A 115,343-nucleotide genomic window follows, 5' to 3' on the forward strand; every position below is an offset into this window, starting at 1 on the left:
TAACTCTTGAACTTTTTCTCGTTTGAACGATTCACTAAAAATCCGTCGTTGACGAATCTTTAAATTTGTACTTTTTTTAGAATCTGATTTCGATTTGCTCATAAATAAGTTGATTTTTTTGTCAACCTATTTTAGGCAAGCACAATTCACCACTCAAAACTCTTAACTCATCACTTCAATCATCTTGGTACTTCGATTTTTTGAAGAATTTGAGCAATGATGTCTTCTGGTGTTGAGCCTTCCATCTCTTTTTCTGGAGTAAGAATAATTCTGTGACGAAGTACCGCAGGGGTAAGCTCCTGCACATCTTCTGGCGTTACGAAATCCCTACCTCTGATAGCTGCCAAGGCTTTTGAAGCATTTAATAAGGCCACAGATGCTCGTGGTGAAGCGCCCAAATAGATAAATTTTGAATTACGGGTTTCATGAATAATTTTGGCGATGTATTCTAAAATTTTAATATCAACAATGGATTGTCGTACTTTTTCACGTAAAGCTGTTAATTGTGCAGGCGTCAAAATGCTATTAATCAACTCAACAGGATTGCTGGATGCTGCACTGGAACGAGTATGATTACCTTGGAGGATTTGTACTTCCTCTTGATAAGATGGATAATTGATGATGATTTTAAAGAGAAAACGGTCTAATTGTGCTTCAGGTAAACGGTAAGTTCCTTCTTGCTCAATAGGGTTTTGTGTCGCCATCACTAGGAACGGAAAAGACATCGGATAAGTAGTGCCCGAGTTCGTAATTTGTCGTTCTTCCATTACCTCAAACAAAGCCGCCTGAGTTTTAGCAGGCGAGCGGTTTATTTCATCAATCAAGATAATATTTGAAAAAATAGGGCCTTTTTTGAAATCAAATTCGGCTGTTTTAGGATTAAAAATAGCTGTTCCTAATACATCCGAAGGCATCATATCAGGCGTAAATTGAATACGGCTAAAATCTGTAGAGATTGTTTTTGCCAACAATTTAGCAGTAAGTGTTTTCGCTACGCCAGGAACGCCTTCTAACAAAACATGACCATCAGCAAAGATGGCAGTTAACAATAAATCGATGGTGTTCTGCTGACCGATGATAATTTTCCCTATTTCTGCTCTGATATTGGCTACTGCTTCTTGTAAATCGCTAAGGTCTATTCTTGATTCAAATTCCATATATAGTTGTGATTGAGTGATTGATTTAGTTGTGAGTTAGTGAATTGTGAATGAGTGAGTTGTGATTTAGTGATTGATTTTAGTTTTGAGTTAGTGAATGAGTGATTGTTTTTAATTTTTATTAAGTGATTTGTTCATGGTTTGACTATTAGATTAAAGAGTTATCATTACTTTAATTTACTAACTCACAATTCACAACTAAAGTAACTCACTCATTCACAACTAAAACCAATCACTCAATCACAAATCACTCATTCACTCAATATTCTACGTGTTCTTATAAAATGCTTCAATGTGTTTATTAAAGTCAACCAAATCTTTTTCTTGAACGTGTTCGCTACTTTGCATGGTTGCTACATAATCGAAAAGGTCGTTAATTTCGGCAATGGGTAAATTAGTCTTACGACTTAAATCGTCTTTAAACTCCTGATCTAAAATCGTCGTTTTTAAATGAAATTTATTTCTGATATACGCCAATAAATAAGCTATTTTCTTATCAGAAATGGCCTTATGGTCTTTTTGATTATAATACAATGCACCAATGGTTTCTACAAAACTCAATGAGGTATTTTGAGGTATTTCGATGATAGGAATAATTCGTTGACGGCGTTTGCCTTCAAAAATTAAATAAATTAATAACGAAACTAATGTAATATAATAAGCCCATTTTAGTGCGGGCTGACTAGCAATAAATTTGAATGGAGAACTATCGATATCATCTTCACCTTTAGCATATTTTGATTTTAAAATACTTCTACTGTTTTTGCCAAAACCTACAACGTTTACATATTCATCCCAGTAAACTTGGCGTTCGGGCAAATATGATAATGCCTTAAAGGCGTAGTCTGCATTATTGGCTTTTAACAGATAAAAATTAGAAAAAGCTTTAGGGACAGTGCTTAAATAAAAAGAGCCTTTCCCAAAAGGAATTTTAATGAAATTAGCCTCCCCAGTGTGATTTTTGCCTAAGATAATAGCATTAGTAGCGACAATTTTTGTTAAACTATCTTTCTTATAATTCAACTCAAAGTAGGTATTCACAGATTGGTGATGATAACGGAAGGCTTTAGGAGCTTTAAGCTGAGGATTTACTAAATTAATAGTAACAGAATCTTTGGTAAATGTTTGGCTATAATTTGTTTCAAAATGTAGTGTATCATTTAATCCATAAAAATCCTCAGCAGCAATAAAGGCGTTATTACCTTGATGAACATAGTCTAACAGTTTTTTACGGTTGATAGAATCTACCCTAAAATACTGATATACATAAATATAATTGCTCTTTGTATTGTTTATAGTATTAGCCGCTCCCTTTGCATAAATAGGCACTCTACCATCAGAAATCTTTTGATTTCTGAATACTTCTGGTAGTAATTTATACAATAATTCGCAACCGTAAGGGATTTTATCTTTACTCGAATACGTCTGAGTCCAATCGATAGGTTTTGGCGTGTAGATTTCTACCAAAACGAATCCTAGTACAGTTAAAGAAAGAATTAAGAGGTAAAAACGATGTTTTTTCATACGTACTATTCTGTATCGCTACCATCGTCGGTGATGGTGGTCAGACTAATAATTTTATCGTTTTGAACCATTATTTCCAAGAAAGAATCAGTTGCGCCAAACCTTACACTGACGGTAGTGATCCAGTCTTCCACAGAGTTATCCACATCTCTAAGCTTATATGATTTAGGAAAGCGTTTTTTTACTTTAGCCATATTATCACCTACTTTCAAATCAACCAAATTATCAATTTTAAATTTAGATGTTTTTAATTCAAACCCACTTACTGTTTCGTCCATTACAAAAAAGACATCTTTGCCGTAGAAGTATTCTTCAAAATGATTAGATAGTTGTGCATCTTGAGTTTCTTCTTTTTTTACCGAATCTGGCGACCCTAGTTTATCTAAAATTACGCCATAATTAGCCCCCAACTTAATACCCGACACACTCATTGTATAATAATCTAGGGTATCGTAATCATCGTCGTCATTATACATTTTTTTAGGATGTGATGAAGGCTTGAATGACGACAAAGCTATTAATACCAAAACGGACAAGAGCGTAATTGAACTGAAATATTTCATGTTTTTATGAACGATTTAGATACTTAGCTGTATTAATTAATTTGATTACTAAATTTTAAAAAATCCTCTCGAATTTCAACAAAATGTTCTTCATCAATCGGGAAATCGCCATACCAAGTATACTCAAATTGACGTGTTACCTGATTGAAGCTGGTCTTTAATGTTGATGATTGTAATTCATAAACGTAAGATTGATTGGTTTTATTGATTTGCCAATGAATCAATCCTGCATCACTCAGTTCTTTCAGAGCCTTTAAATAATATAGTCGTACCGCAAGGCGATAATTTTTCTGTGCGACTGCCTCAGAAATGGCTTCGTTAAAATTTATCTGATGAATATTTTCTTCGATGGTTTCGTATGGAATATCATATTTAGATTTCTTTTTAAAAAGCCCATCAAAATTAACACCAATGAGTTTTAAAATGATAAAAACTACAACCGATGCTACAAAGAAATAGGCAACTCCTTTCCAAAAATTAGGATTACCCACACCAGAAAAATTTTTTGAAAACCATTCAAATAATTGGCGTAACAAACGATTCCACCAATTTTCTACATAGTTTACTTGCTCAGTACCATATTGGTAGTCTTTTAGTTTTCTGAAAGCATTTATTTGGCTTTCTTGTGGCTTTCTGACGATTACTTTGGAAGAATCAACAACGACAGCCAGACTATGAAAGGAAGTATACGCTGAAAGCAATATTAAATTTATAAAAATGTGATAATACAATCTAATATTCTTCATCTTCATTTTCAAAAGTTTTCTTCTGACCAATGGCCGAAATCTGTGATTTTAGCGATGTGCCATCTTTGCGTTCTACTAAATTAAAATATTGAAAAGTAAGTGCCACATACGTTAAAGATGAAATCAGTACTCTACCAATGGTAGCAATAATACTTGTAATAATTAAGGGAATATTTTCTGAGGCTCCACCACCAATTTTCAATACTTTCATGATAGTAACAATGACAGAGGGTGCCGAAAATACTAAAGAAAGAAAATAATTGATAATGGCAAAAACCATTATTAAACCAAACGTCGACCACCATTTTTGCTGAATCAAATAATTGGCTCTACCAAAAGCATCCCAAACGCTGATATCTTCAAATGCTACGATTGAAGTATTTAGGATAAAAATAATTCCTAAGTAGATAATAGTGAGCAATGCTAATAAACCAGCCAGAAACATGGCTAAATTAGCAGAAATGCCAGAACCAGCTCCTGAAACAATGAGGCTAATAAAAAAACCAAATACTAATAATACAACTGCCAATGCCAGTGTTACACTTAGAATACTTGATAGAATGGTGAGGTATAATGATTTTACGCGTGCCCAAACCATTTCTATGGTGATTGTCTTGGGGTCATCTGAATGGATGTACTCAATAATAAAAGCATATACAGTACTGGCGACCATAACGCTTGCAAAAAATAAAAAAACCAGTGAAAGGAAATAGTTTGCAGAAAACAGATAAGCTGTATTTCTACCCATTATTTCTCCGAATAGCTCTGCTGGAGAACTATTTTTAGTATCCTGACCGATGTTTCCAACTTCTAGGGCAGCTATTTGAACTAACCCACCAAAAATACCTCCAATAAGCACTAATGGCCCCGTCAGGTATAGTAAAGACAAAAATAAGGTTTTGAAATTGGCAGTAATAAAATTAAAAGTTGCGTTTATTTTATCACTAAAATCTCGTTCCTGTTCAAAGATTATTTTGGGTGTTTTTTTCATTTCTAAATCGATTTAATTGTATAGGGTAAACTACAAAATACCAGATAATAAACAAAGCAGAAGGCAAAATAATCATCAAACTTGGTATCAGTGAAAGATGTTTTCGGGTAAGAAAGCTTTCGATAAATCCTGCTACGATAAACAATGGCACTAAGCCAATAATAATTTTTAAGCCCTGTTTAGCCCCTTTTTTGAAGGATGCAAGTCGGGTAAAAGTTTTGGGGAAAAGAAGACTATTACCCATGACTAAGCCAGCACAACCTGCAATAACAATGGAGGAAATTTCGAGTGTACCATGAAGCCAAATAGTTAATAAAGAAGTTTCTAAAAAACCATGTTGATAACAGAAATACTGAAATACGCCCACCATAATGCCATTGAAAACTAAAAAATAACCAGTACCTATCGAGAACAAAATCCCCATCACAAAGGTGATAAACGATACCTTTATATTGTTGATGGTAATCATAAAAAACATTGTGATTTCATCCTCATTTCCATAAATGGCCAGAGGGTCGCCTTTTTCAATATTTTCTAAAGTCATTTCAACATAGCTATCCCCCAAAATTAGCCTAGCAAAAGAATCATCATAAGCAGCCGAAACAGCCCCTAGCAGTGCTGAAATACTGAAAATGATAAAAGAAAAAAGTAATTGTCGTTGAGAATTATAAAACAAAGTAGGTAATTCTACTTTCCAAAAAGTGATAAAACGGTTTGCCTTTTCTCGTTTATTTGAATAAATTTTACTAAAAAGGGTAGATGTTAATCCATTAAGGTATTGAGTAGTTGGCGAATCTGGATAGAAAGTGCGCGCATACGAAAGGTCGTCAGTCAACTCTACAAACCTTTCAGAAAGGATGTCGGGGTTTACATTGACTGAGTCTTCCTCAAATTCCTGCCATTTATCAAGGTTATGCTTTTTAAATAGGGCTTCCCGCATGGGTTTATAAATAAAATTTATTTGAAATACTTCTCTCTACTAACTTTCTGAAAGTTACAAAACTTTCTGAATGTTGCCATGCTACAAACTTTTTTGCATCAAAAACTTTTCTTATTTTAGGCAAATATATCATATACCTTAGCCCTACAAATTTAAAAATGAGTAAAATACGAATTCAAACCACTCAGAATGTTGCTTTAGATTTCATACCTGCTAGTCTTGGCGACCGCATTGTGGCTCATATCATCGACTGGCTTATCTTCATCGCGTGGGGCATTGTATGCATATTATTGTTTTCAGGCTTAAGTATGTCGTTTGATAATAATGATATTTTAGGCGTTGTGTTTATCGTTTTATTCTTATGGCTACCTCTTATGTTTTATGATTTACTTTTCGAAGTATTCATGAATGGGCAAAGCATAGGCAAAAGAGCGATGAAAATTAGGGTTATCAACCTTGATGGAACTCAACCAACCTTAGGAGCTTATTTGATGCGTTGGCTATTTAGATTAGTTGATACTGTTCTTTTTGGCTCTATCGTAGCACTTATTACCACTGCTGCGAATGGCAAAGGACAAAGAATTGGAGATATAGCCGCAGGAACTGCGGTAGTTAAGTTGAAACAAGCCGTTAGTTTAAAACAACTTCGTCAGGAAAGCTTTAATGATAACTATCAGGTAATGTTTCCTCAGGCTAGTCTTTTATCTGACAATGATATTACAACGTTGAGAGCAGTATTAAGAAAAGGAGAGCACAATCAGGAATTGATAGAAGAAGCTACTGAAAAAGTAAAAGAAGTAATGGCTGTGGAGTCTGATTTAGACAACTTTCAGTTCCTGAAAAAAGTACTTGCAGACCATACCTATTTAAATACTATTGAGGACTAGCCTTTATCCATCTTTCGCTTCTGATAAAAGCTGCTTTCGCTAAAAATACTTTTCTATAACCCAAGGGACTTTGATTGGTAATTTGTTTGAACTGTTTATTAAAGTGAGAAATATTTCCGAAACCACTTTCAAAACATACTTCTGCTACTTGTTTTTCGGTATTGGCTAATAAATTACAGGCATGTTTTATCCGATATTCAGTTACTAAATCAAGGAATGTTTTTTTAGTGATTTTCTTGAAGTACCTACAAAACGCTGTTTCGGTCATGCTGGCTAAATGTGCGGCAGTTTCTAAATGGAGCTCTTGGGTGTAGTTTTCAATCACATAAGCATAAATTTTATTGATTCTGTCTAAGTCAACTGCCGACATTTCAAATTGTTTAGGCTCACTTTCAATCAGCTTTAAATCATTAGAAATGGCTATGGTATTCAATAAATCTAGCAGACCGAGCATTCTTTGAAAAGGAGGGACATTCAATAGAAAAACCATTTCCTTCGCAATGCGGTCTCTTGTTTTTCCTGTAATCTGAATACCTTGTTTGGCTTTTTCTAGCAATATTCTGATGGGTTCTGTCTCTTGGTTTTTAAAAAACATATCGCCCCACACTTCCTCCTTAAACTGTACTACTATTGCCTGTGAAGAGCCTTCTATGCCAATACCTTCATTTTTCCAACAATGAGGAATATTTGGACCCAGTAAAATCAAGTCACCCGACTGAAAATCAGCTACATTTGTTCCTACAAAGCGTTTTCCTTCACTTTTTTCAATCAGCGTCAGTTCAAATTCTGGATGAAAATGAAAAGGAGCATCAAAATAAGAATAACTAATTTGTTTAAAAAAAATCGAGCTGTTCGATGAATCTCTCAACTGTTCTAAAGACGCCTTCATTTATTGTAATTTTATCGAATTGATTGAAAACCAAAGTTTTAAGGTAAAAATGCACATATTTTACTAAAAAACCATAAAAAATCAATCAAATTGATAAATGATTAATGCTTCGGACATCCACAGTCTTTTTTCTTGAACAAACCCCAAAGAAAACCTTTTTTACGACGGCGTTTTGTTTTAAAAGCAGCGTCTGACTTGCTTTCCGAAATACTTGTTTTTACAGCATTGCTAGCAAAGGCTTCACTCTCAACTTGTACACAAGACAGGAGAACGGTAAAAAGAATCAATTTTTTCATAAATCCTTTATGATTTAATGGAGTTTAAACTTACTATATTTCAACGAAAAAGCCATAACAATCTGTATGTTGCTATGGCTTTTTACTATTTCAACCGTAAATTTAATATTGCGGTACTAAAAATAGAGGATTAAAAAATCTGATATTTTAAGGATGGGATATTTACCCGCAGATTTTCAGAGATTTTAAACTGCAGATTAACGCTGAAATATAGCCAAATCTAAAACGCTCATAGCTCATAGCTCACTGCTCATAGCCTTATTTCAACTTCCCTTTCAAATAATTAATCGCTAGTGAATAAGCTTCTTCTGAGGCTTCTCTATCAAATTTAGGATTTGACGGATTCGCAAAAGCGTGTTCTGCATCAAAAGATTTTACTTTGATAGCTTTGCCAGCAGTAGCCATATCTTTTTCAAATTGCTCCACTACAGCTTTTGAAATCCATTGCTCTCTGCCTGCAAAAAGACCAAGTACATCACATTGCAATGTTTTTAATTTTTCTACATTTTTTTCAGGCATGCCATAATACATTACACAGCCCACTGCTTGTTTGCCTTCGATGATAGCAGATTGTAGCGATAAGCCACCGCCAAAACACCAGCCTACCGAAGCAATTTTAGCTTTTGGTCCTACAAAGGCCAAAGCACCTTTCATGATAGATTGTAAACGCGCAGGGTCAGCACCTGCCATCAAAGCACCTGCATCTTTAGGGTCAGTCGCTATTTTGCCATCGTACATATCAATTGCAATAACAGTTACATCTTTCAAATCGCCATAAAACACTTCAGCTTGTTTTTTGATATAATCGTTCAAACCCCACCACTCTTGATATACAAATAAATACTTGTTTGAAGGTTTAACAGCTTTAATTATATAAGCATTAGCCGTTTTGCCATCTGGCGTTTTGAATTCAATCATTTTACCACCAACCATACTTACGTGTGTATAAGGAAGAGGCGAAAGGTGAGCAGCCTGAAATTCTTTTGTAGATGCCATCAATTGCATGTCATCTTTAGCCAAAGAGCAACAACTCTGAGAGAAACCCATATAGGTTAGCATCGATAATGCCAATGTAAAGAATAGTTTTTTCATTGAAATAGATACCTCCAATCCCCGACGGAGTATTTGTTTTGGTTTAACCAGTTCATCATTGGGGGAAAATCAATCATGAACAATTACAATATCTACTTAACGGATAAAAAGAGAAGATGGTTTAGGCTTAATGATAATTTTAAATGAGAGAAAGACTTTGAATGACCCTGAAATATAAATTTTAACTTAACAGCTGTTTATTTACGAGGAGTAAATACCAAAATAGTATATGTAAAAGTTGTACTTGTTTTATCTATTGGATTATCAGGAGTATCTGAATTTTCAGATAAATTAGGTTCTTCCTTGATAAATTTCACATTAAACATTACTTTATATTTTTTTGTATAGAAAATAGCACTTTTTGCTTCGCTACGCATCATCATTTTATTTACTTCATCGCTATTTTTTTTGTTATAATTCAATTTAGCAATCTTTAAATCCATTTCACTGGGTATAATCTCCTCTTTTTCAATTACTAAAGGATCTAGAAATATACTTGCACCATTTATTGCCTGAGGGTCGCTCTCAGGAAGTAAGCCTTTTAAGATATAAACAATTGAATTTGATTCTTTATATACTACTTCTTTAGAAGTAATATTCTCAAAACCTTTTTCTTTACCATTATCAAATGGTTTCCAATCTACATTTATTTTATCTAACAATTCTGGTTTGATACTGCTATCGGGTAATTTGAACATTTTGTCAAAATCAATGGCAGCCAAATTTCTGCCTAAAACTTTTTTATATTTACGGAGGTTTTCTTGTCCTAATAAGACTTTTATCATTTTAGGAGCAGGCTTATAATATATTATTTCAATCTCTTTATCTAAATAAGCTTCATTATATTGCTCGGCTGTAATTTGCTGATCTACACTTAATTCTTCTCCATTTTTAAGTTTGTAGTCAACGGTGATTTCATAAGAATTACTCTTACTCTCTTCTTTTACAAGACCTAAATACTTTTCTTTTGTCGTAGTTGTGATAGTTTGTCCTCCATTAGTAATAAGAGCTTTTACAATTATTCCTTCTTTTTCAAAAGCTGAATCTTCTCGCTTATTATTAATAAAATCAATAAACCATATTCCCCCAACAATAGAAATCACACCAATTATTAGTTTTGCGATTGCCGCTCTATTTTTTCTTTCGTTAATCTCATCGAAGTTATTACTATATCTATAGTCATCATCTACTGGGAATTGATAGTGATAAGCCAATAAAGTAGAAAGCATAAAAACAAGACCCCCAAATAGAGCAATAGCACCACTGTTATGATAGACCACTTCAATAGGCAAGAAAGAAGGTAAGATGATGGAAGTTAATGCGATGCCAAATAGAATACGTGTAGTTTTTGTGGTTACCATTGGATATGCTTTTTGATTTAATAGTTTTGTCTATTTTAATGCTCATTAAATAGACCTTCGGATGGTTATAGTCTTAGTACAAATCTAATGTATAGAAAATCTAAAAACGAGAACAATAAAAATTACCTTAGTTCCCCATTTATCTTCAATTTTGTATTAGGTAATAATTTTCTAATTCTTTGCTCTTCTTCTGAGGATATTTGTCCTTTTAGCTCAAGGTTATCAATAGTGATTTTGGCTAATTCATCAGGGATATGCACTTTATTCAAAAATGATAAATGTAAATAGTCTATTTTCTGTAATGAATAAATATCATTTGGAATGGTTTCGATATTACTGATTGATAAATCGTCGATGTCTTTTTGATATCTAAACTCAGATTTCTTTGGGTCGAAAGTGTTTTTATTATTGATAGCCCAAGCAATTTCGGGCTTTAACGTATAATCGTCTTTGTTTTGAGATAAGCCAACAAAACCACCCCAAAACTCCATTTTATAACTCTTTTTGTGTTGAACATCTTCTAATACAAAAGGCACTTTCACCAATTCAGATGCCAAATCGTTGATTTTAGCAATCGGCTTTAGGTCTCTCTTTTTACCTTCTTTGGTATATGGGAAAAACTTAACAATCCATCCATCAATGGTTGTAGGCGAGCCATACTTTTTTTCAGTATGGGCTTTTACCATATTCATCCAGAAGTCTTTTTTGAAATTCCCTTTTTTAGTTTCAATGATTTGCTTTAATACAGGTTCTAGTTCTGATGTCCACCAAGTTAGATTGTATTTAGCGATATATTTCGTCTTATCAAGCACTTTTTGCCAATCTTCAACTGTTCCTTCAATGGTAATTTTCGGGATACCACAACCTATCAAGACTACTTTATAATTAAAGTATTCTTTAACGGTTTCCATCACTGTAATTTCACTAACAATTCTAGTTGTTGGGGTAGTAGTAGTAAAGTCTGCTGTGAGTACACTGGTTAGTTTGTTGCCAGTATAATCATTAATTTGACTAGTGAATTGTGGAAAAACAGCTTCCCAGTTACTATTAGGATTTCCGATTTGAATATCGTTTGAAATAATATTAAGATTTTTCTTGTTCTTGAAACCTATAATATCTTTTCTGAATGCCTCTGAATTGTTAGAGATGTGTCTGGCAAAACCTTGGCTAATAAGTAGCCACATAATATCTGGTGAAATCACAAAAGGTCTATGCTCTTTATAAGCCGTTAAAATCCCTGTCAAGAAAGGATGTTCTCCATAGGTAACTATACTATCTGGAAGCTGTGAATTCTTTTCAATGTCTGCTTTTAGAAATTTAAAAACATCTTTTGAAGAGGTTTGGTACAGAAATTTCTCAGGTTTGGTAAGCGTTTCAATCTCAAAAGTATTCTGTGTTTGGCAAAACGACGTGAAGCTAGCTAACGCTAAGACGGTGGTGATTAGTTTTTTCATGTGTTAAATAAAACGATACGATAGAGGATAGTAAACTATAATTTATACAAGTTTAATGGTTTGTCGTTAATTTAACGATATTATATTTGCTTTTAAATAAAAAGCTAAATATTTAACTGATACTACCAGTAGGTATAGCGTCTTTTAAAAAAGTGTTTAAAGGATTTTTTCTAGTTTTAAAATTGTTTTACATTTGACTATAAAACGATTAGAAAACATGCAGACAATTTCTAAAATGAATCAGATGCAATTACATCTGTTACAGTTTTTTGCAGAACAGGATATTAGTTCTGAAGAAGCAGAGGAATTACAAAAAATCATGGCCCAATATTATTTTGATAAAGCTGAACAAGAGCTAGAAAGAGTAATGTATGAAAAAAATATTACTCAATCTGATATAGAAGATTTGGCTAATCAACACCTACGTATTCCTTACAATAAGTAATGAGAATTTTAATTGATATAAATTGTTTGTTGATGATTACACCAAAGTCGTCTAAGTATCATCGGCTTTTTAATGCTATTCAATCTGGAGAAATTGAATTAGCTGTTTCTACGGAAATCTTGGCAGAATATGAAGAAATAATAGGTAACTTTTATTCTCCAAATTATGCTGAATTGATTCTAAAAGGCTTAATCAATCTACCAAATGTGATAAAAATTAATCCTATTTATTATCAATGGGGATTAATCACAGTGGATGTAGACGATAATAAATTTGTGGATGTTTGCATAGCATCAAATGCAGATTTGATTGTTACCTACTATAAACATTTTAAGGAATTATCAAAGATTCCATTTCCGAAGGTTAATTACTGTAATTTAGAGGAATTATTTAGTGAATATATGAGAAATTAATAATACATGAGTTATCTCATTGAGAAATAAAAAAAGGGCAACCTAAGCCACCCTTTACACTGATAATATCTAAAAATCTCTTAGTTAGTTTTCAACAATTCCACTTCAAATATCAAAGTTGCTCCTCCTGGAATATCTCTGCCTGCTCCACGTTCGCCATAGGCTAAATGATGAGGTAAAAAGAATTTATATTTACTGCCAGTAGGCATTAATTGTAAACCTTCTGTCCAGCCTGTAATTACTTGGTTTAAGCCAAAGCTGATAGGCTCGTTACGCAAAACACTGCTATCAAATACTTTTCCATCGATAGTTGTACCATGATAATGCGTCAATACTTTACTTCTTGGTCCGCTTGGTTTTGGACCATCACCTTGTACTAATATTTCGTATTGTAAACCACTTTCAGTTTCAATAACTTCTGGTCTTTTTCTATTTTCTGCCAAGAATACTTGTCCTTTGGCAATTTCGTTCGCTAAGATTTCACTCATGTGTGCTTGTCGAGTATCTGAAAAACTCATTGTTTTTGATTGTTTAATGTATATTATTTTTTGTATTGAAACGTTTTTTGAATCCTATTTGGTTCAAATTTAATGGTGATTGAGTGAATTGTGAATCAGTGATTATATTTATTCAATCTTGGTATAAAAGCTTTACCCGCTGATTTCGGAGATTTAATCCGCTGATTTTCGCCGATACTTTTCAGATAATATCTCCACTATCTGCGGAATTTTTCTGCGATAATCTGCGGGTAAAAGTAAATAATTTCAAAGATTCCCAAACCGACAGCTTTATTCCACCACTGTAACACCACCTCTTAAATCCTGTTTGGTACAAATTTAATTGTGAATGAGTGATTATATTTCTTCAATCTTTGCAGGAAAATTCACCCGCTGATTTCGGAGATTTAATCCGCTGATTTTCGCCGATACTTTTCGGATAATATCTCCACTATCTGCGGAATTTTTCTGCGATAATCTGCGGGTAAAAGTAAATACTATCAAATATTCCCAAACCGACAGCTTTATTCCACCACTGCAACGCCACCACCAGAATAACTTCTATATTCACCACGATACATGGCATCGGCTGAAACAGGTCCCATTTGGAATTTACCTTTTGAAACTGCCCTTACCAAATAATAGAAAGTTTGTGGTTTGTCAGCTACCGTAGTAAAGAAATTTATTCTATCATCTCTAATGTCAAAATGCTCTGGCGTACTTTGGTCTTTTATCCAAGTCAACTCTCGGTCGGCATTCAATCTTGGGTTTTCAATTTCCAACCCTGCTGGTAACATATCCGTCACTACAACGTTATCCACATTCAGTCCATTCATTGTGGATAACGTAATTTTAACCACAATCAACTGATTTTGTTTGAACTTTGCTTCACCCAAAGGCTGTCCTGAACGACTATAAAATTGCTTTCTAACCTTCAAGACATTGTCAATCTCCTCATATTTTCCTGACGCACTTAATCCTTCAGCTTGGGCAAAGTAATACAAACTACCTTTGCCTTGGGTACGGATAATAGATTGATTAGCGATATTTTTTATCAACAAATCCTTACTAGCAAAATTACCAACTATTTTTCCATTACTCGTCAACGAAGCTGTAATGTTACTAGCATTGGCTTTTTTCGCTAATTTACCCAAAGCTAAAAAGGCAAAAGATTGCTCTTGCGTACTTAGCCAACGTTCTTGCTTTAATACCATTGAGAGCTGTCTTGCCAATGTCGGAATTTGAATATTATTCGGGTCAGTATCAATCAATGTATTTAAAACCAAAGCCTGATTACGAATTGGTGAGCTAAAACTTCCGCCAGATTGTTTTTCTGTTTGTTCAAAAATGTAACTTTTTGGCAGAATAGTCGAATAGCTTCTTACATCGCCTATCAGACTATAAGCGGAGGCCAATAAGTACTTTTCGTCGATGGTCAGAACACTTGGATTTGCCTTGTAATAGTTCATCACCGAGCGATTAGGCTTCCCAGCCAAAGCCAATACGTATAAGCTATAAATGGTTTCTCTGCTAGCAATCACCTTTGTCGTATTACCACCATTCTGATAGATGTATTCATAATCAGTTTTCTTCGTGTTTGATTGGTTATTTAGGTATTCAATCAATTTGCCCAACGTAGCATTACTTACTTCAAAATCATTCTTTTGTGCCTCTAATAAGAAGTGCATCGCAAAGGCTGAACCCCACCAAGACTCGCGGTCGCCACCTTGCCAGTACGACATACCACCGCTAGGCAATTGCATCGTTTCTAGTTTTCTAATGGCCGCTTCTACATTATAGCGTGGGTTCAACTGATTATCCCCTGTTTTTAAATAAGGCTTTTTACCTGATTGAATCTGTTTTACCAAGTCTGCAAAATACAATTGTGGAAAAGCCGAAGCCGTTGTTTGTTCTACGCAACCAAAAGGATAATCCAACAGGTTTTGAAACTGATTGGTAAACTGTACCATTGGCGATTTACTAAGTGTAATTTCCGTGCTTAGGCTATTTGGTAAATAGTCATTATCTAAGCTTACCGTAGCTGTTCCTCCACCATTGACTACCCCTGAAACAGCAGTTTTCATCAAAGAAGTACTTGGGCGGATGGTTAAATCTATTTTCTCTGTAAACTTTTCTTTCAAGCCATTTACCGTAACATTTACTACGGCATTGCCCATCATCGCTCCCGCTTTCACAGTGAAATAAGCCCGACCTTCTTTTTCTGCTGGAATCACTAAGTTCTGTACTTTGCTTCCTACTACACTTAACCCACCCGACAAAGTAACAGAGGTACTTACCGAAGCATTTTGTTTAGTAGTATTGGTGACATTTACGGGTACTTGGATTTCATCATTAGGCGACACAAATCTTGGCAAAGCCGTGCTTACTACCAGTGGGTCGGCTACTTTCATGTTTTTAGTAGCAGAACCGAACGCTTCGTCTTTATAGCCAATCGCCATAATTCGCAAATCGCCAGAGAACTGTGGAATATCAAATTCAAAAGTAGTTTCTCCGCTAAAGCCAGTTTTCACAATACCAGACCATATTGCTACCAATTTTACCCGACCGTTGATTAATGGATTGACTCTTTTTTCTAAATCATACCCATCACCACCGACAGATGAGCTTCCTGCAATGGATAATTCTGGAAATAAAAACGGATACAAATCAAAGCTATTTACTTCTAAAGCCTGTTTTTGGTAAAAATGATTGTAAGGGTCAGGTGTTTTAAAGTTCTTCAACTGCAAAATACCTTCGTCTACTACCGCAATCGTTACCTCCGTATTGGCTTTGGTTTTAATGGTTACTTTCTGTTTGGTTTTAGAACGAGACTTTTCCACAGCTACAATCTCAATCGGTAATTGATTGTCGGTATCTTCTACCATTACAGGAGCATAACCATGTGCTACCGTAAGAGGTAGGTTAGAATTATCTAAGGGACGAATCAGCGTAGCGGAAACATATACGTTAGGCAAATGTTCTTTGCGAATAGCAAAACTTAATTCAGCTGATTTTTTATCGGTTTCAATCACAAAGTTTTCTAGCACGTGGTTTCGTTCAACCGTAACAATCAATTTACCCGCAAAAGGTGTTTTAAAAAGTACCTTAGCTTGGTCGCCGACATTGTACTTCTCTTTGTCGAACTCCATCACAACCTGTCCTTCGTTATTTACTTCAAAAGAACTGTTTTCTGTAGAGCCAAATCCATACGCATAGAAGCTTTGTGCCGTCCAAGATTTTGCTCCTTCGCTATGTACCCTTACTTCATATTCGCCCGAAACGGGTGGGGCATAAGCAATAGTTGTTTTGCCATTGTCGAACGCTAAAGCTCTTGAATATACCACCTTTGTCTGCTTTTTAGACGAGTATTTTAAGGTATTATCAGCATTTTTCTGAATAACAGTTTGGTATTCAAAACGCACAATTTCTATTTTACCTTTTGCTGTAGTAGGTTTTCCGTCTTTGTTCAAAGCTACTAACGGAATTTGTACAGGAACATTGGTGCTTACATAGGTATCGGGCATTCCAATACCATAAAAAACAGCTTGTGTAAAGACATCTAATTTCTTCAAGCGATTTACGGGGCGACCTGTTTCATCAAAAACAGTTACAAATGTTTTAGACTCCAATACACCCATATTGCTATAAGTAACAGGAATTTGAAAGTTTTCGTTAGCCATACCCCTAGCGTCGGTCACACCTTCACGAGTTATGTCCTCGAAATTGGTATTGTCTTGAATATCGAATACATAATCTTTAAAGGCTTTTGCCTCAAAGCGTTTTCTTTTCAGCTTAAACTGCATTTCATAATTTCTATCCGAAGCAGGCGGTCCAAATAAATTCAACGCAGTAGCTGAAATTTGGATGGTTTCACCATTACGATAGAATTCCTTGGCAGACTTCACATCAACCTTGATTCTATCAGGCATAAATTCTTCGATAGAAATATTGCGGGAAGCCAATAATACATCATTGGCATTCATTACTTCTAGCACATAAGTACCCGTAATGGCGGAGGTGCTAGTTGGTATGGATAACTCAACCGCTCCCTGACTATTTGTTTGTTTTTTAAAGGTTTTATATTCTCGACCATTAGGAAGGAGTAACCTAATTTTTACAGGAATTTCTCCAACAGATTCCCAATTTTGTTTACGAATAATGGTATTCATATTGATGGTTTCCCCCGGGCGATAAATATCACGGTCGCCATATATAAAGGCCTCAAAGCCAGAAACGTTATCACGTTTGCCTTCTACATCAAAACGAGAGGTCTCTACTTCCGAACCATCCATTAATAAATAATTAAAATCGTCTGCGGTATGGGCAGAAATCATCGCTACTTTAAAACCTGAAGCCTTTAAATCTTTGAAAGTGACAATGCCTTTTGAGTCAGTTTTAGCAGTTTGAATCGTTTGATTATTGCTCGAAATCAACTTGATTTCTACATCACGCATGGGCTCAGCCGTTTTGATAGCATTGGCAAATACTACCACTTCATTTTCAGAAGTTTTCATGATTAAACCAATGTCCGAAATACTGACAAGCTTAGTAGCATTGTTATAATATTCATCATTAGAATTAAGATTTACTAAATAAATCCCCTTGATATTATTTTGCTCAGGCAAGGATAAATTCAACGCACTGACACCTTTTACTTTGGCAAGATTAGAGGTCTCTATGGTCTTGTTAACAATTACATCAGAATATTGACCTGATTCATCCATGTCGTACATATATGACCCTGCTTTATATTCGCCTGTTTCTTCGTTATAATCCTGATAGTTTTGGTAACGACCATACTTCATAAAATGCAAAATGTTATTTTCATAAACCTTTGCAATCCTTACGTTTACTTTGGGGGTATTTACGATGTTTACGGCTATATTTTTATTTCCTTTTGAGGATAAATAAATGGCTTTTGAATTGGTAAAGCCTATTGAAGCAGGCATTTTACCAAAGTACAAATCTTTAGTATATTCATCCGATAAACTAGCACCAAGAATACCTTTGATGGTTTGTTTAATGGTCAGTACATAATTATCACTTTCATTAAAATCACCACGGATGATAAACCCATTTTCTATTGTTTCGACCTTGGTACTTAGGGTTGGATTATTCTTTTCTGGGGCTTTTACAGTAGTTTGCGTTTCGATAGGATTACCCGTAGAGTCGTACTCAATAACGGCTTCCTCCACTGCTACTTGTTGTTTTTCACCGCCATCAGTTTCGATAGAATACAGCTCTTGCAGATGCTCCGCTGATACACTTTGGTTAGTGATTACTTTTACATAACCTTGATTATTCTCAAAACCATGTTGAATATCGATAATTTCTAATGTTTTTAAGTCGGGTAAAGTAGTTTCCAAACTCAATACTTCAGCAGTTTCAAAGGTAGAATTTGGCATTGAAAGCCCTTTGTCAATCGTCACTTTAAAAGACTTTCCGCTGGCTTCTGCTTGATTTTTTAATTTTACTAAAACACTTGCAATAGCTCCAGACTGGGTAATTTGAAAATCTTGATTTTTATCATTCTCATCCGTCACCGTCAATGATTTTGCTAATTCTTGAGGGTTCACGGGGTAGTTGAAATTTACTTTCAACATCGCCGTTGGCTGACCATCCTCTCTTGATTTTGTCCAAAACGACTCTACATTTTCTATTTTTAAATAAGGCGTATGAAACTTTATTTTATCTGCATCTAGCCCTAAATCTTTCTCAGCTTTGGCTAAAATACCTTTGCTCACCACAGCCGAATAATCGGTTGCAGCTTCAAAACCTACAGCAGGCGAAAATACCAATTCGTTAGTGGCAGTCCACTTAAATTTTCCTTCCACTTTTGGTGAAAACTCAATCAGTGGTTCAGAAGACCAAGTATTTAAATCAGCTTCTTTGACTAAATCTTTACTAAATGTAAAAACAAGGTTTTGGGTAAGTTGTACTTCATCTTCAAAATTCAGGCTTTGTATCGTAACATCGCCAAATTTTGAACAAGAGAGTAAGAAAAAAAAGCTAAGAAAAAGGAAGTAGATGCCCGATGTTGGGCGATTGAAAGAGGTTTTCATAGAGCGTCGAGCCGATTTAGAAAATCGTAAAACAGAATTAAATGGGTTTGTGAAAATCTGAGAGAAGTTCAGCAAAGTTTAATTGATTATCAATTTTTTACCAATAAATCTTCGGAGAAAATTAGTAAACGGCTGAATGCTGTGGATAATTATATCTTATATCCTATAAGTTTTTAATAGATGGTCTTAAATGTTTGGATTTTAGAGAGGGTTTGAGATGAAAAATGCAGGTAAAAGTTTTGAAAGAATCTTTTTAATTGTCATTTTTGATAAAGGAATGATTATTAAACAAGCGATAAACCATATAAAATAAATATTTAGGTTTAATCCTTAAAATAACGTTATTATGTATGCAGCCATCAATGGAGTTTTTGAAAACGGCCAATTGACCTTACAAGAGGCTCCTCCAACCAAAAAGAAAACAAGAGTTTTAGTGATGTTTTTGGAAGAAATAGAAACAACTAAAGGTGAAGAAGTAATTAAGAAAAAGGGTATTAAACTTGGTAGCTTAGCAAGCAAAGGCTATTCTATTCCAGATGATTTTAATGCGCCCTTAGATGATTTAAAAGATTATATGTAATGGAACAATATTTGTAATATCGGTAGAAAATTTAAATAAATGCTAAACACAGTTTCGTAGGAATGGAATATAAAGTTGATACGGAACTTGAGAATCAATCGCTATTTTATGTGCTACCGATATGTAATCACTACAGGATGGGTTAGTATGGTATTTTATTGAAAACTTCTTCTGATAATTGATAATAGTAAAAGCGTTTATCATCAACAGAAGGAGTTCTAATTATAGCCTCTTTTACATGATAAAGAGTGATAAGCTTCTGATTAAATTGCTTGATAAATTCGTTTCTGATTTTTCTTTGATTTTCGGGTAATTTATCCTCTATAACTAATAATTCATTCATTAGGTTACTGTCAACACCAGTCGTAGTAAAATGTTCTTTTAATACTTTTAAAACTATTTTTTCTTGCTCAGTGAAGCTACTTATATTTTTATCTATTGGTTGAGTCGTTGAAAAATTCACAGTCTTTCTCTTTTTCCACATCCCAAAACTTATCAATAGTACCAGCATAGAAACAAAAACAAATATCCAAAAGCCATGAAAGTTTCCATAAAGTTTTCCATCTGCAATTGACTCTTTTTCTAAAGTATTAATAGCAATTTTATGTCGAACATTAGCCATTTTGGCAAAGTTACTTTCATTTAAGAAATAAAGTGTGTCATGCCAACTATACATTGAAAATGGGTCTTCTTCTATTGTTTTAGCAATTTGTGACCCCAATATTTTTTGATGGTCTTGCCATAATAAAACCCTATTTTCAACGGGATTAATCAACAATAATTTTAGCATCGCATCTTCTTTGTATTCTAGCAAGAAATATTTACCCGTCCAGATAATAGGTGTTTTGTCATTCGGAATAAGTAATTCTGAAATTTTCGGATGGGTAACTTTACCTAAAGTTATCCACTCTTTTTTGCTGAAAGAATATTGAAAAGCTTCTTTCTCATATTCACTTCTTCCATGATTTTTTGAATCTCTGTGTAGGCTATTATAAGCAGAAAAGAAATAGTCTTGATTTGCGATATAGGCATTTAAACCATGATTAATGGCTACTGGAGCAGGATTTTCGGGATATAAGCTTTCCCATTCGGCACTGGCTTTTTTAAAATAGGTTTGAATATTATTGGTTTGCCAAAAGCCATAACCCCCAAAGCTATACAGGCTATCTTTTCGAAGAAAACGAGTACTCAAACAATTATATCCTCGGAAAAATGTATTGTCTAGCCTTTTTAAGGATAAATTTTTGAAATCAAAATGATACACTTGATTGGTACAATCAATCAAAAGATAGCGTTCTGTCTTTTTGTCAGGAATTTCAATACTGATAACCCTTGCATTAGTTGGGAAGTCGGTTATGTTAATACCTGTAAATATAATTTCAGCAATATCTTGCCACTGTCCTATCGCTTTTTCCTGTTGTAAAAGCTTCTTTTCAATATCAATTCTATATAGCCGACCATCGGGATAATCTGCCCAAACCAAATATATACCCCAAGAATTTATTGACAAAAAACATCCAAAAGCAATTAGTGTAAAACGATATAGAAAAGTTTTGGACATGGCATAAACAGGTTGAAGACTACCAAAAATATGTGAAAAATACGTGAATAACGCAATTCACACAATAAATTTTGATAATGCCTAAAATTATAAATTGGTTTGGGAAGTTTTTTCATATTTATATAAAAGGGAAAGCGGAAAACCTTGTAGAGTACGCAGAAATATTTAAATCATTAAAGGAATGAATAATCTAATTCTAGTGAATGAAAATGGAGAACAAAGGAAAGCAAATTTTCAAGTTTTAATTGAAAATGACGAATTGAAAATTACGCAAATTGTCTTTATTCAGAGTTTCGAAAAAGACACGGATAAATTTCATTTTGAGAAATACAATGGAGATTTTGACATAAAAGCCATTGAATATCTTGATACAATTGTTGGACACAAAGGTTTTGGAGCTTACAAAGAAGTTAGAAATAATGGATTTGAATGGATTTTAATTGAATATAAAAGTAGTATTTGAGTACAATACTAAATCAACTATTCAATATTTAAGGGTATTTTATTTGAGCTATTGTAAATTTAATAATAATCTATATTTATAATAAAGGGGGGACAGACTAGCTGAACCTTAATAAGGTGATTAATCTAGAAAATTTGACTATTGAAGAGAGAGGCATAATATTGGAGAATCATATAACAACGGAAATAATTGTAAATACAAAAGTATTAGGGTTTGATAATGAAGATATAATATCAAGTATTGATGATGTTAATAATTATTTTGAACTACCTCCTCCAGTAATAAATGAGGAAATTTTAGCTCTAGTATTGTCTATCCCAATAGAAGAAATAAGGCTATTCTTTCGTACTTACTTCGAAGGAGGTAAAGTCCTCTACAAAAAACATATTAATGATACTTATATTGTTAAATTATTTTTTAAAAATAATGATAAATGAAAACTCGAAAGTTGCTTTCCCTTATTCTTGTTTTTGAAACAAATTGCTTCTTTAATATAATTATACTAACTAACTATTACTTTACATTTAATTACAAATAAACCAGATGAGTAAATCGAGTAAAAAAATAAGTCAATATAAAGATTTTCAAATTACTGAGATGGATGAAATACTTTCTCCATTTAGTGAATTTTCATCTTATTCTTTAACAAAGAGAGATAATCTTCAACAAATAGAAACTTTATACAGACTTTTACCAGAAGGATATGTATCAAAACGGAGAAATGAAATTGAGTCTATTGACTTTATTTATTCAGGTAGTTCTTCCCATAAGTTGTTATTAACTCTTATGGTTGGACGAAATGACGCTTTTAAAAGTAAAGAGTGTTTTGATATAGACGTTTTTAATATTGCTCCTTATTCTAGCCTACAGGATATTGAACTATATTTTGGTAAACAATGGCATCATTTTAAAGATATACATCAAATGAGAGTTTCATTTGATGTATATCCTACTATAATAGGAAATGAGATTGAAAGAAAAAACATGACTTATCGTAATGTATTATCTGGAAGTACTGGATCTTATAATATGGAAGAATATAGAACTGTAAAAAAAGATTTTTTTGACATTCATAGAAATTGTATTGAATCAATACTGAGAAAAAGTCAAAATTCAGTAAATGAGCAAACAAAATGGATATTGAAAAATGATAATCTATAACTCAAATAGAATGTTTTCTTTCTTATCAGGCGACTTATTCCCTTACTTAGGAAAATAAAAACGTTTAAGTTTTAAAATGCCTAAACAAAAAAAGAGATTACCCCAACGGAATAATCTCTTATAGTTAAATAATTTAAAGGTTAAAAATTAGTTTACTTTCCAAGTTGGAACTTTTGCTTTTTTTGCAATTCTGTATGAATATCCTAGGCTGATTGAGTAGTCTGCAAAGGCTGCATCTCCTTGTACATGAACATATTTTGTAGGATCAGTGATTTTAGAGTTTTGTAAATTCTGATCAGCAATATCCGCGGCACTTTGAATACGGTTTTTGATAAAGTTGTAAGGAACAAACAAACTAAAAGTATGCTGACCTTTACGGTAAGTAACACCTGGCTCTATTGCCACTACATACCCCGGACGACGGTACGCTACTTGTCCTCCAAAAGCATCATAAGCAGGAATACCTTCAAATCTACCAGCTAAAGAAAAGGCAAAGTTTTGGTGTTTACCAACTGCGGACATAAATCCAGCACGAGCAAAATATTGGTCTGGCGAAGCATAAACATTGTAGCCTTCTAAACCAGCTTTTGGTGCAGATTTGAAAGAACCGTTAGATTCTTGTGGACTGAATAAGTAATAAGCATTTGCAAAACCATAGATATTTCTGTGAATTTGTCTGAATCCTTGGAATTCAAGAGAAAAACCTACTCCTCCATCACCAGGTTGGATTGCTTGGTCCATTACTGCACTCTTTTTGGTGCCATCAGTTTGCAAAGCGTCATCAGTGGCAGTATAACTTCCTGTAGCTAGTTTAATACCTGCACCAATCATGATATTTCCTTTATGAGCATTTTCTGGTTTGATTAACCAATAATTTGCACCGAAACGGATGTCAGCCAAACCACCAGCACTTACGCTGTAGCGAGTCAACTTTTTACTTGCCGCATCAGCAGTCAATGTTAAAGTCTGTGAACGTTCAGAGTTTACAAAAGGAAGAGTAGCGTTTAACTGTAATCTGCTAGAAAGTCCATAAGAAACATTGAAGTCAACAGCATGTTGATAAATATTAACTGCGTTACCTAGTGTTTCACGTTGAGGTTGTTCTTCCGTGCCAACAAAGTGGCGCCAAGAGTGGAAATAACGATAATTTGCCCCAACTTGAAACTCTCCTTTTGCAAGGTTGTACGAAGAAGAAGCAGACATAGCATTGATACCGCCCATCTGACGTACAGCTACACAACCTTGTGCATTAGCTTGTTCGTGAATGAACAAAGCAGAACTAGCAATCGCTAGAGAAAGTAAAGTTTTTTTCATAATGTTTGTTTTTTGGATAAAATAGAAGAATGTTATTATTCAGTTGTGAATTGTGAGTTAGTGAATTGTCTGTTTCAAAAGAATCAATACGCTGAATAAGCGTATATTGTATAAGTTATTCATCCACAATTCACTAACTCACAACTCATCATTAATTTCCGCCGTCTGTTTTTCCACGGGCTACAGCATAGTCACCAATTTTCTTTCCGCAAGCCAAGCCTACCTCGCTATCGAAACGATAGTGAATAGCACCATAAATTCTTGATTCTGATGCTTCTTTTGCCATTGCCTCTAAACTGCTTTGTTGATTAGGGAATATATAAGAAAGCACCGTAACTGCTGCTGCCGAGAAGGTGGCATGACCTGAAGTAAAACTAGGGAAGTTGGGTGTTCCTGTCGCTGTTTTTATACTTGGGTCAACTTGGTTTGGTCTTGGATAGAAATAATAATATTTAGTATCCCAGCAACAAACACCTGCATCGTGGATAGCAGTATTCATTAAAGCCAATGTTCTTGCCATTCTGATTTCGGAAAAACTAGCATCTCTCAATAAATCTAATGCTATCTGATTCCAGTGTCCTGGAGGTGTAGATGTTCCTAGTCCATCAGCCCAGAACTGTACAATTGACCATTGTTTACGGGTAATGTTTTCTGAGTAATGTTTTACTTCTGCTAAATCTTTCTTGAAAGCATCAGAATCTAATGCTGGAGGAGCGGCAGGACGAATAGCATCACGCGTAGCTTTATCAAAATTCCAAGTTTTTACTTCTCCAAATTTCATTAACATACCCGGACGAGCAGGAATATCTAAACTTTTCCAAGCTGTTTTAAGCCCTCTTGCTACCGCTGCATCAGCTAACTGTGCTTGAATGGTTAAATTTCCACCAGCTGTTCCTGTGCCGTCTGCTTTGGCATAAGCAATAATTTTATCAGCCACAGCCTTACCTAAAATATCAGCGGCATCAATATCACTTTTTACATTTTTACCTGCCCAAATACCTACTTGACGGCCTTCTTCGTATTTATTGTCAATTAACTGTGTTGGATAACTACCTGGGAATAAAAATTTTAACACTCTGCTTGAAGCTGCTGCAATAACTGCTTCTTCAGAAGGGTAATCAGGCAAATTATCAGCATCATTTTTTCTGTTATACTTAAACTTATAAGCCCAAGTTGCCACAAGAGCATCGTATTGAGCAACACTAATTAAAGCGTAAGCCCTAGATGCATAAGGAGGATTGGCAAAAGGGAAATAAGGCAACGTATCTGGCTTAGCAGAATTGGGTGCTGAATAAGTACCGTTGTCGTTTGGTTCTGGTGCTAAATTGTATCGAGCGATAAGTTCACGAGCGATTTCGTTCCAACGGCCTACTGAACCTACTTGCCAATAGGTTAAAGCACTTTTTTGGGCAGCCGTAAGATTAGCTGATATTTTTTGTGTTTCAGCTAATTCTGCCTTGTACTCAGCTGAACTGGTTTCTTGTGGAACTGGAATGGTGTAATCTGTTGGCTGACCAATATACATTTTCCAATTGCCAGCATTAGGCTCATTACTGGTTGGCACTAATGGTTTTAAGGAAGCTCGTTCAACTTCTTTTGAGCATGACAAAACAATAAAGCTTATAAAAAATATGGATAAAATTCTTAATTTCATGATTTTAGGAGATAATTATCAAATCGTAATGATTAAAAATGAGCCTCTATTTAACTACTAGATAGACTATTTCTTTTTCTTGAAGTCTACAATATATTGTAGCTGTGCACCATACGAAGCTTCTACTTTTCCTACATTTCGTCCTGCGACAACATGTGAGAAATGACCATTTACTGAAAAGTGTTTGATTGGCGTATGCCAAGTAACAAAAAGACCAACACGTGTCCAGTCCATTTTATTGGCTGGTAAAGGCATGTCATAACGACGAATGTCTGTTCCCGTCGTTGCCCGAATGTTGTCTATAAAAGCTTCTGCTAATACAGCCTTTTTGTTGATACCGACTCTTAGTGAAGTACTTACTTGGTCTGGTACAGCCATTTCGTGGCTATATTCAATCTCATTACCAGTATAATAATTAGTTCTATCAACATTGGTTTTACTTCTAGCAATGTACCCTCCTTGAGCCGTTATATGAAAGCCATGAGGTAATAATTGATGAATGATAAGACGAGCAGAAGCTGTTTTTGAATGAAGCCCAATAGAGAATGGTAAAAAATCTGGGACATAGTCAGTAACAGGTACAGAAGCACCGATTACGCCATAAAAACGTAGTTTTTTATAAGTATAAAATTTATATTTTGCTGCAATGCTTAAATCTTGTACTCCTTTCAAGCCCGTCATTGTACCTGCTGAAGCTTCGTTTTCGATATAAGGCAATACGGCAAACACGTTTATCTTTTCATTAATCCCATAGGCTGCCATGAAAGATGCAGAACGGCTAGTGAAGGTACCAATATTTGGGTTATCGCGCAGTCTGTCGCCTTCCCAGTATTTATTCCAGGATTCTTTGTCGTAATTAAGCACCAAGCATAGCTCTTTTTTAGCCATCATTAGGCCGTCCTGAGTAGTTTGTGAGAAACTGATTTTAGGAGAAAAAAGCAAGTAACAAAGACAAGTAAGCGTTAGTAAATGTTTCTTCATTTGTAATGATTAGATTCTTTAAAATTGGAAGTCATTCCAAAATTATGGAATAGTAAAGTCAATTCCAAGTAAATAGAAAAATATTGATTCTTTATAGAAAATAAATATTTTTATCAAAAAAGTATAAATAAAAATAAGCTTATTGCTAGTATTGTATAGTACAGTTCATTTTTAATGGTAATTGTTAGAGCGAAAAAGGTTTTTAACAAAAATTGAAGGGATGGTAAATCTCATTTTTCCATAATTATGGAAAAATGAGATACTAAGAGGTAAGATGGTTATGTTAGAGGATATTCAATTGAAGTTTTTTAAAGAAGGGTAGAACTATTTTCCACATGTAATAAAGTTTGTAAGATAAAGCATCCTAATATTGTTGCGTATTAGGATGGAATGTCTTCCAACTATGCCAAAACTCCTGATAAGCATTAACTTTAGTAAGCGGACTTCCTTGTCCTTTATCTAAATATTCTCCTTTTAAATTAAAATGTGCTTTGTCAAGTATCAATGTGTCGTCCTTTACGGTGAATTTTGGACTATTTGCTGGTGCCTTAAATGCAAAGAAGCTCTTGTCGTCTTTAGCTAACACCAATACGATAGGTTGTTGTGCGATAGTAGTTTGGATAATCCGTTCCTTCTTTAAACGATTCCAATCAAAAGCTTTACTTTCATTGGCTACTTGAATGCCCACTACCCATGATTTGTTTTTCCATGATAATGAATCAGTACCAGTAAGTTTTTTCCTTGATTTCCCAGATTCATATTTGGCTGTACTATCATACTCTTCTTTATAGCGCAAATCGGGTTGCATGATTTTGCTATTTGGATACATTTTTAGCCAAGTATCTAATGACACTTGTTGAGCTGCTAGTTCGGGTAACATTGTGCCTTTTAGAGGGCCAGTAATGGCTTCACCATTGGCTTGACGCCACCAACTTTTGGTCGTTTTATCTTCAAACATGGCGTTGAAATGATCCATACCTACTAATCTGAAAGTTTCTGGTTTTCCATTAACGGTAGGCTCAAAAACTCGTCCAGTTCTACAAACAGAGCAATAAGTAACCATGATAGGTTTGCCTCCAAGCGTATCTCGCACTTGATGATGGTATATAATCAATGAGATAGGATAAGCTTTGGCCTCGCCATTCAATGCTACACCGATAATTACTCTATCTGTTTTAATGTTATTTTCATTGGCAGATTTCATGCTCAGGTGCTCAGTCTGTGCAAACATCGCATCGGCAGCCATTTTGAAATTAAAGGCATAGCAAACTCCAGAGGCTATTAAAATACTGACGATAGGCAACCATTTTGAAGATTTAAATGCTGATGCAATACCAATACTTATCATTAGTCCAAAGCATATTCTGAATATCCATCGCCATGAATATAAAAAATAAGCGATATCGATGCTTCGCATTTGCTGACTACCTGGCATTGGCATAATGAAATAGACATTCAATATTTCAAAAATAATAAGACCTAAAATGCCTAAATAGAAGAGCTTTTTCATTACAATTTGTGTCTGTGAGGGTTTGTGTTTTATCTTGAATTTGTTTGATAAGCCATTTAAGTAAAAACTCTACGTATCAAGTTGATATGTAGAGTTTGAAATATTAACCATTTATAAATACTTAGTATCTTGAATTAGATTGAGTTTTGTAAAACTTTACACGTCAAAAAACGTGTAAAGTTTGTAATATGCCCAATTCTAATATGTGAATGTCTTTAGTTTAGAGAAAAACAAAAAAGTAAATTATTTTATAATTATTTTAACTTTATTGATACGACAAATATAAGGAGTATTTTTAATAAATTCCAAATAAGTGGAAAAAATTTCCACTCAATTAAATATTTTTTAATATTTATGTCTGTTATTAGGCTTTTTGAGCTTTTTTAAAGCTTTATAGCGTAGTAAAATGTTTAAATTCAATCATTTGATAGCGTTGCATCGATTATGTTTTTGAAAGTCACTAAAAAATCAAAGCCCTTTAATTTCCATTAAAATGGAAATTAAAGGGCTTTGATAATAATTGAGTACTTCTAGCTAGGAGAAGAATTGGCATACCCAGTTTCCTCAGCTATTTTTTTAGCCCTTGCCTGATACATCTCTGGAGCATTTGGTGCAAAAGTACCTAAGCCATCCACATAACGATTAAACATGCAAAAAGCCGCACTTATTAAAACAGTATCATGAATCTCAATATCCGTAGCACCCAACTCACGAGCTGTTTCAACTTGGGTGAGGCTCACATGCTTACCACCTTGCTGAACACTTTTAGCAATACTTAGTAATGCCTTTAATTTATCCGAGATAGGAGCAGTAAGATAATCAGCCTTTACTTTGTCAACCAATGTATTATCAGTGGCGTAATACTGGGCTACTGCTCCATGAATATTCTGACAGAAAAAGCAATCGTTTAATGATGATACAAAAGTGGCAATTAGTTCTCGTTCTCCTTTGGTCAATCCTTCATCTGTTCTGAGTAAGGTTTCTGCCAAGGCATTTAGGGGACTAGCAGTGAAGGGTCTGAAAGCCATTAAACCACGTATTCCCGGTAATTCTTCGGTTAAGGTAATATGTGCCATATGTTAAGATTTTGTAGGTAAAACATATCCTAAAGTTCCCATGCGCTCGCCCATTTGTGCATAAACTGTTGAATCAGTAGGGGTAAGCGTAGCTAGTCCATCTACATAGCGATTAAACATACAAAAAGTGGCTGCGATTAAAACTGTATCATGAATGTCTCGGTCATTTGCTCCCGCAGAACGTGCCAACTGTATATCTTCTTCACTGACGGTTCTAGCATCAGCTTGTACTTTTCCTGCTATTGTTAACAATGCTTTTATTTTATCCGAAATTGGTGCATTTTGATAGTCTTCCAGTACCAAATCGACCGTATTTGCTTCGTCTTGATATAAATATCTTGCTGCTGCGGCATGACTACATGAACAAAAAGTACAGGTATTTTTATTAGAAACATACGTAGCAATCAATTCTCTTTCTGCTGGGCTTAATGGAGAGTCTTCTCGCAATAAGATTTGTGCTAATTGATAGAGGGGTTTCCCTGTATCGGGACGATACATTACTAGACTTCTAATACCCGGAACATTTTCTGGAAGCTGAATATGTGGCATAACGTGATTAATAATTGGATAAATTATGAGTTAGATTTTACAATAGTTAATGATGCTCCATCACAAAAGATTTATACTTTATTCTCTTTACTAAAATATACTACTGTTAAAGCAATGAGGAAAGTAATCGAAAAAGCGAGGAGTGCATTTCCAATACCACCAAAGGCTGTTACTAAACTTCCTACAAAAAATACGGCTGTAGCTGTGAAAAACCTGCCAATATTAAAACAGAAACCTGTAGCGGTGGCACGAATTGTTGTTGAAAAAAGAGCAGGAATATAACTTGATAATGAGCCTTGGCTTATCCCAAAGAATAAAGAAAGCAAAGCCGTTTCAAGATAAATAATGGGAGAAAAGTGGGCATTTGTTGTAAACAACAGTAAGCAAGCCAAAAAACACCCCGAGAAAGTAAGTATCAGGGTATTGCTAGAGCCCAATTTTTTGATTAACAATCCAGAAATCATCCCGCCGACAATACCACCAATGCCCAAAAGCATCATGATGAGACCACGTTCCTTTTGCCCGTCTGAAGAAGTGCTGATTAATAAACTTTGAACCCATGTAGGCAACCAAGAGAAAATAGCCCATAGCCCAATTAAGACCGCGCCAAAAATCAATGAGCCAATGAGTAACTTAGGACCATTGGTTTCAGAGAAAATACTTTCTTTATGTTGGTTTTTGTTGCCATCTTCTGATTGCCAAGAGGAGGATTCAGGTAAGAAAGATAAAATGATAAAAGACAATAAAATAGGAATAATACCTAACCAAAAGGATTGACGCCAACTGTTAAAAATTACATTCAATCCTCCTGTAAGTACGATACCAATGGGAAAAGAGACCGCTAAAATCCCTAATGCTACTGGACGAGTATCAGTATCCCAAATTTCTGAAATATAGACAGTAGTAAGCAACAACACACCGCCTACTCCTAAGCCTGTAAAGAAACGATATACCAAAAGGCTTTCCCAATTGCCTACAAAAACAGTCATTAAAGTAAACAATCCATAAATGCCTGCTGAAAAAGCTAAGGTTTTGATTCGACCTACTTTATCACTAACAACGCCTAATGTTAAGCCTCCGAACATCCAGCCAAATATAAACGAGGCATTTAAATAAGCGCCTATTTTCCCTAATTCATCTGCCGTAGGGGTTTTACCTAATAATTCTGGAATGGCAACAGGTAAATTAACAGATATTAATGTTGCTACTGTGCCACCCAAGAGGTAACAAAGCATGCAAAGCCCAAAGGCTAAAGTGTTACGTGACTGTGTTTTAGGGTTAGTTATTGCAATTGCCATCTGAATAGTTAAAAGGGTTTTGTTAATACTACCGTTAAAGGTTCATTGTTTTTGAATCACAAATAGGAATGGTATTATACTGATTTGAGAAAGGCGTTTTCTTAAGATTAATTTTCGTAATAACATTACTGCCTTCTTTTATCTTAATAAACTGGTTGGGTTTAATATTTTTAAAAACCTGTTTCTTGCCAGTACTAGCCCAAGTGATTTCTACTTCGTCTATTAAATCACTTTGTCCAATACCAATATCTCTTCTTAGGGGTGATGCACCAAAACTTCCGCCCGAATTGACATCTCTGTGAATGACTCTTTTTACGCCTTTTTCTCTAAAGCTAATTTTTAGGCGTGTTCCTATTGCTGAACGATTGGTTTCATCTCCTTCTAATCGAATATTAATCCAACGGTTATTATTTTGACCTGGATTGAGATAAAGGGAATTATTATAAGAATCGCCGACATAAGCACCCCCTACTTCAATAAAAATATCACTGTCGCCATCATTGTCAAAGTCTGTAAAAGCTACTCCGTGTCCTTTTTGAAGATTGCCCACTCTGCCACTTACAGTTACATCTGCAAATGTGCCATCGCCCATATTTCTAAAAAGACGATTAGGAACAAGCGATTTATAGTCAGGATTTCCCGTTCCTAAATACATATCTAGGTAGCCGTCATTATCAATGTCTCCGAAGTTTGCGCCCATTGCGAAAACAGATTTATTTAAACCTGCTTGCTTAAACACATTAGTAAATGTGCCATCATGATTGTTATGGTATAGATACATTTTACTGGCTTTGTTCGGCATCCCCAAGGCTTCTGTTGCCGCTGAATAGGCAAGAGATTTATCAAATTGATAGCCACAAACAAAGATGTCTTGCCAACCATCATTGTCATAATCCCAAAACCACGTCGGGAAGGTACTTACATGTACATCTGCTAATCCTGCTTTTTCAGTGACATTTTCAAACTGAGGAATATTATTGTTTATTCCTTTGTTTCTGAGCAATGTTCTTTTTCCTTGAATGCCAGAAAGAACAATATCTTGTAAACCATCATTGTCATAGTCGGCAGCACTAACGCCTTTTATAAAATCAGTAATCAGACAATTTGCCTGAGAAGCGACTTCTGTAAAAGTGCCATTTTTATTACTGATAAATAATTCACAAGGATTGTATTCATCAAGTCCGCCGTGTTCATTACCAATGAATAAATCTAACCAACCATCATTATTGAAATCTCTCCATACGCCTGTCTGTGTAGGGTGTTCTGAAAAAAGCCCACTTTGAACTGTAACATCCGTAAAAGTATTATCGCCATTGTTTCTGAGTAATGAGTTAGCTTGTTTACCAAATTTTCCCATCCAAGCACCTCTCAGTACGAAAATATCAACAAAACCATCGTTGTTGTAGTCGGCCTGAATCATATTCAAACCACCTTTAAAACGCCCTAAATCAGAGATAACCGAACAGTCAGTAAAACTACCTTTAGTATCATTTCTAAAGTAGTGCATCGCACCTGTTAGTCCCCAGTCAGATGTAATAATATCTAAGTATCCATCATTATTAAAGTCATCCACTATCACCCCTCCCGCCATATTTCGCTTATTAAGGCCTATATTAGGTGCAACATCTGTGAATGGTTTAATCTCATAGCACGAATTGTCTTTATCAAGATTTGGAATAAGCCATTGACTAGGAACCTGCGCAGGATATTCGCCAAGGGTCATATAAGCAATATTTAATAACCATCTCGATTCATAATCTTCTGGATTTTGTTGAAGTAGTTTTTCATATATTTCAATGGCTTTTTGTGAACCTGTTTTGTTCTGATGTACTCCGTTGTCCTTAATAGGCATAATACAAGACTCTGCTGAATGATTGGTAATACAGTTTTGGCGTTCGCCCATTCTTAAATATGAAATAGCATAGCTTTTCATCACATCAGCGAAATGTCTGTGTTCAGCGTCTGTTTTTTCCAATATTTGTTCAAAAGCTTTTATGGCTTCTTCCTCCTTTCCAAGTTTTAGAAAACCATTTGCTCTAAAAAAATTTGCACGCATTCTCATACCTATATCAGTACTTTTTCTTGAGACAGAATCAAAAAAGGCAAATTCAGCCTCAGGGCAAAATGAGTTTTCACCTACATAAAATTTATCATAGGTAGCCGCTAAATGTTTTACCATTTGGTCATTTGAGTTTGAAACCAACCCACATGATTGTCCAATGAATAAAACCAGACATAGACAAGAGTACTTTAAATGTTTAGAGCTCATAATTTTAACTAGGTTTTTGATGTTTATAATTGTAATAGGATTTAGAGGAAGAGAGAATCTGTAAGCTATCTAAATAGTTCATCAAATGTCAGTGAAACATAGTATAAACCACCTACTGCGGGCGAGCCGTAAGCTTGTACGATATAGTTATTCGTCAAATTGTTTGCTCCTAATTTTACGGTAGTTTTTAAGGCAGGTACACGATAATTCACTTGTGCGTCTATCAAGCTATAAGCAGGAACATTACCAGGACGGTTTTCATTAAATGTGCCGTACCAATCAAATGATTCTTGCCAGTGCCATGCTACACTGAACCCTAGGCGGTCAGTAATTTTTGAATTGCTAAGGGTTAAGTTAGTCTTCCAACGAGGCGTATTGAAGGCTGGAATATTATTAGGGTTGGCATCCATAATGTTGAAGTCAGACCATGTAGTGTTGAAACCAACACGATAGTTATCAGGTAAAAAGTAAGTTAATCCCAAAGAAACTCCTTGTGAACTTACTTTGTCAGCGGCATTGGTATAAAGTTGGAAAGCCTGAGTTTTTCCTCCTAAAATATCTTGTGCCGCTGCTGAATTAATCGTTCCGTCTGAATTTAAAACATTACTACTTGGGCGAATAACTACTTGGTTAATCAAGAAATCAGTAAACGTACTTCTGTAATAGTTTACATCAATTAAGAATTTCTGAGCCAATAATCCTTTGTAACCTATTTCAAAACTCTGTGTTTGTTCAGGTTTGATATATGGTACATTTGATTTTACAAGTTTGCTTTTATTGTTTTCAACGGCCGTAGGGAAAGCAACGCCTTTCTGTAAATCGCTAGAGAAGCCACTCGTAAAAGCCCCTACTGAAGCGGCCGTGAATGAATTTTCATAAGCGTTTAAGCCCGCACTGTTAGCTGGCGCACCTCCTAAGATAATGATTGGGCCAACGTTTAGTTTAATAAATTGGTCTGGTACAGTTGGGTTTCTAAAACCTGTTTGATACGATGCTCTAAAATTATGATTTGTTGATGGAGAAAACACCGCAGAAGCACGTGGCGTAAAACTGCCATTAAAGTTTTCGTTTTTATCATAACGACCCGATAATGTTAGTTTCAATTGGTCTTCTAAAATAGCTTTAGAAGCCTGTGCAAAAACGCCATATTCTTTTACACTCACTTTATTGATTTTATCATCAAATAAAGTGCCGTTGGTTTCCATATCATATACTCTGTAACTTCCGCCCACTAATAAGTTAACAACTTTCAAAGTTTGGCTTAAATCATATTGAGCATCTATGTGATAGAGTTTACTATTGCTTAATACACCCGCACCGCCTAAGCCAGCAGTAGCGATGTATTTACTTTTTTGTTGTTCAAAGTCGCTAGAACCTGGTATAAAACGTCCTTGGTCGGCAAAAGCTCTGGCAGCACTGTGGTCTTGAGCACCCACACTCGTTACTTTTCCTGTATAGGCAGCAGTATAGCGTTCAAACCAAGTAGCATCAGCTTTATCAGGCGTTACTACATTTCCATTTAAGTCTCTCACCCAAGTACGGTTAATAAGCTGACCTAACGAACGAGTATTATAAGAGTTGTTAGATTGTTCGGCGGTAGAATAGCCTCTGATAAAAAAGTTAGTTCCTCTTAGCTCTACTCTATTTTGAATTAACTTAAAATCGTTTAAAGCAAAACGGCTACTACCTGTATAATTGGCAGTTCCTTGGCTATAATTTACTTGATAGATGGCTTCTAAACTTTCAGAGATTTTATAGTGCAAAGCCGCATTCAGTTTAGTAGAATATACGCCATAATTGGCTAAGTCTTTTTCTTCGTAACCAGTACGAGAAACACGTCCGATTCCTGTAATGGTTTGAGCTACTTCGTCTCCATAAATATTCAAGGCATTTCTTCCTGGGTTACTATCACCACGTTGAGTAGCAGGTGTATTAGGGTCGATGTCAGTATAATTGTTAGCATACCAATCCGTTCCTTTCAAGTAAGAAGCATTTAATTTAAATGCAAAACGATTGTTGAAGGCTTTGGCATAACGAAGAGCAAAATCAGTAAATGGTTTTGCACCAGAAGCATTGTCAGAAACATGATTAATACCCACTTTTGTTTGAACAGATAGTCCTTCGTAGGTAAAAGGATTTTTAGAAGTAGTCATTAATAAACCATTGAAAGCCACTGGACCATACAAAGCAGAGGCTGCACCCGGTATTAATTCTACACCTTCGATGTCTAAATCAGAAGAACCAAAAAGGTTACCCACGGCAAAGCCTAAGCCTGGCGACTGATTATCCACGCCATCAATCAATTGTAAGAAACGACTATTACCTGTTGAGTTGAAGCCACGTGTATTTATTTGTTTGTAAGTAAGTCCACTCGTAACCATATCCAATGATTTTACATTGACCAAAGCATCATAAAAACTTACTGATGGACTTTGTTGAATAGCCTTTGAATCTATCTTTTCAATACTAATCGGTGATTTTAGGATATTTTCTTCTATTCTCGAGGCAGAAATAACTACTTGTTGCAAAAGCTCATCGCCAGCTTTAAGAGAAACAATAATAGGATTATTATCTATTACATCAATCGTTTGGCGTTCAAAGCCAATCATGGTAAATACAAGCGTAAATGGAGGTTTTGTGGAGGTTTTTAAGCTAAAAAAACCTTGGGTATTACTAATAGTACCAGTGTTTTTGCCTTTGATGGTAACACTTGCCCCAGCCAAAGGCTTTTTAGTTTCAGCATCTGTGATAGTACCAGTAAAATTTTGTGCAATTACAGCGATTGAATTAAGTAATATAATAGTCAGCGTAAAGATTTTTTTCATGGATAATAAGTTTTAGTATGAGATAATTAGTGGGTATTCATTAGAAAATTCGAAGAAGTCCATACTATGAATGTGCCTCTTTTTTCAATTGTTCATAGATGGCAGGTACTCTGTTATAGCCGTTGGTAGTAATACGTTGCCCTAATCTTTCATAAAAAGCGGGTTCTGCGGGTGTTACACTTGCCAAACCATCCACATATTTGTTATAAAGGCAAAATAAGGCGGCAATCAACACGGTATCATGAATTTCACGATCAGTAGCTCCTACATTTTTAGCACGCATGATGCTCTCAGCATTAACATTTTTCCCATTTTGCTGAACCAAGGCGGCTATTGCTAATAAAGCCTTCATTTTCCCAGAAACTGGAGCAGATTCAAAATCTTGTTTCACCATTTCACAAGTTTCAGATTCTCCTAAAAGTATATTGGCTGCCGAGGTATGTGCACTTGTACAAAACTTACATTGATTTTTGAAAGACACTAGTGTCGCAATTAATTCACGCTCTCCTTCGGTAAGCGTCGATTCTCCACGCAATAAAATTTGTGTAAGCTCACGAATTGGCTGAGCAGTATCTTGACGATATTCTAACAGACCAGTAATGCCTGGCAAGTGGCTTTCTAAAGGGATATAAGGCATGATAATTAGGAATTTATTTTCTTTTCGTTAAAGTATTTGTGAGCGTATACGATGTGATATGAAATTGCATATATCACAGAAATATTTGAATAAATTTATTATTCCAAATTTATGGAATAATAACAAATAAATCCAAATATTTGGAATAATAAATTTTATATATGAGAAGATTGTGGAGAAGTAAGAGAAGAATAAGACATTTTATTGAATAATGATAGAATTTGTGCATAAAAAACTAGGCATTATGGTCAAAAATGACGATTTTTGATTTTCCATAAAAAGGGAAAATTATGGAAATAAAAGAGGTGCTTTATTAATTGGGTCGGCTAATAAACCGATAGCGAGGGATAATAAAGAAGGATAGTGAAGACTAAAAAAAGCCAGAAAACAATTGATTTTCTGGCAGGGTATAAAAGCATTATATGATATTTGCAGACTAATTAAATAGTTTGCGGGTCATTCAAAGAAGGACTATTTAAGTGTTCTATAACTTGATTTTTTAGTTGTTGAACAAACTTGCCAGTATCTTCTAAAGATTCTTCCTGACCTGATAGTTTCTTGACTAAATTCAGTAAATGCGTTTGAGTTTGTAACATCACAGAAAGGGTAATCTGATTATCAGCAATTTGTTTTTGATTACGAATAATGCTTACTTGATTGTTAACGATAATTTCTTGGTTTTTGATAATCGTAGATTGATTTTGAATCACCAAATCGTGATTATCCGCATTACGCTTTTGATTCTCAATCATAATATCATGATTCCCAACGATGCGTTCTTGCATATCTTTTAAGAAATTATGCTCGGCTATTAATTTTTGAAGTATTTCCTCTATATTTTGCATAATGATACTCTTGAATGAGAATTTTTATGATTGAAAAATGCGTTTACCTTTGTTTCCCGTAAAATTAAAGATTTTTATTGATGCAAACCGACAAACTGAAAAAAATCAAATTGCCTTGGCTTTACTTATCATTCTTGATAGTGGTATTGAGTGTTTGGACGTATTACATGGTAACTACCAACAGCTTTTATATTTATTTAAAACATGGATACGCAGTACTCACAATGATTTTTGGTTCATTCATTGCAGGGTCTAGTCCCGAAGGCAGTGCTGCCATTGCCTATCCAGTCTTTACATTATTGCTTAAAATTCCCCCAGCCATTGCCAGAAATTTTGCTTTCGCTATTCAAAGCATAGGAATGACTTCGGCAAGTTTACTGATTTTAAATTTAAAAATAAAAGTTGAGTGGAATTATATTAAATATGTAACCTTCGGAGGGGTTTTCGGATTGATTTTCGGTACTTATTATATCGTTCCGCTTATTTCGCCACCTTTGGCAAAACTATTTTTTGTATCCTTATGGCTTAGTTTTGGCTTGGTTTTATGGCATGAAAACACCAAACCTAAGCGTGAAGTATTTGATAAAATTCAATCCTTCCAACGTTCAGATATGGCGAGATTGCTATTTTTTGGATTAGTAGGAGGTATGATTTCATCAATTTTTGGTACAGGAATCAATATCTTCTCTTTCTGCTTGATGACAATTTATTATCGGATTGACGAGAAAGTAGCCGTGCCGTCGTCTGTTATTATCATGACACTGGAAACATTACTAGGCTTTTTCTTACACGCAGGCGTCATTAAAGATTTTCAGCCAGAGGCTTTTGAAATGTGGCTAGCGTGTATTCCTTTTGTCGCTTTTTTTGCTCCGCTAGGGGCATTTGTTATCAGCAAAGTACCTCGAAAAGCCGTAGCGACTTTCTTGTATATCATCCTGATTGTTCAATTTGTTGGGGCTATGTGGGTAATTAAACCAAGTGTTTTACAGTTGATTATGTGTCTGATTACACTAGTAGCAGGGTTAAGTACTTTTGTGTATTTGGCTAGAATGAAGAATAATAGGATGTTGGAGGAGTAGTTTCCCAAACTATTTCTACTAAGTCAGCATAATTTCTAAATTTTTCATCAGCAGAAATAATGTTGAGATTGTCTGAGATAGCGATAGATATAAGAAGCCTATCGAAGGGGTCTTTATGATTTTCAACCTGCTTTAAAAATACATAGCTTTCTAAGTGTTTAGGAGTTAAAGGAAGTAAAGATAACCCAACTCGTTCTATTTCGTTAGTTAAAGTAGTGATAGAATTTCGAGTATTCAGTTTGCCAATATTTTTTTTGATAGCAACTTCATAAAGAGATATTATACTAACAAAACATTGATTCTCAATATCTTCAATGATTTCGTAAATATTTTGAGGTATATTTTCAACTTCATCAAACATCCACAATAAAATATGGGTATCTAATAAATATTTTTTCATTACATGTATTCTTTAAAGTCATCTAAAGGCTCATTAAAATCTGCGGGAACATTAATTGTTCCTTTTAATGTACCAAACAATCGTTTTTTTGCTTTTGTAGGGATTTGAATTTCTTCTACAAAAGTGATTAAAACTTTAGATTTATTCACAGCAGGTGGAATTTCATTAAAAACTACCTGTCCATTTTCGTAAGTTCCTTCTATTGTTGTTAACATTTTATAAAAGTTTTATTTCAAATATACAAAATCTTATACGAAAAGAGTCGCTGTTATAAAGAATTTATAACAGCGACTCTTTTCAAAAATAATGATTTTATCCCTTACAAAATCCTCAACTTAGCAAAGCTCAATAGCAATGTTTTCTCACCAATTGTGCCTTCAAACTGAATCACTGCTTTACGGTCGGTTCCATTAACATCTATCTTTTTTACTTTCCCGAAACCAAATTTTAAATGTTCTACACGGTCGCCTTCTACCAAGGCTTTCGTATCGCTAGGTACAAAATCTTGTGAAGGAACATAGCTATTACCAACAACTGGGCGAGGTGCCGGTTTGGCTATTAAATTGGCAGTAGACGTTGGCTTATTAGGTATGTTAAAGTCAGGTGCCTTTTGCTCACGATTGGTCATTCTGACAAATCCTTGTGGTGCTGGTCTTTCTTCGGCACGACGAATATTTTTAGCAAACTGTAAAAAACTTGGATCAATTTCATCAAGGAAACGACTTGGTTCACATGGTTTTAAGCGTCCGTATTGATAGCGACTTTCAGCATAAGACATCATCAGTTTTTTCTCAGCACGAGTAATCGCTACATAGAATAATCTCCGTTCTTCTTCCAAATCAGCCCTACTTTGCAACATCATTTGGCTAGGGAAAAGGTCTTCTTCCATACCGACCACATACACATGATTGAACTCTAACCCTTTTGCTCCGTGAATAGTCATCAACGTTACTCTATCATTATCACCATCAGGGTCGTCGCTATCGGCTGTGGTTAATAAAGAAACCGTTTGTAAGAAGCTAGAAAGCGATTTATCTTCCTCCTCCACTTCGTTATCGTCCACAAATTCTTTGATAGAGTTCAATAATTCCTGCACGTTTTCATAGCGTGAAAGTCCCTCTACCGTTTTATCTTCATGCAGTTCTCGTAATAGTCCTGATGCTTTGGCAATGTGAGAAGCTACTTCATAAGCATCTTTTTTATCAGCTTCCACCATGATTTTAAAAGACTTTATCAAGTCAGCAAAACCTTCGATGGTATCAGCAAATCGTCCTGCTTGGAATTGCTTGATATTTGAAACCACTTCCCATACAGAAATCTGATTTTCAGAAGCAGTTACGGCAATTTTAGCAATGGTCGTATCGCCAATACCCCTTTTGGGTAAATTGATAATTCTTTTAAAAGCCTCTTCGTCTTTCTGGTTTACTACAAAACGGAAGTAAGCCAATAAGTCTTTTACCTCACGGCGTTGATAGAATGACAAACCACCAATAATTCTGTACTTAATATTCAACTTCCGAAGCGCCTCTTCAAATGACCTAGACTGTGCGTTGGTTCTATACAAAATGGCAAAATCTGTATTGCGTAATCCATGTGCCATTTTTGATTCAAAAAGGTGGGTTGCAATCAAACGCCCTTCTTCATTATCCGAGCTGGCTTTAATCAGCTCAATCAATGAACCTTCTTCATTTTCAGTAAATACCTTTTTCTTTAACTGATTTTTGTTTTTGGCAATGATAGAATTGGCAGCCTCTACAATATTTTTAGTAGAACGATAATTCTGTTCAAGCTTGATAGTAGCCATATTTGGATAATCTTTCTCCAAATTCAAGATATTATCAATACTTGCACCACGGAATGCATAAATCGACTGGGCATCGTCACCTACTACACACAAATTTTTCGATAGTTCAGATAGTTTCTTGACAATCAGGTACTGTGAAATATTGGTATCTTGAAACTCATCTACCATGATGTATTTGAATTTGCGTTGATATTTATCCAATACTGCAAGGTGGTCACGGAAAAGAATATTCGTGTTATACAGCAAATCATCAAAGTCCATCGCATTAGCCTGAAAACAGCGTAAGGCGTATATTTTATACAATTTGCCCATTTCTGGTAATTTAGCTGCCGCATCATCCGCAGCAATCACAGGATTGTTCAAATATTCATCTGGCCCAATCAAGCGGTTTTTTGCTCCTGAAATACGGTTGAAAATTACATTGGCTTTATACACTTTATCGTCGAGACCACGCTCTTTAACGATAGCTCTAATTAACGATTTAGAATCGTCGGTATCATAAATAGAGAAGTCAGACGTATATCCTAAATGTTTTCCGTCAAAACGAAGAATCTTGGCAAAGACAGAGTGAAAAGTACCCATCCAAAGATTTTTGCCATCGCTACCTACAGCATTTTCGATACGCTGTCGCATTTCACCGGCGGCTTTATTGGTAAAAGTCAGTAGTAAAATCTGGAATGGGTCAACGCCTTTTTCGATTAAATATGCTGTACGATAAGTCAGCACTCTAGTTTTACCAGAGCCTGCACCAGCGATAATCATCAAAGGACCGTCTATATGTTGTACCGCTTCACGTTGCGGTTCGTTTAAACCTTTTAAGTAATCCATATAAAATTTTTAACTCAAATTGAATTGACCCTAAAATTACGAAAAAATAAGGGAGGGGTTAGTAAGAAGTTAGCTTTGTTTTGGAAATGTTGATTTCGGCTGTATTTTTACTCACAGATTTTTATTTAAAAAGAGAATAACATAGACCAATTTATTATATCACATCTCTTCTGCATAAATCTGCGGAAGGTATCAGCATAAATCAGCGGGGAAATAGAAAAAATATTATGAACGAAACCAGACAAATAAGAGACATAGAAAAGGAATTTATCATTGCCCTTTTAGCCAAATTGAATCTCACGACTGATGATTACCCGATAGACAATGAAGTATTTGAATATGAAGGTGGGAAAATGGGAAGTATAAGTATTGGTAACAAAAATCCTGATGATTATGATGGAGATTTAATACAGGTAGAATATAATGATATTGATGGTGTACCTGTATTGATAACCCTTACCAAAAATAAATATAATCAATTATTAGATTTAGATTTCTGGAAAGAAGATTTCTCAGCATTGATTATCTACCCAAAAATTGAGGAGGTAATCGTTCGGCAAATGTAGGGTCGTATTGCATACGACCTCGGACGAATATTGGACACCACATGGGACGAATGCAATTCGTCCCTACATTTTTATAAATATAAAATATGGCTAAAATGAATTTTTGTCCACAATGTGGAAAAGACTTAATTACAAAGGTTAAAGATGATAGAGAAAGAATCCTTTGTCCAGATGAAAAAGATTGTGGTTTTGTACATTGGAATACCCCAACACCCGTAGTAGCGGCCATCGTAGAACACGAAGGAGATATTATTTTAGCCAGAAATGTTGCTTGGCCCGAAGGTTGGTTCGCTCTGATTACAGGTTTTTTAGAAGCAGGAGAAACACCCGAAGAAGGTATTTTAAGAGAAGTAAAGGAAGAATTAAACCTTGATGCTGAAATAGTAGAATTTGTCGGACTCTATGAATTTCATAGGATGAACCAACTAATTATAGCCTATCATATAAGAGCAACAGGAGTAATACAACTGAGCGAAGAACTATTAGAATTTCAACGGAAAAAAGACCATGAAATCCTGCCTTGGGCAGCAGGTACGGGAAAAGCCGTAAAAGACTGGCAAGCCAAAAGAGGTATTTTTAATGAAGTAATAGAGTTTAAAAGATAAAGAGTCAGGCTATGCACTAAACCCGTGATTAATAGCCTGACTCTTTTTCCAATCCAGATAACCTTTTATGGCTAAGGCGGATAAAAGCAAATACAGCACGCCTGTGCCATAAAGACCTTTATAGCAATACATTCCTGTGTAAAAAAAGTCGGCACTAATCCATAAAATCCAGTTTTCTACATATTTTCGGGCCATCATCCATTGTGCAATCAGGCTGATAGCAGTAAGCGAAGAGTCAATATAAGGCAAACTAGCATCAGAATATCTACCATGCATATAGCCGGAGGCGACCGTGAAAGCAACAAAAATGATGGTACAAGCTAACCAGAACTTTGAAGGCATTGTAGTAACAGCTAATTCAGTTTTTTCTTTGCCGCCAAATAACCATTGATACCAACCATAAATACTTAGGATAATAAATACTACCTGCAACTCCATATCTGAATAGAGTTTGAATTGCCAATATATTACGCCATAAATTCCAGAAGAAACAATAGCCCAAAACCATCCCCAAATATTCTGACGAGTATTCAACCAAACACAAATCAATGTGGTAAGTATCCCTAAGTCCTCTAGCCAGTTTTGTTGAATATATTCTTGCATGATTATTTAATTTGAAAATGTGATAATTTGAAGAGTTTAAACAGCTTCAATGATTGATAAAAATAAAAAAAGCTCATAACTCAAGGCTCAAAGCTTTTCTCTACTCTTTTCTTTCATTACTTTCTTTTCAATGTCTTCATAGTATTTACAGAAGCCTTTCAAGGCACATTCCCCACATTTTGGATTACGGGCTACACAGATATACCGACCATGAAGAATTAACCAGTGGTGTGCGATAGGTACAGATGCGACAGGAATATATTTCATTAATTCTTTTTCAACAGCCAATGGAGTAGTGGCTGTTTTGGCAACTAACCCAATACGATGCGAAACCCTGAATACGTGTGTATCAACAGCCATAGCAGGCTGATTATAAATAACAGATACAATAACGTTCGCAGTTTTGCGACCAACCCCCGGTAAAGTTTGTAATTCCTCAATTGAATTAGGCACTTCAGAATGGTAAACAGAAACCAACCTTTGTGCCATGCCTATTAAATGCTTGGCTTTGTTGTTAGGATAAGAGATAGAACGGATATAACTAAATACTTCATCAAATGTTGCTTTCGATAATGATTCAGCATCTGGGAATCGCTCAAACAAAGCAGGTGTTACCATATTTACACGTTTGTCAGTACACTGAGCCGACAGTGATACCGCCACTAATAGTTCATAAGGTGTACGATAATGCAATTCCGTTTCTGCAATCGGGAAGTTTTCGGTGAAATAAGCAATAAGCTTTTGATAACGTTCTTTCTTGAGCATGACTATTTGGTATAATCTAAAAGAAGCCTTTGATTTTGGCAAAGGCTTCTTTGGTAAACTAAAATTTTACGAACTTAATTTCTATAGCATTTCAGCTTCGCGTTGACGATTTACTCTTGCCGACACTAGAATACTTACCTCGTATAAACACAACAATGGAAAGGTTACCAATAACTGAGAAATCATATCTGGCGAAGGCGTAATTATCGCTGCAACAATCAGAATACCAACCACTGCATGGCGACGGTATTCTCGCATAAAAGATGGAGTAAGAATACCTACACGAGATAGTACATAAGTAATCATTGGTAATTGAAATGTTAATCCACAAGCCAATGTCATCATTGAAAGCAAAGAGATATAATCACTGATATCGAATTGGTTTTGGATAGACTCGTCTAGTTTAAAGCTTGCCAAAAAGTTGATTGCCATTGGCGAAACCACAAAATAACCAAAAGCTACGCCCATGAAAAACAACAACGATACCCAGAAAACAGCTCCACGTGCAGCCTTAGCTTCTGTGATTTTTAAGCCGGGTTTTACAAAACGCCAAATTTCCCAGAAGAAATAAGGGAAAGAAAACAATAAGCCTACAAGGATTGACTGCGTAAGCGCCATCATAAACTGTCCTGATACTTCTCTGCTTTGCAAAATAAAGTTTGCTTGGGTAAAACACAAACCTTCTACACCTGTAGCATCTGCTAATTTACAAAGCATTCGGTTGGTCCAGAACTCAGACTTTGAAGGTCCCATAATAACTTTTCCAAAAATTTCTTTTTGAAAAATCCATGCTACAATTGTAAATACCAAAATAGACGCTACCGAACGTAATATGTGCCAACGGAGTTCTTCAAGGTGGTCAAGGAATGTCATTTCATCACCTTCTTTTTCGTCTGATTCTTTGTCAAATTCTTGGTCTAAAGCCATTTTTTGAATATTAATTTGCTATTTTAATAAAGGTAATACGTTTAAATATTCCCCTTTTTTTGTTCTGTTTCTACCATTCATCTCTGATAAACAAGCGATGGTATTTTTGCTTCACTGCAAAAGTACATCAAAAACGCAAAAAACCCTGATAACCTTTACGATTGTCTGTTTATTATAGGGCAGATAGATTTTTCAAAAAACATTTATTAGCCACTTGCAGGCAGGCAAAAAAAATCTCCAAAGCCTTATCCTAGGTTTTGGAGATTTTAAAATATGGTTGAATAACAATCAAATAGTAGTCATGGGTATAATTTCTACTTTCTGATTTTGTAAAATACTCAATGGGAAAACAGTATTACTTTCGCCTGTTTGTAGTGTAATGGAAGTATTATCAATGGCAACAATTTGCCCTCTTACGCCATCGAGGATAATAGTTTGCCCTTCTTTGAATTTATTTTTACTATAAAAATTAGACAAAATATTGGCAAGCACATCTTTTGAAGCCAATCCATACCCAACAGCAAATGATAAGATAATTCCACCGATGATGAGGTTGAAGCTAGATTCTAACAGACTGGTTTCGATACCTGCTTGTTTCAAAGCGGCAATCAATGCCACTACCAAGAAGAAAAAGAAAACAATATTACCTAAAAGCTTGCCCGATTCTATTCTCAATGACTTACAAACATTTATCACAGAGTTCTTGAGCGCATCGGCAATCATAACACCTGCTAAAAGCATAAGGGCCGAAGCAATTAGCTTAGGAATAAGATTGACCAATGAAGAAACCATGTCAGTCAACACCCTCATCTCTAGGGTTTCTGTCGCTGCTGTAAGAAACACTAGCATAATGAAATAGTAAAGTGTTTTTGAGACAAAGGCACTTAGTTTTATTAATCCAAAACGTTTGATAATATCTATTTCATTCAGTTTGTCTCCTAATTTATCAAACCCAGATTTTTCAAGTCCTTTTTGTAGAACATTGGTAGTTATTTTAGCGATAACCACACCCACAATCAACAAAATGAGTGCACCAAGTACCTTGGGAGTAAATAGGAATAATTGTTCTAAAAGTTTTTGGAAAGTCTGAAAGAGGATGTCTTGAATGTTAGGCATAATGGTAAATATTTGCAATAAGAAAGAAATGGTTAAATCTCGGATTGTTCTTGTTCAGTATTTATATCGATTGATTTTGTGAAAGTGTTGATGAAATTCCCAACAAATAACTCAACCAGTACAGACGTGACTCTTATGGTCTCTATTTCGGCTACTAGCGCAGCTTTGACATGAGGCGCAATCTTTTTTTCGGAGTCGATATTTTTTAATGGATTGTTATTCATGATGAAAAAAAACATGGATAGCTTTGGTGACGATTATTCCCCAGAAAAATAAACTTTCTAAGTAAGCCTTTTTTAACTTATCCTTTGCTCTTAATAAACGCATCTTGACAGCACTTTCAGAAATATCCAAGGTATTAGAAATCTCTTTGATACTCATTTCGTCTTGATACTTCATCATTAAGATAGATTTATCCTCGGCAACAATCTGTTGAAGTGCTTTCCGAAGGCGATGGTCTTCCATTTCAGCTAGTTCAGCCTCTTCGTCATTATCAATCAAATCAAAATTGTCATCAATCAGATGTTCATTATAGCGTTTTGAAATTCTTAATTGGTCTATACAGTAGTTATAAGTAATAGAATATAGCCAAGTTGAAAATTTAGCTGTTTCTTTATAGCAACCAATATTTAAAACAAGTTTCATGAAAATATCATGTGTAAAATCTTCTGCTTTGGCTTCATCTTTTACAAAAGATAAACATTTGCGATAGATTTTATCAGCATAACGGTCATATAACTGTTCAAAATAGCTGTTGTTTTGACTTTCAATAAACAGGGAAACTAATCGTTCGTCACTTAATTTTTTAAGGTTCATTAATACTAAAGCTAAATGCTATAAATGAATTATTAATCGTATTTGGTGACTAACCAATGCGATTGTTGGTCTTATACTTTAAGGAGGAATTTTGGTGGGCAGTGACGCTGTGTGTTATTGGAATACGAAAATAACAAAAAATATTTACTTTCTATTATATATTTAAAAAGCGAAAAGCCTTAAATTAGCTAAATCGCAAGGTTTTATATAATATTTTTAATACCAGAGGCGTTGAAATTTATATGATAATACCTACAGCACATGAAATTATTCTTAAGTTTTTTTTTATTAAGTGCCTTTTTTCTAGGAGCTTGTAAAGTTACCCAAAAAGGGACATCGTCAGTTACTGAGCAATCGTCTTCAAATACCGATTTATCAGCCAAAATTATTTTTACTTTAAGTAAAACTCCATGTTATGGAACGTGTCCAGTATTTAAAATGACTGTATTTGAAAATGATAGCTTAGTGTATGAAGGTGAAAGATTTGTTGATAAAATAGGCGTATCTTCAAAGTCTTTACCAAAAGGAAAAGTAAAAGAGCTTGTTAGTAAATTTAGAGCAGCTAATTTTTTTGAATTCAAAAAAGAATATAGCGCTCCTATTACCGATATGCCCACTACATATATTTCTTTTACTGATAAGACCAAGACGCTGAAAATTAAAGATTACCATGGAAGTCCAGAGGAGCTAAAGCAACTAGAACAACTCCTTGTTGATTTAGTATCTGACGAGATAAAAGTTAAAAAATAGATAGCGTGAAATTTAATGATTTTATAATAAGGATATCTTCTTATTAGATTTAACTTTGTTGAGGCATGAGTGTAATTCCCAAATACAGAAAACGCAGTAGAGTAAAGGATTCTCTTGTGGGGAATCTTTTTTCCTTTCTAAACAATTTTATGAATACAAAGCAAACACCCGAAGAGAAACGTCGTCTCGAAAAGGTCATTAATAAGTCGTATGACGTTATTGAGAAGTCTGACTATATCAGCCGTGATTTAAGTTGGTTGAAATTTGATGAAAGAGTACTTGATCAAGCTAGAGATATACGTAGGAATATTTTCGATAGATTAAAATTCTTAGCGATTACAGCTTCAAACCTTGATGAATTTTTTACGATTCGTGTAGGTTCATTGTATAACTATATCGATTACGGTAAAGAGCGTACAGATTATTCGGGTCTGAGAGAATTGCCTTTCAAAAAAACGTTAATGGCTGCCACACAATCTTTTGTGTCAGAAACACAAAGGTTGTATAACGAAGAATTGTTCCCAGAATTTGTTGAAAATGGCTTTAGAGTAGTCGGGCTGAATGACCTCAATGATGAGGAAATGGAGCAAGTCCTTGATTACTTCAATCGTACTATTTACCCAATGCTTACGCCTATGGTTTTCGACCATACGCATACTTTCCCGAGTTTACTTGGTAAAACCTTGATTTTCGGGGTAGTTACTAAAAGCGAAGGGGAGCGTACTGAAAGCAATATTAACGAAAGCAGAAAGATAAGTTTTGTTCAGATACCACAAAACCTAAAACGTTTTTATGTGGTAGAGCGCGAAGAAGAAGTATTGTTTTTGCCTATTGAAGAAATCATTCGTCACGAAATCTGGAAGCTTTATAAAAACGTAGAAATTGAATCAGTTGCCTTGTTCAGAATTACAAGAAACGGTGATTTTGATGTGGTAGAACATGAAGATTCTGAAACTGATTTTATCGATGAAATCAAGAAGAAAATCAAAGACCGTCGTTTGGGTAGAGTTACCCGTATCGAAATGGAAAATGGTTGTTCAGAGTGGATGTTGCAAATGATGCTAAAGCGTTGGAAGCTAGAAAAGAACGATATATTTTTTAGCAGTACGCTGATTGACTTTACAGCCTTCTGGCAGATTATTAAGCATACAGAGTTAAAGTCAAGACAAAATATTCAAAAAGCATCTGTTCCAGCATTGGGTCAACTTACTCAAAAGCCAGAGCATATCTTTGAAACGATGAAACAAGGGGATATACTTTTGCATCATCCCTTTAACAACTTTGAGCCTGTACTTCAGTTGTTAGAACAAGCCGCAGAAGACCCACAGGTATTGGCTATTAAAATAACACTTTACCGAATTTCAAAACATTCGCGTATTGCGGAGGCACTATTACACGCCGCTGAAAATGGCAAACACGTGTCGGTATTGTTTGAAGTAAAGGCACGTTTTGACGAGGAAAATAATATTCGTGAAGCCCTCCGCTTACAAAAAGCAGGTTGCTTTGTGATTTATGGAATACCGGGGCTTAAAACCCATACCAAACTGTTGCAAGTAATCAGAAATGAAGGTGACAGAGTAAAAAGCTATGCCCATTTATCTTCTGGAAATTATAATGAAGATACTGCCAAGCTTTATACTGATATTGGCTTATTAACTACTGACGAAGTATTAACAAGAGATATTTCAGAATTCTTTAATGTTATTACTGGTCATTCGCAACCGCACTCTTATGAAAGGCTAATTACTGCGCCTAGAGATATGCGTAAGCGTTTGGTAGAAATGATTCAGCATGAAGCTGCTAATGCAAAAGCTGGTTTGCCAAGTGGAATTTGTTTAAAAATAAATTCATTGCAAGATAAAATTACGATTGATGAATTATACAAAGCGTCGCAAGCGGGTGTGAAAATTCAATTGATAGTAAGAGGTATTTGCTGTTTGCGTCCGCAGAGAAAAGGATTGTCTGAAAACATTACGGTGCGTTCTATCGTAGGAGATTTCCTTGAACATACCCGTATTTATTATTTCCATAACAATGGCGAGCCTAAAGTATATGGAGGTTCAGCAGACGTAATGGTAAGGAGTTTTGACAGAAGAATAGAATCTCTTTTTGAAATATATGGGGTTCAAGTAAAACAACAAGCCATTCATATTTTAGACTGGAACCTGAAAGACAATGTAAATGCTTATACCATGCAAGAAGATGGCTCGTTTAAGCATTGTGCCTCGCCAGCAGAATGTGGGGTTGAAGCATTTGATATTCATAAAAAATTCTTTGAAGTAAGTATGGCAGATGTAATGGAAGCCAAATTGTTTCAAGAAGAGGAGATAATTGAAGAAGAAGTAAGCACTGAAGTCTAATTCAGTTTATATCAACAATAAAGGCGACCATTTGATAAAAATGGTCGCCTTTATTGTTATTTGAAAATTAATTTAATGAACCCTTATAAAAAGGTTTTAAAAGTTTTGAAGTTTTTGATGAAAGTAAACGGTATTGCTCCATTTTTACTTGAGAAGGAGTTTTTTCTAGTTTTCGGATGATAAATTTTAAAGGAGTTTCTCTAGAAACAAATACCAAAGAAATCAGCCAATCTTGTGTTTGTGATTCGACTAGATATCCAACTAAAGATTCTCCTAGCCATTTTTCTTCCAATAATAGTAAATCATTACCTCCTCCTTGAGAGTTTTCCTGAAAATTATAGTCAAAATCAAAAATATCCATAGTTTTATTTTTTCAAGATTATTTATAAATATAACGATATTTTTAATTGATTGTTATTTTTATAAAAAAAATGCAAAAAACTACATCCATTTTAAATACTGATTTATGAAGGTATTGATGGTTATGACTTTTGAGACAATACTACTGAAATTCAAACTTTCCTAATCTAGCCAAATTTGTTATGTTCGCACAGAGAAATAACTTAATACTGTGTGTGCAATGAAAAAACGTGCCACGAAGAATCTGTAAGAGTAGAAAATGCTTCTTGTTTATAAAGGTGGGTGACTGTTAAATGGTTATATCTCTATTCTTTTCTTCGTCCCCCCCGAATAGTTCGTGTAATTTCTTTTGTAATAGTTTTTTGTCAGGAAGTTGAGTTTTGTATTCAGAAACCATTGTTGGTGAAAGACTTCTACTTAAAGCATACTCTACGACTTCAGTATCTTTGTCTTTGCATAACAAAATTCCAATACTAGGATTTTCATTTTGCTTTTTAACGTCTCTGTCCAAGGCTTCCAGATAAAAATTCAATTGCCCCAAATGTTCAGGCTTGAATTTATCTGTCTTTAATTCAAAGGCTACCAAACATTGTAAACCACGATGATAAAATAAAAGGTCAATGTAAAAATCGCTATAGCCAACTTGTAACCTGTATTCTTCTCCAATAAAAAGGAAGTCTTTCCCAAGTTCCAGAATAAAGTTTTTCATTTGTTTTACAAGTCCATCTTGCAAATCGCTTTCACTGTGTTTTTCTGGTAAACTCAAAAATTCAAATACATAGCTATCTTTAAAGGCATTTGAAAAGTCATGGTTAGATTCACTTAGTGTTGTTGAAAACTTTGAGTTTCCTATCATAATCCGCTCAAAAAGACTAGCTGATATTTGTCGTTCGAGTTCTCTAAAACTGTAATTTTCTTGTTTTGAAAACTTTAAATAAAATTCTCTTTCTTCAATCGTCTTACATCTTGAAAAGATAGCTAAATTGTGAGACCAGCTAATTTCTCTCAACAGTGTTGAGAGTTTTGGAAAGTCCTTGTAAGCTTCGTAAAATTGTTTCATTCTCCAAATATTCTTATTGGAAAAACCTTTTAAGTCTGGTTCGTTTTGTTGGATGTATTTTGCTAATTCAGTAACTACAGAGTCTCCCCATTCAGATTGTTCAATTTTCCTGCTAATATATTCTCCAATGTTCCAATAAAGATTTATCAATTCAGCATTGACGGCTCTTATTGCATTCGCCTGAGATTGTTTAATTAGTTGTATAATATCAATAAATCGATTGTCCATATTTTCCTTGTATGCTACAAATTTATAAATTAATTGCCTGTTCGTTAGCTTGTTGGGATTATTTATACAATAGTGATGATAAGTTTGTAATAACAAAATAACAAGACCAGTAACTCATGCTATGAATTACTGGTCCGAAGGTAGTTATTACTAAAATAATGATATAAGAAACAGATGCTTTAATCTATACTTTTGCACTTTTAATGTTATGAAAAATACTTCGTTTTTCCCGGAATTGCTACAGGATAATTTCCATTTGCATCTGGTTTCAAAGGCATATCAGCATCCCATGCCAAAGTTTTTGGCATAATATCAATCCCTGAATTAATGGCTTTGTCCCATTCAATCACTTGTCCTGAATAAGTAGCCATTCTGCCTAAAATAGAAGTCATTGTTGACTTCGCACCGTTTTCGGCATCAGCAAATTTGTATTCACCTTTAGCAATGGCTTCAAACAATTCATCATGTTCGGTTTGATAAGGTTGATTCTCCTTATTTTTCTTATCAAATGCATATAACGAGTTGCCTTTATGGTCCGTGATTTTAGCGGCATCAAACTGAATTTTACCTTTAGTCCCTACCACCAATTCATCTACTTTAGCCCAAGTGCCTTTCATGTGACGGCATTGAGAATTCAAAATAGTGCCATCGGCATATTCAAATTCTACCAAGTGGTGGTCAAATATTTCACCAGTATCTTTTCCTTTACGTACTTCTCTACCACCAGTACCCCTTGCTCTAACTGGATAGCCATTTTTTGCCCAATTGATTACATCAATATTATGGATATGTTGTTCAGTAATATGGTCGCCACAAAGCCAGTTGAAATAATACCAATTGCGCATTTGATAGTCCATTTCTGTTTGTCCAGGTTTGCGAGGGTTCGTCCAAACGCCATCATTATTCCACCAAGCAGAAGCCGAAACAATATCTCCGACCATGCCATCTTGCAGGCGTTTCATCAATTCGCGGTACGAATTCTGATAATGTCTTTGTAAACCAACTACCACATTTAGCTTTTTAGCCTTTGCTTTTTCGGCTGCGGCTAATACTCTTTGGATACCAGCAGGGTCTGTTGCTACAGGTTTTTCCATGAAAATATGTTTACCCGCATTTACGGCTGCTTCAAAATGCATCGGACGAAACCCTGGAGGCGTAGTAAGAATCACTACATCAGCCAAAGGAATAGCTTTTAGATAAGCATCGAATCCCGTAAATTTATGATCTTCAGGTACATTGATTTTTGCTTTTAAATGTGCTTGGTCATCACTTGTTATATTTTCATAACACTGATTCAAGCGGTCTTTGAAAGCATCGGCCATCGCTACTAGCTTAACATTCTGCTTAGTGCTTAATGCCTGAACTACTGCTCCTGTGCCTCTACCTCCGCAACCGATGACAGCAATTTTTATGGTATCATCCGAATTGCTATTGAAGAATGAAGCTTCAGATAAAAACGGAGTGGTTAATAATCCACCTGTAATGATGGAAGTACTTTTTACGAAATCTCGTCTATTAAAATTCATAGTAAATAAGAGTTGTGAATTGTGAATTTTTTAATCTCCCAAAATCTGTGATTAAATATTTTTCCCGCTGATTTTCGCTGAAAAAAATACGCTGATAACGGTGATGAATATTAGAAAAATATCTGTAAATCATCGATTTAAAATCTCCAAAATCTGCGGGTAAATCTCTTTCCTACTTCAACACACTTTCAAAAAAAGCATCAACCTCTTCCTTTGTTGGTTGTTTTACAGGCCTGATGATTCTGAAACCTACGAAGGGTGAATCAGCATTCCACCATTTACTTTTTGGAATTTGGGGGTCTCTTCTGTTCCAAATGGCGTCAGATTTCAGACGGTTGGCACTACGTAATTGTATAGCTTCATCTTGATAATTCCCCCCTTTCACAGTGCTTGGATAACGTTTTAATTTTGTATTATAAGGATTAACCTCATTCGCTTGTATTTTTTGATAAAAGCTTTCATCGTATTGATCAAGCGTCCACTCCGTTACATTACCTAGCATATCATATAATCCCCAAGCATTAGGCTTTTTCTCGCCTACGTGATGGTATTTATCCTCTGAATTGCTTTTAAACCAAGCATAATCTCCTATGTTAGTAGCATCATTTCCAAAGAAATAAGCTGTATTACTTCCAGCCCTACACGCATATTCCCATTCAGCTTCGGTGGGTAGTCTATGAAAAAAACCTGTTTTGTAATATAACCATTTGCAATACATCAAAGCGGCGTATTGTTGCATAGAATTAGCAGGAAATCCTCCTACTTTTCCCATACCCAAAGTAAAATCTATATAAGGGGGACTAGGGCGAGTAATTGCATCTGGTTTAGGCTCTGGGTCTCTTTCCTCCTCAAAAAATAATTGGTATTCGTCGTAAGTTACTTCGTATGCTCCCATCCAAAAGGGCTCAATTTTTACTTTTACTTGTGGACTTTCGTCGGCTTCGTGTCCTTGTTCTGACGCTGGACTTCCCAAGGAGAATGTTCCCGCAGGAATAGGCACCATTTTATATTTTACGGTAGTGTTCGGAATAGTTTGCTCGTAAGGCTTAAAATCTTGCGCAACAGTTTCTTGAAAAAGAATAATTAAAAAGATTAAGAGTATTTTTTGCATAGTATGTTTAAAGTAAGTTGTGCTAAAATTAAAAAAATAATTTTTTGAGCATATCCTGTTTAATCTGTGCAAACCTTATTGGGCAAAATAGGCATCAAATCCCTTTGATTGCCATTTCAAGATTTTTTCATCCTTTATTTCAGCAATCATTACTTCACAATTGGGCATGGATTTTATTAACTTCAATGCTTTTTTTGTACTTAATACACTACAAGCAGTAGCCAGCCAGTCGGCAGTTGCGCCATCTGGTGCGATAACGGTTACATTCTTTCGTTCGGTTAAGCCCATTCCAGTAGCAGGATTTACGATATGGGAATAATACTTTCCATTGAATGTTACATATTGATACATATCGCCAGACGTAGCTACGGCTTGATTTTGAAGTACTAAATATCGTTGTAATAGTTCCTCTGAATTGGGAACATTAATACCAATTTTCCAGCCAGATGTTCCTTCCCAACTCATGGCTAAGTCTCCTCCAGCATCTACCAACACTTTTTTAAAACCTTTTTCCCGATAAAAATCTACAACCACTTGTGCAATATATCCTTTGGCAATACCGCCTAAATCTAATAAAGTATTAGGCTTTGATAGTCTGACACTTTTATTAGCAGGGTTCATCTGGATAGCACGATAGCCTACCGTTTTAATGGCTTCTTGCAAAACTATAGGTTGGGGTAAAATTTTATCTTTTCTGGTTTTTCTCCATAGCTTTACCACCCTACCAATACTAATATCAAAAGCACCATTGCTTTTCAGAGAAGCTTGTACTGATTTTTGTAAAATATCCCACAAGGCAGGCGTTACCTGTGTAAAAGATTTTTGTCCTGCTTTTGTACTCAATTTTGAAAGCTCACTATTTTCAAGATAATCGCTATAAATAAGGTTGAGCGAATCTACGAGCAGGTAAGCCTGTTTCGTAACTTCTTTAATTTGGATAGAGTCGTTTGCGTAAACAGTAATGTTAAAAGGAGAGCCCATTTTGGGCTGTGAGAAATTAAATTTTAGTGACTGACCAAACGAATATGTTAGTGGAAATAATAAAAAAATAAAAAACAGTTTCATGAATTGGAATTTTACAATCATTTAATAAGAATTTTTATCGAAATCTTTTAAAAGTACAAAAAAGATAGTAATTTTGTCTTGCAAATAACAATATCAACGATATTTGCCATGTTAGATACATCCAAGTTCCTTTTCGAAGCCCTCACATATGACGACGTGCTTCTTCTTCCTGCTTATTCAGAAGTTCTTCCACGAGATACAAGTACGCAATCAAAACTTACTCGTAACATTGTTTTAAATACCCCAATTGTTTCCGCTGCGATGGATACTGTTACCGAAGCTGATTTAGCCATTGCTATGGCACAAGAAGGTGGTATCGGAATCATTCATAAAAATATGACTATTGCCCAACAGGCTGCCCAAGTAAGAAAAGTAAAACGTTCGGAATCTGGAATGATTATAGATCCGATTACCCTTACTGAAGGACAAACCTTAGGTGATGCACATCGTATAATGCGTGATTTTAAAATAGGTGGTATTCCAGTAGTTAACGATGGAGGAAAGTTGATTGGTATCCTTACTAACAGAGACTTGCGTTTCCAAAAAGATTTGACAAAATTGGTTACTGAAATAATGACCAAAGTAAATCTTATTACTGCCAAAGAGGGAATTTCATTAGAAGATGCTGAAAGCATTTTACAAGAATATAAAATTGAAAAATTACCAATCGTTGATGCCAACCAAACATTGATTGGATTGATAACGTACAAAGATATTTTGAAGAGAAAAAGTCACCCAAATGCTTCAAAAGATTCTTTAGGTCGTTTAAGAGTAGGTGCTGCTGTAGGCGTAACAGCAGATTTATTAGAAAGAGTAGCCGCTTTAGTAAAAGTTGGCGTAGATGTAGTAAGTATTGATACTGCCCACGGACATTCTAAAGGAGTAATTGATGCGTTGAAATCAGTAAAAGCAACTTTCCCTAATTTAGATGTTATTGTAGGTAACGTTGCTACTGGCGACGGTGCAAGAGCGTTAGCGTTAGCTGGTGCAGATGCTATTAAAGTAGGAGTAGGCCCAGGTAGTATTTGTACAACGCGTATTATTGCTGGCGTTGGGATGCCACAATTAACCGCAGTTTATGAAGCAGCCTTGGCTGTTGCCGACTTAAACGTACCTATTATCGCAGATGGAGGTATTCGTTTTTCGGGTGATATTGTAAAGGCTATTGCTGGTGGAGCAAGTACTGTGATGATTGGTTCGATGTTAGCTGGTACAGATGAAGCACCGGGCGAAATAGTACTTTTTGAAGGACGTAAATATAAAACTTACCGCGGTATGGGTTCTGTTGAAGCGATGGAGGATGGTTCTAAAGACCGTTATTTCCAAGATGCTGAAGACGACATCAAGAAATTGGTACCAGAAGGTATTGTAGGTAGAGTACCATTCAAAGGAGCAGTTTCTGAAATCATTTATCAGATGGTAGGAGGACTAAAGGCTGGAATGGGCTATTGCGGTGCTGGAAACATAGAAGCGATGCAAAAAGCAAAGTTTGTAAAGATAACAGCAGCAGGTTCTAGAGAGAGCCATCCACACGATATTACTATTTCAAAAGAAGCACCTAACTACAGTGCCAAATAAGAATAAATTATTTTAGTCCGTTATTTGTGAAAAATTAATAACGGACTAAAAATTATATTATATGAAGAAACAACATTTGCTATTCATTATTGTAAGCCTACTTTATTCATTGAATACTTTTTCACAGGATAAAAAAAACGAAGAAACTAAGCCTCAGGAATCAAAACCTCAAGAAGTTAAATCTCAAGAAGTAAAACCTCAGGAAATAAAGCCTAAAGAAATAAAAAAAGATACTTCGTACTGGAAGAAGAAAACACAATATGGTGCTAATTTCAGTAATGCAGGTTTTAGTAATTGGAGCCCCGGAGGGCAAAATGCCACAGGTTTTACGGTTTTTTTCAATACAAAAAGAGAATACACCAGAGGTAAAACTACTTGGGTAAACGATTTGCAAATGCAATACGGCTTGCTTGATAATGGAAATGGTTTTAGAAAGAGCATCGATCGATTGTTCTTTGATTCTAAGGTTGGTCATAAATTATCCCCACGCTGGGCTTTGGTGGGTGTGTTTAACTTTCAGTCGCAGTTTACCTCAGGTTATAAATATGGAGATGTAGCAACGAATGATATAAAAATCTCTAATTTTTTATCACCTGCGTATATTACCGAATCGATAGGGTTTGAATGGAAGCCCAAACCATATTTTGGAATGGTATTTTCTCCGGGTGCTATCCGTCAAACAATCGTAACTGATGATGGTGTAAGAGAAAGAGACCCCGTAACGGGTGCTTTGCAAGTAGCCTATGGTGTTCACGTAGGTTCTAAATTTAGAAATGACTTTGCCCTTATCCAGATTGTCTCAAATTTTGATAAAGACATTGCTAAAAATATCAATCTAAAATTACGTCATCAGGTTTTTATTAATGCCAACTCGTTGGCCCATATTGATAATAGAATAGATGCGAAAATAGCAGCAAAAATTAATAAATATTTTAGTGCTACTTTTGATTTAATTGTATTGTATGACGACGATTTAAGCATGAAAATTCAGCAGGCAAGAAATTTAGGGCTTGGCTTTTTGTATACATTTTAAGAATTTTCACCATATTAGCATTGTTAACACATTTCATAGTTTTCAAAAACACTCAGACAATGCTAAAAGAATTTAGAAAATTTATTGCCCACGGGAATGTCCTTGATTTGGCAATAGGAGTAATTATCGGAGGTGCTTTCGGTAAAATAGTTACTTCATTAGTGGATGATATCCTGATGCCATTAATTGGCATAGCAATAGGAGGAGAAGATTTCGCAAAACTATCTGTGATGGTAGGCAAAGCCGAGGTAAAGTATGGAAGTTTTATTCAGGTAGTAGTGCAGTTTTTGATTATTGCTTTTGTGATTTTTATGATTATAAAAGTAGCCAACAAAGCTGGATTGACTGATAAAAGGACAGAAGAAAAAGCATAAAATGATTTAATATCATTCAAGGAAGCCCAAAGTGTAATAACTTTGGGCTTTTATTTTTCCAAGGGAAATAGTAGAAGAGGGCTGAGATTTTGGTTACTTTGCAAATTGAATTTTTAGAGATTAATAAAAGGCTGTAATATGAAAAAAATCGCAATCTTGGGCGGAGGAGAAAGTGGCGTTGGGGCAGCATTATTGGCAAAAGCAAAAGGCTTTGAGGTTTTCTTGTCGGATAAAGGTATTTTGTCAGATAAGTACAAAGAGATATTGAATCAGAATGAAATTCCTTTTGAAGAAGGAGAACACACTGAAAGCAAAATTCTGGATGCTGATGAGGTAGTGAAAAGCCCAGGCATTCCTGACAAAGTAGCATTAATTCAGAAGTTAAAATCACTCAGAATTCCTATTATTTCTGAAATAGAGCTTGCGTCTCGTTATACCAAGGCTAAAATTGTCGCTATTACGGGTAGCAACGGAAAAACTACTACTACACTCTTGACCTATCATTTACTGAAAAATGCGGGCTTGAATGTTGGCTTAGCTGGAAATATAGGCGAAAGTTTTGCCAAGCAAGTAATTGAAGATAAGCTTGATTATTTTGTGCTGGAACTTAGTAGCTTCCAATTAGATAATTGCTTCGAGTTTAAAGCTGATGTTGCCATTTTGTTGAATATCACGCCCGACCATTTGGATAGATATAACTACGAATTTCAGAACTATATTGATTCCAAGTTCAGGGTATTACAAAATATGACGCCAACTGATAATTTTATTTTTTATCAAGAAAGCGAAGCCTTAGCTAATGAACTGACTAAAAAGACATTTCCGATAAATTATCTGCCAGTTTCATTACAAGAAAAAGTATCTGAAGGAGGTTATTTTTTGGACGAAGACCTAGAAGTTACTTATCAAGGTAATCATTTTTCATTTCCTCAGGCAGACTTACCTATCAAGGGTTCACATAATGCGATTAATGCGATGTCTGCTATATTAGTAGCCAAGGTATTGGGTATCGAAAACGATAAAATAACTGAAGGGCTGAAGAGTTTTAAAAGCGTTGAACATCGCCTAGAGCCTTGTGGGGAAGTAGGAGGCGTAAAGTTTGTGAATGATTCAAAGGCAACTAATGTAGATTCTGTTTTTTATGCCTTAGGCAGTTTCAACGAGCCAATCGTATTGATTATGGGTGGGGTTGATAAAGGAAATGATTACAGCCAGATTGAAGCGTTGGTGGAACAAAAAGTAAAGGCCTTAATCTGTATGGGTACGGATAACCAGAAACTATTAGATTTCTTTGGAAAAAAAGTACCCTTGATTTTTTCAGTGGATAGCCTAATAAAAGCCGTAGATTTAGGACAAGAAGTTGCTAGTCAGGGAGACGTAGTGTTGCTTTCGCCAGCTTGTGCTAGTTTTGATTTATTTAAAAATTATGAAGACCGCGGTCGTCAATTCAAAGAAGCTGTAGCAGCCCTGACAATTGCTTAAAGAGAAATTTTATTCAAAAATATTAGTGACAAATGGTGACAAATTGGTTAAAGGATAACCTAAAAGGTGATCATCAAATATGGACGATTGTGGCTACCTTATCAATGATAAGCATCATTGTAGTAGCAAGTGCTTCGGGAAAGTTAGCGGTGATGGTTAATGGCGGAGGTATTTTTTATCATATTATCAAGCATATTATTCTGGTATCGTTGGGGCTTGGGTCTATGTGGTTTTTTCATCGATTAGACTACCATCGTTTTGCGATGTATTCCAATGCAGGCGTAATTCTGTCTTTTGTGCTATTGATTTATGCCTATAAATTTGAACAAGGAATTAACCACGCCAATCGTTGGATTCACGTAGGAGGATTAACTTTCATGCCCTCCGATTTAGCCAAATTGTCTTTAATCACCAATTTGGCAGCTATGCTTGCCAAGCGACAGCACGTTAATTATACTTTCAAAGAAATTTTACCAATGATTATCAAAATCATTTTGGTATGTTCGGCCATTGCACTTACTAACGTTTCTACATCTTTACTTTTATTTACTACTTGTTTCTTATTGATGTTTTTTGGGCGAGTTCCCAGTCAATATTTGCTCATGGCCTTAGTCGGTATTTTTATTACCGCTACTTTGCTGGTCATGACAGGAACGGGGAGTCGTATTGAAACGGCTCGAAATCGTGTGATTAACTTTGCCAGTAATTGGAATGGAAGTAAGCGTAAGGATGCTTCACAGACTACCGACTACCAAATAGAGCGAAGTTTCTATGCGATTGCTAACGGAGGAATAGTAGGAAAAGGACCCGGAAAAAGTCAGCAACGATATTTTTTGACAGAATCTGAATCAGACTTTATTTATGCCATTATTATTGAAGAATGGGGCATGATTGGCGGAGTAATTGTATTGGGGCTTTACCTATGGTTTTTGTATAGAGGCATGAAAGCTGTAGATAGCTCTGGGCGAGCCTTCGGGGGCTTGCTTTCAGCAGGACTAACTTTTAGTTTAGTCATTCAGGCCATGGTACACATGGGCGTTGCTACAGGACTTGGGCCAGTAACAGGACAAAACCTACCTTTATTAAGTATGGGGGGTAGCTCGTTGTTATTCACTGGGGCAATGGTAGGCATTATTATTGCAGTGAGTAGAGACAAAGTGAAAAATCCGATTTTATAGGGTTGCTAAGTTATTGTGTTTAGAAGCAACTTATATTTTAGCATATCAATCGCCTAAAAAGTATTACCTAATCATCACTTTTAAGCACATTATTAATATACATTCAAATGACAAAAGTCATCATCTCTGGTGGAGGAACAGGCGGACACATATATCCAGCCATTGCTATTGCTAATGCATTAAAAGAAATAAATCCTGACATTGAAGTTTTGTTCGTAGGAGCAGAAGGAAAAATGGAAATGGAAAAAGTACCAAAGGCTGGTTATCCCATTATTGGTTTACCTATTGCAGGCATCAACCGTTCTAATGTATTGGCTAACCTTAGTTTCCCACGGAAATTAATAGCCAGCTTAAGCGAAGCACGAGCCATCATCAAAGATTTCAAGCCTGATGTGGCGGTTGGTGTAGGCGGATATGCTTCTGGTCCTTTGCTATTGGCAGCCTCTATGATGGGGATACCTTACCTGATTCAAGAGCAAAATTCTTATGCGGGTGTTACTAATAAATTTTTGGCTAAAAAAGCCCGAAAAATTTGTGTAGCATATCCAAAAATGGACGCCTTTTTTGCGGCTGAAAAGATAAAAATGACGGGCAACCCTGTTAGAAAAGATATTTTAGAGGTAAAATCAAAAAGAGATGAAGCATTAAAACACTTTGGACTAGATGCTGATAAAAAAACAGTATTGGTGATAGGTGGAAGTCAAGGAGCGAGGACAATTAATGAAGCGATTGATGCAGGCTTGACCAACTTGGTGGGTGCAGGCTATCAGGTTGTGTGGCAAACTGGCAAACTTTATATAGAAAGAGCCAAAACCACCGCTAGTGTTTTTAAAGGACAAGTATATGTGTCTGACTTTATCTATGAAATGGATTTAGCCTATGCCGTGGCCGATGTAGTAGTTTCTAGAGCAGGAGCTTTGTCGGTTTCTGAATTATGTTTAGCGGCTAAACCAGCTATCCTAGTGCCTTTGCCTACCGCCGCTGAAGACCATCAGACGATGAACGCCATGAGCTTGGTAAACAATGATGCGGCTATTTTAGTGAAAGACATCACCGCCCGTGAAACCCTTGTGAAAGCAACCATAGATTTGCTTCAAGATGTAGAAAAGCAAGCTATTTTGAGTAAGAATATTCATCAGCTAGCCAAACCAGAAGCCGCCAAAGAAATAGCAGGAGAAGTATTAAAGTTAATTAAACAGTAAAAGTCGATGAATGTTTTATGCGAAAGGTTATTAAAACTTCGTTCATTACTTAATCGTAATTCATATCCTGAACATTTCAATGAATAGAAAAATATTATTGTTCATTTTAGGCTTTTGCTTATGTATCAACAATTTTTTGAACGCCCAGTCGATTGCTGGTGTATGGCAACAAATAAATAAGAGTGGCCATACAACGACGCTGATTTGCACTGAAAATTATTTGATGTTTGCTGTGTATAAAGTAAGCGACAAAAAACTTGTCAGTAGTGGCGGAGGAAGTTTTGAAATATTGAAAGCTGATGCTAAAACGATTTTGTCTTACAAAAGAGATTTCAACACAGAAGATTCTACGTTGGTTGGTTTAACAGTAGCGAATATATTTTCTATCGACAAAAAGAAGTTGACAGTTGCTCAAGGACCTTTAGCAGGTACTTGGTCTCGCATAGAAGAAAAGGCTAATCCAACGCCTCTTTCAAATGCTCTGTGGCGATTACGCGCGAAGGAAGATAAAGACTTTAAAATGCAAACCGTATTTAAAGGGCCTTTTAAAACAATAAAAATATTATCAGGTCAATACTTTCAGTGGGCGAGTTTCAATATTGATACCCATCAATTTTTTGGCACTTTTGGAGGTGTTTTTAGCAAAAACAAAGAGAAATATACTGAAAAAATCAAATTTTCGTCTAACAATATCAAAGTAGTAGGTACTTCATTTGAATATGATTGTGTATTAAATGGCAAAGACTGGATTCATGCTGGGCAAACGTCAAAAGGTGAAAGAACACATGAAATATGGGAAAAAGGCTATTAATCATTGAAACTTTAAACATGAGTCATCCCGAATTTTCTCATAAATCAGTAAATTTTAAAAGATTTCAGAGATTTTTGGATTTATACTCGACCTTACTTTTTGTCTTGATACAAAAAGTAACAAAAAAATCAAGAATTCCTAAACTCGCTTCGCTCAAACAGTAGGAATTCGGGGAAACTTAACTACAAAAGCGGTCTAAATTAGTTTTTAGACCGCTTTTTTGTGATTTTAAAATTCGGGATGACTCATTTTTTTTAGTGTTAAAAAAAAAAATAATGTTCTATGCAATCCAAGCTTTAATGTATTGCGTAGATATGTTTGAAAGCGTGAAAGAATTGAATGATTAAAACGATAATGATTTTTAAATAAATAAATGCCGCCATGCAAAAGTTAACAAAAATATTCAGAATAACGAGCATAATCATTTTAAGCCTTTTTGTAGGTTTCGTTGTGTATGCAAATTGGGAAGAGCCCCCATTATCAGACCGCCTCAATCTAAAACCAATTTCTCTAGCTGTTTTTAACCTCAATCGTGAATTGTCTGAACATGATAGTTTAAATATCGCCAATAAACTATCCACTAACACAGGTATTACTGCCGCCACAGTAAATCGTATGGGAAGAACAGTTAGTGTTACTTTCCACGGAGATGAAACCTCAGAAGAAGCGCTCAATAAAGCGATTACTTCTGAGGGCTTCAGTCCAATGAAAGTAGATTTTACGGCTTTTAAAGGGCCACAATGCCCCGTACCGACCGAATACATTGATTTTATTTTAAATGCCAAGAAAGCTTTATGCTTTAGATAATGTGCTTATTCCATTACCCATCACATTTTAACCGATATACTTCGTCTATAGTTACGTTAATTATTATTACTCAACGTTCTTTTTGCTCGTATATTTCTAAAACTAATCGTAAAAGTTAGGCATCTCGAGCGTGCACTACTTTTGCAATCATCGGTAAAATTTTAATAACATGAAAAAAACAATGCAACTATGGGGGGCTTTCCTCATGGCAGGGATACTTGTGTTTACATCTTGCAAAAAAGATGAAGAAGTAGTAGCACCAAAATCTCTGTATGAACGCCTAGGTGGAAACGCAGCTATATCGGCTGTTATCGACCAGTTTATTGCCAATGTAGCTGCTGATGCTAGGATTAATGCTTTTTTTGCAGATGCAGCTGCTGACCCTGCACGTTTGACTAGATTACGCAATAACCTGATTAATCAAGTTGGAATGGCTACGGGTGGGATGGAGAAATACACAGGACTTGACATGAAAACAGCTCACAAAGGGATGGGAATAGAGGAGGTACATTTTAATGCTTTGGTAGAAGATTTATCTTTATCATTGGATAAATTCAAAGTGCCTTCTACTGAGAAAACAGAGTTGTTAACTGCTTTAGCAGCCCTTAAAGGAGATATTGTTGAGGGTTCTACGAGTGTTTATACACGTTTAGGAGGAAATGCCGCAATTACGCTAGTTATCGATGATTTTATCGGAAAAGTAGCTGCAGATGCTCGTATTAATTCATTTTTTGCTGCGGCAGCAGCTGACCCAGCTCGTTTGAATCGTTTGAAGATGAACCTAGTCAATCAGGTTGGACAAGCTTCTGGTGGACCAGAAAAATACACAGGCAAAGATATGAAGACAGCCCACAAAGGCATGAATCTAACAGATGCTCATTTTAATGCATTGGTAGAAGACCTGACGGCATCTTTGGTGAAGTTTAAAGTAGAGTCGAGGACTAAAATTCAGTTATTGACAGTTTTAGCAAGTTTAAGAGGCGACATTGTAGGACAATAATTTTACAGCTAAAGGGTAAAGGGTTTTCTAGCATAGAATATAGTATTCCATCTTATTAATCCCTTTACCCTCTTTTTAAAGTGTTTTATAGTTAAAAACTATTATTATATATAAATTATCAATTTTCACTATTGAAAATCATTGTGTAATTTTGTTTGAGGTTTATATGGAATAGGAAATTGCTAATGAATATTAACAATAAAGTTGACAAAAATCAGTTTCGAATATTTAAAACACACCTACCTTTCGGGCAGAATTTAAAAGCCCTAAAAATTGTATTTTTTTTATAAATGAAGCCAAAGAATGGGCTTGTTATTTATAAGTATTCTAAATTATTGATAAGTATAAATAATTAGCCGTTATTAGAACCAATCATAATCATTCGTGTTGTAATTTTACACAATTATTCAATTTGTGAAAATATGGCACACAGCATTACAAATTGTTTAATTATATAGCGACCAACAGAGGCAATTAAACCTCATTGAAGCGAATCGGAATTGTAAGGAGTCATGGAAAATATTTTCAAAGCATTAAGTTTATCATATAAGTCTGCCCCTTTAGCGGTGCGAGAACAAGTAGCTCTTACTGAGGAGGAAATTAAAAATTTCTCACTTAAAATCAGAGATTTATTTGGCATTCAAGAAAGCCTTGTTGTTTCTACTTGCAACCGTACAGAAGTATATTACGTATCAGAACAGAACATCACGGCAGCATTAATCAAAGTGTTATTAATCGAAAAAGGGATTACTGATACTGCTTTATATGTTGATTATTTCCATCAGCTAAATACACAATCAGAGGCTGTTCAACACCTTTTTGAAGTAGCAACAGGTTTGCATTCAAAAGTAGTTGGCGATTTACAAATACCTAACCAAGTTAAACAATCTTATCAAATCGCTGCTGATTTGAATATGGCTGGCCCATTCCTTCACCGTTTGATGCACACTATCTTTTTTGCAAATAAACGTGTTGCACAAGAAACATCTTTCCGCGACGGGGCAGCTTCAACATCGTATGCTGCAGTAGCTTTAACAGAAGAAGTAACTAGGAATATCAATAATCCCAAAGTATTAATTTTAGGGTTAGGCGAAATAGGTATTGATGTTTGTAAAAACATGGCAGACCAAGAATTTGCAGAGATTACGGTAATGAATCGTACGCTTGCAAAAGCAGAAAAAATTGCGGCGGGTCGTAATTTCAGAGTTGCAGATTTTGCAACGTTAGAAAGAGAAATTAAAAGAGCCGATGTAATTATTTCTTCTGTAATGATTGACAAACCAATTGTTACGAAAGAATTGATTGAAAAAATAGGTATTCTTACGTTTAAATATTTTATAGATTTATCAGTTCCTAGAAGTGTAGAAGATAACGTAGAGGATATTCCAGGAGCATTAGTATATAACATCGATAGCCTACGCGAACGTGCCGATGAGGCATTAAAAAGTCGTTTAGCATCAATTCCGCATGTACAACGCATTATCACAGAAGCCATCGTAGGATTTGATGATTGGTCGAAAGAAATGGTTGTTTCGCCAACGATTAATAAATTGAAAAATGCTTTAGAGCAAATTCGTAAAGAAGAGATGGCTCGCCATTTAAAGAATCTTTCACCAGAAGAGTCTGAGAAAATCGAGAAAATCACGATGGGAATTGTTCAGAAAATCATGAAGCTACCTGTACTTCAATTAAAGGCAGCTTGTAAACGTGGAGACGCAGACCAATTAGTAGATGTCATCAATGAATTATTTGATTTGGAAAAACATTCAGATACTTCAGCTTATAGTCACTAATAGAAGAGATATAAAACTTTGAGAACCTGCGAATTATTTCGCAGGTTTTTTGTTTTTAGGTAAATATACATTTCAACACTATGCTTATAATTCGCAGATTTGTTCGTATTCTTCCTTTGGTATTGCTGATATTGTTAGGGATATGGGCTTGGGAGAAATTTAAAAGTTTAAAGAATCCTTTTGGTGATACTGAGCCCGAGGTATCGCATAGCGTATTGCTACAAAAAATAACCTCAATGGGGAAATTAGAGTTGGTAAAATATAACTTTAGGGATGTGGTTGAAAGCCGTATTAAAAAGAATTTTTTACCAGATGCCAAAGTATTACTAATTGTAACGGGCGAGGCCACAGGGTGTTTGGATTTAACTAAGATTAGAGTAGCTGATATTACCGAAGAGGATAGTGTGCTAGTAGTTCATTTGCCAGAACCAGAGATTTGTAATTATAAAATCGACCATTCTAAGTCAAGGGTTTATAATACTGAATATGCTTTTATGGACGAAGCAAAGCTAGTAGATGATGCTTTTAAAAAAGCAGAGGTACAAGTAGCGCAATCTGCCAGAGAAATGGGGATTTTAGACCAAACAAAAAAATCGGCAGAACAGATTTTAAAACCATTTTTGGAAACAGTATCGAAAAAAAAGGTGATTTTGAGATATTCGATGAAAGATAAAAAAAGAGAATTAGGTTAAAAAAATAGTGGATTAGTTGTCAACAACTAATCCACATGAAATTATTATCTATGCCCGAAAATAGCAGAGCCTACTCTTACTAAAGTAGCTCCTTCTTCCGCAGCAATCAGAAAATCACCTGACATTCCCATAGAAATTTCTTTTAACTGAAAGTTCTCTGTTTCAGGGGTTTGTTGTTTTAGTTCTTCAAAAAAAGTCTTTAAACTTCTAAATTCTAACCTGATTTGATTTTCGTCATCGGTGTTAGTAGCCATGCCCATTACACCCACAATTCTGATGTTGTTCATGCTGTGGAATTCATCGGAATTTAAGAGTTCTTTGGCTTCATCTTGTGATAATCCAAATTTTGTTTCCTCCTCAGCAATATAAATTTGCAATAAACAGTCAATTATTCTATTATTTTTAGTAGCTTGTTTATTAATTTCCTGAAGTAGTTTTAAAGAATCAACAGAATGTATCATTGTTACAAAGGAAGCCATATACTTTACTTTATTGCTTTGTAAATGACCAATCAGATGCCATTCAATATCTTTAGGCAGTATTTCCCATTTTTCAACCATTTCTTGGACTTTGTTCTCACCAAAGATTTTACAGCCAGCTTGATAGGCTTCTTCCAAATCAGCAATAGGTTTGGTTTTAGTAACAGCTATCAAACGGGCAGAGGTGCCTTGTAACTGAAACTTGATATTATCTAAATTTTTTGCAATGCTCATTGTTCAAAAATTTTGGTAAATACTTGTATTTTTGTGTTATCGGGGGTAAACACTTAGTTTTACAAAATTAAACCAAACTTATAACGTTTAAAGTTAATACAACCATAAATTATCAAATACTAGCCAATGGAGGAGTATAATCCAAATAGACAAAGTGAACAGAAACTTAAAATCGCCGTTGCTGTATTGATTATTTTAGTAACAGCACTAGGGTTTTTATATTTCAGAGAACGACAGTTTAATAAAAGAAATGAAGAACTAGGTATTTTACATGCAAAGGACTTATTAGTCGCCACTACTAAATTAGACTCTATTGAAAATCAATTAAATGCCAAAATAATTGAGATTAAACGGTTAGGAGGTGACGTAAGCGAGCTAGTTCGTGCGAAAGAACAATTGCAAAAAGACAAAATAGCCTTACAGAAATCAGAAGGATTTTCGATGAAAAGGTATGAGTCTAAAATCAAGAAGTATCTTACTTTACTCGGCGAAAAAGATAATGAGCTAATCAACCTAAGAAAAGAGAATGGTATTTTAGCAGCCATGAACGATTCGCTCAGCAAAGAGGCTCAGGCATTACTTCAAGACGTTACTTATGCCCAAAAAGCGCTGAACGATTCTGCCATCAATTATACGCTTCGCCAAAAAGAATTATCAGAAAGAAATAGAGAGTTATCCGAGAAGGTTTCGCAAGCATCTGCTTTGCATGCTGAAAGCATTAATGTGTATGCGATTTCTACCAAAGGAAAAGAAAGTGATGGAGGTGTATATAAATCAAAGAAGGTTGATAAAGTAAGAATCACCTTTTATTTGCAAGAAAATCCTTTGACAAATCTTGAAGCAAAAGTAATCTTTTTAAGAATCATCGACCCACAAGGACAGTCAATTGCTGATATGAGCACTGGTTCGGGGAGCTTTACTTATAAGAATAAAGAGATTACCTATACTGCTAAACAGAAAATTGTTTACGATAATCATCACCAATCTGTTGAGTTTGTATATAGCCGTGGACAAGCCTATAAAGAAGGCAGACACATCATAGAACTATACGCTGAAGGCTATAAAATAGGGGATGGCTTCTTTGAAGTAAAGTAATGGATAAAGGGATTTACTACGGTGAATCCCTTTAATTTTGGTATATAATATCATTTCTTCAAAGCCGAAGGCGTATAACCATATTTCTCTTTGAAAGCTTTGATAAAGTGAGACACACTTTCGTAGCCTATTTCCATACTGATTTCCGAAACATTCTTCTCCGTTTTTTCAATCTGTAAATAAGCATATTCCAGTCGTTTATTTTTTATCCACAAAGCAGGAGTCGTATTAAATTCTTGTTGAAAATCTCTTTTAAAAGCAGATAAGCTTCTTCCTGAAAGCCTTGATAGTTCTTCTAATGACAGTGGTTTTAGGTAATATGAATTCATCAAAAACGCTAAATCAGGCTTTTCCCCTTTATACAAGCTGAATAGGATTGATTTAAACTGTTTGGAATGGTCTATTTCCAGAATATGCAAAAGCAATTCTTGAAGTTTTAGCCGTAAGAAATGATTCAGATACTGGGTTTCATGATGAAAGTAAGGGAAAATAGACTCCGTAAATTTATCCAAACTCTCCGTGATTTCTAAAACCAATAACTCGCTCGCATTATTCCACATTCCTTGCAAAGTTTGGCTACGCTGATATTCTTCAAAGAGGTCTAAGTGTTGACTAACAAATTCCTTCAGAAGTTTTTCATTAAAGAAAAACACTAAGCTCCTGTAGCTTGCATCAATCGTTTCTTGCATCAGATAATACCCCCTCGGAATAAAAACAACACTGCCCTTGCGGACAAGGATAGTTTGGCTGGGCAAAGTAAAACGCTTTTCGCCATCTAGTACAAAAATCATGGCGTGTTCTTCAAAAAACACTTCGTTTTTTAGCGGTGGGTCTTGATCGCGATAAGCAACGAAGGTCATATCCTGAATTTTCAAGGACTGAAATTCACCAGCATGTATAAGGGAAGGGACTCTAATCATAGCAAAAATTTATACATTTCTTTTGGTATTTCAATAGTATTTAGGCAGAAAAATTGCATCGCTATGACGCATTTTTTGCAATGTCCTGTCCTGAGGTTCAATCTTTGTTAAGTGTTTTTAACTTTTTGAATGCAACATTCTACATAAACTTTGCATCTTCTTAAAAAAATCATCAAAACACTAAACGCTATGATCTTTAAACCTACCTTATTTGTATTATTCCTACTTATTACCATTCAGACATTCGGACAGTCAACTATCTCAGGAATAGTAGTTGACGAAAAAAAGCAGGCAGCCTCGTTTGCTAATATATTAATTTTGAACGAAAAAGATTCTACGATGCTAAAGGGAGCTGTGGCAGACGTCGATGGCAATTTTACCGTTTCACAAATCCCTCATAATTCCTATTTGTTATCCATTACGGCAATCGGATACAAAAAATATTATCAAAAAATTGATGTACGTGCTAATCTGAATGTTGGAAGTATTCAACTGGCGTTAGAGTCTAAAAACCTTGCAGAAGTAGAAGTAACCGTTAAGAAACAATTAATAGAACGAACGGGTGATAAAATGATTATGAATGTGGATGCTAGCCCTGTTACTTCTGGTTTGAACGGTTTAGAGTTGATGGAAAAAGTGCCGGGCGTTACGGTAGATAGAAATGCTGAGACGATTAAAGTAAATGGAAAAGCTGGTGTAATGGTGATGATTGATGATAGAAAAACCTATTTGAGCGAAGAGCAATTGGCCAATTTCTTGAAAACATTAAAAAGTGACGACATTGATAAAATAGAAGTAATCACAAACCCATCAGCCCGTTATGATGCCTCGGGTACTACGGCGATTATCAATATCAAAACCAAAAAAGGAAAGAATTTTGGGACTAATTACATCATTGATATGGGTGTTGGCTATAGTAATTATAAGGAATATGGTAGTTTCCCTAAAAACAGTCAGGGAATTACGATGAATGCTAAAAAAGGGAAATATACAGTTTATGCCAATCTTAGTAGAAATTATATGACTTGGCTAAATGCCGCCAATGAATACCAAGAACTATTTAAAGGAGACCAAGTTGTTGAAACACGTAAAAACGTTGGTAAATCTTTAGGAAGTGGCGAATCGTGGTCATCTAAATTTGCCTTTGATTATGACTTTAGCAAGAGTACAAGCCTTGGAGTATCGTTACAAGGAGCTATTTCTGATAATCCCCTAGACAGAACGACCAACCAAGTTAATAAGCAAGAGAATGTAACTCAGTTGCTAGAAATGATTCGTAATAGAGATTATACTAATAAAAACTTCCTGATTAATACCCATTGGAAACAAAATTTTGATACATCAGGAACAGTGCTGAATGTTGATTTTGATATAATTGTAAACAGAACAAAATCCAATGATCGCTTTCAAACATCTACGGTATTTGAAAGTCAAACAGATTTGGTGAAAAACCAAATTATTGCTCCTGATAATGCATTGACTTATGTTTTTAAAGCAGATTTTGTTAAAAACCTTACTAAAAAAGTAAAGCTAGAGACTGGGCTTAAAACAAGTTTTTCGGATAATGAAAAAGACTTTAACGACAATTTCAGAGACAACGGAGCATTAGTAAACTCTTATTTCCGTTTTAGACAAAATATCTATGCAGGGTATTTTATGCTAAACGCTGAACTAAGCAAAACCCTGAACTTACAACTAGGTTTAAGAGGAGAACAAACTGATAATTCAGGAAAAGATAGAGATGGAGTGGGGCTTTCAGCACAAAATTATTTTAACCTGTTTCCTACCCTTTCATTAAATAAAAAAGTTACGAAAGACTATGCCATTTCTTTTGGGTTCTCTAGAAGAATTAACAGACCAGATGCTAACAATTATAATACATTCAATCGTTTCTTTTCGCCACAACAATATTCAAGAGGTAATCCAAATTTGTTACCATCTATCCAAAACAAAGTTTCTTTGACACACACTATTAAAGATGCTTTTAGCTTTAGTTTTGATTATGTAAAGGTAGACCAGTTTTTTTCAGATGTTTACGACCTCGACACTACTTTTATTACAGGACGCAGGTATATACGCGAATCTGTTGAAAACGTAAATGGGAAAATATCATGGTGGAGTTTCAGTACATCATTACCATTTAATTTGACCAAATGGTGGAATGTTAATATCAACATTTGGAGTGGTATTAATGTGTATAATTATCAAAGAGAAAAGGCTGTAGTAGATGTCAACCAGTTTTATAGCGGGCTTTATCTTCAACAAACATTTACGCTTAATAAAACCCTCTCTGCTGAGATTTCAGGTTATATCAATTCAGGTGAAACATGGGGCTTTGAAACCAGTAAAGCCCAAGGAGCTTTCGATTTAGGTATCAAGAAATTCCTGTGGGATAAAAAAGGTACCTTGAAGATTTCTATCCAAGACCCTGCTGACTTGAACCGTTATAAAAATGTAGCCCGCACGACCGAGTTGACTTCTGCAGGGGAGTACCGTTGGGATAACCGTAGACTAAGAATCAATTTCACGTATAATTTTGGTAATACCAATGTAAAAGTCAATCAACGCCCAAGCGATAATGGTAATGATGGGGGTGGGGCTAGAGGCAGAAATTAATCGAAATATTTTGCTTTAATCTTGCGTTCCCAATCTATATCTTCTAACTTCAACATTCACAGAGAAATTGCTGATTTTCAGTTTTTTCTCTGTGAATTTTTTTATACTCAAAGCTATGGAAACTCTTCAATTAACCATCCAGCATCATATTGCTCATCTTGTTATCAATCGTCCTGATAAAGCCAATGCACTCAATCAAACGGCGTGGAATGAAATTTTTGATGTATTTACTGAACTAGACGAAAACCCAGAAGTAAGGGTCATTGTCTTGGAAGGAGGTACAAGCAAACATTTTTGTGCGGGTATTGATTTAAGCTTGCTGATGTCTGTTACGCAAACACAAACGCCTTGTGATGCTCGACGAAGAGAAAAAATACGTAAAGATATTTTAAGCCTACAAGCACCCATCAATGCCATTGAAAACTGTTCAAAACCTGTGTTAGTGGCTATTCATGGCGGTTGTATTGGCGGAGGGGTAGATTTGATTTGTGCATGTGATATGCGCTATTGTACTGACGACGCATATTTCAGTATTAAAGAAATTGACATGGGGATGGTGGCAGATTTAGGTACCTTGCAAAGATTGCCAAAACTCATTAGTGATGGTTTAGTACGAGAAATGGCATATACAGGTAGAAATGTAGATGGCAAAGAGGCGAAAGAAATCGGGATAGTAAACCGCACCTTTAGCGATAAAGAAACGATGTTGGCTGAAGTAATGAAATTGGCAACAATGATAGCACAGAAATCTCCTGTTGCTATCAGAGGAACCAAGCATATTTTATTGCATACGCGTGACCATTCAGTAGCCGATGGACTAAATTATATGGCTACTTGGAATGCAGGAATGTTACTTTCAGCCGATTTACAAGAAGCTTTTGAGGCTAAAATGACAAAAAGAGCGACGAAATTTGAAAATTGAATAATAATGTACTCCATATACCTTAGTATATTTGTGAAGAATTGACAGACAAGGCTTTTATGCCAACAACTTATGCTAACGAAGTTACAAATAAAAAACTATGCTTTAATTGAGCATCTCGTACTAACCCCTGATGTTGCCTTGAACATTGTTACAGGCGAAACAGGTGCGGGAAAGTCTATTATGTTGGGTGCCATAGGATTGTTATTGGGCAATCGTGCTGATACTCGTACACTTTTTAATCCTAACGAAAAATGTATCATCGAGGGCGAATTTGATGTTTCTGGCTATATTATCAAGAATATTTTTGAAGAAGAAGAGTTGGATTATGATGAACATTGCGTGATTCGCCGTGAGATTTCCCCGCAAGGCAAAACCCGTGCTTTTGTCAATGATACGCCTGTAAACTTGGAGACACTTCGCAGAGTATCCACACAATTGATGGATGTGCACTCGCAACACGATAATTTACTATTGGGTGCCAACGACTATCAGCTGGAAATTGTAGATACTTTTGCACAAAATCATGACTTGTTAGATAGTTATAAAAAAGATTACCAGGCTTTTTATAAGGCACAAAGAATATACGACCAACTGAAAATAGAAGCGAAAGAAAGTAAAAAAGAGTTTGATTATAATGCATTCCTCTTAGATGAACTGCAAAAAATCAAACTGAAAGCTGGCGAATTAGAAGTATTAGAACAAGAGTTAAATAAGCTAGAGAATGCGGAGGAGGTAAAGTCAAAGTTACTATTATCTGCCGAGTACCTTAATGCAACTGAACAATCAATCATTCCACTGTTGACCTCAACTTTGGCGAATTTGAACAGTATCAGTGCTTTTGGTGAGCAATATTTACAATTAAAGCAACGTCTGCAAAGTTGCTTGATTGAGCTAAAGGACATAGCAGTAGAAGTAGAAAATGAGGCAGAAGAGGTAGAATTAGACGACGAAAAAATCACTACCATTCAACAACGCCTTGATATCATCTATAATCTTTTACAGAAACATCAAGTAAAAACAGATGTTGAATTGTTGATTATTCAGAAAGAGTTAGAGCAAAAAGTAAATAAGGTACTGAATATCGACGAAGCCCTTGAAACGGCAAAAGGCGAGGTAGAGAAAACGGAAAAACAAGTATTAAAAAGTGCTGAGGCTTTATCTGCATCAAGACTTTCGGCTTTACCTATCATCGAAAAACAAATAGCTGATTTGTTGAAAGACCTAGGAATGCCTAATGCTAGCTTGAAAATAGAAAATGAAATCATCAAGCCTTCGCCAATGGGTATTAATGTGATTAATCTATTATTTTCAGCCAATAAGGGCGTTAAGCCACAACCTATCAAAAATGTAGCCTCAGGGGGGGAATTTAGCCGTTTGATGTTGGCGATAAAATATATATTGGCTAATAAACGAGCGTTACCAACGATTATTTTTGATGAAATTGATACAGGAATCTCTGGTGAGGTATCGATAAAAGTGGGCAATATGATGCGGGAAATGAGCCGAAATCACCAATTAATAGCCATTACCCATCTTCACCAAATTGCAGCACAAGGGGCAGCACACTACTTTGTGTATAAAGATAATTCTTCAGACAGAACCGTTTCAAGAATTAGAAAATTGACTAGCGAAGAGCGAGTGATGGAAATAGCCCAAATGATTGGGGGCGAAAATCCATCCAGAGCAATTATTGAAAATGCTCGTGAAATACTAAGTAAACACCTTGTCAGCTAAAAATATTGACACAACTCCTAAACGTTAAGACTTAAAAGTTTGTTATAAAAATATCGCATTTCAAACTAAACTGAAAACCATCAATATGAAGAAAATACTCTTGCCAATTTTAATGCTGCCGTTTGTTTTTGCCTGCTCGAAGTCAGAAGAAGACAAACAAAAAAAGATGATTGAAGAAGTAATGGCTGTTCATGATGAGGTAATGCCCAAAATGGATGAAATTATGATTCTAAAAGGGCAGTTAGACTCTGTCGCTAAAGTATCACCTGATTCACTAAAAGCAAAGGACTTGTATGTAGCCTTGGATTCTGCGGATGTACAGATGATGAATTGGATGGAGAAATATAATCCTGAAGAAGTAAAAGGGAAATCGGAAGAAGTAGTAGTAAAATATTACGAGGAAGAGAAAAACAAAATTGTAAAAGTAAAAGAGTTAACGAATGCTAGTATAGAAGAAGCAAAAGCTTTTTTGAAAAAATAGCCTTCATGCTTGCAAATTATTATGAAGATAAATGTTGTTCAGTCTTTGTCAGTAGTCTTTTTAGTAGTGGCTTTAGCGAGTTGTAGTAAAACTCCTAAAGAATTACCTTATTTAGGTAATAAAGAAGCTGTTAAAAAAATGGTTGATGGGGGTAAAGAAGTAGTTGATACGCTTTATCATACCATTCCAGATTTTGAATTTATCAATCAAGATTCTGTTAAAATTACCCAAGAGTTTGTTGCAGGAAAAATTTATATAGCGGATTTCTTTTTTACGACTTGCCCTACTATTTGCCCAAAAATGAAAACGCAGATGTTAAGGATTTATGAAAAGTATAAGGATAATCCTAACGTAGTATTATTGTCGCATTCTATTGACCCACGTCATGATACACCTGCGGTCTTAAAAGAGTTTCGAAGTAATTTAGGCATCAAAGGCAATAGTTGGCAAATGGTTACGGGCGATAAAGCTAAGATATATGAAATCGGACAAAAAAGCTATATGGTATCAGCCGCCGATGACCCTACACAGCCCGGTGGCGTAGTACATAGCGGAGCCTTTATATTGGTAGATAAAAATCGCCATATTCGTGGTCTTTATGATGGAACTGTCGCTGCAAAAGTAGATAATTTGATGGACGATATGGAGATACTTTTAAAAGAAACAAGTTCAAATAAATAATTACATTATTGAAACACATTTTGATGTCACCCCGATATATTACCCATAAATTAGGTTTTTCTTTGTGCTTAATAACCTTGTTTGCCATGACTGCTTGTGATAGCAAAGAGGAGATTAAACGAAAACAGTATTATATAGACGGACAGGCTTTGTATAAAATGCACTGTGCGAATTGTCACCAAGAAAAAGGAGAAGGCTTGGCAGGATTGTATCCGCCGATTGCAGGTTCTGATTTTTTGACCAAGAATAAAGAATTAGTACTCTGTTCGATGCGAAATGGTTTAATGGATACCATTGTAGTAAATGGTAAAACTTATCATCAACCAATGCCTGCTAATACACAATTACAAGCATTAGATGTAGCCGAAATAGCAACGTTTATTTATAATGAATGGGGTGGCGAAAAAACGATAACTAATGTAAAAGATGTTGAGAAGATATTAAAGACTTGTAAAAATAAGGTAGAATAAACATGAGTCATCCCGAATTTTAAAATCATAAAAAAGCGGTCGAAAAACTAATTTCGACCGCTTTTTTATGATTGATGGGCACCGAATTCCTACTGTTTGAGCGGAGCGAGTCGGTTCGCCGATGCGATTAGGAATTCTTGATTTTCTTTTGTTACTTTTCTTTCATCAAGGAAAGAAAAGTAAGGGCTAGACAATAATTAATTAGAAAACCTCTCAAATTGTCTCCAAAACCCACAATTTTAGGAAAAATTCGGGATGACTCATGTTTATGGCAAACTATTCACCTTAACAGTACCAGTTACTTTTCTAATCGTATATTCTGTAAAATCCTGATTTGAATCCATTCCTATGCCATGTAATATATTTTCAGGCGTTTTTACATCAACGGGCTTATCTGTATAAATCCTCTTGGTATCGGGGTTCCAGTATAGTTCGTCGGTAGCTAAGGTCTCGTGTTTTATCTGGTTGTTGATTAGTACCCTTCCCATGATGTGGTACACATTCCTAATACGAATATACCTTGCTGAATCACTCCTCAAAGTAGTACTATTATTCCCCAGTTTATCAAAAAAGAAAACCCTTACTTCATTAGGATACACCTTATCTTCATTCGGCATTGTCAATTGACTTTCTGTTGACATTCTAACAACTAATCTGGCAGAATCTGAATAAACCATGTTTACACCATATATTTCAGACAGGGGGCCATTATACAGCTTTTTGACGATTTCTTTTTTCTCTTCATAGCAAGCTGTTAGACAAATACTCAATAAACCAATAAAGACCAATAAAAATGGGCGTAAAACAGGTTTGACAACTCCGACAAGGACTGTCAAATCTGGAAATAGCTTCATATATATATTTAATTGATTCATACAATTAAAATAATTAATCAATTTTTGGTTTACGGAACCAGTAAAAGTCACCTAATGAGAAGCCAACTACTATTTTGCTATATTGCTCTTCTAAGCCGTTACTCGAAAGTACTCCTCTTTTCCCTCTAACAAAAGCAATGTTTACGTAAGAAATAGTACGCAAAGGCAACGATACTCCTACAGAAAAGCTCATGTCTTTGGCCGCTTCATTACCATTATAGCTATAAGGAGATTGTGTATAGTTAGCTCCTACACGATACATCACATGATTGAAATAACCAGAAATAGCATCAAACTTTGGAATATACTCAGCACCAACAGCTACAGTATAAGCATCTCTAAGACCTTCCGACGAGCCATTTAAGTTTTTATAGCCAGTCCATTTTGTAGTAGAGTAATCTAATGAAACCACTAATTTTCCTGGTTTTTCAAGGCTAACACCAAATTTATAATTGGCAGGAAGCGTTATACTTGCATTTGGGTTTGATAGGGTATCAGCATTAATAAGGGTAATGCCCGTGGCATCATAAATATCGAATCCGCCAAGATTCTTTAAACCAATCTTTTGGGCAAATTCAGCCGTTGCTCCCACATTCAAAAAATACTCTTTGCTGATTTTTGGTCTCCAAAGGTAGCCTAATTTAAAGTGGACACTTGAGTAATTAGAACGGTTAAAATATTTTACTTGATAATTTTGTCCGTCAGTAAGATTTTGTGTGGTAATATCCCGGTTGATTACACCGAATAAATAAGAGGTTTCAAGCCCCACATACATATTTTTAGTAATCCTTACACCATTGCTAACAATCGCTTTATTAAGACCACCATCACCATTGTAAGTAGTTGTCGAGCTGTCTGTTCCAATTACGTTAAGTTTTCTTGAAGTAACAGTTTTATACTCTACGTTAGAATAAGGGGTTAAACCCAATGCTAATGTCCAACGTGGTGAGGCAGGTAAAGATAACATCACAGGTCCTAAAGTTCCGTTATAGGTATTAGAACGCTGTTTGCTATCTTGCATTGCTTTGAATTCTGTATTTACACCCATTTCAAAAACAGTATAGCGGTTTCGTGCTAACATGGCTGGGTTCAATGTATTTACATAAATACCATTAGAACTAGCAACACCTAAGCCACCCGACATTGAGCTTACTGCTGTCCCACCATTGTAAACCTCGCCAATTCCTAAGAATGAAAATGGAGAATTTGTTTGTTGAGCTTGTATTGAATGAAATGCCAAAAGGCAAGAAACAGCCAAAAATAAACGAGAGAAAGACTTGAATAGGAACTTAGCAGAAAATGCTTGATTGTAACTTTTTCTATTTACAACCCTTAAAGGGATTGTTGCTCGCATAAAATTTGAAATACTATTTATTTTGTTCGACATTATATTCTAAAATTCTGTTAAGTCCAATCAGCACCAACTCTGGTATTACAAAGTTCGGGTATTTTATGCGGTTTGCAAAGAATGTAGCATCTCCGCCACATAAAATGACGTTAATTTTTGTTAAAAGCTTGTTATATTCTTCAATAAATCCATTAATCTCAGCGGTTATGCCGTTCATTACGCCACTTTGCATGGCATGGGCTGTACTTTTTCCCAAAATAATAGGGGCTTCTGCTGGTTCTAATAACGGCAAACGTTTCGTAAAAGTATTCATAGCAGTAAAACGCATCCGTACGCCAGGGGAGATAATGCCACCATGAAAGTTTTCTTCAATATCAACCAAATCGTAAGTAATACAAGTCCCCATGTCGATAATCATGGCATTGTTTTCAGGAAAAACCACCCTGGCACCAATCGCCGCAGCAATGCGGTCGGCTCCGAGGGTTTCGGGCGTATCATACAATTTAGTGATGGGTACAGGCGTGGTATTTTTTAAAAATAACAATTTAGCCTCAGTATTATCAAAATCCTGCCTTAATTGCTCTTCTGAATAACTAACTGTTGAAATAATAATATTGCTTGGCTTCAAGTGTGTTACATATTCCAATAATGCCTGATATGTAAAAGAGCCTTTTGTTTCTATCAGTTTTCCTTGTTCAAAAAGACCAATTTTAGCAAAAGTGTTTCCTAAATCTATAGCTAAATTCATATAAAATAGAAGGTGAAAAATTGCCTTAGGAATAATTTTTTCACATAAAAGTGAAAGTACATCGTTTAAAATAAAAGCAAATTTTACAATTTTGGGAACGAGTTTTTAAAATTCTTGTGTTCACTCCAAAAGATGATTGCCATCTTTGCAGAAAAATAAATAAATATTATGGAATTCTTAGAGTCTGAAATTCTTGAAAATAAAGTTAATGATATTCTCTGGTTTATTGGAATTATAATTGTTGGCCTATTAGTAAAGCGTTTGTTGTCGATATCGTTAAGTAAAATACTTTATCGTTTTATTAGGCACGATAAAGTATCTTTTCATACTTGTATTGAGATGCTCAGAAAGCCTGTAGAGCTTTTCATCATTCTATTGATGGTTTATATTGCTTTTCAATACCTACACTTTCCTACTTCTTGGAATTTGGTTGCTAGAGAAACATTTGGACTGAGAATGGTAGTGTTGAAATGTTATCAATGTGTCCTGATTTTCTCCATTTCTTGGATTCTGATTCGATTGATAAAATTCATTTCCTTGATTTTCCAAGAACGTGCCGCACTGACAGAAACTAAGCTAGACGACCAGTTTGTCCCTTTCTTCAAAGATTTGGCCATTGTGACATTGTCTGTTACTACCTTCTTTACCATGCTCGGCATTGTTTTCAAAATAGATGTAGTGGCTTTGGTTACAGGGCTTGGGATTGGGGGGCTAGCTATTGCCTTGGCAGCTAAAGAGACCTTGGAAAACTTGTTCGCTTCATTAATGCTTTTTATGGATTTGCCTTTTGTGGTTGGCGATAATATCCAAATAGATAAGGTAACGGGTGATGTCGAAAAAATTGGCTTTAGGAGTACCCGTGTAAAAACGGTAGATGGTAGTGTCGTTACGATTCCCAACCGCCTACTTACTGCACAAGCTTTAGAAAACATGAGTACCCGACAATTCCGTAGAGCAAAATCATTAATCAGACTTCAACAAGATACTTCTGCCGATACCATTCAAAAAATTGTATCTGAAATTCAGGAAACAGTAATGGCTCATAAAAATATCTATACTCCAGACCCTGGCGTTACTCGGTTTGATGGTATTGGTGATGGTTCATTAGACATTCAGGTAGCGTACAATGTTGATAGTAACAACGTAGTTATTTTAAACACTACTCGCGAAGAAATTAATTATAAAATTGTAGATATCGTAGAAAGAAACGGAGCAAAGTTCGCTAATCCTGTTGGTAGAGCTTGAATCTGAAATAATATTTTTTATAGATAGCGTTGTATTTTTTGTATATTTGTACAACTAACCGTTTATAAATAATATATCATTTAATGAAAAAGAAATTAACCACATTCCTTACCGTTGTTACAATGTCAACAATTCATGCCCAAAAAGTTTATCCAACACTAGGAAAAATCACTCAGTTTGATACCACACTTGGAAGTTTACTTCCAGTGGATTCAAGAATTGAAATTTTGTCATCAGGCTATGTCTGGTCTGAAGGACCCATCTGGAATAAGAAAGGGAAGTATTTACTCTTTTCGGATGTTCCTGCTAATACGATTTTTAAATGGGATGAATCAGAAGGAGCGACAGTTTTTTTATCGCCTTCGGGCTATACAGGCTTAGGAGAATATAGTGACGAACCTGGGAGTAATGGATTGACGATTAATAAAAAAGGCGAATTAGTAGCCTGTGAGCACGGTGACCGCAGGGTATCATCAATGTCGCTAACTAAAGGTGGAAAAAGGACATTGGCTGACAATTATAAAGGAAAAAGGTTTAATAGCCCTAACGATGTAGTACAGCATTCAGGTGGAGCTTATTATTTTACAGACCCCCCTTATGGATTGGCTAAAAAAGATAAAGACCCAAGTCGAGAACTTGAATTTGGCGTTTATCGTATTGGTACGGATGGTGAAGTAACGTTGGTCGCTAATGATTTGATTAGACCAAATGGCTTAGCATTTTCGCCAGACGAAAAGACTTTATACGTTGCTCAGTCACATGAAGAAAGTGCCATTTATATGGCTTATCCAGTAAATGAAGATGGAAGTTTGGGCAAAGGGAGCATCTTTTTTGATGCAACCTCTATGGTGAAAAATGAGCAATTAACAGGTCTGCCAGATGGCATGAAAATAGACAAAAAAGGTAATTTATTTGCTACTGGCCCTGGTGGAGTATTGATTATATCACCAGCAGGAAAACTATTGGGAAGAATTGAAATAGGAGGAGGTATTCCTACATCCAATTGTGCTTGGGGAGACGATGGCTCAACGCTTTATATTACAGCAGATATGTATCTTTGTCGTGTAAAAACATTGACAACGGGAATAGGATTTTAGTTGTTTAGCTGTGAGCGATGAGCTGTCAGCTTTGAGCTTTTTTACTTTGGCTTCCTCTTTTTAAAATCTGTGTGAATCTGCGTATCAAATCAGCGTAAATCTGCGGGCAAAATCAAGCTTTCAAATGTCATTCATTATCAATTAAATAAAAAGACTCAGGATTTTTCCCGAGTCTTTTTATTTAAACAATAAATCTCAAAGCTAACAGCTCATTGCTCACAGCTAAAAAGCTACTTACTCAAACTAGCAATCATTTCTTCCAAAGCCTTGATTTTCGATTCCGCATCTGCCAATTTTTGGCGTTCTCTTTCTACTAATTCTGGTTTGGCATTAGCTACAAAGCGTTCGTTTGCCAATTTAGCTTCGGTTGATTTTTTGAAACCTAAATTATACTCCAATTCTTTTTGTGCATTCGCTAATTCAGCCTCAACGTCTATTTCCCCAGCAAGGTTTATAAAGAACTCATCAGCTTTTACCACAAATGAAAGAGCTCCCTCTACCTTATCACTTACATATTCAATCGTTTCGGTATTTGCCAACTTTTGAATAATACCTTCTAACGTTTGATAACGTGCTTTATCATCAGTTTTGATTGATAATGGTAAGGCTGTTTTAGGCGAAAGTTGTTTAGCATTACGCGTTTCACGGATTTTGGTAACAATGGTAAACAAGGCATCAAAGTCACCTAAAAGCTGAGCGTTTACTTCGCCCGCAATTGGATAACTTGCTCTACAAATACTTTCAGTTTCTCCACGTTGGCTAATCGCTTGCCAAATTTCTTCCGTGATAAATGGCATATATGGATGAGCCAAACACATCAGTTTTTCAAAGAGCGTAATTGTGGCTTCAAACGTTGCTTTATCAATAGGCTGTTCGTAAGCAGGCTTAATCATTTCAAGGTATTTACCACAGAAATCATCCCAAATCAAATTATAAATCGACAAAAGTGCATCAGAAATACGGAATTTTACAAAATGCTCTTGTACATCAATAATTGTCTGATTCAAACGAGATTCAAGCCATTGAATGGCTAATGAATTTTCCTGTGGTTGTGAAATATCTGTTGCATTCCAACCTTCTACCAAACGATAAGCGTTCCAAACTTTATTACAGAAATTACGTCCTTGTTCAACAAGCTTTTCATCAAACATCAAGTCGTTTCCAGCAGGAGAACTAAAAAGCATCCCTGTACGAACGCCATCGGCTCCGTATTGGGCAATCAAGTCTAATGGGTCTGGTGAATTACCAAGTGATTTAGACATTTTACGACCTAATTTATCCCGAACAATCCCTGTTAAATACACATTTCTGAAAGGTAATTCGCCTCTCCATTCGTATCCAGCGATAATCATACGAGCTACCCAGAAGAATAAAATTTCTGGAGCAGTAACTAAATCGTTGGTTGGATAATAATATTTAATATCCTCGTTATCAGGATTTTCGATGCCATCGAATACAGAAATTGGCCATAACCAAGATGAGAACCAAGTATCCAAAACGTCAGGGTCTTGTGTCAAATCTTCTTCAGTCAAAGCAAACAACTGTAATTCGTGCTGTGCTTTACGCAAGGCTTCACGCTTACTTTTTGCCACGATAACAGTACCGTCTTGCAAGTAATAAGCAGGAATCTGTTGCCCCCACCATAGTTGTCTTGAAATACACCAATCTCTAACATTTTCCATCCAAGATGAATACATATTCTTGAATTTCGGTGGATACAATTTGATGTTATCATTCATTACGTTTTCTAAAGCTGGCAGAGAAATTTCCTTCATCTCTAAAAACCACTGTAGCGACAACTTAGGCTCGATAACCGCCCCAGTACGCTCAGAAGTTTTAACGATAGATTTGTATTCTTCAACTTTTACTAAATGTCCAGCTTCTTCTAACTCTTTAACGATATTTCTACGCGCTGCAAAACGGTCTTGACCTACAAATAATACAGCTTTTTCATTCAAGAAACCTGCGTCGTCGAGAATGTCGATTACTGGTAATTTATGTTTTAAGCCTAATTCGTAGTCATTTAAATCATGAGCAGGCGTTACTTTCAAACAACCCGTTCCGAAATCCATCGTTACGTATTCGTCTAAAATGACAGGAATGGCACGACCCAATAATGGAATCATTACTGTTTTGCCATGAAGATGTGTATAACGCTCGTCGTTCGGGTTAATACAAACGGCTGAATCCGCCATGATGGTTTCAGGACGAGAAGTTGCAATCGTTAAGCTTCCTTCTTCTCCAACAACGTTATAAGTAATGTAATATAATTTTGCTTGAACATCTTTGTCAATTACCTCTTCGTCAGATAAAGCCGTTTTCCCTTGTGGGTCCCAGTTTACCATTCTTACGCCACGGTAAATTTTTCCTTTTTCATACAAACGCACGAAAGTATCAATTACTGCTTGATACAATGATGGCTCCATGGTAAAGCGAGTTCTATCCCAATCGCAAGAAGCTCCCAGTTTTTTTAATTGTTCAAGGATAATTCCGCCGTACTTATCTTTCCATTCCATGGCATAAGCCAAGAATTCGTCACGCGTTAAATCTTTTTTCTCAATACCTCTTTCTTTCAACATCGCCACTACTTTTGCTTCCGTTGCGATAGACGCATGGTCTGTACCCGGCACCCAACAAGCTTCCTTGCCTTCCATTCTAGCCTTACGAATCAATACATCTTGAATAGTATTGTTCAGCATGTGTCCCATGTGGAGTACACCCGTTACATTTGGCGGAGGAATTACAATAGAATAAGGTTCTTTGTCAGGATTTGGTTTTGAAGCAAAGAATTTATTATCGAGCCAATACTTGTACCATTTGGCTTCAATGTCTTGTGGAGCGTATGTTTTTGAAATCATTTTATAAGAATTGTGAGTCAGCCTTTCTACCCTGACGGAAATTTGTTGCAAAGATACGGATTTTGAAGGAAAGGAGTTAATGGAATGGAAGGAAGTCTTTTGCTATTTGATTGATTTGGGATTTGATATTCCAATTGAGAGGTTTATTAATGATTAGTTGATGATATTTTTTGCTTTAGGAAATCTAAGTTAGCTTTTTTATTATTTTAGTATTAGGATGCTGTATGCTATTCATCTAAGATGATAAAGTAATATTTTATAATCTTTTTTGAATAAAGCCAAGGCTCTTTCATTTTCCTTTAAATCTTGAAAAAAATGTCAACTTACAGTAAGTTTTAGCTGTATTTGAATGGTGTTGTCCAAAGTTCTTCTCATCTTCAATTAATTCTTTTTCCAATAATTTTTATATAATATACTATAGTTTCTAAGCTTAGTTTATTTATAGCTCAAGATTATGTAACAGTTCTTAATATAATTTTTCACTTTTTATATAATCAGCATTATAGCGAAATGTACGAGCTAATTGAATTGTCAAATTATAAATTTTAGCCAAATTGAATTTTAAACCCGAAGATTATCCCATCGACGAAGAAGTATTTGAATATGAAGGCGGAAAAATGGGAAGTATCAGCATAGGCAACAAAGACCCCAACGAATACGACGGCGATTTAATACAAGTAGAATACACCGATACCGACGGAACACCCGTATTAATTAAATTACCCTAACCAAAAATAAAAATAACCAACTCTTAGATTTAGATTTTTGGAAAGTAGATTTCTCTGGCTTAATTACTTATCCTAAGCCTGAAGAGGTGAGGTGGAAGTGAGGGAATTACCAGAGGGTGATACTGAGGTTTAGAGTATATATAAACAAAAAAATACTCAAAAAAGGTGTTCATTCAAATGACTCCGTTTATTAAACACTCCTAATTTTGCCGTAAAAAATAGGCTTGAAGTACTCAGATCGTTTCAAGCCTATCTATAAGAACTTTTAGAAGAAATTGGTAAATGCAAAAATGGCACATGAGAAAACCATACCATATTATATACTCATTTATGAATAATAATGGTTGAGCCTCTGATGCCTTGAAAACTATAATTTCCATCGCCTGTTACAGTCATTGTATTGGTCGTGGTATTACCTGTTTTCTCTGCAATAATTTTTACCATTTCCAAAAGCCATTTTTCTGCTTCTGGATTATCTTCTATTTCCGAAGCAATGGCTGCTTTTATAGTATCTTGCTTGGCTTGGCTATCAGGATTTTCTTTTAATTTTTGAATAATTTTCTCCTCAGAACCATCCTCTTTTAAAAAGATAGGACGTATCCAATTAACAGTAGCTTCTGTAAAATCATCGAAAAATGTTTTAACAGATTGATTTTCTTTCAATTTTGTTGCAAGGTAAGTAACTATACTGGTAAGAGCGGTGGCTGTAATGGGTTCCATGTTTGTATAATTAAAGTTAATCTTTACTTTTTTGAATAAAGTAATCTAAGCTTCTCTTAACTGTTTTTGTATTAGGATGTTGTTTGCCTAGTTGATGATAAAAGACTTGATAAGCTTTTTCAAGTAAGATTCTGGCTTTCTCATTTTCTCCTAAATTGTAAAATACTGTTGCTAAATTAGTATAACGCACTGCTGTTGTAGGGTGTTCTTCCCCGAAGTTCTTTTCATCTGAATTCAAGGCTTTTTCTAATAAAAATTTAGCAGATATATTATCGCCTAAATCCTTGAGAACTAATGCCAAGTTTGAATAAGTTTCTGCTGTGTAAGCATGTTCTTTTCCAAAAATCTTTTCATCAGAAATCAAGGCTTTTTCGAATAAATCTTTAGCCCCTTCATAATCCCCTAAATGTTGAAGAACAAAAGCCAAGTTTTTATAATAAATAGCTGTTTTCGGATGCTCTATACCAAGACTTACACTTGCCACACTCAAAGCTTTTTCTAAAAGCATTTTAGCTGATTCATAATCACCTAAATCTTTTAGTGCTAATGCCAAGTTTGAGTAAGTTTCCGCTGTGTAAGGATGTTCTTTTCCAAAGATTTTTTCATCAGAAATCAAGGCTTTTTCAAACAAAACTTTAGCTCCATTAAAATCTCCTAAATCTTGAAGAACTGTTGCTAAGTTAGAATAACGAGCGGCAGTTTTGGTGTGTTCTTTCCCAAAGGTTTTTTCATCAGAAATTAAGGCTTTTTCAAATAATTTTTTGGCACTTTTAAAATCCCTTAAGCCTTGAAGTACTAATGCTAAATTTGAATAAGTTTCTGCTGTGTTGGGATGTTCCTTCCCGAAGGTCTTTTCATCAGAAATCAAGACTTTTTCCAATAATTCTTTAGCTGCCATATTTTCTCCTAAATTATTAAGGGCTATAGCTAAATTATTTTGAGTTACTGAAATTTCTGTTGCTAAACTTGCCAGATTTTGGTGTTCAATTTCAAGTAATAACTGTTCATAAAGTTCTTTACTTTTCAAAAAATTACTACAAAAACTGTACGCTTTTGCTAATTGTGTCGTTAGCTTAAATTTCAATAGGGTATTTTCGGAAGTGTTTTCAAATGTTGCTAGTCTTTTTTCTATTCTTCTTATTTCTTGTTGTGCTTCTGCTATATTATTGAAGTCATTTTTAGTTATATCGATTTTATTTGGGCGGTTTTCTTCTTGCAAATTTTCTGATTTTAAACTAATACTTAGGTTTACAATGGAATAAAAATCAGGCATTGTTTTCTGAAAATGTTGTAATGTATTTCCACCAAAAGGTACAAAAACAATAAGCTGAATGGGAAGTGTGGAAAATAAATCTCTTCTTTGATTAAAGCCAATGGCTAATGTCTGCAATTCTTCCTCGAAGAATAAATCAAAATTTTCAATAAATACAAGTCCAGTTTTACAGGCTAAAATGGAATGGATAAACGTTTCGGGATTGATATTTTCAAGGTTAAATTCGGCAACGTGTCTTTCAGGATATTTGGCTTTTAAATCGTTTTTTACTGTTCTTACCAAATCTAAATGTTGGTATTGAACGATGATAAAACGAAAAAGCTCATGTCGTGTCGCACGAATGAGCAATTCAAATTCTGCCTGATTGGAGCTATCCTTGAACATATTGTTGGTACAAATTAGAGCGTTCCAAAATAGGGTTTATTCTTTTATAACTTCCACTGTTGTATTCCATCACATAGATGTTTTCTAGCATCGCCTGCAATAAATCATCAAAAGGAGTATCTTTTCCAGCACGATTATTTTCAATGATTTTCTTCATCTTTTCCAACATCGGTTCAGTAATATATTGTGCAGTTTGGTTCGCTAATCTATGTAAGGCTTTATCCAAGGCTATTTCATCAATTTGCTGTTGGTCGTCTTCCACATAAAAAGCGGTAGTTTCCAAAATTTTCAACAGTTCTCTAGGCGAACCACCCGAGTACTTAATGGCTTTATGGACAATTGCTTCGTTTTCAAAAAGACGACTATCTATTCTTTTATACACAAACTCTTTGAATTTCTCAAAAGCAATAGTATCTTCTGTACCATCTCTTTCAATCAATTTTACAAAGGGAAACGCTTGAACGCTACTGAATTGAGATAAGTTAGGTGTTTGACTCATCAGTTCAATGGGTAAAGTAAAAATGGTATAAGCCTTAATCTTATCAATGCGGTTTTGTTCTTCTATAATTATTTTTTTACGCGTATTGGCACTCAGCGTTTTCTCTAATCCATCAACAATAAAAAGAATTTCTTGAGCGACTTCGTTATGTCTAAGTGAGTAATTTACTTCTTCGATAAACTCATTAAAAATAGTTGCAAAAGAGTTGAAGTTATTTTTTAGGTTTTGTCTTACTACTGTTGCTCGTTCATTTGAACCTACAACACCTGTTTTAAATTTTCCAAAGATATTTAACAAACTAAAAAAGGGGTTTTTTGTCTCGATTTCAACGCCTGCTTCAAGTTCTGCTTCTATTTTTAAATCTTTTTTAATTTCTGTTTCTCTTTTAGTAAACCAAGCTTCTAATCTTTCTTTAATGCCTTCATCAACAGTAAAATCATATTTACTTAATCGTTTGGTGAGTTGTTCTAATTGAAGAATCAAAATATCCATGTACTCCAGTTCATTCAAATCTAACTCTTGGTCAATATTACAAGTTACACAGAAAAAGCATTCAGAACTATTGAGTTTTTCGGCATACTTGGCTAATTCGGAAGTTTTGCCAGAGCCACGCATTCCGCCCAAAAAAAGAATAGATTTGTTGCCACCATCCTGTGCGGCATTGAAAGTAAAAACGCCATTCACCTTTTTTACATTCAAGTTTTTGTAAACAATTCTATCTTCAAATTCTCCTCTTAATCCCGAAAAGTCGGTGAAAAAAGGATGATTTGGGTCAATCGGTTCATTAAATTTAACCGCTTGGTCTACTTCATCGATTGTTTGAGCTTTGCGAGACATGGTATTTCGTATCTATGATGATAATGCAAATATAAATCCATTTGCAGTAAATATGAGCTTTGTTATAAACAAAAAAGCCCTCAATACAATGAATGTTTGAGGGCTTTGTCGTTAATGCTAGCTATAATTGACTAAAAGTCCTCATCCAAAGAAAATGACATCGATTCTTTTTCAGACATGACGCCAGATTTTTGATATTCTGCCACTCTTTTTTCAAAGAAGTTTGTTTTGCCTTGTAATGAAATCATCTCCATAAAATCGAAAGGATTCGTAGCATTATATTTTTTCTGTAAGCCCAAAGCCAATAATAGACGGTCGGCTACGAATTCGATGTATTGACACATCAATTCAGCATTCATTCCTATCAATGAAACTGGCAACGCATCCGTTACAAATTCTTTTTCAATAGCAACCGCATCCATGATAATTTTGTAGACTGAATCTGGCTCTAATTGATTTTTGATATGTTCGGTATAAAGCAAACAAGCAAAGTCGCAGTGAAGACCTTCGTCTCTTGAAATCAATTCGTTCGAGAACGATAAGCCTGGCATTAAACCACGTTTTTTCAACCAGAAAATTGAACAGAAAGAACCCGAGAAGAAGATGCCTTCTACCGCAGCAAAAGCAATTAAACGCTCAGCAAAGTTGCCATCGTTAATCCAACGCAATGCCCAGTCTGCTTTTTTCTTTACGCATGGAATAGTATCCACAGCACGCAACATTTTATCTTTCTCTACAGGATTTTTAATATATGTATCAATCAACAATGAGTACGTTTCAGAGTGAATATTTTCCATCATAATCTGAAATCCATAGAAACATTTAGCCTCTGCGTATTGTACTTCAGAAAGGAAGTTTACTGCAAGATTTTCGTTTACGATACCGTCTGAAGCAGCAAAAAATGCCAATACGTGGGATATGAAATGTCTTTCTCCATCATTTAAACGATGTTCCCAGTCTGCTAAATCTTGTTGAAGGTCTATTTCTTCGGCAGTCCAAAAAGAAGCTTCCGCTTTTTTATAGAATTGCCAAATATCATTTTGCTTAATAGGAAACAATACAAAGCGGTTTGGATCTTCAACTAAAAGGGGCTCTATTTGCGTAATGTTTGTCATGGTTTTTAAGGGAATTTTTTGTTCAGCAATTCAGGAACTGAACAATTCTTTTTATATAAAATCTTTGTTTTTCTATGGTAATATTTAAAATTATTGGACGTCAGCCACTAAGTGTCTTTCACACCTATTAACCCAAAGCTTTAAGCTTTAATTATGCTAATCTCTACTTACCGCAACATCAAAAGTAGTTAGGAAGTTATATTTTTCAGGAAAAAATCTGCTGTTTTTGATAAGCACTCCTTTTTGCAAGACGAACGCTTAATGTGTAAAATTAATCAGATAAAAATTTTAGTGGGCTATTAGGCAGGTACAAAATACAATTCACTAGAAGCTTCAAGCCGATATGAGTGCCGAGCTATCTTTTTCAAATTTAGAAAGGTTTTAGCTCAATAACTAAGAAATATTATTGAATTTTTAGAAATATTATTCAGCCCTTAAAATCGCTATTTAAATACTATAAAGTATTTATTTGTTAGGATTAATTGATAGTATTGTCTATCAGAATGTTACAGAATAGTATTAAAAATCTATGCCAGTACTTTTCAAAAATTTTGATGAAACCTTAGATTTACTGGTAATATATCTTATACTTAAGCCAAGATAAGGAGCTACAGGCAAACTAGAAGTGCTTAAATTTTCATTGGCTGAATTAAACGTCTTTACTTTTCGGAAAGCAGTTAATCCACCCTCTACTCCAACGTTGAAAACATTTAATACATGAGCATTGGCCGATAATGTAAACCTAACCTGTTGATAGTTTTGGCGACGAATCATCTTTTCTGGGACATTATATTCTTGATAACCAGCACTGTATCCATCATAGACACTGTTGAAATCCAGATGAAGCCAAGGTTTTGCTTTATACCCTAAGCTAGCCCTAAATGGCAATATACCCGAAACCTTCCAGTCATCGCCGAGTGCTTTTGTAAAACCAAATACAGGAATAATTCTAAACTTCTGATTATAGATAATGGCAGTTCCATAAAGAATCTGAGTCCGTAAACCCAAAATCCGTAGTCGGGCAGCACCACCATAAAAATAAGGTTGCGGATTCAAGAAAGTTTCATTGGTTTGTGTGATACCTCCACCTACAGCATATACCCACAGTTTTTCACGTAAGCTAGCTTTCAACTGTACATAAGTTACCCCTAAGGTTTTGTAGCCACCATCGGGCTGGTCTTTGCCATCAATCGTTGTATTTATTTGTGCAAGGTTCGCAATTAATAAAGAATGCTTTGCTTGAATATCTGCTTTTTTACCAAAACCAATCCCCGCCTGAATTTCTGTGCTCAATGGCATAACTCCTACTGCTGTTGTTCTATTAAACCCAAACCTTTGTCCGTTAGACAAAGAAGTTTCAGGCATAAACTCAGCGCGTAAAGTAATATTTGGGTAAAACAGTTGACTCAAAGACGGCGTTTGAGCGACACTTTTTGAGCATAAGCCAACTACAAAAGCCAGAAATAATATGGAAGCGTTTTTATAAAGCATCATGGAGCAATGTTAATATGCTAGTAAACGACTTATTCAATTAGAAAGTATTTATGAGGGAATCCTATTCAGGATACAAACCAATTTATATAAATATTCCTTAAAATGAGTAAAAAATAAAAATATATACTTTTAGATATATCTTAGAATTTATTAGATTTATCCATTTAATATGAATAGCCTTCAACAGCTCGACTACGTCGTATTTTCACTTTATTTAATCCTTGTTGCTTCGTATGGCTATTGGGTATTTCAACGAGACAAAACTAAAAACACCACAACCCAAGGGTTTTTCTTAGCCGAAGGGTCGCTCACTTGGTGGGCTATCGGAGCATCATTGATTGCTTCTAATATTTCAGCAGAGCATTTTATCGGGATGTCGGGTTCGGGCTTTGCTATTGGCTTAGCTATTTCTTCGTATGAATGGATGTCAGCCGCTACGCTCATCATTGTAGCAGTGTTTTTTATTCCAATCTATCTAAAGAATAAGATTTACACCATGCCTCAATTATTGTCTTTACGATACAACGATACCGTAGCAACAATCATGGCAGTGTTTTGGCTTTTGCTGTATGTGTTTATTAACCTTACTTCTATATTATACTTGGGCTCATTGGCTTTAGAAACCATTACAGGTGTAAAATTTGAATACTGTATGGGTGCGTTATCTATTTTTGCTATTCTCATTACGTTGGGAGGGATGAAGGTGATTGGCTATACAGACGTTATCCAAGTAGTAGTATTGATTTTGGGAGGGTTGGCCACGACGTATTTAGCCCTCAATATGGTCTCGGATAAGTTTGGCGGAGAAGGTGTTTTTGATGGTTTGTCTTTACTCAAAACAAAAGCTGATGACCATTTCCACATGATTTTCTCAAAAGGCGACAAGCATTATTACGAATTACCTGGATTGTCTATTCTGATAGGAGGGATGTGGATTAACAACCTTAATTATTGGGGATGTAATCAATACATCGTTCAAAGAGCCTTGGGGGCAGACTTAAAAACGGCAAGAAGTGGAATTATTTTTGCAGCTTTCTTAAAACTGTTGATTCCACTAATTTGTGTTATTCCGGGTATAGCAGCCTATGTATTATACAATAATGGTTCTTTACAACAAGAAATGGTAGATTTACACGGTGTCGTAAAGCCCGACCATGCCTACCCGTCATTGATGAACTTATTGCCACAAGGTTTAAAAGGCTTGGCTTTCGCAGCCCTTACTGCCGCCATTGTAGCATCTTTGGCTAGCAAGTGTAATAGTATCGCTACGATTTTTAGTTTGGATATTTATAAAAAGATATTAAAGAAAGATGCTACCGAAAGACAAACCGTTTTAATAGGCAGATACGCCGTTTGGGTTTCCTTTGCTATTGCATTGATTGTTACGCCACAGCTTCGCCACCTCGAACAGGCATATCAGTTTATTCAGGAATATTCAAACTATATTACTCCCGGAGCTTTTGCATTATTTTCGCTGGGTTTGTTCTGGAAAAAGACTACTTCAAATGCAGCCATTATTGCCGCAGTATTGACTTTACCACTCTCGTTACTATTCAAAATATTACCAAATTGGATGCATACAGACCCTATTCCTTTTCTAGATAGAACGTTATGGGTATATCTGATTTTAGTAATTTTGATGATAACCATTTCGTTGATAGAAGACAGAAAGAAGAAGGAAACAAAAGGGTTTGAAGTAGATACGAGTATGTTTAAGGTATCTAGTTCTTTTGTAGTTATTTCAATGCTGATTTGTGGCGTTTTAGCAGCACTTTATACCGTGTTTTGGTAAAATCAAAACCTATTGTATCAAAAGTATGCAATAAAATTTATACTTTTGATAATACAATTTTTAAGTACAATTATCTAATATTCAATATCATTCATTTATACCATTTAATCAGTTTGGTCTCATGGAATTTTCAGAAAAAGAAATCGCTCCCTTAGCGAGCTTGGATGTATGGGAAGACGATGTTTTACAGCGTTATCCCGAAGAAGATACTACCTTTACAAAGACAAAAGAAGAGTATCGTAACTACGACAACCCCGAGAGAGATACCGTTCGGGAGTTCTATCGTTTGAATCATAAGTACCAAACTTATGACTTTGTCAAGCAAAAACAGGCTGAGTTCTTGAAATTCGATAAAAAAGAAATGCCTATTTGGGATGCCTTTGATTTCTTAAACTCGTTGGTAGACGATTCTGACCCTGATACTTCATTAGACCAATGGCAACATTTATTACAAACCTCTGAGGCTATCCGTGCAGACGGTCATCCAGATTGGTTTGTATTGACGGGCTTATTGCACGATATGGGTAAAGTACTTTGCCTATTTGGTGAACCACAATGGGCAGTAGTAGGTGATACTTTCCCTGTAGGGTGTAAACATTCAGATAAAATTGTTTATTCAGAATATTTTGAAGCTAATCCAGATGCTCACGACGAGCGTTTTAATACTAAATATGGTGTTTATTCACCGAATTGTGGTTTAAGAAATGTCGATATGTCGTGGGGACATGATGAATATCTATACCAAATGGTTAAAGATAATTTGCCAGAGCCAGCCTTGTACATGATTCGCTATCACTCATTTTATTCACAACACCGTGAAAACGCTTACGAGCATTTGATGGATGAACATGACCATGAAATGTTTGAATGGGTAAAGAAATTCAACCCTTATGATTTGTATTCAAAACTTCCTGTACCTCCAGATACAGAAGCCTTGAAACCATATTACAAAGAGTTAGTAAAAAAATATTTACCAGCTAACTTGAAGTTTTAATCAATACAAAAGCCATCCAGATTTCTGGATGGCTTTTGTATTGTTAAGGATAATGATTAATACTTAATGATTTTTCGAGTAATGTTTTTGTTACCAACATCAATTTTTAAGAAATAAGTACCAGTATTAATTTTAGAAAAGTCAATCGCTCCTGAATGGCTTTGAGTATTTTTATCAGAAACTTGTTCTAATAATATCTGACCGCTTATATCATAAAGGGTTAGATATACTTTTTCTGGTTTATCAGTATTTACTTTCCAGTTACAAATTTCGGCAGTAGGAATAGGATACACCTCTACATTGATATTTTTCTCAATATCGTTAGCCAAAACAAGCACTTCTATTTTAGCAGAGCCTTCTGTTGTACCAATTCCACAAAGATTTTTCACTTCGCTAATGGTATAAGTAGTAGTAAATTGTGGTTTTACGGTGACTTCAAAAGGCGAGGTAGTAGCCGTAAATGCTTGTCCATCCGATAATTTAAAAGTCCACGGAGCATAGGAGTTGAAATTGACAGCTATTTTAGCTTCCTTGTCATAATCAATGTTTTGATTACCCGACAGCGTAGCTTTAGGCAAAATAGTAGGAAGAGCAACGGTCTTTACATTAGCAGAATAATCCCAACATTCACCTTTTCTGAGCAAAGCCCTGTAAATTCCTGAGCTATTAGTTTTTAAGGTGGATGTATTAGCGTCTTTGATTCCTACATTATTTAATTCCCATTGATATTTTAAGCCACTTTCGTTACTAGCAATAAGATTAACAGTAGTGTTATCGCAGAAAGTAATAGAATCTTTTGGGGTAATGCTAGTTGGGATTTTAACGAAATTTATATTCACAGTAGGAGATATTCCTTCACATTTGCCTTGGGTTGCTTTTAGTTGATATGCACCAGCATTTCTTGCGGTAATAGAAGATAAATTACTAAAAGCAATACCATCTTTGAGCCATTTGTAGGTTACTTTATTAGTATCAATAATATTACTTGCGGCAATACCAGTCAAAATAATATTGTTCCCCTCACAAATGTTATTGTCATAGGCAGTTTGACTATCCATAAGAACTGCTAATTTACGTAATGATACTTTATAAGGTTGCGATAGAGAAACACATCCACCTTTGTATTGGGTTTCTAACACATAAGTACCTTCTAGGTTAGTTGTGATGGTTTGATCTGTTTCATTTTTGTTTAATGATTTAATAATTTGCCCATCTTTTTTCCAAGTATATCCAATGGCTCTTTGATTATTCACAGGGCCATCATAACTGTTTGCAGAAATTGAGTTGGTATTTCCTCTAAATGTTACAGAATCTTGACAACTAGCAATAGGTATATATTTTAAATTTTTATCATAACTATAATCATTTTCAAGTTGTACTCGCTTACTAAACTTAATGTCAACAGTGTCAGTTGATGATTGACATTCTTGTCCATTTTCGTATAGAGCTTTGATAACTGTATAATATTTTCCTGACGTTTTGCTTGAGAAATTAGCAAAGTTAATATGTTTACCATTTTCAGAGTAAAAAGAAATGTAATCATCACCCTTTTTTGTATAAATATTACCCGATGTTGATGGAGATTCTATATCATTGATTTGCTTACCATCTCGATACCAATAGATTGTATTTTTAACAAGATTGTAATTAGTTGTAGCAGAATCTCCAGTAGATTTACTCGATATTGTAGTAGGTAAATAATTGTTAAGATTTAATATAATATTTGATCCTTCGCAAATTTCTTTTTCTATATTGGTATTAGTATTATTATAGTAGCTTGCGTTTTGAATAGAAGAGTTTTTAATAACTATTTCTTCCGAAAACCCCTCACATGTACCATTGCTTATTTTAACAGAATACTTTCCATTTTCAGTTACGCTTAAAAGACTATCATTATTATTAGGAATTTCAATGCCATTTTTGAACCATTGGTAGTTTAGTTTTCTACTCGAATAGTCACTTTTAGCGTATAAATCAGCTTTAAATTTGGAACAGCCAACAGTTGAATAATTATACATAATTTTTGTTTTTAACTTATTACTAGTGCTATTGGTAATTTCTAAAGTATCTGAAATAGCCAGACATTGGTTCTTTTGAATGGTGGCTACGTATTTACCTTCCTGATTTACATTAAGATTACTAAAGTTTTTACCTGCAAGTATTATTCCATCTCTTTTCCAAGTAATATTCCCAGCAGAGGAGTTTATATTAATGGCTGTCGTTTCTTCTCCACATAAAAGTTGGTTTTTCCCGCTTATTATTAGTTTTGGGAATTGCCCAAGAGTTACCTGAATTGGTTTTGTTTCCCAAATACATCCAAGTTTTGTTTCAAACTTTAGTGTATAACTCCCACTTTGTTTAGCTTGTAGGTTGTATGTATCGACATTGGGAATTATTATATTGTTTCTATACCATTGGAAATTTTTAAAATCGGAATTATAAGAAGAAAGAATATGTGCACTATCACATGCAATTATATCATTGGAGGAGTAATCTAATGCATTGTATAGCCTATCACTTATTCTTTCATAATCAAAAGAATACGATTTTAAAATAATTCTGTATTGAAGTGAACTTACAGTCTTATCCTCAGTAATGACTTTAATATAGAAATAGCTAAAAGATTGCGGGGCTTTAATTTTAATAGGACTTGTTGTGCCTTCTCCTAATACAATATTCTCGTTGGTAATTACTTTAAACTTTGTTCCAACAGGGAAAATCCCCGTTGTGTTAAAAGGAATTTCAAGTTCACTATTTGTACAGACTCCGGTTGTTAAATAACTCGGATTAATATTTCTAAGTGAAATACTTCTACAATCAGCAGAATTTATAACTGATAATTGTGTTGTACCTGTTACAGAGCATCCACCGTTAGTCGCAAAGCCTTCAACTTTATAAGTACCTGCATTTTTGGAAGAAATATTTTTAAATAAAGGTAAAAAGGCCGAACTATATGACTCAATTTTAAATTGAGTACCATTAGGATAAGTAATGGTAAAATAATCAGCTGTTTCGGTGCTATCGGTTAAAATTGATATTGGACGAGGGAACTCAAAGTCAGAGCCTTCACATGCCAATAATGTTTTTGAGAGATTCATTGTTGGCAGTTCCTTCACTATCACACGGCTTTGTGCAGAAACAGCACAGCCACTAGTAGTTTCCCCTTTTAAGGTATAAATACCAGACATTGCTGTTGTTGATTTAGGTATTTTAGGATTTTGTATCTTAGCGTTAAAATTATTAGGACCAGTCCATTCTACATTTTTAAGGTTACCTTTAGTAGAGAAAAGAATAGAATCACTCTTGCAAACACTTTGTGTTGTAGGAATTAAAATTCCTACTATAATTTCCTTAGACAAATTGATACAATTATTTTTAATTACCTGTAAATAGTAATTTCCATATTGAGTTGTATTGAGCGTATTGGTCGTAGCATCTTTTATTAACTGTTTATCTCGATACCACTGATATTTTCCGTCCACAATTGTATTTGCATTTAACGAAAATGTATTATTTGCTAAACATGAATCTTTTACTGATACACTAGCCCCTTTTTCAATTTTCACTTCAATAGTATCTGAATAATAGGTATAAGAATCTTGGGTAAATTCATACCAGTACTTTCCCGCTTCATTAACTGTAATATCACAACCACTACTAAGCTTAGTTAGTTTTTTCCCATCTTTTTTCCAAACTATTTGATTATTATAGCAAATGTTGGGATTTAAAGTTCTTGAACTACCTTCACAGAGAATAATAGTTTTAGGACTATTGATTGTAAATGGTTGAATTACAAATGGTTTATCAATTTTAATAATTCTTGATTCTCCAACGCAATCGGTTTGGTTATCTAAGTATTTTAATTGATAACTTCCTGCAATAAGAGGTGTAAGAGTTGATTGATTGGCGTAAACTTGATTATCCTTATACCACTTGAAATTATTGTATGACAAAGAAGCTGAATAATTATAATCTGGATAGTAATAAGTATTAATAAACGTTGTTCCGTTATAATAAGGAAGCATGACACTTTGATATAATGGGATAGTAAAGGTTTTCCCCATTGTTATTTTTACACTGTCTTCAGCAGTACATTGTCCTTGTTTTACTTTTAATTTATAAGTACCACTTTGAGTGACTGTATAGTTACTACTATTTGAGCCGTATAGTTTACCATTTAAATACAAATCCTGATTTCCAATAGATGCTGAAATTAGATTAAAATTGATGGAATTAATTGTACAAACTTTCAATTCTTTTATTTCAGACATATCTGACATTACTCCAGATGAACTACCATAAGCATTTGCCCAAAAAGATAATTTTGCAAATATCTTATCTGTACTGACAATTTTAATAGGAGAAGATACCCCTATGCATAAACCTGTTTTCCCAATAACTTTATATTCCCCTTCTTCTTTTGCCAAATAATTATAATTCGTAGCATCTTTTATGATTTCATCATTTTTCAGCCATTGATAACTATAGCTGTCAGTTATCAAATATTCAGGCTGAGCTGATAACCAAGCCTCTCCTCCATTTCTACAAATGGCAATTTGGCTTTCATTAGCACTTGAGTAGATTGTAATATTAGGTGTAGTTTTAATAAGTACTTGTAGTTTTGGACTTTGATATTCACAGGTTGAGTTAGTGATTTTAGCCTGATAGATAGCTTCTTCCGTGATTTGTAAATTTACTCCATTTGCTCCAGTTAATAATTGATTATTTTTATACCATTGTACTTTACATTTTCCAAAGTATGTTGTATCCAACCTTAAATTTGTTGGTGTTTCTTTACAAATGTTTATAGGGTAAACAGTATTGCCATTATCAGAGTAGTAGAAAGATTTATTATTGCCAGATTCAACATATAATTTTACTGAATATGGACATTCAGGGGTGTTGAAAGTTACAATTGTTGATGCCTCTGATGTACATCCAAATACATCAGTCATTTTTGCAGTGTATTTACCTTGATTTTTTTTATCGAATCCGTTAATGCTTGCAAAGGCTACTTCTGAAGTAAAATTATCTGGACCAGACCATAAATACTTAAAAGACAACTCATTAGCTCCTGAAGCGTATGTAGATAGAAAAAGACTATTTCCTACAACATTATTATAAATAACCTGTTGACTAAAAGGGGTTTTCCCGACAGCTACATCAATAGATAATGTCGTAAGCCCATCAATGGTAACTTTATAATTACCACTATTGTCAGTTGTTGGTTTTTCAATAATAGGATTTTGCTGATTTGACGTAAAACCATTCGGACCTTTCCATACAAATGTTTTTCCACCACTTGCTTTAAGTTCTAGGGTATTACCTAAACAAATAGGGGAATTAGAGGATACCTGTTGGCTAAATGTAGTGTAATTGATACAAAATAATAGTGCAATGAGTAAGTAGAAATGCTTCATGTGTAGGCAATTGTTTATGTTTATTTTTTTACAAATAAAACAGAAAGAAAGATAGCTTTGAAATTAAAGAATTAATAAATAATTGCTTTTATAAATTTTTAGTAATCAGATTTTGTGTAGGATTTAAAACTTAAGTATCAAAAAAATATTTTTCCTCCTCATTATCAAATCATTACAATTTTTTTCTATCTTTGCACCCCCGTAAAGTAACACTTTTAGGGGATTTAACTTAATTTCTTCGCATTTTGCCCGTGGCGATGATGTACAAAGGGCTTTTAATCAAACACATGGCTAACCAATTAGCAGATTTCGACTGGGATTTAGTCGGCACAAAAGGTATCGGTGGAGGTTATTCTGCTGAGCAAAGAGCTCAAATGGAGGCTCTAATCGAGGAAACTTTAAATTTAGTTACTGAGAAACAAGTAGTAAAAGGAACAGTCGTAGGGATTACTGACCGTGAAATTATCTTGAATATTGGTTTCAAATCAGATGGTCTTGTACCAACCTCTGAATTCAGAGATATGCCTGATTTGAAAGTAGGTGATGTAGTAGATGTTTATGTAGAAAACCAAGAAGACAAATCAGGTCAATTGATTCTTTCTCGTAAATTAGCTAAAGTAATGACTGCATGGAAAAACATCGAAGATGCTCTTGAACAAGACATCGTTATTGATGGTTTCGTGAAACGTCGTACTAAAGGTGGTTTGATCGTGGATATCTATGGTGTAGAAGCATTCTTACCAGGTTCACAAATTGATGTGAAACCAATCCGTGACTTCGACATCTTTGTAGGAAAGAAAATGGAAGTGAAAGTGGTTAAAATTAACCACGCTAACGATAACGTAGTTGTATCTCATAAAGTATTAATTGAGAAAGACCTTGAGCAACAACGCCAGTCTATCTTGACTAACCTTGAAAAAGGACAAGTACTTGAAGGTGTAATCAAAAACATGACTAACTTCGGTGTGTTCATCGACTTAGGTGGTGTAGATGGTTTACTTCACATTACAGACATTTCATGGGGTCGTATCAACCACCCACAAGAAATGCTTAAACTTGACCAAAAAATCCAAGTGGTTGTTTTGGACTTCGATGAAAACAAAAAACGTATTTCATTGGGTATGAAACAATTACAAGCTCACCCTTGGGATGCTTTAGCAGAAACTACTGAAGTTGGTTCTAAAGTAAAAGGTAAAGTTGTAAATGTTGCTGATTACGGTGCATTCTTAGAAATTACTCAAGGCGTTGAAGGCTTAATCCACGTTTCGGAAATGTCTTGGTCTCAGCACTTGCGTAACCCACAAGATTTCTTGAAAGTTGGTGATAATATCGAAGCAGTTGTGTTAACACTTGACCGTGCAGAACGCAAAATGTCATTAGGTATCAAACAATTGACTGAAGATCCTTGGACTAAACAAGATTTGTTAGCTCGTTATGCTATTGGTTCTAAACATACTGGAACTGTTCGTAACTTAACAAACTTCGGTTTATTCCTTGAATTAGAAGAAGGTATTGATGGTTTAGTTCACGTATCTGACTTGTCTTGGACTAAGAAAATCAAACACCCATCTGAATTCGTTAAAGTTGGCGAAAAATTAGATGTTATCGTGCTTGAATTAGACGCTGAAAACCGTCGTCTTGCTTTAGGACACAAACAATTGGAAGAAAACCCTTGGGATACTTTCGAATCAATCTTCACAGTAGGTTCAGTACACAAATCTACAATCGTTGCGAAGAATGATAAAGGAGCTACTTTAGAGTTACCTTACGGAATCGAAGGATTCGCTCCATTGAAGCAGTTGACTAAAGAAGATGGTTCAATCGCTGAAGTAGGTGAGCAATTAGATTTCAAAGTAATTGAATTCCAAAAAGAAGACCGTAAAATTGTTCTTTCTCACGTAAGAGTATACAACGATGCGAAAGAAGAAGCGGTAGTAGAAGAGAAAAAGAAAACAGCTAAAGACGTTCAGAAATTAGCTGATAACACTGAAAAATCTACGTTAGGTGATTTAGATGCTCTTTCAGCATTGAAAGCTCAAATGGAAGATTCAGCTCGTGAAGAGGCAAAAAAGAAATTAGATAAAAAAGCTAATACAGCTGAATAACAATTTCTTGATAGTATAAATTTAAAAAGCGTTCTGGAAGTCTTAGGATTTTCAGAACGCTTTTTATTTGAAATATATCAAGTAATTTCTTGTTGATATAACATGATTTTATTGAGGAAATTAAGCATATTCTCACCTATTTATAAAAAGATTGAAGAATAAATATGACATACTCTTTTGTTTTAAATATTTTTCTGTTAATTTTGCACTCCAATCAAATGGTCTTGTGGCCGAGTGGCTAGGCAGAGCTCTGCAAAAGCTTCCACAGCGGTTCGAATCCGCTCGAGACCTCAGAGTTACATCTGATAACTCAGGGAAAAACAAAAAAGTCTTTCAACAACTGTTGAAAGACTTTTTTGTTTTATGACTCTTTCGTTCTAAACAATATGACATTGTTTAAGCTGTTTTAGGAGACTATTGGCGTTATGTTAGAAATCTTAAAGAGCGCCTTCCTACTAAATAAATTATTTAATAACTTTACTATCGCTTAACATCTCTTTTGCTCTACTGGAAACTTAACAAATGTTCAGTCTTTTATTTTTAATAATTGAAAATTTACTTGATATAATGTTATGTAAAATCAATCTAAATATTGTTTTCATACTGCAAAAATTTAATTCTTTAGTACCTTTATGAGCGGTTAATTTATAGCGTAGAGCGGTCTTGATATTGTACAAACGAATCAAAGTAAATTTCAATCAAGAAAAAGAGGGAAAATGATACCTTGATTAGAAAGATTCTAAATTGGTATTAGCGATACGAAATTTGCAAAAAATGCACATTAAATTAATTGGTTCATAAATAATCCAATTGTACTTTTGTGACCCGCAAAAGTGTCTAAATAGTAATTTTGCTGAAAAAAATAATTTTGTTCCTCTAATTTCTAGAGGAGTAGTCGAGTTTAGATAATTGAAGAAATTGAATTAAATCTTGTACTTTTATATAAATGTTCTGTTATAAAACGATTATGATAACCATGAAACGCTTGAAAATTGTTGCACTAACGGCAGTTTTAGGCTTCTTCGCCGCAACTGTGAATGTTAACGCACAAGACGTAGCCGAGGGTGAACAAATTTTCAAAAACAACTGTGCTGCTTGTCACAATACAAGCGATGAGACCTTAGTAGGTCCGGGCTTGAAAGGAATTAGCGATAGAAGACCTCTGGACTGGATTGTAAAATGGGTACACAACCCTCAGGCAGTTATTGCTTCTGGCGATAAATATGCTAACGAACTTTATAAGAAGTTCAATCAAGCTCAGATGACTCCTTATCCAAACTATTCTGAAGCTCAAATCAAAAGTGTTATTGCTTACATTGATGCTCAAGCGGCTCCAGCTGCTCCTGTAGCAGGTGCAACTCCAGTAGCAGGCGCACCAGCGGCGGAAGGTTCTTCAAATGGTGGTATGATGGAATACATCCTTATCGCATTGTTGGGTGTAATGATTCTTGTTTTAGTAGCATTATTATCAGTAGTTTCTTCTCTTACAAAATTAGCAACAATTGATCCTGAATCTGATACTGCTAAAAATGTACCTTTTTTCCAGAAAATTGCTGAAAACGGAAAAAAGTTGGCAGGTAACAGTGCATTCAAAACAGGAGCTGCATTATTGATTACTCTTTTGATTGGTAAAGCAACTATCGATACTGCTTATGGTGTAGGTGTTCACCAAGGATATGCCCCAGAACAACCTATTCAATTCTCTCACAAATTGCATGCTGGGCAGTACGAAATCAACTGTAACTACTGTCACACAGGTGTTTATAAAGGAAAAGGTGCCAACATTCCTTCTGCAAACATTTGTATGAACTGCCACAATACTATCAAACGTGAATCTCCTGAAATTCAGAAAATCTATCGTTCTTTAGAAAACGACGAGCCTATCCAATGGGTTAGAGTTCACAACTTGCCAGATTTAGCATACTTCAACCACTCTCAACATACAAACGTTGGTGGTTTAGAATGTAAGAGCTGTCATGGTGAAATCAACAAAATGGAAGTGGTAGAACAACGTTCATCATTGACAATGGGTTGGTGTATCGACTGTCACAGAAAGACAGAAGTAAATACGAAAGACAACGCTTACTACGACAAGCTAGTAGAATTACATAATAAAACTAACAAAGAGCCTTTGAAAGTTCAGAACATCGGAGGTTTAGAGTGTTCTAAATGTCATTATTAATCATAATGATTTTTCATTACTGACATTTTAAGTTTATAATCAAGATATTTCGTTATACATATTACATATATGGAAAATAATACAAAACGATATTGGAGAGGGATTGAGGAATTAACAAATGAAGCAGATTTTGTAAAATATGCTCATCGTGAATTTGGAGATGCCCCTACAACAGATGAAAAAGGAAAAGCTATTATTGATGGTACAAATACCAATCGCCGTGACTTTTTAAAAGTACTTGGTTTTGGAGTATCAGCAGTTACTTTGGCAGCTTGTGAAGCGCCAGTGAAAAAAACTATTCCTTATTTGAACAAACCTGAAGATGTAGAACCTACTATTGCCAACTGGTATGCATCTACTTTTACTGATGGAGGTGACTATGCTTCTGTTTTAGTAAAAACACGTGAAGGTCGTCCTATCAAAATTGAAGTAAACCCTCAGTCATCTCTTACAAAAGGTATTTCTGCTCGTATTCATGCTTCTGTTTTGAGCCTTTATGATAACGAGAAATTAAAAGGAGCTTTAATAGCAGGTGCTGGTGCAGACTGGAAAGTAGCAGATAAAGAAATTATAGCTGAGCTTACGAAAGTAGCGGCTAAAGGTGGTCAGATTAGAATTGTATCGAATACAATTTTATCTCCAACTACTAAAAAAGTAATTGCTGAATTTATTGCAAAATATCCTACTACTCAATTAGTTACTTACGATGCTAAATCATTAGCAGGGTTAGTACAAGCGAATGGTGGTGTTGCTCCAAGTTTTGATTTTAGTAAAGCAAAAACGATCGTTTCTATTGGTGCTGATTTCTTAGGAACTTGGTTGTCAGGTGATGAGTTTTCAGAACAATGGGCTAAAACTCGTAGAGTAAGCTCTGCTGAAGGTGGTAACAAAGAAATGTCTCGTCATTATCAGTTTGAAACAATTATGTCGATGACTGGTGCTAACGCTGACTATCGTGCAACGTACAAACCATCACAAGAAGGTTTAGTAGTAGCATCTCTTTATAATGCAGTAGCATCTAAATTGGGTGCTGCAACGATTGCTACTTCAGCCGTAAAAATTGACCATTTAGATAAAGCTGCTGCTGATTTAGTAGCCACTAAAGGTGCTTCATTGGTAGTGTCAGGTTCTAATGACCCTGCTGTTCAATCAATTGTTGTAGCTATTAACAGCTTATTAGGTTCTTATGGCGTAACGATTGATGCTGGTTCACCAGTAAGTTACCGTTCAGGTTCTGATGTAGCAATGAATAATTTTATTTCTGAAGCTAAAGCTGGACAAATTGCTGCGGTAATTTTCTACAATGCTAACCCAGTGTATAACCACCCACGTGGTGCGGAATTGGCAGAAGCATTGCCAAAAATTGGATTAACGATTTCAACGAACGACAGAGCAGACGAAACAGGTTCGCTTTGTAAATATAACACTCCTGACTCTCACTACTTAGAGTCTTGGAATGATTCAGAACCTAAAAAAGGTTACTTCTCATTCACTCAACCAACTATCTCAACAATTTTCAAGACGCGTCAGGCACAATCAAGCTTCTTAACTTGGGCTGGATCGAATGGAGACTATGCTACTTATCTTGAAAATAGCTGGTTAGGTACGTTAGGTGGAAAAGTGGCTTGGTCTAAAGTATTACATGATGGCGTTTACGAAATAGGTTCTCCTGTATCGGCTGCAACACCAGTTGTAAATATTGCAGAAGCCGCTGCTTCAGTAGCTAAGAACTACAAAGCTACTTCTGACAAAATGGAATTGGCTGTTTACGAAAAAGTAATCATGGGTTCTGGTTCACAGGCAAACAACCCTTGGATTCAAGAATGTCCTGAGCCAGTATCTAAAGCATGTTGGGGCAATTATGCAACAGTATCTTTAGCAACTGCTAAAAAATTAGCTTTAGAGCAAGAAGTAGAATTAGATACGCTTGAAGTGGAAGTACTAGTAAATGGTAAATCAGTTGTGTTGCCATTTATTGTTCAGCCTGGTCAGGCAAATGATACTGTAGCGATTGCGATTGGATATGGCCGTACTAAAGCTGGTAAATCAGCTGATGGTGTTGGTGTTAATGCTTATCCATTGACATCAGTAGTTAACGGAAACATTGCTTACTTTAATACAGGCGATGTACAAGTAAAACCTACTGGTAAAACAGCTAAAATTGCTCGTACTCAGACTCACAACACAGTGATGGCTCGTGAAGCTGTTGTACAAGAAACAGTTTTAGGTGCTTATAAAAAGAATGTTGAAGCTGGACGTTTCAAACCAGAAATTTCAACAGCTGAAGGTAAGAAAACAGCAATGGACATTACATTATGGAATGGTCATAAGTATAATAACCACGCATGGGGGATGGTCATTGACTTGAACACTTGTACAGGTTGTTCAGCTTGTGTGGTTTCATGTAATGCAGAAAATAACATTGCAGTAGTTGGTCGTGAAGAAGTAATTAACCGTCGTGAAATGCACTGGATGCGTATCGACCGTTATTATTCTTCTGATGCTGACGTTGAAGATGTAAAAGGATTAGAACATGCTTCTGAAAATCCAGAAGTTGTATTCCAACCAATGTTATGTCAACACTGTAATAATGCTCCTTGTGAAACAGTTTGTCCAGTATTGGCAACTACTCACTCTACAGAAGGGCTTAATCAAATGACTTATAACCGTTGTATTGGTACACGTTACTGTGCTAACAACTGTCCATATAAAGTTCGTCGTTTCAACTGGTTCCGTTACTACCAAACAGACGAGTATGATTTCCACTTCAACAACGATTTAGGTCGTATGGTGATTAACCCAGACGTAACAGTTCGTTCACGTGGTGTTATGGAAAAATGCTCAATGTGTGTTCAACGTATCCAAGCTGGTAAATTAGAAGCGAAGAAAGAAAAGAGAAGACCAAAAGATGGAGAAATCCAAACTGCTTGTTCTCAGTCTTGTCCTACTAATGCCATTACTTTTGGAGATATGAATGATGAAGCATCTGAAATCTCTAAATTATTAGCAGTAGAACGTAAAGGCCGTGCATTTGGTGTTATCGAAGAAATTAATGTTAAGCCAAGTATTTCTTATTTAGTGAAAATCCGTAACAAGGAGGAAGTAGTTAAAAAAGAAGAGGCTAAGGCTGAACACAAAGAACACGCATAATATTGTAGAGAATGATACATTGAAGAGTAATTTTACAAATAGATTTTACTCTTCAATCATTTTTTTTGATCCATCATTGAAATTAAAACTATCAAATATTAAAATATGTCGCACGTAGTATCACCCATAAGAGAAACCCTCGTTTCAGGCGGTAAATCTTATCACGACGTTACAAATGATATTTGTAAGCAAGTAGAAGGGGCTCCAACAAAAGAATGGAAAATTGCTTTTGGAGTATCTCTCGTAGTTTTTGCTTACGGTGCTTATTGTCTATTCTGGACATGGTGGCAAGGAATCGGAGTTTGGGGCTTAAACAAAACAGTAGGCTGGGCATGGGATATTACCAACTTCGTATGGTGGGTAGGTATTGGTCACGCTGGTACGTTGATTTCTGCTGTATTACTATTGTTCCGTCAGAAATGGAGAACATCTATTAACCGTGCTGCGGAAGCAATGACAATCTTTGCCGTACTTTGTGCTGCATCATTTATCTTGGCTCACATGGGTCGTCCTTGGTTATTCCACTGGGCATTACCATTACCAAATACATTTGGTTCTCTTTGGGTAAACTTCAACTCTCCATTAGTTTGGGACGTTTTCGCTATCTCAACTTACCTTTCTGTATCTTTAGTATTCTGGTATTTAGGACTTGTTCCTGACTTGGCTACTATCCGTGACAGAGCGCAAACTAAAGCTTCAAAATTCTGGTACGGTTTGTTCAGTTTAGGTTGGAATGGTTCAGCAAAAACTTGGGCACGTTATGAATACGTTTCTTTGATTTTAGCTGGTATCTCTACTCCACTTGTACTTTCAGTACACACGATTGTATCAATGGACTTTGCAACATCAGTAATTCCGGGATGGCATACTACTATTTTCCCTCCATACTTCGTTGCGGGTGCTATCTTCTCTGGTTTTGCCATGGTACAGTCTTTATTGTTGATTACTCGTGTAGTATTTAAATTAGAAGATTATATTACGATTGAACACATTGAAATGATGAACATCATCATTACAGTAACTGGTTCAATTGTAGGTATTGCTTATTTAACTGAGTTCTTTATCGCTTGGTATTCAGGCGTTGAATACGAAAGCTACTGTTTTATTAACCGTGCTACTGGTCCTTACTGGTGGGCATATTGGATGATGATGAGCTGTAACGTAATTTCTCCACAACTTTTCTGGTTCAAAAAATTACGTACAAGTATTCTTGTATCATTCATCTTATCTGTGATTGTGAATATCGGTATGTGGTTTGAGCGTTTTGTAATTATCGTTTCTTCATTACACCGTGACTACATCCCTTCTTCTTGGGCTATGTTCTCGCCAACAATGTATGATATTGGTGATTATATTTTCTCATTCGGTTTATTCTTTACGTTGTTCTTCTTATTCGCGAAATTCTTGCCAGTAATTAATATGTTCGAGGTTAAGTCAGTAATGAAAGGTGTTTCTACTAACTATCCTTTCAAGAAGAAACCAGACGGAGAAAAATCTAAAGAAAATGTTCATTAGTAATTAGTTAATCATTTTACTAAAGTACAAATCACAATAACAGAATAACGTTTCAAACAATGGATTCAACAGAAAGATATTTAGTAGGAGTATATGATGATGACGACGAGGTCTTACATGCTGTAACCACAGTAAAACAAAGCGGTGTAAAGATTGAAGAAGTTTATACTCCATTCCCAATTCACGGGTTAGACGTGGCACTTGGTCACCCTCGTACTCGTATTCCAATAGCAGCCTTTTTGTTTGGCTGTTTAGGACTAACATGTATATTCTCTTTGATAAACTATACAATGGTTTTCGACTGGCCAATGATTATTGGGGGTAAAGACTTCTTTGCTTTGCCAGACTGGATTCCAGTTTCATTTGAGGGTACTGTATTGTTTACTGCCTTTGGTATGGTGGGTACTTTCTTGGTATCAAACAGCTTATGGCCAGGGAAAAGCCCAAGAACTTTCGATTTAAGAAGCACAGATGATAAATTTATTCTGACTGTTAATATGGCAAATAATAAAAAGTCAGAATCAGAAATCGAATCAATTTTGAAAGCAACTGGTGCAATCGAAGTGAACGTTAAGCAATTTTAGTTTATGTCACTTGAAATGATTTTTAAGTGATTGACGAAAAAAATATTTCTAAAATTATGTTTACTAACAAAACAAAAAGTCTTTTAGTAAGTGGGGTCATCGCATTATCACTAACTGCTTGTAAAGACAAACATAACGATCCAGGGACTGAGTTTGCTCCAAATATGTATCATTCAGTAGGATACGAGCCAATGTCACAGTCTGAAGGAGATACAAACCATATCAACCCTTATGGAATGAATATGCGTTTGCCTGTAAAAGGAACTGTACCTCGTAGTAATTTTGGTAAAGCACAAAGCGATTCTGTGAATGCTAAATTACTTCAGATGGATTTGATTGCTCGTAATATCAAATCTGGAGATATGGCTTCTTCTGAGGCTCTATTATCAAACCCATTTGCTCCTACAGAAAAAAACATTGAAGCTGGTAAAGAACAATATGAAAGATTCTGTCAGCACTGTCATGGTGAAGCTGGAAAAGGTGATGGCCTTGTAGGTAAAAAGTATGCAGGGGTACCTGTATATTCATCTGATGCTTTGAAAGGTGTAAATGATGGACATATTTATCATACAATCACGCATGGAAAAGGTAGAATGTGGGCTCATGGTTCACAGATTTCTTCTGCTGATCGTTGGAAAATTGTATTGTATGTTCATGAATTACAAAAGCAATAGTATTTGCTAAAAATCATTTCGGAGTTTCAGGGTAAACTCTTTAAAAGAATAAAATCAAACTTACAAACTTTATAGTATAATGGCGGGACATTCACATTTTTCCCCAGCTAACGTCGAAGAATATTTTGAGTTCACGGCGGAGGGTCGCAAGAGAATCATTTATGCTTTTGTGGCTGGAGTTGTAGCTCTACTAGTTGGAATTTATTTGTTATCACGTGGTGAAGGGCACGAAGTAGTTCAAGCAGCTGCTGAACATGGTGCTGAGCACGGAGAACACCTTTCTGGCGGAGCAGTTTCTCATCATGGAGATTACGATTGGACAAACCGTATCTGGGCAAATCTTTGGTTGAACGGAGTATATTTTACAGGTATTGCTGTAATCGGTATGTTTTTCGTTTCAATTCAATACCTTGCTAAAGCGGGTTGGTCATCAGTATTAAAAAGAGTACCAGAAGCGTTTCCACGCTTTTTGATGATAACAGGACCAGTCTTGATTTTAACATTCCTTTTTAAAGGAGACGTTATTTTTCACTGGATGCACCATGGAATTACTGACCCTGCAAGTGAACACTATGATAAAATTATCGCTGGTAAATCAGGATATTTGAATTTTGGGTTCTTTTTAGGAAGAATGGTTGTATTCTTTGTGCTTTGGCTAGTTCTTTGGAACTGGATGCGTAAAAAATCGATTGATGAAGATTTAAACGGTGGGACTAATAATTTTTACGATATGGTAAAAATTGCTACTGGATTCATTGTTGTAATGGGTATTTCAAGTTCAATGTCTGCTTGGGACTGGGTTATGTCTATCGATACTCACTGGTTCTCAACGATGTTTGGCTGGTATATGTTCTCTTCATGGCATGTTACGGGCTTAGCTACGATTACTTTAACAGTATTGTTATTGAAAGATAAAGGTTATATGCAATATGTGAACTTTAACCATTTACACGATTTGGGTAAATTCATGTTTGCTTTCTCTATCTTCTGGACTTATGTTTGGTTCGAGCAATTCTTGTTGATTTACTATGCTAACTTCCCTGAAGAAACTATCTATTTCTTAGAACGTTGGGAAGGACACGACAAGCTTTATAAAGCTACAGAGATTTTGAACGTAGTATTCAACTTCCTTTTCCCATTCTTAATAATGATGACGCGTGATGCAAAAAGAACAGCTATTTTCTTGAAAATCTGTTGTTGCTTCATCTTGGTAGGTCATTATTTAGATTTCTATCAAATGATTATGCCAGGAGTACTTGGCCCACACGGTGGATTTGGACTAGTAGAATTTGGAATGGTTACAATCTTTGCTTCTGCATTCATTTACATTATATCAAATGAATTAACAAAAGCATCTTTGATTGCTAAAAACCACCCATTCTTGGAAGAAGCGCTTCACCACGATATTTAATTTTTTTGATTTTAAAAAAAAATGTTTTATCACAGAAAACATTTTTGATAAACATTTTATTAAGAATTTATAATTAAAATTTGTTTACGAACATGACGTATTTAATAGGACTTTTGTCAGTAATATTCTTGATTTTGGCAATTATGATTGTCAGCAAGAGTATGGCTTTATCAAAAGGTATCAAAGGAGAAGATATTGACTCTGATGTACCAGTTGATGGCGCTAACAATCTAAATGCAATTGGGTTCATTATATTCTTGGTTTTAGGTTCTATTGGTGCTGCATGGTCGTTTCTCCACGCAAGACCAGACTTTTTACCAGTTGCCGCATCAGAACATGGTGTGAAAACAGATAGTATGTTTTGGATTTCAATGGGAGTAATTACTTTCGCATTCTTTGTTACGAATGCACTTTTGTTTATCTTCCCATTTATCTATCGTTACGAAAAAGGAAAGATTGCTACTTTCTATCCTGTTAACCATAAACTTGAACTTATTTGGACTGTAATTCCAGCTATCGTAATGGCTGTACTAGTATTTACAGGCTGGAGAACTTGGAGAGACATTACTTCACAAGCACCAGATAATGCTGTAGTGATTGAAGTGACTGGTCACCAATTTGGATGGTATGTTAGATATGCAGGTAATGACGATAATAAATTAGGAAATAATAATTACAAATTAATCGACAATACAAATAGCGTTGGGATTGACTTTACAGATGAGAAATCATTTGATGATTTTACTGCCAATGAAATGCACATTCCTAAAGGAGTACCAGTATTATTGAAAATCAAAGCTCAAGATGTATTACACTCAGTGTATCTACCTTATCAAAGAGTTAAAATGGATGCTGTGCCTGGGATGCCTACAAAATTCTGGTTTTTACCTACGATTTCTACAGAAGAGATGCGTTATAAAACAGGAAATCCTGATTTCAACTATAAGTTAAACTGTACTGAAATTTGTGGAAGTGGTCACTTCGGGATGTCAATTACAGTTTTTGTAGATGAGCCAGCTGATTATGCTGCATGGTGTAAACAACAAAAGCCGTTTTTAACACAAAATCCTGATTATTTAGCTAAAGTACCTGAAAAATTCAAAGCAAAAGCTCAAAAATACATTGAAGCTCCTGCTGCAGAAAAAGACAGTACAACAGCTACAGAAACAGCCACAGCTGGAATGGCATCTTTACGTTAAACTAGTTATTCAAAAAGAATAAATTTTTATTAATTATGGCAACTGCGACACTAAACGCTACAGACGCTCATGCACACGAGCATGAACATGAGCATCACGAGTTAGGCTTTGTTCAAAAATATATTTTTTCAGAGGATCACAAAACGATTGCAAAGCAGTACTTAATTTCAGGTATTATCTGGGCTTTCTTTGGTGGTGCTATGTCAATCATATTTCGTTTACAATTAGGTTTCCCTAATATGGATTTAACTTGGTTAAAGCCAGTGTTAGGTCAGTGGATTGTAGATGGAAAATTAGAAAAAGAATTCTATTTAGCACTTGTAACAATGCACGGAACCATCATGGTATTCTTTGTATTGACAGCAGGTTTATCAGGTACGTTCTCAAACTTTTTGATTCCTCTTCAAATTGGAGCAAGAGATATGGCTTCGGGCTTTATCAATATGTTATCATATTGGTTCTTCTTCTTAGCATCTATTATCATGTTTGCTTCATTGTTTACTGAAACAGGGCCTGCATCTGGCGGTTGGGTAATTTATCCACCACTAAGTGCATTACCACAAGCAATGCCTGGTTCTGGTTTAGGGATGACATTATGGTTGACAAGTATGACGTTCTTTATCGTTTCTCAGTTAATGGGCGGTATTAACTACATTTGTACTGTTATTAACCTTCGTACACGTGGAATGTCATTTACTAAATTACCTTTGACTATCTGGGCATTCTTCTTTACAGCTATCTTAGGTCTTTTATCTTTCCCTGTATTATTATCAGCAGCGTTATTATTGATTTTCGACCGTAGCTTTGGTACATCATTCTACTTGTCAGAAATCTATATCGGTGGTGAAGCTTTACCAAACGTAGGTGGTTCGGCTATTTTATACCAACACTTATTCTGGTTCTTAGGTCACCCTGAAGTATACATCGTATTACTTCCAGCTTTGGGTATCACTTCTGAAATTATTGCTACTAACTCTCGTAAGCCAATCTTTGGTTACCGTGCGATGATTGGTTCAATGATGGGTATTACAATGCTTGCATTTATTGTATGGGCTCACCATATGTTCGTAACAGGTATGAATCCATTCTTAGGGTCAGTATTTATGTTCCTAACATTGATTATTGCAGTACCTTCAGCAGTAAAAGCATTTAACTATATCACAACACTTTGGAGAGGTAATATCATTTTTACACCAGCGATGTTGTTCTCTATTGGTCTAGTATCATTGTTTATCTCAGGTGGTTTAACAGGTATTATTCTTGGTAACGCTGCTTTAGATATTAACTTACACGATACTTACTTTGTAGTAGCTCACTTCCACTTAGTAATGGGTGCTGCATCGTTCTTCGGATTAATGGCAGGTGTTTATCACTGGTTCCCTAAGATGTTCGGAAAAATGATGAACAAGAATATGGGTTATGCTCACTTCTGGGCGACTTTCATCGGTGTTTATTGCGTATTCTTCCCAATGCACTATGTAGGTTTAGCAGGTTTCCCACGT

At 35.3% G+C, this 115,343-nt stretch carries 95 protein-coding genes and 1 tRNA gene (1 of these 96 running past the window's edge); 46 read left to right on the top strand and 50 right to left on the bottom strand.

What is annotated here, in order from left to right; translation table 11 throughout:
* Positions 1 to 179: 179 nt before the first annotated feature.
* The 6 genes from VB264_RS09425 to VB264_RS09450 all read right to left on the bottom strand — a co-directional run bounded on the left by VB264_RS09425 (position 180) and on the right by VB264_RS09450 (position 5,921).
* A complete protein-coding gene (locus VB264_RS09425; protein WP_323248784.1) occupies positions 180 to 1,157 on the bottom strand; it encodes an AAA family ATPase in 978 nt (325 codons plus the stop codon).
* 267 nt (positions 1,158 to 1,424) lie between these two features.
* Positions 1,425 to 2,681, bottom strand: a complete 1,257-nt coding sequence (locus VB264_RS09430; RefSeq protein WP_323248785.1) for a DUF4350 domain-containing protein — start codon at positions 2,679 to 2,681, stop codon at positions 1,425 to 1,427.
* 5 nt (positions 2,682 to 2,686) lie between these two features.
* A complete protein-coding gene (locus VB264_RS09435) occupies positions 2,687 to 3,244 on the bottom strand; it encodes a hypothetical protein (protein WP_323248787.1) in 558 nt (185 codons plus the stop codon).
* A gap of 32 nt (positions 3,245 to 3,276) precedes the next feature.
* Positions 3,277 to 3,990 carry a DUF4129 domain-containing protein gene (locus tag VB264_RS09440; protein ID WP_323248789.1) on the bottom strand — a complete coding sequence of 238 codons (714 nt, stop codon included), beginning with the start codon at positions 3,988 to 3,990 and terminating at the stop codon, positions 3,277 to 3,279.
* A complete protein-coding gene (locus tag VB264_RS09445; protein ID WP_309914744.1) occupies positions 3,977 to 4,981 on the bottom strand; it encodes a hypothetical protein in 1,005 nt (334 codons plus the stop codon). Before VB264_RS09445 ends, VB264_RS09440 begins: the two co-directional genes overlap by 14 nt.
* Positions 4,953 to 5,921, bottom strand: a complete 969-nt coding sequence (locus VB264_RS09450; RefSeq protein ID WP_323248791.1) for a stage II sporulation protein M — start codon at positions 5,919 to 5,921, stop codon at positions 4,953 to 4,955. The genes VB264_RS09445 and VB264_RS09450 overlap by 29 nt, the downstream gene beginning before the upstream one ends.
* Before the next feature lie 158 nt (positions 5,922 to 6,079).
* On the opposite strand from VB264_RS09450, the gene VB264_RS09455 reads away from it, so the two are divergent.
* Positions 6,080 to 6,808, top strand: a complete 729-nt coding sequence (locus VB264_RS09455; protein ID WP_323248793.1) for an RDD family protein — start codon at positions 6,080 to 6,082, stop codon at positions 6,806 to 6,808.
* On the opposite strand, the gene VB264_RS09460 is transcribed toward VB264_RS09455, so the two are convergent.
* The 5 genes from VB264_RS09460 to VB264_RS09480 all read right to left on the bottom strand — a co-directional run bounded on the left by VB264_RS09460 (position 6,795) and on the right by VB264_RS09480 (position 11,900).
* Positions 6,795 to 7,697: an AraC family transcriptional regulator gene (locus VB264_RS09460; RefSeq protein WP_323248795.1), complete on the bottom strand. Its 903-nt coding sequence runs from the start codon at positions 7,695 to 7,697 to the stop codon at positions 6,795 to 6,797. The two genes, VB264_RS09455 and VB264_RS09460, sit on opposite strands and share 14 nt — an antisense overlap.
* A gap of 101 nt (positions 7,698 to 7,798) precedes the next feature.
* The gene (locus tag VB264_RS09465) at positions 7,799 to 7,993 is read right to left on the bottom strand and encodes a hypothetical protein (RefSeq protein ID WP_309914755.1); all 195 of its coding nucleotides are present in this window, start codon (positions 7,991 to 7,993) and stop codon (positions 7,799 to 7,801) included.
* 258 nt (positions 7,994 to 8,251) lie between these two features.
* Positions 8,252 to 9,085: a dienelactone hydrolase family protein gene (locus VB264_RS09470; RefSeq protein ID WP_323248797.1), complete on the bottom strand. Its 834-nt coding sequence runs from the start codon at positions 9,083 to 9,085 to the stop codon at positions 8,252 to 8,254.
* Between the two features lie 197 nt (positions 9,086 to 9,282).
* Positions 9,283 to 10,446 (bottom strand): hypothetical protein, encoded by a 1,164-nt coding sequence (locus tag VB264_RS09475; RefSeq protein ID WP_323248799.1) that lies wholly within the window; start codon positions 10,444 to 10,446, stop codon positions 9,283 to 9,285.
* A gap of 122 nt (positions 10,447 to 10,568) precedes the next feature.
* Positions 10,569 to 11,900, bottom strand: a complete 1,332-nt coding sequence (locus VB264_RS09480) for a DUF4419 domain-containing protein (RefSeq protein WP_323248801.1) — start codon at positions 11,898 to 11,900, stop codon at positions 10,569 to 10,571.
* Positions 11,901 to 12,117: 217 nt separating this feature from the next.
* On the opposite strand from VB264_RS09480, the gene VB264_RS09485 reads away from it, so the two are divergent.
* The gene (locus tag VB264_RS09485) at positions 12,118 to 12,345 is read left to right on the top strand and encodes a hypothetical protein (protein WP_323248802.1); all 228 of its coding nucleotides are present in this window, start codon (positions 12,118 to 12,120) and stop codon (positions 12,343 to 12,345) included.
* Complete coding sequence (locus tag VB264_RS09490) at positions 12,345 to 12,758, top strand: putative toxin-antitoxin system toxin component, PIN family (RefSeq protein ID WP_323248804.1); 414 nt, start codon at positions 12,345 to 12,347, stop codon at positions 12,756 to 12,758. The genes VB264_RS09485 and VB264_RS09490 overlap by 1 nt, the downstream gene beginning before the upstream one ends.
* An 80-nt stretch (positions 12,759 to 12,838) precedes the next feature.
* Here VB264_RS09490 and VB264_RS09495 read toward each other — a convergent pair whose 3' ends face one another.
* Positions 12,839 to 13,276, bottom strand: a complete 438-nt coding sequence (locus VB264_RS09495) for an FKBP-type peptidyl-prolyl cis-trans isomerase (protein ID WP_309914768.1) — start codon at positions 13,274 to 13,276, stop codon at positions 12,839 to 12,841.
* Between the two features lie 503 nt (positions 13,277 to 13,779).
* Entirely contained in the window at positions 13,780 to 19,317 is a 5,538-nt protein-coding gene (locus VB264_RS09500; protein ID WP_323248807.1) for an alpha-2-macroglobulin family protein, read from the bottom strand.
* Positions 19,318 to 19,663: 346 nt separating this feature from the next.
* On the opposite strand from VB264_RS09500, the gene VB264_RS09505 reads away from it, so the two are divergent.
* Entirely contained in the window at positions 19,664 to 19,897 is a 234-nt protein-coding gene (locus VB264_RS09505; RefSeq protein WP_323248809.1) for a hypothetical protein, read from the top strand.
* Positions 19,898 to 20,039: 142 nt separating this feature from the next.
* On the opposite strand, the gene VB264_RS09510 is transcribed toward VB264_RS09505, so the two are convergent.
* A complete protein-coding gene (locus VB264_RS09510; protein ID WP_323248811.1) occupies positions 20,040 to 21,458 on the bottom strand; it encodes a hypothetical protein in 1,419 nt (472 codons plus the stop codon).
* Between the two features lie 181 nt (positions 21,459 to 21,639).
* Between VB264_RS09510 and VB264_RS09515 the strand changes: the two genes are divergently transcribed.
* The 3 genes from VB264_RS09515 to VB264_RS09525 all read left to right on the top strand — a co-directional run bounded on the left by VB264_RS09515 (position 21,640) and on the right by VB264_RS09525 (position 23,082).
* Positions 21,640 to 21,921: a hypothetical protein gene (locus VB264_RS09515; protein WP_323248813.1), complete on the top strand. Its 282-nt coding sequence runs from the start codon at positions 21,640 to 21,642 to the stop codon at positions 21,919 to 21,921.
* 134 nt (positions 21,922 to 22,055) lie between these two features.
* The gene (locus VB264_RS09520; RefSeq protein ID WP_323248815.1) at positions 22,056 to 22,358 is read left to right on the top strand and encodes a hypothetical protein; all 303 of its coding nucleotides are present in this window, start codon (positions 22,056 to 22,058) and stop codon (positions 22,356 to 22,358) included.
* 106 nt (positions 22,359 to 22,464) lie between these two features.
* Positions 22,465 to 23,082, top strand: coding sequence for a hypothetical protein (locus tag VB264_RS09525; RefSeq protein WP_323248816.1), 618 nt, complete (start codon positions 22,465 to 22,467; stop codon positions 23,080 to 23,082).
* Positions 23,083 to 23,229: 147 nt separating this feature from the next.
* On the opposite strand, the gene VB264_RS09530 is transcribed toward VB264_RS09525, so the two are convergent.
* The 11 genes from VB264_RS09530 to VB264_RS09580 form a co-directional block, all read right to left on the bottom strand.
* A complete protein-coding gene (locus VB264_RS09530) occupies positions 23,230 to 24,396 on the bottom strand; it encodes a hypothetical protein (RefSeq protein ID WP_323248818.1) in 1,167 nt (388 codons plus the stop codon).
* A 151-nt stretch (positions 24,397 to 24,547) separates the two neighbouring features.
* On the bottom strand, positions 24,548 to 26,050 hold the full coding sequence (locus tag VB264_RS09535) for a phosphatase PAP2 family protein (RefSeq protein WP_323248820.1): 1,503 nt from the start codon (positions 26,048 to 26,050) through the stop codon (positions 24,548 to 24,550).
* Positions 26,051 to 26,116: 66 nt separating this feature from the next.
* On the bottom strand, positions 26,117 to 27,031 hold the full coding sequence (locus tag VB264_RS09540; protein WP_323248822.1) for a transporter: 915 nt from the start codon (positions 27,029 to 27,031) through the stop codon (positions 26,117 to 26,119).
* A 364-nt stretch (positions 27,032 to 27,395) separates the two neighbouring features.
* Positions 27,396 to 28,541, bottom strand: a complete 1,146-nt coding sequence (locus VB264_RS09545; RefSeq protein ID WP_323248824.1) for a DUF3179 domain-containing (seleno)protein — start codon at positions 28,539 to 28,541, stop codon at positions 27,396 to 27,398.
* Between the two features lie 530 nt (positions 28,542 to 29,071).
* Positions 29,072 to 29,617: a carboxymuconolactone decarboxylase family protein gene (locus VB264_RS09550; protein WP_323248826.1), complete on the bottom strand. Its 546-nt coding sequence runs from the start codon at positions 29,615 to 29,617 to the stop codon at positions 29,072 to 29,074.
* A 3-nt stretch (positions 29,618 to 29,620) separates the two neighbouring features.
* Entirely contained in the window at positions 29,621 to 30,166 is a 546-nt protein-coding gene (locus VB264_RS09555) for a carboxymuconolactone decarboxylase family protein (protein ID WP_309914798.1), read from the bottom strand.
* A gap of 71 nt (positions 30,167 to 30,237) precedes the next feature.
* Entirely contained in the window at positions 30,238 to 31,464 is a 1,227-nt protein-coding gene (locus VB264_RS09560; protein ID WP_323248828.1) for an MFS transporter, read from the bottom strand.
* 34 nt (positions 31,465 to 31,498) lie between these two features.
* On the bottom strand, positions 31,499 to 33,643 hold the full coding sequence (locus tag VB264_RS09565; protein ID WP_323248830.1) for an FG-GAP-like repeat-containing protein: 2,145 nt from the start codon (positions 33,641 to 33,643) through the stop codon (positions 31,499 to 31,501).
* A 155-nt stretch (positions 33,644 to 33,798) separates the two neighbouring features.
* Positions 33,799 to 36,558, bottom strand: a complete 2,760-nt coding sequence (locus VB264_RS09570; RefSeq protein WP_323248832.1) for a TonB-dependent receptor — start codon at positions 36,556 to 36,558, stop codon at positions 33,799 to 33,801.
* A 64-nt stretch (positions 36,559 to 36,622) separates the two neighbouring features.
* Positions 36,623 to 37,195, bottom strand: coding sequence for a carboxymuconolactone decarboxylase family protein (locus tag VB264_RS09575; RefSeq protein ID WP_323248834.1), 573 nt, complete (start codon positions 37,193 to 37,195; stop codon positions 36,623 to 36,625).
* Between the two features lie 440 nt (positions 37,196 to 37,635).
* Entirely contained in the window at positions 37,636 to 38,040 is a 405-nt protein-coding gene (locus VB264_RS09580; protein ID WP_309914814.1) for a hypothetical protein, read from the bottom strand.
* An 80-nt stretch (positions 38,041 to 38,120) separates the two neighbouring features.
* Here VB264_RS09580 and VB264_RS09585 point away from each other — a divergent pair, with 80 nt between their 5' ends.
* Complete coding sequence (locus VB264_RS09585) at positions 38,121 to 39,119, top strand: sulfite exporter TauE/SafE family protein (protein ID WP_323248837.1); 999 nt, start codon at positions 38,121 to 38,123, stop codon at positions 39,117 to 39,119.
* Here VB264_RS09585 and VB264_RS09590 read toward each other — a convergent pair.
* The 3 genes from VB264_RS09590 to VB264_RS09600 all read right to left on the bottom strand — a co-directional run bounded on the left by VB264_RS09590 (position 39,085) and on the right by VB264_RS09600 (position 42,151).
* Positions 39,085 to 39,519, bottom strand: coding sequence for a type II toxin-antitoxin system VapC family toxin (locus VB264_RS09590; protein ID WP_323248839.1), 435 nt, complete (start codon positions 39,517 to 39,519; stop codon positions 39,085 to 39,087). The two genes, VB264_RS09585 and VB264_RS09590, sit on opposite strands and share 35 nt — an antisense overlap.
* Positions 39,519 to 39,734, bottom strand: coding sequence for a DUF2281 domain-containing protein (locus VB264_RS09595; RefSeq protein WP_323248841.1), 216 nt, complete (start codon positions 39,732 to 39,734; stop codon positions 39,519 to 39,521). The genes VB264_RS09590 and VB264_RS09595 overlap by 1 nt, the downstream gene beginning before the upstream one ends.
* Before the next feature lie 104 nt (positions 39,735 to 39,838).
* The gene (locus tag VB264_RS09600) at positions 39,839 to 42,151 is read right to left on the bottom strand and encodes an ATP-dependent helicase (protein ID WP_323248842.1); all 2,313 of its coding nucleotides are present in this window, start codon (positions 42,149 to 42,151) and stop codon (positions 39,839 to 39,841) included.
* Positions 42,152 to 42,378: 227 nt separating this feature from the next.
* Between VB264_RS09600 and VB264_RS09605 the strand changes: the two genes are divergently transcribed.
* Both VB264_RS09605 and VB264_RS09610 read left to right on the top strand, forming a co-directional pair.
* Positions 42,379 to 42,717, top strand: coding sequence for a DUF6984 family protein (locus VB264_RS09605; protein ID WP_309914823.1), 339 nt, complete (start codon positions 42,379 to 42,381; stop codon positions 42,715 to 42,717).
* 86 nt (positions 42,718 to 42,803) lie between these two features.
* A complete protein-coding gene (locus VB264_RS09610; protein ID WP_323248844.1) occupies positions 42,804 to 43,322 on the top strand; it encodes an NUDIX domain-containing protein in 519 nt (172 codons plus the stop codon).
* Positions 43,323 to 43,331: 9 nt separating this feature from the next.
* Here VB264_RS09610 and pnuC read toward each other — a convergent pair whose 3' ends face one another.
* The 5 genes from pnuC to VB264_RS09635 form a co-directional block, all read right to left on the bottom strand.
* Positions 43,332 to 43,925, bottom strand: coding sequence for a nicotinamide riboside transporter PnuC (gene pnuC, locus VB264_RS09615; protein WP_323248846.1), 594 nt, complete (start codon positions 43,923 to 43,925; stop codon positions 43,332 to 43,334).
* Positions 43,926 to 44,012: 87 nt separating this feature from the next.
* Positions 44,013 to 44,690 (bottom strand): endonuclease III, encoded by a 678-nt coding sequence (nth, locus tag VB264_RS09620; protein WP_323248848.1) that lies wholly within the window; start codon positions 44,688 to 44,690, stop codon positions 44,013 to 44,015.
* 81 nt (positions 44,691 to 44,771) lie between these two features.
* On the bottom strand, positions 44,772 to 45,617 hold the full coding sequence (gene tatC, locus VB264_RS09625; protein WP_323248850.1) for a twin-arginine translocase subunit TatC: 846 nt from the start codon (positions 45,615 to 45,617) through the stop codon (positions 44,772 to 44,774).
* 288 nt (positions 45,618 to 45,905) lie between these two features.
* Complete coding sequence (locus VB264_RS09630; RefSeq protein ID WP_323248852.1) at positions 45,906 to 46,733, bottom strand: mechanosensitive ion channel family protein; 828 nt, start codon at positions 46,731 to 46,733, stop codon at positions 45,906 to 45,908.
* 216 nt (positions 46,734 to 46,949) lie between these two features.
* Positions 46,950 to 47,549 (bottom strand): RNA polymerase sigma factor, encoded by a 600-nt coding sequence (locus VB264_RS09635; RefSeq protein ID WP_323248854.1) that lies wholly within the window; start codon positions 47,547 to 47,549, stop codon positions 46,950 to 46,952.
* Positions 47,550 to 47,810: 261 nt separating this feature from the next.
* Here VB264_RS09635 and VB264_RS09640 point away from each other — a divergent pair, with 261 nt between their 5' ends.
* Entirely contained in the window at positions 47,811 to 48,299 is a 489-nt protein-coding gene (locus VB264_RS09640) for a DUF6438 domain-containing protein (RefSeq protein WP_323248856.1), read from the top strand.
* Positions 48,300 to 48,448: 149 nt separating this feature from the next.
* On the top strand, positions 48,449 to 50,659 hold the full coding sequence (gene ppk1 / locus VB264_RS09645) for a polyphosphate kinase 1 (RefSeq protein ID WP_323248857.1): 2,211 nt from the start codon (positions 48,449 to 48,451) through the stop codon (positions 50,657 to 50,659).
* Between the two features lie 67 nt (positions 50,660 to 50,726).
* Here the strand turns inward: ppk1 and VB264_RS09650 are convergent, their stop codons facing one another.
* From VB264_RS09650 to VB264_RS09670, 5 genes are all read right to left on the bottom strand, one after another.
* On the bottom strand, positions 50,727 to 51,020 hold the full coding sequence (locus VB264_RS09650; protein WP_309914853.1) for a hypothetical protein: 294 nt from the start codon (positions 51,018 to 51,020) through the stop codon (positions 50,727 to 50,729).
* A gap of 288 nt (positions 51,021 to 51,308) precedes the next feature.
* The gene (locus VB264_RS09655; RefSeq protein WP_323248859.1) at positions 51,309 to 52,307 is read right to left on the bottom strand and encodes a PDDEXK nuclease domain-containing protein; all 999 of its coding nucleotides are present in this window, start codon (positions 52,305 to 52,307) and stop codon (positions 51,309 to 51,311) included.
* A gap of 206 nt (positions 52,308 to 52,513) precedes the next feature.
* Positions 52,514 to 53,833 (bottom strand): Gfo/Idh/MocA family protein, encoded by a 1,320-nt coding sequence (locus VB264_RS09660; RefSeq protein WP_309914858.1) that lies wholly within the window; start codon positions 53,831 to 53,833, stop codon positions 52,514 to 52,516.
* 172 nt (positions 53,834 to 54,005) lie between these two features.
* On the bottom strand, positions 54,006 to 54,944 hold the full coding sequence (locus VB264_RS09665; RefSeq protein WP_323248861.1) for a formylglycine-generating enzyme family protein: 939 nt from the start codon (positions 54,942 to 54,944) through the stop codon (positions 54,006 to 54,008).
* 75 nt (positions 54,945 to 55,019) lie between these two features.
* Positions 55,020 to 55,925: an FAD:protein FMN transferase gene (locus VB264_RS09670; protein ID WP_323248863.1), complete on the bottom strand. Its 906-nt coding sequence runs from the start codon at positions 55,923 to 55,925 to the stop codon at positions 55,020 to 55,022.
* 192 nt (positions 55,926 to 56,117) lie between these two features.
* On the opposite strand from VB264_RS09670, the gene guaB reads away from it, so the two are divergent.
* The 11 genes from guaB to VB264_RS09725 all read left to right on the top strand — a co-directional run bounded on the left by guaB (position 56,118) and on the right by VB264_RS09725 (position 67,959).
* Positions 56,118 to 57,587: an IMP dehydrogenase gene (guaB, locus tag VB264_RS09675; RefSeq protein ID WP_309914867.1), complete on the top strand. Its 1,470-nt coding sequence runs from the start codon at positions 56,118 to 56,120 to the stop codon at positions 57,585 to 57,587.
* Between the two features lie 61 nt (positions 57,588 to 57,648).
* Complete coding sequence (locus VB264_RS09680; RefSeq protein ID WP_323248865.1) at positions 57,649 to 58,620, top strand: DUF3078 domain-containing protein; 972 nt, start codon at positions 57,649 to 57,651, stop codon at positions 58,618 to 58,620.
* 59 nt (positions 58,621 to 58,679) lie between these two features.
* Positions 58,680 to 58,994 carry a large conductance mechanosensitive channel protein MscL gene (gene mscL / locus VB264_RS09685; RefSeq protein WP_323248867.1) on the top strand — a complete coding sequence of 105 codons (315 nt, stop codon included), beginning with the start codon at positions 58,680 to 58,682 and terminating at the stop codon, positions 58,992 to 58,994.
* Between the two features lie 138 nt (positions 58,995 to 59,132).
* Entirely contained in the window at positions 59,133 to 60,476 is a 1,344-nt protein-coding gene (murD, locus tag VB264_RS09690; protein WP_323248869.1) for a UDP-N-acetylmuramoyl-L-alanine--D-glutamate ligase, read from the top strand.
* A 32-nt stretch (positions 60,477 to 60,508) separates the two neighbouring features.
* The gene (locus VB264_RS09695) at positions 60,509 to 61,654 is read left to right on the top strand and encodes an FtsW/RodA/SpoVE family cell cycle protein (protein WP_323248872.1); all 1,146 of its coding nucleotides are present in this window, start codon (positions 60,509 to 60,511) and stop codon (positions 61,652 to 61,654) included.
* A 107-nt stretch (positions 61,655 to 61,761) separates the two neighbouring features.
* The gene (gene murG, locus VB264_RS09700; RefSeq protein WP_323248874.1) at positions 61,762 to 62,856 is read left to right on the top strand and encodes an undecaprenyldiphospho-muramoylpentapeptide beta-N-acetylglucosaminyltransferase; all 1,095 of its coding nucleotides are present in this window, start codon (positions 61,762 to 61,764) and stop codon (positions 62,854 to 62,856) included.
* Between the two features lie 79 nt (positions 62,857 to 62,935).
* Entirely contained in the window at positions 62,936 to 63,667 is a 732-nt protein-coding gene (locus tag VB264_RS09705) for a hypothetical protein (RefSeq protein WP_323248876.1), read from the top strand.
* A gap of 381 nt (positions 63,668 to 64,048) precedes the next feature.
* Positions 64,049 to 64,474 (top strand): heavy-metal-associated domain-containing protein, encoded by a 426-nt coding sequence (locus tag VB264_RS09710; protein ID WP_323248878.1) that lies wholly within the window; start codon positions 64,049 to 64,051, stop codon positions 64,472 to 64,474.
* Positions 64,475 to 64,643: 169 nt separating this feature from the next.
* Positions 64,644 to 65,474 carry a group I truncated hemoglobin gene (locus VB264_RS09715; RefSeq protein WP_309914889.1) on the top strand — a complete coding sequence of 277 codons (831 nt, stop codon included), beginning with the start codon at positions 64,644 to 64,646 and terminating at the stop codon, positions 65,472 to 65,474.
* Between the two features lie 512 nt (positions 65,475 to 65,986).
* A complete protein-coding gene (gene hemA / locus VB264_RS09720; protein ID WP_323248881.1) occupies positions 65,987 to 67,267 on the top strand; it encodes a glutamyl-tRNA reductase in 1,281 nt (426 codons plus the stop codon).
* Positions 67,268 to 67,347: 80 nt separating this feature from the next.
* Positions 67,348 to 67,959, top strand: a complete 612-nt coding sequence (locus VB264_RS09725; protein ID WP_323248883.1) for a DUF4230 domain-containing protein — start codon at positions 67,348 to 67,350, stop codon at positions 67,957 to 67,959.
* Between the two features lie 44 nt (positions 67,960 to 68,003).
* On the opposite strand, the gene VB264_RS09730 is transcribed toward VB264_RS09725, so the two are convergent.
* On the bottom strand, positions 68,004 to 68,672 hold the full coding sequence (locus VB264_RS09730) for a YggS family pyridoxal phosphate-dependent enzyme (RefSeq protein WP_323248885.1): 669 nt from the start codon (positions 68,670 to 68,672) through the stop codon (positions 68,004 to 68,006).
* Positions 68,673 to 68,798: 126 nt separating this feature from the next.
* Here VB264_RS09730 and VB264_RS09735 point away from each other — a divergent pair, with 126 nt between their 5' ends.
* Positions 68,799 to 69,767 (top strand): hypothetical protein, encoded by a 969-nt coding sequence (locus tag VB264_RS09735; protein WP_323248887.1) that lies wholly within the window; start codon positions 68,799 to 68,801, stop codon positions 69,765 to 69,767.
* A 50-nt stretch (positions 69,768 to 69,817) separates the two neighbouring features.
* Here VB264_RS09735 and VB264_RS09740 read toward each other — a convergent pair whose 3' ends face one another.
* Positions 69,818 to 70,687, bottom strand: coding sequence for an AraC family transcriptional regulator (locus tag VB264_RS09740; RefSeq protein WP_323248889.1), 870 nt, complete (start codon positions 70,685 to 70,687; stop codon positions 69,818 to 69,820).
* Positions 70,688 to 70,876: 189 nt separating this feature from the next.
* Between VB264_RS09740 and VB264_RS09745 the strand changes: the two genes are divergently transcribed.
* The 6 genes from VB264_RS09745 (at position 70,877) to VB264_RS09770 (ending at position 77,594) form a co-directional block, all read left to right on the top strand.
* Positions 70,877 to 73,303 carry an outer membrane beta-barrel family protein gene (locus tag VB264_RS09745; RefSeq protein WP_323248891.1) on the top strand — a complete coding sequence of 809 codons (2,427 nt, stop codon included), beginning with the start codon at positions 70,877 to 70,879 and terminating at the stop codon, positions 73,301 to 73,303.
* 115 nt (positions 73,304 to 73,418) lie between these two features.
* A complete protein-coding gene (locus VB264_RS09750) occupies positions 73,419 to 74,225 on the top strand; it encodes a crotonase/enoyl-CoA hydratase family protein (RefSeq protein WP_323248892.1) in 807 nt (268 codons plus the stop codon).
* A 72-nt stretch (positions 74,226 to 74,297) separates the two neighbouring features.
* Entirely contained in the window at positions 74,298 to 75,962 is a 1,665-nt protein-coding gene (gene recN / locus VB264_RS09755; protein WP_323248894.1) for a DNA repair protein RecN, read from the top strand.
* Positions 75,963 to 76,047: 85 nt separating this feature from the next.
* The gene (locus VB264_RS09760) at positions 76,048 to 76,443 is read left to right on the top strand and encodes a hypothetical protein (protein ID WP_323248896.1); all 396 of its coding nucleotides are present in this window, start codon (positions 76,048 to 76,050) and stop codon (positions 76,441 to 76,443) included.
* Positions 76,444 to 76,464: 21 nt separating this feature from the next.
* Entirely contained in the window at positions 76,465 to 77,124 is a 660-nt protein-coding gene (locus tag VB264_RS09765; protein ID WP_323248898.1) for an SCO family protein, read from the top strand.
* Positions 77,125 to 77,147: 23 nt separating this feature from the next.
* On the top strand, positions 77,148 to 77,594 hold the full coding sequence (locus VB264_RS09770; protein ID WP_323248900.1) for a c-type cytochrome: 447 nt from the start codon (positions 77,148 to 77,150) through the stop codon (positions 77,592 to 77,594).
* A gap of 266 nt (positions 77,595 to 77,860) precedes the next feature.
* Here VB264_RS09770 and lptC read toward each other — a convergent pair whose 3' ends face one another.
* The 3 genes from lptC to VB264_RS09785 are packed head-to-tail and all read right to left on the bottom strand — an operon-like array spanning position 77,861 to position 80,565.
* Positions 77,861 to 78,448, bottom strand: coding sequence for an LPS export ABC transporter periplasmic protein LptC (lptC, locus tag VB264_RS09775; protein ID WP_323248901.1), 588 nt, complete (start codon positions 78,446 to 78,448; stop codon positions 77,861 to 77,863).
* 34 nt (positions 78,449 to 78,482) lie between these two features.
* Positions 78,483 to 79,856, bottom strand: a complete 1,374-nt coding sequence (locus VB264_RS09780) for a hypothetical protein (protein ID WP_323248903.1) — start codon at positions 79,854 to 79,856, stop codon at positions 78,483 to 78,485.
* Positions 79,837 to 80,565, bottom strand: a complete 729-nt coding sequence (locus VB264_RS09785; RefSeq protein WP_323248905.1) for a type III pantothenate kinase — start codon at positions 80,563 to 80,565, stop codon at positions 79,837 to 79,839. Before VB264_RS09785 ends, VB264_RS09780 begins: the two co-directional genes overlap by 20 nt.
* Positions 80,566 to 80,733: 168 nt before the next feature.
* Between VB264_RS09785 and VB264_RS09790 the strand changes: the two genes are divergently transcribed.
* On the top strand, positions 80,734 to 81,810 hold the full coding sequence (locus tag VB264_RS09790) for a mechanosensitive ion channel family protein (protein WP_323248906.1): 1,077 nt from the start codon (positions 80,734 to 80,736) through the stop codon (positions 81,808 to 81,810).
* Between the two features lie 83 nt (positions 81,811 to 81,893).
* On the top strand, positions 81,894 to 82,907 hold the full coding sequence (locus VB264_RS09795) for an SMP-30/gluconolactonase/LRE family protein (protein WP_407654649.1): 1,014 nt from the start codon (positions 81,894 to 81,896) through the stop codon (positions 82,905 to 82,907).
* Positions 82,908 to 83,137: 230 nt separating this feature from the next.
* Here the strand turns inward: VB264_RS09795 and VB264_RS09800 are convergent, their stop codons facing one another.
* Positions 83,138 to 85,765 (bottom strand): valine--tRNA ligase, encoded by a 2,628-nt coding sequence (locus tag VB264_RS09800; RefSeq protein ID WP_323248908.1) that lies wholly within the window; start codon positions 85,763 to 85,765, stop codon positions 83,138 to 83,140.
* Positions 85,766 to 86,319: 554 nt separating this feature from the next.
* Between VB264_RS09800 and VB264_RS09805 the strand changes: the two genes are divergently transcribed.
* Together VB264_RS09805 and VB264_RS25115 are read left to right on the top strand one after the other, a co-directional pair.
* Positions 86,320 to 86,493, top strand: coding sequence for a DUF6984 family protein (locus tag VB264_RS09805; protein ID WP_323248910.1), 174 nt, complete (start codon positions 86,320 to 86,322; stop codon positions 86,491 to 86,493).
* Entirely contained in the window at positions 86,484 to 86,594 is a 111-nt protein-coding gene (locus tag VB264_RS25115; protein ID WP_407654650.1) for a DUF6984 family protein, read from the top strand. Before VB264_RS09805 ends, VB264_RS25115 begins: the two co-directional genes overlap by 10 nt.
* A 223-nt stretch (positions 86,595 to 86,817) precedes the next feature.
* Here the strand turns inward: VB264_RS25115 and VB264_RS09810 are convergent, their stop codons facing one another.
* From VB264_RS09810 to VB264_RS09830, 5 genes are all read right to left on the bottom strand, one after another.
* Complete coding sequence (locus tag VB264_RS09810) at positions 86,818 to 87,213, bottom strand: hypothetical protein (RefSeq protein ID WP_323248912.1); 396 nt, start codon at positions 87,211 to 87,213, stop codon at positions 86,818 to 86,820.
* A 16-nt stretch (positions 87,214 to 87,229) separates the two neighbouring features.
* The gene (locus VB264_RS09815) at positions 87,230 to 88,603 is read right to left on the bottom strand and encodes a tetratricopeptide repeat protein (protein WP_323248915.1); all 1,374 of its coding nucleotides are present in this window, start codon (positions 88,601 to 88,603) and stop codon (positions 87,230 to 87,232) included.
* Positions 88,604 to 88,856: 253 nt separating this feature from the next.
* Complete coding sequence (locus tag VB264_RS09820; RefSeq protein WP_323248917.1) at positions 88,857 to 90,206, bottom strand: hypothetical protein; 1,350 nt, start codon at positions 90,204 to 90,206, stop codon at positions 88,857 to 88,859.
* Positions 90,207 to 90,337: 131 nt separating this feature from the next.
* Entirely contained in the window at positions 90,338 to 91,321 is a 984-nt protein-coding gene (locus VB264_RS09825) for a ribonucleoside-diphosphate reductase small subunit (protein ID WP_323248919.1), read from the bottom strand.
* 519 nt (positions 91,322 to 91,840) lie between these two features.
* Complete coding sequence (locus tag VB264_RS09830; protein WP_323248921.1) at positions 91,841 to 92,815, bottom strand: hypothetical protein; 975 nt, start codon at positions 92,813 to 92,815, stop codon at positions 91,841 to 91,843.
* A gap of 169 nt (positions 92,816 to 92,984) precedes the next feature.
* On the opposite strand from VB264_RS09830, the gene VB264_RS09835 reads away from it, so the two are divergent.
* Positions 92,985 to 94,607 carry a sodium/sugar symporter gene (locus VB264_RS09835; RefSeq protein WP_323248923.1) on the top strand — a complete coding sequence of 541 codons (1,623 nt, stop codon included), beginning with the start codon at positions 92,985 to 92,987 and terminating at the stop codon, positions 94,605 to 94,607.
* 121 nt (positions 94,608 to 94,728) lie between these two features.
* Positions 94,729 to 95,601 carry an inositol oxygenase family protein gene (locus VB264_RS09840; RefSeq protein WP_309914944.1) on the top strand — a complete coding sequence of 291 codons (873 nt, stop codon included), beginning with the start codon at positions 94,729 to 94,731 and terminating at the stop codon, positions 95,599 to 95,601.
* 56 nt (positions 95,602 to 95,657) lie between these two features.
* On the opposite strand, the gene VB264_RS09845 is transcribed toward VB264_RS09840, so the two are convergent.
* The gene (locus tag VB264_RS09845; RefSeq protein WP_323248926.1) at positions 95,658 to 101,021 is read right to left on the bottom strand and encodes a T9SS type A sorting domain-containing protein; all 5,364 of its coding nucleotides are present in this window, start codon (positions 101,019 to 101,021) and stop codon (positions 95,658 to 95,660) included.
* A 287-nt stretch (positions 101,022 to 101,308) separates the two neighbouring features.
* Between VB264_RS09845 and rpsA the strand changes: the two genes are divergently transcribed.
* From rpsA to VB264_RS09895, 10 genes are all read left to right on the top strand, one after another.
* On the top strand, positions 101,309 to 103,126 hold the full coding sequence (gene rpsA, locus VB264_RS09850) for a 30S ribosomal protein S1 (protein WP_309914950.1): 1,818 nt from the start codon (positions 101,309 to 101,311) through the stop codon (positions 103,124 to 103,126).
* A gap of 220 nt (positions 103,127 to 103,346) precedes the next feature.
* Positions 103,347 to 103,417 (top strand) — tRNA-Cys (locus VB264_RS09855).
* 685 nt (positions 103,418 to 104,102) lie between these two features.
* Positions 104,103 to 105,308 carry a cytochrome c3 family protein gene (locus tag VB264_RS09860; protein ID WP_323248928.1) on the top strand — a complete coding sequence of 402 codons (1,206 nt, stop codon included), beginning with the start codon at positions 104,103 to 104,105 and terminating at the stop codon, positions 105,306 to 105,308.
* 69 nt (positions 105,309 to 105,377) lie between these two features.
* A complete protein-coding gene (locus VB264_RS09865; protein WP_323248930.1) occupies positions 105,378 to 108,458 on the top strand; it encodes a TAT-variant-translocated molybdopterin oxidoreductase in 3,081 nt (1,026 codons plus the stop codon).
* Positions 108,459 to 108,563: 105 nt separating this feature from the next.
* The gene (gene nrfD / locus VB264_RS09870; RefSeq protein WP_309914956.1) at positions 108,564 to 109,973 is read left to right on the top strand and encodes an NrfD/PsrC family molybdoenzyme membrane anchor subunit; all 1,410 of its coding nucleotides are present in this window, start codon (positions 108,564 to 108,566) and stop codon (positions 109,971 to 109,973) included.
* Positions 109,974 to 110,032: 59 nt separating this feature from the next.
* Positions 110,033 to 110,557, top strand: a complete 525-nt coding sequence (locus tag VB264_RS09875; protein ID WP_323248932.1) for a DUF3341 domain-containing protein — start codon at positions 110,033 to 110,035, stop codon at positions 110,555 to 110,557.
* Positions 110,558 to 110,613: 56 nt separating this feature from the next.
* Entirely contained in the window at positions 110,614 to 111,231 is a 618-nt protein-coding gene (locus VB264_RS09880; protein WP_323248933.1) for a c-type cytochrome, read from the top strand.
* A 79-nt stretch (positions 111,232 to 111,310) separates the two neighbouring features.
* Positions 111,311 to 112,642, top strand: a complete 1,332-nt coding sequence (locus VB264_RS09885) for a quinol:cytochrome C oxidoreductase (protein ID WP_323248935.1) — start codon at positions 111,311 to 111,313, stop codon at positions 112,640 to 112,642.
* 92 nt (positions 112,643 to 112,734) lie between these two features.
* Entirely contained in the window at positions 112,735 to 113,841 is a 1,107-nt protein-coding gene (locus VB264_RS09890) for a cytochrome c oxidase subunit II (protein WP_323248937.1), read from the top strand.
* A gap of 35 nt (positions 113,842 to 113,876) precedes the next feature.
* Positions 113,877 to 115,343, top strand: the 5' portion of a protein-coding gene (locus tag VB264_RS09895; RefSeq protein ID WP_323248939.1) for a cytochrome c oxidase subunit I. The gene runs 417 nt beyond the window's last position; the window shows 1,467 of its 1,884 coding nt (coding positions 1-1,467); it begins with the start codon at positions 113,877 to 113,879; its stop codon lies off the right edge, out of view.

Origin of the sequence: Arcicella aquatica, assembly GCF_034928825.1 — a bacterium.
In the GTDB taxonomy this organism is placed as follows: Bacteria; Bacteroidota; Bacteroidia; order Cytophagales; family Spirosomataceae; genus Arcicella; species Arcicella aquatica.

Bases quoted from the DNA above. Each gene is read 5' to 3' on its own strand.
- VB264_RS09665 (WP_323248861.1), bottom strand. From the start codon at position 54,944: ATGCAAAAAATACTCTTAATCTTTTTAATTATTCTTTTTCAAGAAACT.
- VB264_RS09780 (WP_323248903.1), bottom strand. From the start codon at position 79,856: ATGTCGAACAAAATAAATAGTATTTCAAATTTTATGCGAGCAACAATC.
- VB264_RS09570 (WP_323248832.1), bottom strand. From the start codon at position 36,558: ATGAAAAAAATCTTTACGCTGACTATTATATTACTTAATTCAATCGCT.
- VB264_RS09435 (WP_323248787.1), bottom strand. From the start codon at position 3,244: ATGAAATATTTCAGTTCAATTACGCTCTTGTCCGTTTTGGTATTAATA.
- VB264_RS09515 (WP_323248813.1), top strand. From the start codon at position 21,640: ATGAATAATCTAATTCTAGTGAATGAAAATGGAGAACAAAGGAAAGCA.
- mscL (WP_323248867.1), top strand. From the start codon at position 58,680: ATGCTAAAAGAATTTAGAAAATTTATTGCCCACGGGAATGTCCTTGAT.
- rpsA (WP_309914950.1), top strand. From the start codon at position 101,309: ATGGCTAACCAATTAGCAGATTTCGACTGGGATTTAGTCGGCACAAAA.
- VB264_RS09475 (WP_323248799.1), bottom strand. From the start codon at position 10,446: ATGGTAACCACAAAAACTACACGTATTCTATTTGGCATCGCATTAACT.
- VB264_RS09580 (WP_309914814.1), bottom strand. From the start codon at position 38,040: ATGCAAAATATAGAGGAAATACTTCAAAAATTAATAGCCGAGCATAAT.
- VB264_RS09500 (WP_323248807.1), bottom strand. From the start codon at position 19,317: ATGAAAACCTCTTTCAATCGCCCAACATCGGGCATCTACTTCCTTTTT.
- VB264_RS09465 (WP_309914755.1), bottom strand. From the start codon at position 7,993: ATGAAAAAATTGATTCTTTTTACCGTTCTCCTGTCTTGTGTACAAGTT.
- VB264_RS09495 (WP_309914768.1), bottom strand. From the start codon at position 13,276: ATGAGTTTTTCAGATACTCGACAAGCACACATGAGTGAAATCTTAGCG.
- VB264_RS09840 (WP_309914944.1), top strand. From the start codon at position 94,729: ATGGAATTTTCAGAAAAAGAAATCGCTCCCTTAGCGAGCTTGGATGTA.
- hemA (WP_323248881.1), top strand. From the start codon at position 65,987: ATGGAAAATATTTTCAAAGCATTAAGTTTATCATATAAGTCTGCCCCT.
- murG (WP_323248874.1), top strand. From the start codon at position 61,762: ATGACAAAAGTCATCATCTCTGGTGGAGGAACAGGCGGACACATATAT.
- VB264_RS09890 (WP_323248937.1), top strand. From the start codon at position 112,735: ATGACGTATTTAATAGGACTTTTGTCAGTAATATTCTTGATTTTGGCA.
- VB264_RS09835 (WP_323248923.1), top strand. From the start codon at position 92,985: ATGAATAGCCTTCAACAGCTCGACTACGTCGTATTTTCACTTTATTTA.
- VB264_RS09680 (WP_323248865.1), top strand. From the start codon at position 57,649: ATGAAGAAACAACATTTGCTATTCATTATTGTAAGCCTACTTTATTCA.
- VB264_RS09585 (WP_323248837.1), top strand. From the start codon at position 38,121: ATGCAAACCGACAAACTGAAAAAAATCAAATTGCCTTGGCTTTACTTA.
- VB264_RS09790 (WP_323248906.1), top strand. From the start codon at position 80,734: ATGGAATTCTTAGAGTCTGAAATTCTTGAAAATAAAGTTAATGATATT.
- VB264_RS09550 (WP_323248826.1), bottom strand. From the start codon at position 29,617: ATGGCACATATTACCTTAACCGAAGAATTACCGGGAATACGTGGTTTA.
- lptC (WP_323248901.1), bottom strand. From the start codon at position 78,448: ATGAAGCTATTTCCAGATTTGACAGTCCTTGTCGGAGTTGTCAAACCT.
- VB264_RS09865 (WP_323248930.1), top strand. From the start codon at position 105,378: ATGGAAAATAATACAAAACGATATTGGAGAGGGATTGAGGAATTAACA.
- VB264_RS09670 (WP_323248863.1), bottom strand. From the start codon at position 55,925: ATGGGCTCTCCTTTTAACATTACTGTTTACGCAAACGACTCTATCCAA.
- VB264_RS09455 (WP_323248793.1), top strand. From the start codon at position 6,080: ATGAGTAAAATACGAATTCAAACCACTCAGAATGTTGCTTTAGATTTC.
- VB264_RS09605 (WP_309914823.1), top strand. From the start codon at position 42,379: ATGAACGAAACCAGACAAATAAGAGACATAGAAAAGGAATTTATCATT.
- nth (WP_323248848.1), bottom strand. From the start codon at position 44,690: ATGCTCAAGAAAGAACGTTATCAAAAGCTTATTGCTTATTTCACCGAA.
- VB264_RS09595 (WP_323248841.1), bottom strand. From the start codon at position 39,734: ATGTTAACAACAATAGAAGGAACTTACGAAAATGGACAGGTAGTTTTT.
- murD (WP_323248869.1), top strand. From the start codon at position 59,133: ATGAAAAAAATCGCAATCTTGGGCGGAGGAGAAAGTGGCGTTGGGGCA.
- VB264_RS09800 (WP_323248908.1), bottom strand. From the start codon at position 85,765: ATGATTTCAAAAACATACGCTCCACAAGACATTGAAGCCAAATGGTAC.
- VB264_RS09830 (WP_323248921.1), bottom strand. From the start codon at position 92,815: ATGATGCTTTATAAAAACGCTTCCATATTATTTCTGGCTTTTGTAGTT.
- VB264_RS09460 (WP_323248795.1), bottom strand. From the start codon at position 7,697: ATGAAGGCGTCTTTAGAACAGTTGAGAGATTCATCGAACAGCTCGATT.
- VB264_RS09760 (WP_323248896.1), top strand. From the start codon at position 76,048: ATGAAGAAAATACTCTTGCCAATTTTAATGCTGCCGTTTGTTTTTGCC.
- VB264_RS09785 (WP_323248905.1), bottom strand. From the start codon at position 80,565: ATGAATTTAGCTATAGATTTAGGAAACACTTTTGCTAAAATTGGTCTT.
- VB264_RS09770 (WP_323248900.1), top strand. From the start codon at position 77,148: ATGTCACCCCGATATATTACCCATAAATTAGGTTTTTCTTTGTGCTTA.
- VB264_RS09825 (WP_323248919.1), bottom strand. From the start codon at position 91,321: ATGACAAACATTACGCAAATAGAGCCCCTTTTAGTTGAAGATCCAAAC.
- VB264_RS09875 (WP_323248932.1), top strand. From the start codon at position 110,033: ATGGATTCAACAGAAAGATATTTAGTAGGAGTATATGATGATGACGAC.
- VB264_RS09885 (WP_323248935.1), top strand. From the start codon at position 111,311: ATGGCGGGACATTCACATTTTTCCCCAGCTAACGTCGAAGAATATTTT.
- VB264_RS09730 (WP_323248885.1), bottom strand. From the start codon at position 68,672: ATGAGCATTGCAAAAAATTTAGATAATATCAAGTTTCAGTTACAAGGC.
- VB264_RS09650 (WP_309914853.1), bottom strand. From the start codon at position 51,020: ATGGATATTTTTGATTTTGACTATAATTTTCAGGAAAACTCTCAAGGA.
- VB264_RS09490 (WP_323248804.1), top strand. From the start codon at position 12,345: ATGAGAATTTTAATTGATATAAATTGTTTGTTGATGATTACACCAAAG.
- VB264_RS09715 (WP_309914889.1), top strand. From the start codon at position 64,644: ATGAAAAAAACAATGCAACTATGGGGGGCTTTCCTCATGGCAGGGATA.
- VB264_RS09450 (WP_323248791.1), bottom strand. From the start codon at position 5,921: ATGCGGGAAGCCCTATTTAAAAAGCATAACCTTGATAAATGGCAGGAA.
- VB264_RS09590 (WP_323248839.1), bottom strand. From the start codon at position 39,519: ATGAAAAAATATTTATTAGATACCCATATTTTATTGTGGATGTTTGAT.
- VB264_RS09820 (WP_323248917.1), bottom strand. From the start codon at position 90,206: ATGTCTCGCAAAGCTCAAACAATCGATGAAGTAGACCAAGCGGTTAAA.
- VB264_RS09810 (WP_323248912.1), bottom strand. From the start codon at position 87,213: ATGGAACCCATTACAGCCACCGCTCTTACCAGTATAGTTACTTACCTT.
- VB264_RS09630 (WP_323248852.1), bottom strand. From the start codon at position 46,733: ATGCCTAACATTCAAGACATCCTCTTTCAGACTTTCCAAAAACTTTTA.
- VB264_RS09705 (WP_323248876.1), top strand. From the start codon at position 62,936: ATGAATAGAAAAATATTATTGTTCATTTTAGGCTTTTGCTTATGTATC.
- VB264_RS09610 (WP_323248844.1), top strand. From the start codon at position 42,804: ATGGCTAAAATGAATTTTTGTCCACAATGTGGAAAAGACTTAATTACA.
- VB264_RS09430 (WP_323248785.1), bottom strand. From the start codon at position 2,681: ATGAAAAAACATCGTTTTTACCTCTTAATTCTTTCTTTAACTGTACTA.
- VB264_RS09750 (WP_323248892.1), top strand. From the start codon at position 73,419: ATGGAAACTCTTCAATTAACCATCCAGCATCATATTGCTCATCTTGTT.
- VB264_RS09485 (WP_323248802.1), top strand. From the start codon at position 12,118: ATGCAGACAATTTCTAAAATGAATCAGATGCAATTACATCTGTTACAG.
- VB264_RS09640 (WP_323248856.1), top strand. From the start codon at position 47,811: ATGAAATTATTCTTAAGTTTTTTTTTATTAAGTGCCTTTTTTCTAGGA.
- VB264_RS09510 (WP_323248811.1), bottom strand. From the start codon at position 21,458: ATGTCCAAAACTTTTCTATATCGTTTTACACTAATTGCTTTTGGATGT.
- VB264_RS09505 (WP_323248809.1), top strand. From the start codon at position 19,664: ATGTATGCAGCCATCAATGGAGTTTTTGAAAACGGCCAATTGACCTTA.
- VB264_RS09575 (WP_323248834.1), bottom strand. From the start codon at position 37,195: ATGCCTTATATCCCTTTAGAAAGCCACTTGCCAGGCATTACTGGTCTG.
- VB264_RS09440 (WP_323248789.1), bottom strand. From the start codon at position 3,990: ATGAAGAATATTAGATTGTATTATCACATTTTTATAAATTTAATATTG.
- tatC (WP_323248850.1), bottom strand. From the start codon at position 45,617: ATGGCTTTAGACCAAGAATTTGACAAAGAATCAGACGAAAAAGAAGGT.
- VB264_RS09600 (WP_323248842.1), bottom strand. From the start codon at position 42,151: ATGGATTACTTAAAAGGTTTAAACGAACCGCAACGTGAAGCGGTACAA.
- VB264_RS09535 (WP_323248820.1), bottom strand. From the start codon at position 26,050: ATGAAATTAAGAATTTTATCCATATTTTTTATAAGCTTTATTGTTTTG.
- VB264_RS09425 (WP_323248784.1), bottom strand. From the start codon at position 1,157: ATGGAATTTGAATCAAGAATAGACCTTAGCGATTTACAAGAAGCAGTA.
- VB264_RS09710 (WP_323248878.1), top strand. From the start codon at position 64,049: ATGCAAAAGTTAACAAAAATATTCAGAATAACGAGCATAATCATTTTA.
- VB264_RS09735 (WP_323248887.1), top strand. From the start codon at position 68,799: ATGGAGGAGTATAATCCAAATAGACAAAGTGAACAGAAACTTAAAATC.
- nrfD (WP_309914956.1), top strand. From the start codon at position 108,564: ATGTCGCACGTAGTATCACCCATAAGAGAAACCCTCGTTTCAGGCGGT.
- VB264_RS09660 (WP_309914858.1), bottom strand. From the start codon at position 53,833: ATGAATTTTAATAGACGAGATTTCGTAAAAAGTACTTCCATCATTACA.
- VB264_RS09545 (WP_323248824.1), bottom strand. From the start codon at position 28,541: ATGAAAAAGCTCTTCTATTTAGGCATTTTAGGTCTTATTATTTTTGAA.
- VB264_RS09635 (WP_323248854.1), bottom strand. From the start codon at position 47,549: ATGAACCTTAAAAAATTAAGTGACGAACGATTAGTTTCCCTGTTTATT.
- VB264_RS09445 (WP_309914744.1), bottom strand. From the start codon at position 4,981: ATGAAAAAAACACCCAAAATAATCTTTGAACAGGAACGAGATTTTAGT.
- guaB (WP_309914867.1), top strand. From the start codon at position 56,118: ATGTTAGATACATCCAAGTTCCTTTTCGAAGCCCTCACATATGACGAC.
- VB264_RS09860 (WP_323248928.1), top strand. From the start codon at position 104,103: ATGAAACGCTTGAAAATTGTTGCACTAACGGCAGTTTTAGGCTTCTTC.
- VB264_RS09695 (WP_323248872.1), top strand. From the start codon at position 60,509: ATGGTGACAAATTGGTTAAAGGATAACCTAAAAGGTGATCATCAAATA.
- VB264_RS09470 (WP_323248797.1), bottom strand. From the start codon at position 9,085: ATGAAAAAACTATTCTTTACATTGGCATTATCGATGCTAACCTATATG.
- VB264_RS09565 (WP_323248830.1), bottom strand. From the start codon at position 33,643: ATGGTAAAACATTTAGCGGCTACCTATGATAAATTTTATGTAGGTGAA.
- VB264_RS09655 (WP_323248859.1), bottom strand. From the start codon at position 52,307: ATGGACAATCGATTTATTGATATTATACAACTAATTAAACAATCTCAG.
- VB264_RS09880 (WP_323248933.1), top strand. From the start codon at position 110,614: ATGTTTACTAACAAAACAAAAAGTCTTTTAGTAAGTGGGGTCATCGCA.
- VB264_RS09745 (WP_323248891.1), top strand. From the start codon at position 70,877: ATGATCTTTAAACCTACCTTATTTGTATTATTCCTACTTATTACCATT.
- VB264_RS09560 (WP_323248828.1), bottom strand. From the start codon at position 31,464: ATGGCAATTGCAATAACTAACCCTAAAACACAGTCACGTAACACTTTA.
- VB264_RS09555 (WP_309914798.1), bottom strand. From the start codon at position 30,166: ATGCCACATATTCAGCTTCCAGAAAATGTTCCGGGTATTAGAAGTCTA.
- recN (WP_323248894.1), top strand. From the start codon at position 74,298: ATGCTAACGAAGTTACAAATAAAAAACTATGCTTTAATTGAGCATCTC.
- VB264_RS09480 (WP_323248801.1), bottom strand. From the start codon at position 11,900: ATGAAAAAACTAATCACCACCGTCTTAGCGTTAGCTAGCTTCACGTCG.
- VB264_RS09540 (WP_323248822.1), bottom strand. From the start codon at position 27,031: ATGAAGAAACATTTACTAACGCTTACTTGTCTTTGTTACTTGCTTTTT.
- VB264_RS09530 (WP_323248818.1), bottom strand. From the start codon at position 24,396: ATGAAAAAAACTTTACTTTCTCTAGCGATTGCTAGTTCTGCTTTGTTC.
- ppk1 (WP_323248857.1), top strand. From the start codon at position 48,449: ATGAATACAAAGCAAACACCCGAAGAGAAACGTCGTCTCGAAAAGGTC.
- VB264_RS09740 (WP_323248889.1), bottom strand. From the start codon at position 70,687: ATGATTAGAGTCCCTTCCCTTATACATGCTGGTGAATTTCAGTCCTTG.
- VB264_RS09725 (WP_323248883.1), top strand. From the start codon at position 67,348: ATGCTTATAATTCGCAGATTTGTTCGTATTCTTCCTTTGGTATTGCTG.
- VB264_RS09845 (WP_323248926.1), bottom strand. From the start codon at position 101,021: ATGAAGCATTTCTACTTACTCATTGCACTATTATTTTGTATCAATTAC.
- VB264_RS09795 (WP_407654649.1), top strand. From the start codon at position 81,894: ATGAAAAAGAAATTAACCACATTCCTTACCGTTGTTACAATGTCAACA.
- VB264_RS09765 (WP_323248898.1), top strand. From the start codon at position 76,465: ATGAAGATAAATGTTGTTCAGTCTTTGTCAGTAGTCTTTTTAGTAGTG.
- pnuC (WP_323248846.1), bottom strand. From the start codon at position 43,925: ATGCAAGAATATATTCAACAAAACTGGCTAGAGGACTTAGGGATACTT.
- VB264_RS09525 (WP_323248816.1), top strand. From the start codon at position 22,465: ATGAGTAAATCGAGTAAAAAAATAAGTCAATATAAAGATTTTCAAATT.